The organism is Chitinophaga sp. W3I9 (assembly GCF_050434025.1).
Taxonomy (GTDB): Bacteria; Bacteroidota; Bacteroidia; order Chitinophagales; family Chitinophagaceae; genus Chitinophaga.
In genome coordinates this window covers 6,135,148-6,250,490 of record NZ_JBNPWC010000001.1, presented here as the reverse complement: position 1 = coordinate 6,250,490, position 115,343 = coordinate 6,135,148, and the positions used below count along the sequence as shown (strand labels likewise).

Here is a 115,343-nt window from a genome sequence, read left to right as displayed (position 1 = left end):
CCACCGCGGCTTGTGGCAGCGATGCGCAGGCGATAGAGTGGTTCTGTTTCATTAGCAGCACCTTTTCCTTGTATTTTCCGGGCAACGTCCAGCCAACGCGGTAGCCTGGCGCCAGCGATTTGGAAAAGGAATTGCACAGCAATACATGACCGTATTTATCAAACGTTTTGCAATTTGCAGGACGCTGTTTCGTAAAATACAGGTCGCCGTAAATATCATCTTCTATCAACGCTATATCATACTTCACCATCATGTCTACCAGCGCCTTTTTATTTTTGTCCGGCATACAGGAACCAAGGGGGTTGTTGTAGTTGGTTACAAACAGGCAGGCTTTGATTTTATGACGCGGAATGGCTTTGTCGAGATAATCCAGATCAATGCCGGAAACCGGGTGGGTAGGTACTTCCAGCACTTTTAACCCAAGGCTTTCCGCCAGCTGCATAGACCCATAGTACGCAGGGCTTTCAATGGCAATGGTGTCGCCGGGGCGTGTTACAGCCGACAGGCACAAAGTCAGCGCATCCATACAGCCACTCGTAGTGATAATATCATCTTCCGTATAGGCGCCGCCCCAGGCAAGCGACATCCGGGCTATTTGTCCGCGCAGCAGCTTATTGCCCTGTAACTCCTCGTACCCGATCCCGTTGTTAGGCAGGTTCCGCAGCGCATGCACCACTGCCTTCGCCATTTTGGCGGCCGGCATCAATCCCGGCGGAGGCGTAGCCACCGAAAAGTTCAGGATGTTCGGGTTCCGCATATGACTGAACACTTCCATCACCATATCACTCACAGTGGCTTCGCTGGCTTTTTTTACCGGCGAACAGGTGCCCGGCATAGCAGGCATGCGCCTCGAATTAAAGCGGATATAGTAACCGGATTTTGGCCTGGACTCAATCAGCCCCTTCGCCTCCAGGTGATAGTACGCCTGGAAAGCCGTGGTTAAACTGATTCCCTGCTGCTTGCTGAGCATCCGCACAGACGGGAGTTTTTCCCCGATTTTCATCACATCTTTTTCTATCAGCTGTTCAATATTATCAGCTACCTGCAGGTACAGGTGATCGGCAGTTTTTATCATGGCAATGTTGATCTGATCTGGTCAAAAGTACAAAAATTAAATCTGTGCGGATTTTGTCTTGGCTCAGGATTACGCTGATTTTACTGATTAGCTGGATTTTTACTTTTGGATTTTATAAAGGATTAAGGGAGATAGCAGCGGATATATTCGCTTTTATCTCCCTTAATTAATATTATAAGAAAATCAAAAAATCTAAAAAAATCCAAAAAGTAAAAATCCAGCTAATCAGTAAAATCAGCGTAATCCTGAGCCAAGACAAAATCCGCGGCGATCGTGCCTTCCCATTAGCCGGCCCAATGTTTGAATAGCCCACTCCTGGTCGTCGCTCCAGGGGTTGGAGTTGGTCAGGCGGAGGCAGTTCTGGTAGCGGTCCTGGCTTGAAAAGAGGGCGCCGGGTGTAAATGTGATCCCTTGCTCCACGGCCTCTTCGTGTAGCTTCCATGTGTTGATTTTGGGGGAAAGTACCACCCATAAACTGATGCCGCCGTTGGGGCGCGTCAGTTGTGTATCTTCCGGGAAATATTCCTGTATTGCTTTCGTGATCTGCATGGTTTGCATGTTCAGCGATTGCCGCAGGGATTTCAGGTGAAGGTCCAGTCGCTGCTGGTCCAGGAATTTGCTCAGTACTAATTGCGGCAACATGCTGGTGCCGCCGGAAGTAATGAACTTCAGCTGTGCTATTTTTTCCTGGTAACGGCCGCCAATCACCCAGCCTATGCGGAGGCCTGCAGCAATGGATTTTGAAAAGGATGAACAGTAAAGCACCAGCCCTTCTTCATCATAGGATTTTACGGTTCTTGGCCGCTCCGGTGCAAAATGCAGATCGCCGTACACATCATCTTCTATCAGTGGCACCTGGTATTTTTTCAGGAGTTTCGCCAGTTGTTCCTTGCTGTTGTCGGGGATACAACAGCCCATGGGGTTGTTGTAGTTGCTTACAAAAAGACAGGCCCGTACCTTCTTTTGTTTGAAAGCGTCTTCCAGTTTACTGAGGCTTACACCGGTTACCGGGTCGGTGGGTATTTCCAACGCTTTCATGCCCAGGCTTTCAATGGCCATCAGCAACCCGAAGAATGTAGGCGATTCAATGGCAATAGTGTCGCCGGCTTTGGCTACAGCGCGCAGGCAAAGACTGGCGGCTTCCATAGCGCCGTTGGTAACAATAATATCCTGCGGTGATACGGCCCGGCCCCAGTTGAGGCAATGCCTGGCAATGTGTTTCCGGAAAGGTTCATGACCATAAACATCACCGTACGGAATGTAGGAAGGATCCAATTCCCGCGCTACCAGCTGCAGCGCTTTCTTTAGCTTTACATCCGGCAGCAGCGATACATCCGGCAGGGCGCCTATCAGCGAAATGGTTTTATGCGATTCACTGGTTTTCCGGAACATGGCCAGCTTTTCATTGATCTCCACTTTCAGCGCAGTAGGTACTGGATCTGTTACCGGCGGCAGTTCAGGACGCAGCTTTTTTGAATAGTGTACAAAGTATCCTGATTTTTCTCGGGAGGCCACCCAGCCCTTTTTCTCCAGGTGGTTGTATACCTGCAGGGCAGTACTGATGCTGATGCCATGCTCCTGGTGCAGGGATCTTACAGAAGGGAGTTTGTCGCCCACCGCATATACGCCTTCACTGATCATATGCTGGATCTTTTCAGCCAGCTGAAGATATATAAACCCGTTGTTCTTTTTCATCTTTCCAAAGTTAATCTGTTATGGTTTAATATCGATAATTCTGTATCTGTTTTGGTGGTGTTTTTTGCCGTTAATTTGTAACCTTAAACTGATACGCATGACTGTTGTTAAACAAATTGCACAAACGCTGGTACAACTCTGCAGGGCATGGCAGTTTCCGGAAGCGCAGGCCACCCTGTTTCATGAAAACGCGGTGAACCTGGAGCCGGATGGCCGCACCACTACGGGGTTACCGGCTATCATGGCAAAGGAACAGGCGTTCCTCGACAGCATCACGGAAAGGCACCTGCTGGAAATCTCCGATCCGGTTGTGGCAGATGATTATTTCGCCATACAGTTACTGATGGATGTAACAGTCAATGGCATTGGCCGCCGCATGAGAAATGAACTTTGTATCTATAAAGTACGTGACGGTAAAATTATCAGCGAGCAGTTCTTCTACTAAATCATCTTAAAAAAATATAATTATGGAAGCAAGAATGGACGTGTACAAACTCCTGCCCGGCGCATTTAACGCTATGATGGGATTACAGACATTTGTTAATGAAAGCGGTCTTGATAAAACCCTCACAGAACTGATTAAAATCCGCGCCTCACAGATCAATGGCTGCGCTTTCTGCCTGAATATGCATACCAAGGAAGCCCGGCAGATGGGAGAAACGGAGCAACGCATTTACGCGCTTCCCGCCTGGGAGGAATCGCCTTACTATACGGAGAAGGAGCGTGCAGCCCTCGCACTTACCGAAGCGGTTACGCTGATAAGTACTTCCCGTGTACCGGACGAAGTATACAAAGCTGCGCAGGCGGTTTTTACACAACAGGAAATTGCCACGATCACGATGGCTATTGTGGCCATTAATTCCTGGAACCGCATTGCGATCACTTCCAGGACATTGCCACAGGACTGACTGTACCCGTCATTACCAGGGCGCCTCCGGCTGAAGCATTAGTTGGAGGCGCCTTCGTGAATATATATTATCTTCCTGGCGGGTAATTTTATATTGGATATGTTTAATAAGATAGCGCCTGATAAGTGGAAGCATTTTTTCGTTGGTATCCCCATGGGGGCTGTGCTTGAAGTGGCTTCGGCAATGATGTTCCCGGGCAGCCCGCTACTGGCAGCCCTTGTGGCCCTGGCAGTGGTCATCGTTATCAGCTACGGCTTTGAGTTGTTTTCATTAATTACCGGCAAAGGGCACTACGACGTAATGGACGCGGTGGCCAGCATTATTGGCGGTATGATAGGTATGTTGCCGGGGGCGCTGGTGTATCTGGCTTAGTCCCACCAAATCCGCAAGAATCCGTAAATCAAAGATGCCCGCTTTCCGTATTTTCGCGACATGGCTTTGCAGAAAATAATGATCCCCATCAATGACCCGGCGCATTTCTCCTTTGAAGAATGCCTGCGTTTCCTGGGAAGATCGGATAAAGAATGTTTGCATTATATACACCAGGGAAAGGTGCGGCGTATGCTGTTGTCGGAAGGGGAGCCTGTAGTAGTGGAAATTGCGCCTGGTTCAAAGAAAGACTTCCTGGAAGCCACCATACTGGCGCCTGCCGGCGAAGCAGTGGCAGAAGCGCCCATTATCAGGTATATCACGCATTGGTGGCACCTGGATGCCAATCTGCAACCGTTTTACCAGTATACACAAACAGACCCGCTCTTAAAAGGGCTCGCAGAAAAATACAATGGCCTGCGCCTCATAGGTATGCCCGACCTTTTTGAAGCCATCACCTGGCCGGTAATAGGTCAGCAGATAAACCTCGCCTTCGCCTATACGCTGCGGCAGCGGTTTATCCGGCAGTTTGGCTATCATGTGGTAGTAGACAACACCGATTTTTATTTATACCCGCATCCAAAGGTGATAGCTGCATTAACTCCTGACCAGCTTACACCCATGCAGTTTTCGCGTAGCAAAGCATTATACCTTGTGGAAACCGCCAGGCAAATGGCCAGCGGCGCGCTCAGCGAGGCCAGGCTGGATACCATGAGCTATGAGGCCGCGCGTGAAAGCCTGGTAGCGATGAAGGGAATCGGTAACTGGTCGGCCAACTATGCGTTGATGAAGTACCGCCGTTTTCCGCAATCTGTTTTATTGGAAGATGTTGGATTGCAGAATGCAATAAAAAATAGATTAAATTTGGAAGCCAAGCCTTCTATGCCAGCGTTACAGGAGTATACAAAACCGTGGAAGGAGTATGCAGCGTATGCCACTTTTTATTTGTGGAGATCATTATTACCCCAATAGATTAATTTCATGGAAGACGGATTGTATCATCTACGTATAGACTCCCCCGTTGGACCGCTGCTGATCAGTGGTACCGCACACGTTATAACTGCTGTTTCTTTTACAGATCAACCCGCGGTGGATTTTCCCCAGGCGCCCGCACTACTGCTGGATTGCGCGCAACAGCTGTATGAGTATTTCGCGGGCGACCGTAAAGTTTTTGACCTGCCTATTGCCCAGGAAGGAACCGCGTTTCAACAAACGGTGTGGCAACAACTAATTGCTATTCCATTCGGACAAACCATTTCTTACCAGCAACTCGCCCGCAGGATACATAATCCCAAAAGCATCCGCGCAGTGGGCACTACCAACGGTAAAAACAAACTGGCCATCATTGTGCCCTGTCACCGTGTAATTGGCAGCAATGGCACACTCACGGGTTATGCCGGTGGCCTCTGGCGCAAACGCTGGCTCCTGGAGCATGAGCGCACTGATTTATTTACCGGTTTGTTCTGATAAATCTGATATGGTCGATATTTCTAAAACTGGATCTGTTTTCAGATAATAATTTATCGCAATTTTGTTCCTGCATTACCACCCGAAAATTCTCATCAACAACGAGTAATCATGGAATTGAAATTGCAGGAAGACCTTAAACATACAGATCAGTTATTGCAGTTAACCAAAGATTTCAGCAGCAGGTTTTTATCCGCAATAGATAAACTGGCAGCCGATAAAAAGGTGGACATCAACAGCCGTGTATCCGTTCCCGGTACAGGGTTAGGTGGGGCGGCTGCGTTGGAAGCTTTCCGGCAACAATATGGCAACAGCATTACCGCAGCCGCAGGGCCGCGCTACTGGGGCTTTGTAACCGGCGGCGTTACGCCTGCCGCACTGATGGGCGATTGGCTGGCCGCTGCGATGGATCTTAATTCTTCTGACAAAAGTTCAGTTGCCTATTATATTGAAACGGAAACCATTGCTTTACTGAAAGAATTATTCGGATTGCCAGAAGCATTTTTGGGATGCTTTGTTTCCGGCGCTACCATGTCCAACTTCACCGGCCTGGCTACCGGCCGGCAATGGGTGGGATTGCAGCATGGGATAGACATTGCCGCGGATGGCGTAGCCGCGCTCCCCGGATTAAAAGTAGTATCTGCCGTACCACATTCCAGTATCGGTAAAGCCATCTCCATGATCGGCATAGGACGCAATCACCTGGTGCGTGTTCCCGCATTGCCTGGTCGTGAAAGTGCAGACATTGCGGCGCTGAAAGAATATCTCGAAGCACATAAAGGAACTCCTATTATTTACGTGGCCAACGCAGGCACCGTGAATACCGTTGATTTTGATGATATCGCCGCACTGGTGCAACTGAAAAAGGAATATGGCTTCTGGCTGCATGTGGATGCCGCTTTCGGCGGATTCGCTGCCTGCAGCGATCAGTGGAAACACCTGCTGAATGGATGGGAAGAGGCAGACAGTATCACCATCGACGCGCATAAATGGCTGAATGTACCATATGATGCCGCGATGATATTTTGCAGGCACCCGCAGTTGCAATCGGCTGTGTTTCAGAACGCGGGCGCCGCTTACTTAGGCGATCCGGCAACCCAATTTAATTTCATTAATCATATTCCTGAAAACTCGCGCCGTCAGCGCGCTTTACCGGCCTGGTTTTCTTTGATGGCCTACGGAAAGGAAGGCTACCGCTGGATCGTTGAAAATAATATTTCACTGGCCAAACAATTGGGCAGCCTGCTGGAGACAGACCCCAATTTTGTGTTGTTGTCGCCGGTAAGGCTTTGCGTGGTTTGCTTCACGCTGGAAGTTGCGCCGGAAGTAGAAGCAGAAGCGGTACAGGAATTCCTGGATGCGCTGAACGACAGCGGGGTGGTATGTATGACGGCCACGTCGTATGCCGGCCGGCAGGCCATCCGCGCGGCATTGGTGAACTGGCGTACCAGCGGAAAAGATGTATTGATGGCCTATGACACCATGAAAGTACTGGCGGAGAAAATAGTGAATAAATATACTTATGCGTAAATCAAATACAAATGCTTACATCGCGCTTGCCATTGTAAGTATTTTCTGGGGAACCACTTACCTGGCATCCAGCGTGGGCGTAAGACACATGCACGGAGTGATGCTGGCAGGCATAAGACAGGCGGCAGCCGGATTCCTGATCACCGGATTTTTTTTACTGAAGGGATATAAGTTACCGGGAAAAATAGTGTTGTCGAAATTATTTGTCATTGGTACACTCATGTTATGCGGTGGTAACGGTTTACTTACCTGGGCGCTGAGGTATATTCCCAGCGGACTGGGAGCGATCATTGCGGCCACCATTCCTATCTGGATCACCATTGCCAGTTATTTCCTGGTACAACGTACCCGGCTTAGTTTGCAGCTCATCATTGGTATGATCCTGGGCTTTGGCGGTGTAGCGGGCATCTTCTATAATTATTTATCAAGTCTTATGAACCCGGATTTCCAGTTCGGAATCATCATTGGTTTCATTTCCTGTATATTCTGGGCATTGGGATCTGTACTCACTGCCAAGTGGTCGCTGGGCGTGAATTACCTGTATGGCGCAGGATTCCAGATGTTTTTCAGCGGAATCATCATGTTGCTGGTAGCAACTTTTTTCCTGGGACAGCACGTGGAAGTAGAAAGTTTTACGACTGAATTGTGGGAAAGCCTGTTGTACCTGGTACTGGTAGGTTCGGTGTTTTCGTATTCTGCTTATGTGTTTGCGTTGAATAATCTTCCGCCTGCACAGGTATCTATTTATGCTTACATCAATCCCGTGGTAGCGGTGTTGCTGGGATGGCTCATCCTGCATGAAAGCCTTACCTGGTTAACGGGTGTATGTTCCCTGATCACTATTGGCGGCGTGTACCTGGTAAACAGTGCGGTGAATAAAAGTAAGAAAAGTCTTGCAGCGACTGCAAAATAATAATAGCTATAATTTTTTAAGGTAGAAGTTAATAGACAGATGCTCACCCCGGTGTTTACCGGACAGAGCATCTTTTCTTTTGTTATGGAAATGAATTAAATTGAGATGGATTTTTAAATCTGTTATTTTATGGATGTTATTCAGGCAACGGAGTTACATACGAATGAAGTGGCGGTACTGTTTGACGCCTACCGCAGTTATTATGATCAGGCGCCCGATTTTAAAGGGGCACTTGGTTTTATTACTGAAAGGATTGCGCAAAAAGACAGTGTAATATTTGTGGTGATGCTGGATGCCGAAATAATTGGTTTCACACAGCTGTATCCCATCTTCACTTCCCTGGGCATGAAAAGAGGCTGGCTGCTCAACGACCTATACGTATTGGAAGAACACCGGGGCATGGGCGCCGGCAAAGCCTTGCTGGATAAAGCAGCGGAATACGGTAAGTCCACCAACGCGGCGTGGCTGATGCTGCAAACTTACATTGCCAACACCGGGGCGCAGAAACTCTACGAAAAAGAAGGGTTCAGGAAAGACACGAACTCCTACTACTATTATAAAGCACTTTAAAAAACGCGCGGAGATCGCCTTCGGCGATGCGGATTTTGTCTTGAGCGCTGATTACGCTGATTATACTGATTTTTTTGATTTTGTTTTTTTTGATTTTTCTTCTGATTTTCTTGTTGACATATTTCTTAGTAAAAAAGTAAAATGTACGTTAACATACTTGCTTCCCTAATTAAGTATAAAAATCAAAAGAGAAATCAGAAGAAAAATCAAAAAAAACAAAATCAAAAAAATCAGTATAATCAGCGTAATCAGCGCTCAAGACAAAATCCGCATCGCCGAAGGCGATCTCCCCGCAGCACCACAAAGCGATGGATACAACCAAGAACCCCTGGACCATTCACTCCAGGGAAATGAGATATGACAATAACTGGATCAGCATTTGGCATCACGAGGGGTTGAACCCCGCCGGCGGCGCCGGCATTTATGGCGTGGTTCATTTTAAGAACCTCGCTGTAGGGGTGGTGGCGCTGGATGATGAGATGAATATTTACCTCGTCGGACAATACCGTTTCCCGTTAAAGCGGTTTTGCTGGGAAATCCCCGAAGGAGGTGCTCCGCTGGGAAAGGAAACGGCGCTGGACACCGCCAAAAGGGAATTGCTGGAAGAAACCGGCCTGGTGGCATCTCATTGGGAAGTGATTACGCGTATGGCGCTCTCCAATTCTGTTTCTGATGAAGAAGGGGTGGTGTTCCTGGCCCGGGGGCTGGAGCAGCGGGTGGCTGAGCCGGAAGAAACGGAGCAGCTGATCGTTAAAAAAGTGCCTTTTGAAGAAGCCTACCAGATGGTAAATAACTTTGAAATCACGGATTCCTTATCGGTAGCGGCTATACAAAAAGTAAAGCTAATGGGCTATGAAGGCTTATTAAACAAATAAACCCGTTACCTTTGCAGCAAATGGAAAGGAAATTTAACGCTTTCAAAGGTGAAAGAAAAGACGGGCAACGTGGCCCGAAAAAATATGCAACGCAGCGGCCAAAGCAATCTACTATGATTATTGGCCGTCAGCCGTTATTGGAAGCCCTGAGCACGGGGAAGTCGATTGAGCGCATCTTTATGCTGCGCACCGCTACCGGCGATATAATACCTCAAATAAGGGAGCTGGCCCAAACCAACAATATTCCCATTAATTATGTTCCGGTGGAGAAGCTCAACGGGCTTACCCAGGCCAATCACCAGGGAGTGGTAGCCATTGCCGGCAACGTTACCTACCTGGATCTGCAGGATGTGATTTCGCATGTTACGGAAAAGGGAGAAACCCCGTTGTTCCTCATACTGGATGGTATTACAGATGTGCGTAATATAGGCGCTATTGCCCGCAGTGCGGTGTGTTGTGGCGCACAGGCCATCATTATTCCTGATAAAGGCATTGCCGCATTGAACGAAGAAGCTGTGAAATCATCTGCCGGTGCATTGGAAAGTATCGCGGTTTGCCGGGTCAACAGCCTGAACAAAGCCATTGATACCCTGCATCTCAATGGTATCAAGGTGATGGCCAGTGAAATGGAAACAGAAATAAAATTGTACGATTGCGATCTCAGGGAGCCGGTGGCAGTGATCATGGGTTCGGAAGATAAAGGCGTGTATCCTGCGCTGATAAAGGCTTCCGATGTATTGTTCCGTATTCCGATGGCTGGCAACTTCGAATCTTTTAATGTATCTGTGGCGGCCGGCATCATTTTGTATGAAGCACTGAAACAAAGAACGGTAAATATTTAAGCGGACCCGCGGGAACCCGCAAAGAAAATGGTTTACTATGCTAAAACTAGTTGAATGCCCTCGTGATGCCATGCAGGGCTGGCACAGAATGATCAGTACGGATGAAAAAGTGCAGTACCTGAATTCCCTGTTAAAAGTAGGTTTTGATACCATCGATTTTGGCAGCTTTGTATCTCCCAAAACCATCCCACAGATGGCTGACACGAAAGATGTGATTCCCCGGCTGCAGCTGTCTGGTTCCAAAAGTAAGCTGCTGGCCATTGTGGCTAACCTGCGGGGAGCAGAAGAAGCGGTGGTATTTGATGAAATCAATTACCTGGGCTTTCCCTTCTCTATATCAGAAACTTTCCAGCTAAGAAATACCAATAAAACCATTGCGGAATCCCTGGAGCAGGTACATTCCATGCAGGAACTGTGCATTAAGAACAGGAAAGAGCTGGTGATCTATATTTCTATGGGCTTTGGTAATCCTTATGGAGACCCTTACAGCCCGGAAATTGTATTACAGTGGGTAGAAGAAATGGTGAAGATGGAAATCGGCATTATATCCCTCGCAGATACGGTAGGTGTTGCAGATCCTGCTACTATTACCGGTCTGTTCAAACACCTCATACCGGCCTACTCCGACGTGGAATTCGGCGCACATTTTCACGCGGCGCCGCACAACTGGGAAGATAAGGTGCTGGCCGCCTATGAGCAGGGTTGCAAACGGTTCGACAGCTCCATTAAAGGAATCGGCGGTTGCCCTATGGCCAAAGATGAGCTGGTAGGCAACCTGGCAACGGAGAACCTCATCGCTTTCTGTCATCAGCGGAAAGAGCCGCTCACACTGGATATGACGGCATTGAGGGGCACACAGCGACTGGCAGATGCTGTTTTTAAAGATTAACTGTATTACATGCAATTTCATTTAAGCTTTCCGGTAGCGCCATTGTCTTCAGCCATTCAGTACGATCATGAGCTATTGCTGATGGGGTCCTGTTTTGCGGAAGAAATAGGCGAAAAGCTGCAGGAACACCGCTTTAATACCGTGGTGAACCCTCACGGCATTTTATATAATCCACTTAGCATTACAAAAGCCCTGACTTCCTATCTCGACGGGAAAGTATATACTGCCGGAGATCTTTTCCAGCACAATGATCTGTGGAACAGCTGGGATCATCACAGCCGTTTCTCCGGCCTTACGGCGGAAGCCACGCTGGAAAACATTCACCGGACGCAGGCGGCCGCCACGCATGCTATTGACAACGCCGATTGGCTCATCATTACGCTGGGGTCTGCGCATGCTTACATCTTGAAAGAAAATAACCGCCTGGTGGGTAACTGTCATAAGGTGCCGGCCGGAAACTTCTACAAACGCCTGCTCACGGTAGATGAAATAGTAACCGCGCTGGATAATGTAATGCATCGCCTGTTTTTCCGCAATAAGAAAATTAATATACTCTTCACCGTTAGCCCGGTGCGTTACATCCGTGATGGGGTGGTGGAAAATAATCTCAGCAAAGCCATACTACTACAGGCGGTTCATCACTTGGTGAACAAGTTTAACCGGCTGTTTTATTTCCCGGCATATGAGCTGGTAATAGATGATTTGCGCGATTATCGTTTTTATAAAGAAGATATGGTGCATCCCAATGAACTGGCGGTTAACTATGTTTGGGAGCAGGTGGTGAAGGCGGGTATCAGTCCTGGCAGCCAGGAATTGCTGCATAGCATTGCCGAAATAAACCGGGCGGCCAATCACCGGCCTTTTAACCCTGAAAGTGCCCAGCACCGCCAATTTCTGGCACATTACGCCGCAAAGGTACAGCAACTGATGGCGGCTCATCCGCAACTGAAGCTGGATGATCTGCTGCAGCGTTTTCAATAGTAAAGCGGAGGGAATGTCCCTCCGCTTTACCCCGTTTACAACGGAATGCCTCTTTTATCTTTCAGATAAATAATACCTACTACAAAACAGATGACGGCAATACCGATCGGGTAAATCAATCCTGCCAGGTGGTTGCCGGTATTGGTTACCAGGATGGTGGAAATGGTGGGTAACAGTCCGCCGAAAACACCGTTACCGATATGGTAGGGCAGCGACATAGAGGTGTACCGGATGCGCGTTGGGAACAGTTCCACCAGGAAAGCCGCAATAGGCGCATATACCATGGTTACAAACAGTACCTGGATGAATATGAGGATCACCAGCCACATGATATTCATACGGCTTACGGTCAGTTCCTTTTTGTCAGCTGTTTCCTTCAGGATGCTGCCATCGGTATAGCTATGCACGCGGGTGGTTTTAAGTACCAGTTCCCCGGATTCACTTTTGGAAGAATTACTTTCTATCCTGAACAGCTCTGTTTGTTCCTGTTTCAGCTGCACATTGCCGATATTATCCATCGCTTTATAGATGGGATAGTAGGCAAGAGCGGCCAGCAGCATGCCTGTGAGCATGATCTTTTTACGGCCGATGCGGTCGGACAGGGAGCCGAAGTAAATAAAGAACGGTGTAGCCAGGAGCAGTGCAATGGCAATGATGATATTGGATTGCACAAATTCTATGTTCATGGTTTTCTGGAGAAAGGAAAGCGCATAGAACTGTCCGGTGTACCAAACCACGCCCTGACCCATTGCGGCGCCAAAGAGCGCTATCATGACCAGTTTCAGGTTTTCCTTATTGGCAAAGCTTTCCTTGATGGGGTTGGAAGAGGTTTTCCCTTCTTTCTTCATCTGGGCGAACAGGGGGGATTCGTGCAGGCGTATCCGTATGTAATAGGACATAATGACCAGCAGCACCGACAGGAGGAAAGGTATCCGCCAGCCGTAGTTGTTGAAATCATCGGGTGTCATGAGCATACGGGTAACCAGGATCACGCCCAGCGATACAAACAGGCCCAGTGTGGCAGTGGTTTGTATGAAGCTGGTGTAGTAGCCGCGGCGGTTGTCGGGCGAATGCTCTGCCACGTAAGTAGCGGCGCCGCCATATTCGCCACCCAGGGCCAGGCCCTGCGCGAGGCGGAGTATCAGTACCAGTATGGGCGCCAGTATACCAATGGTATGGTAGCTGGGAATGAGGCCGATAGCGAAGGTAGAGCCGCCCATGATGAGCAGCGTGAGCAGGAACGTGTATTTACGTCCTACCATATCGCCGAGACGGCCAAATACAATGGCACCAAAGGGACGCACAATAAAGCCCACCGCGAAGGTAGCCAGCGTGGCGATGTAGGCCAGCTGCGGATTACTGGGCGGGAAAAACTTTTCAGCAATGATGGCGGATAAGCTGCCAAAGATGTAAAAGTCGTACCATTCAATGAGCGTACCAGCCGACGAGGCCATGATAACCTGCCAGATGTTTTGCGAGGGGAGCGAGTTCTTCATACGTGTTAATTGTAAACGCCAGCTTTTTGTACTGAGCTTTTTGCGGGGAATAAGATAATGAATATTTACAATGAGAGCAAATGTCCAACTAAAAATCTCTTGTGCTTAACATCCGGGAATGTTTATAAAGCCTTATCTTTAATAAGGGCCAATTATTTACAATGAAGCAGGGATCAAAAGCTCACATCACCCGGGTTCTCAGTTTATTGTTGTTAGCTTTTATTACGTGTCACTATACCGTGAAGGCTCAGCAAACGATCAGTAACAGACCTAAAATAGGATTAACGCTCAGCGGCGGCGGCGCCCGTGGCCTGGCGCATATTGGTATCCTGGAGGCAATAGACAGCGCAGGGCTGAAGGTTGATATTGTAACGGGTACCAGTATGGGAAGTATCGTAGGATCGTTGTATGCGATGGGTTATTCCGGGAACAAAATAGAAGAGGCCGCCCGTAAGCTGAACTGGAACAGCCTGTTCTCCAATCAACCCGTTCTTACTGATATTTCCTATGAAGAAAAACGGGAGTACAACAAATACATCATTGAAATTCCTTTCGAATATGGTAAGCCTAAGCTGGCTTCCGGCGTAATTTCCGGTGAAGCGCTGTGGCTGGAACTGGCAAAGCTCTGCTGGCCGGTGAAGGACATCAAGAACTTTGAAGACTTTAATATCCCTTTTAAATGTATTGCTACTGATGTATCTACTGGTGATATTGTAACACTCGACAGCGGGGAAATAGTGACCTGTTTGCGTGCCAGTATGGCCATTCCTTCTATTTTCACGGCTGTAAAAATCGGCGACCGTAAGCTGGTGGATGGAGGGGTAGTCCGTAACTTCCCCGTTATCACCGCCAAGGAAATGGGCGCAGATATTGTGATTGGCGCCAATGTAAGCGGTGGTTTGCGTAGAGCGGACCAACTGGTGACTCCTTTTGATATCCTTTACCAGCTGGGATTTTATAAAGATGCAGACGATTTCACCAAAGCCATTAAACAATGTGATATTTATGTGCCGATGAACAAGGAGCTGGAGAACTATTCCGCCGCGAGCTTCGGCAGCGTGGACTCTATTATTGAAGCGGGCCGCAGGAAAGGAAGGGAGATGTATCCTGTTTTCAAACACCTCGCAGATTCACTGAATGCTTTATACCCCCAGCCTCCTTTTGTAGCCGACCGGCTCCCGTTTGCCACGGATATAGAACTGAGCGGCGTTCAGGTGAACGGCCTCGTTCACTCTGATCAGAAATTTTTTTTACAACGGCTGCATCTCAAGCCCGGTGGCTGTTATACGCCGGCACAGCTGCGAAATGCCATCCTGAATGTTTACGGCACCCGCTTTTATAAACTGATTACGTATAATCTCGTGCCGGAAGGATATGGCAAAAGCCGGATGGATATACAGGTAGAGGAAAATCCGCTTACCTACGTGAAATTTGCGCTGAACTATAACACTTTTACCGGCGCCAATGCTATTATTAATTTAACCCAGCGGAATTTCATTGTGCCTAACTCCCGGTCGTTTGTGACAGCGGTGATCAGTGAAAATCCCCGGCTGGAGGCGGAATATTTCAAATACCTGGGCCGCAGCCGGAATTTCGGTTTTGGGCTCAGCACCTATTACGAGAACAACGGTCTTACCTTTTACGATATTGATTTTAATAAACTACAACCTTATCGCAGCAAGTATGCGAACGTGAACGTGGATATGCAGTATACCTTCAACCGGAATATGTCGGTGGGTGCAGGAACACGCTGGGAGTACATTAAATACAAGCCGCAGCTGTCCAATTTTATGGAGGTGCGGGGCAGTACCAACCAGCTGAATACCTATATTAATTTCGGTATCAATTCCCTCAACCAGAAAATATATCCTACCAGGGGATTGTTGCTGGACCTGGAAGCGGGACATATCTATAACCAGCATCCGGGCATTAAAGTGAGCTCGCAAGGGGTGGAACAGGACTATGATACGCTTGGTGTAAGCTTCCAAGATTATCAGCGCCTGGCGCTGAACCTGAAATACTATATCCCGTTGGGCCGTAAATCGGCCATAGAGCTGGATGGTAATATCGGGTATAATCTTAATTATAAAGAATCGGTGGTTAATGCATTTGTCGTTGGCGGTATGACCAATATCACCCGGAACCAGGTGCCTTTCGTGGGGATATACGAGGGAGAGGTAATTACGTCAAAAGTCAGTGCGGTGCAGGTAGCCTGGCAATACGAAGTGCTGCGCAATATCTTTGCTATTCCAAGGGTTGGCGCAGCCGTATATGACGGGGAAATTTCCGGTGGTGGAAAATACCAATATCTCGCCGGTTATGGCCTGGGCGGAGGCTACAGCAGCCGTTTGGGACCTGTAGAGGCTACGGTGATGTACAATGACCAGTCGGGCCGGCTGAAGTTTTATGTGAACCTCGGGTTTAATTTTTAATGCGGATTTTGTCTTTCTCGCTGATTACGCTGATTATACTGATTTCTTTGATTTTTACTTTTGGATTTTATAAGGATTAAGGGAGATAAAAGTGAATATATTCGCTTTTATCTCCCTTAATTATATCAATTTTTAAGAAAGTCAGAAAAAAATCCAAAAGTAAAAATCAAAGAAATCAGTATAATCAGCGTAATCAGCGAGAAAGACAAAATCCGCGCTAGTGCATCCGGTCGCCGCGGACATCGATGTTTTGCAGTATTTCCGCTTCCATTTTCAGCCACTCCTGCCAGCGGTTGCGCACTTTTTCTTCCGGGAAATATTCGTTGGCCAGGTCAATAAAGAGGCGGTAGTGTCCTGCTTCGGAGATCATGAATTTGCGGTAGAATTCGCGCATATATTCGTCTTCCAGACCCTCGCTCAGCAGGCGGAAACGCTCACAGCTGCGGGCTTCGATCAGTGCAAAGATCAATAGGGCATCGAGGAAGCTGTCGTCTGCATGACCACCTTTCACCCGGTTATCCATCAGGGCATTTACATAATCATCTTTCCGTTGCCGTCCTAAAGAGAGGCCGCGTTTTTTCATTTCAGCAAGCACCTGCCGGAAGTGTCCCCATTCTTCTGTAACAATGGGCGCCAGTTCCTCTACCATCCTTGTTCTTTCGGGGTTGCGCTGGATCAGCGAAATAGCGGAAGATGCCGCTTTTTGTTCGCAATAGGCGTGATCCGTAAGAATGTCCTGTAATGAAATGGCGGCCAGATTCACCCATCGTGGATCGGTAGGCAGTTTTAGTCCGAGTATTGATACTTTGCTCATATGAAAATAGCGGTTAGCCTGCGGCTTTTTTGCGAAGATAACGGCAAAGTTTAAATTGTGCATCGATAAACACAGATCATGAGTAAAGACAGTACTTCTTTTTTAGCGCAGTTGCTGGATGAGCGCAGGGAACAGCAGTCGTTCCGCGAATTGAGGCTGCCGGGGGATAACGTGGATTTTTGTTCCAATGATTACCTCGGGCTGGCCAGGAATGCAACAGTAAGGGAGTATATACATACGTTGATGGAGGAAAGGCACCCGGCGCATGGCAGCACCGGATCAAGGCTGCTGGCGGGTAATTATGAGTGGATTGTTTCTGTGGAACGCGACCTGGCAGATTTTCATGGGGCAGCAGCAGGTCTGATCTATAACTCGGGATATGATGCCAACCTGGGCGTGTTTTCCTGTCTGGGCCGCAAGGGAGATACCATCATTTACGATCAGCTGATACATGCGTCTATCCGTGATGGTGTGCGTTTATCGGCGGCACAGTCGTTTTCATTTGTACACAACGATGTTGCTGACCTGGAAAAGAAACTGAAACATGCCACGGGAAATATTTTTGTTGCGATAGAATCGGTGTATTCCATGGATGGTGATTTGGCTCCCCTGGCTGCTATTGCAGCCATTTGCGGGCAATACAACGCCCACCTGATAGTAGATGAAGCGCATGCTACCGGCATCATCGGCAACAGGGGAGAAGGGCTGGTGCAGCATCTCGGATTAACGGCCGCCTGCTTTGCGCGTATTCATACCTTTGGAAAAGCAGTTGGCTGTCATGGCGCCGTGGTGCTGGGTTCGGAGATATTACGCGATTACCTGATCAACTTCTCCCGGTCCTTTATCTATACTACTTCCTTACCACCCGCTGCACTGGCTGCCATAGAGGCGGGTTATGCCGCATTTCCGTACATGCAGGCAGAAAGAGAAAAGCTGTCGCAGTTGATTGCGCAATTCCGCGCCGGTATTGTCAATGCGGAATTGCTGCCGGGCACCACACCCATACAGGCGGTGCTGACACGCGGTAATGAGCATACCCGCGGCATTGCGCAGCGGTTACAGTCGGCCGGACTGGATGTGCGGCCCATCCTGCATCCTACGGTTCCCAGGGGAGCGGAGCGCCTTCGCATTGTATTGCATAGTTTTAATACGCCGGAAGAGGTGGACCATCTTATAAAAGTATTACAGGCATAAGCGGTTATGAATCAAATTTGGTGTATTTTACATATTACATCCGATATGTAATATGAGAATCATCCCCGCAGTTATCACCGCAGCCATTACCTTATCGCTTACATACGCTTTCAGTCATAAACTGGGACAGATACCCCCACTGGGAAAGCTGTTAAGTCCGCAAACGGGCTTCTGGCAGAATGCTGAACCTATTGGTGAATTTCCACGTGAACAACTGGTATTACCGGGATTGTCCGGCAAAACGGAGGTTTGGTATGACGACCGTATGGTGCCGCATATTTTTGCGGAAAATGAAGAGGATGCTTATTATGTGCAGGGATATGTAACAGCACGGGACCGTCTCTGGCAGATGGAATTGCAGACCTACGCCGCTGCCGGCCGCTTATCGGAAATACTGGGTCCTAAACTGGTGCAGTACGACCGGAAGCAACGCCGCCTTGGGATGGTATACGCTGCGGAAGGAACGGTAAAGGAAATGCTGGCAGATCCGGCTACCAAAGTGGCCGTAACCTCTTATGCTGCCGGTGTGAATGCTTTTATTGCCACCCTTACGCCTGCCACTTACCCCTTAGAATATAAAATACTGGATTATAAGCCTGAGAGATGGGATATCATCAAATCGGCCCTGTTACTGAAGTATATGGCGCATGACCTCGCGGGATTCGCCAATGACCTTGAATTCACCAATGCACGCCGTTTATTTTCTTTGCAGGACTTTGACCTGATGTATCCTGATTTCCACGAAGCTACGGACCCCATCATCCCGAAAGGTACCGCCTATCCGGCCGCCACCATAAAACCCGCCGCCCCGCCAGACAGTGTGCTGGCCGCCGCAGCAGCGTACATGAAGTTTAAAACGGACAAACCAGATCCGGACAATGGCAGCAACAACTGGGCAGTAGGCGGCAGCAAAACCCGCTCCGGCGCGCCAATCCTTTGCAGTGACCCGCATCTTGGCCTGTCGCTGCCTTCACTCTGGTACGAAGTACAGATCCATACACCTGGCATGAATGTGTATGGCGCTTCCCTTCCCGGCGCACCCGGCGTGATCATCGGTTTCAACGACCACATCGCCTGGGGCGTTACCAACGGAGAAGAAGATGTGAAAGATTATTACAGCATGCAGTTCCGTAACGGCCGCAGCGAATACCTGTACAATGGCAGCTATCGTAAAGCAGACCTGCGCATAGAAGAAATTAAGGTGAGAGGCGGCGCCACCGTTCGCGATACCGTTGCCTACACGGTATTTGGCCCGGTTATCTTTGATAATACTTTCCCGGATAAAACAGCCGGGCAAACCTTCCTGGCCATGCGCTGGAAAGCGCTGGACCCGTCTAATGAACTGGCTACTTTCAACAAGCTCAATAAAGCCCGTAATTACGACGAATACCTGGATGCACTGAACAAGTATACCTGTCCCGCGCAAAACTTTGTATTTGCCGATAAAGCCGGCGATATCGCCATCTGGCATAATGGTCAGTATCCACTCCGGTGGAAGGATCAGGGCAAATGGATCATGCCCGGCAGCGACAGCACCTATGCCTGGCAGGGATTTATTCCTCATGAGGAATTGCCGCATATAAAAAATCCGGAAAGAGGATTTGTGAGTTCTGCCAATCAACGTCCAACCGACAGCACCTATCCATATGCCCTGTATGGAGAATATGACCTTTTCCGTGGCAAGCGTATCAATGAAAGGTTATCAGCCATGAGCGCCATTACCACACAGGATATGATGCAGTTGCAAAATGATGATAAGAACCTGTTCGCCGCTGCAGCCATGCCTATGATCCGGAAACATATCGATACCAGTTCACTTACTGCGCAACAGCAGCCCTACTGGCAGCTCTTAACTTCCTGGGATTTTATGGCCACGCCCGACAGCAAAGCGGCCAACATCTTCAATACGCTATGGGCACATCTTGAAGATACCATCTGGCAGGATGAACTGCATCCTAAAGATACTACCATCCTGACCTATCCGCAGTCTATCACCACATTGCAATTGCTGCTGCGTGACACTGCTTTCCATTTTATCGACAACATCAATACACCACAAAAAGAAACGTTATCCCAGCTGTTGCAAGGTGCATTTGCACAAACCGTCACTGAACTTTCTGAGTTGAATAAGGCGGGCAGGCTCGAGCTGGGAAAAGCGCGTGGTACAGATATCAATCACCTTTCCCGCGGCATTCCTGCTTTCAGCGCCTTACACCTGAATACAGGCGGTGGGCAGCATATTGTGAATGCCACGAAGCAAACACATGGTCCTTCCTGGCGCATGGTAGTGCAGCTATCAGACAAAACAGAAGCATATGGTATTTACCCCGGCGGACAAAGCGGAAATCCGGGTAGTCCGTTTTATGATAATAGTGTAAATGACTGGGTATCGGGCAAATATTATATGTTGCATATTTTCAGTGCCGAGGAAAAAGATGATCCTGTAATCCGCTACAAGCTTGTGTTTACAGGGAAGTGATAAAAATAATTTCAGGAAAATTTGGCTGGAAATAAATAATTCCTATCTTTGCACTCCGTTAAACAAAAAGACGGGGTAAAAGATTCCCTAGCTCAGTTGGTAGAGCAATACACTTTTAATGTATGGGTCTTGGGTTCGAGTCCCAAGGGGATCACCATAAGAACATCAAAGGAAATTAAAGCCGCTTGAATCGTAGGATTTAAGCGGCTTTTCTGCTTTTGGTATGAAAAGATAAATCATATCAAACGATTTTGAGAGTCTACAAAATCGTCTACAGTAAATTTTTTTAATTTACTGTAGACGATTTTTTCTGAGATGCTTACCGGCAAAGGATTTGGCGACTTGCAAACCAATCCAAAAAACACCAAACAACACCAAAAATCGGTAACCAAAACTTAGTAGACTATGAAAGTAAGTCAAGATTTATCAATCCTCTTTTATCTCCGGTACGACACCATGAACCCCAGCGGCAAAGCAACCATCTGCGTCCGTATGACCGTTACCGGATTACCTAAAGATGGCTTTTCTATCGGCTATCAGGTTGACCCTTCCAAATTTGATAAGAGAGCCAGCGCTGTAATTGGTAGATCAGCGGAGGTCATTGAAATCAACAACCAGATCCAGTATGTTAAAGGTGAGCTGCTCCGGCATTACAACCTGTTGAAGAAGCAGGGATCAACTGTTACCCCCACTATGATCAAAAACGCTTACCTGGGTGTTCATCAGGAAAAACAAACACTGTTGCAGGTCGTAGACTTTCACAATGGGAAGTTCAAAGAAAAAGTAGATAAGGGGAAACGCGAATACAGTACCTACAAAAAATGGCTCACCACAAAGGATAAAATCACTGCCTTTCTTTCCGGCGTTCTCAAAATGAAAGATATCTCCCTCGAAAGAATTGAGTTTTCCTTCGCGGAGGATTTCTTCGACTATCTCACCCTTACAGAAGGCATCCAGGATAACACCGCTATGAAATACCTGAAGAACACTAAGCAGCTGTTAAAACTGGCGGTCCAGCGGAAATGGTTACAGTGCAACCCCTTGCAAGATTATGTATGTTCCTATATCAACCCGGAGCGGGATATACTCACCGTGGCGGAACTCAGCGCACTGTATCATAAAGAATTTTCCATTCCCCGCCTGCAGGAAGCCAAAGACGCTTACGTATTCATGACGCTCACCGGCTACGCCTATAAAGATGCGCTGCTGCTCACCCCCGACAGCATCTCCAAATATTTCGACGGAGAAGACTGGATCGTGAAGAACAGAGAAAAGACCTGGTGCCGTGAAAACGTTCCCCTGTTACCGTTAGCCAAAGAGATTCTGCGGAAGTACCGCGAACACCCGCACTGCGTTGCCAACAACGTTTTACTCCCCATCAAAAGCAATCAACGCTTTAACGGATACCTCAAAGAAATAGCAGACCTCTGCGGCATTGATAAGAACCTCACCACGCATACCGCGCGGCACACATTTGCCACCACCGTTACGCTGGCCAACGGTGTACCACTGGAAACCGTGAGCGCCATGCTGGGGCACAAATCCATCCGCACCACGCAGATCTATGCTAAGATAGTCGCCAGTAAAGTGAGTGAAGATATGCAGGTATTGAAGCAACGGTTTAACCTTAAATTGCCGGAATCCATGCTGAGCAAGGCTGTAGCGTGAAATTTACCTTTCTCATATTAAGAGAAAAAACTAATTATTAGTAGATGAACGTAATTCATTGATAATCAATTAATAGCTTTTTTATACAAATGTGCTTTGTCATGATAAGTTAAATAAATGTGAAAATATGGCAGTGTTTTGAGCTTTAAAATGCCAAAATAGTATAGTGGTTGGCGAAAAAAGCATCAGAGGGGTTAGGTGCGACATTCTCGCTGAAATTGTGTCATTTTTTCCCCACTTGGCAGAAGGTTTGAAATACGAGAAGAAGTTCTTTTAATGAAAGGAGCCCAGGCTTCAGCCCGGGCTCGCAAAAACTTCAAGGAAAGGCGTTGGAACCCTGCATCAAATTGATGCAGCCCTTGTTGTTTTGTTTTTTGTTGCGCAAAAGTATGCGTAAAAATGATACAACCAAATCTACCTTAACAGAGGGGTACATTTTACCTGCTTTCTACAGCTTCTTTTAAAATCAGAACTACCACGTGAATACGGTGGTTTAGCTCCCGGATGGTAATATACCGGAAGGGGGGCGTATTAATTTTATTATTAAACAAAATTTTAAAAGAGAATGGGAAGCAAAATTAAATACTACCCAGTTGACAACGGCGATCAGTCGTTGATTTCCATCGATGAGAATGGATACATTACAAATTTGATGGTGGATTGTCGTATGCGCGATGCCGCGGAAGGGAATTCCGAACCTGAGTTATTTGATGTAAAAGCAGACCTCTTAAAAAGCCTGAACACCAGAGTTGTTAATGCTATTAGAGGGGTCTCCTATGTGGATGCTTTTATACTTACACATGGGGATGATGATCACCTACACGGCTTTGAAAAGCATTTCTATCAAGGTGATCCGAAAAAATATGAACAAAAGCACAAAGATGCTGGTGAAATTTTTATCGATGTACTTTGGTTTTCACCCATGGTAATGGGAGTGGCCACCAATGAAGATGAGAAAGTCTTTAATAAGGAGGCAAAGCGCAGGATAAAATTGCATCGTGAAAAGAGTGCAGATGCGAATCTACCGGGAAATAGAATTGTTATTATTGGCTATGATGGAAATGAAGATTTAAATGGTCTCGACCTGGTGCGTTATGTGCCCGGTAATATTGTTACGCGTTTTAATGACCGTGATTTAAATACGTTTTCGATTTTTGTCCACTCTCCTTATCAAAAACATCTTTCAGATGAAGAGGTGGAAAAAAATCGTGTAAGTGTAGTGTTTCAGGCTAGATTCAAAGCATACTCTTATTCAACGGATTTTTGCACACTGGCAATGTTTGGCGGTGATGCAGACCACATCGCCTGGGCGGAAATTCTTGACAAGACAAAGCGTTATGGGAATGATGTTCGACATAAAGCGCTGAATTGGGATTTGCTGATGGCCTCCCATCACTGTTCCTGGACCTTTTTTAACGACTGTCCTCAAAAGGAAAATCCAACGCCAAAAAATACGTCGCTTGATGTGCTCCGAAATAGGAGACAGAATGCCCGCGTGATTGCATCCAGTAAGGAGATAATAAATAACGATGATAATCCACCACACTACAAGGCAAAGGAGCAATACGTTAATAGCGTCGGTAGTACGAACTTTCTGAATACTGCTACCTACAAGAAGATTGGTAAAACTCCGCAGCCGATTGTCTTTGAAGTAACGCAGTATGGCCCAATGAAGCCTAAGATTGATGAGGGAGCGGCAATAGCAGTAGGTGGAGCTGGTTTATCATCGGTATCAACAACATCTTCGTATGGCTCTGGAAAAGTACAGTAATAGTTTAAAACAATATGCGGGTACAATTCAGAACCGTGAACTAGCTCAAACAATAGAAGTACTAAAGGGAATCACTCCTAATACGACAGTCCGCAAATATTCTTGGGACGGTAATCGTATTGCAGTAAGCGTAAATATTGAAGTTGATCTTCCACCCCTCGGCACCGCCGGGGGAGTGGATATCCAGAGAATGGAACCAATCCTTTTAATATTTGACCCTAAGCTTTATCCACATAAAGCTCCATTGGTTTTCCCTGATAGGATTGATTTTCCAAGTAGCCAGTTGCCACATTTGTATGTTGCGCGTCCTGGTAAACCGCCCGCTTTTTGTCTGACGAGAGGCGGTGTGGAGGGGCTTGATGAGTGGTATGCTAATCGACGGATCGAGGACGCTACTAATACGTACACAAAATTGGCTACGCGATGCAGGTACCGGTGATTTGGTGACTGACGCAGCCCAGTTTGATCCTATTCGATTAGAAGGATACATAGGCTCTTTTACTTACAACTACCCGACGTTATTCGGCATCGTTAACAAACGAGAATCTTTTGACGTGGGAGGCAATTTTGCTCGAGTAAGCTGGATAAATCGTGTGGAAGATGCCGGTGTTGACGTTGATTTGTGGTTCGGTGGAGTGCAGATAGCTAAAAATTCTACAGGCAGCCCAACTGAAGAGAATGGAAATACTGACGGAGATATAAAGGATAACCGTCTACTTGGATTTCTGGTATGGTCGGATGATCCGACGCCTGTTGATATCTACCAGACCATTTTGCCAACAAACTGGTTAGAGTTTCAACATTTCTGTAAAGAACATAGGATTGAGCTATCTGGTCTTATCAAGGAGGTGGCTTCAAGTCGGCACTTTGCCTTTGAAAAAATTCCGATAACGGTTGCTATTCTCCGCCCTAAGCCAATTATTGGTTTTCCTGGAGCCCTAGAGTTTATCAACTTCGTTGTGATCGTCGGAAAAGATGAATTGGTAAGTGACGAAACTCCAGTCTACTTTAGCAGGCATGTCCAAATACTTGTGCCATCGAAGGCCAAAGAAATTTCAGGATATAATGCTGATATTACTTCTATGACGTTAGTCGTTGGATTAGGCGCGCTGGGAAGCCGAGTAGCACTTCATTTATTGAAGTCAGGAACGATCAATATGGTAGTATGTGACCATGATAAATTTTTATCGCACAATTTTGTTCGACATCCGCTCAGCGCCCGACACGTGCATGTAAATAAAGCAAAGGCATTCGAGAAGGAAGCCACCGCTTTATATCCTGGACAATCAGTGTTAGGTCTTTCACGTAAAGTCAACGAGGGGTTACTGCAGTTCGGAAAAAACAAAAAAGGTGGTTGGGAATGGATAATGGATTTTACTGCTTCATTGACATTCTTTAATGAATTAACGACTACTAACCTTAAGCATAGTGTGCGGGTCTGTAGAGGGTTAATATCTGACAAGGGCAACCTTGGCCTACTATACATTGAAGGCCCATCACGTAATCCTCGAATCGATGATCTGCAAGCGTTGCTTTATGATGCGGCAATGACCAATTCGGTAATTTCTTCGTGGTTGCAACGCGAGTCGCAAGCAAACGAGAAAACGGAAACGGTAGTTACTGGTATTGGATGCAATTCAGAAACGGTAATTATGCCTGATGATGTAGTAGCATTACATGGTGCTGTGATTTCTGGTCTATTTAAAGGCCAAACGAAGGAGAAATCCACTAAGGGAGGAAAGGTTTATTTCAATAAACTCGATTTTGATCCCTATTTCCATAATGAAGTATCGTTACTCACTTTCGGCCCAGTGGAAGTATTTTCCACAAGGAATAAATCTGATTGGCAGGTACGTTTTGCGGCAGGGATATTAGCAGAGTTACGGAAGAAAATGATTGATGCCTCACCGCTTGAAACTGGAGGAGTGCTGGTAGGATGTGCCAACTATAAGACAAAGACAATTTATGTAACAAGAAGCATTCCTCCTCCTCCCGATAGTCGGGCTGATGCCAACTGCTTCTTCCGAGGTACAAAAGGGTTACCAGATGCCATTGCTGAGATTAATTCGTACACAGGAGGGCAGCTTGGGTATATAGGTGAATGGCACTCGCATCCGCGTGGACCGAATAATATGAGTACGACGGATGCTGCTACGATGAAGGCATTTCTACAGCAGTACCGAGTGTTGAACCCTCCATTACCAGTTTTCTTGCTGATCATGACACCGACAGCGGTATTACCATTCGTTTACACTTAAATCAATAATATGTTTGACACGTACACATTACGAGCACGGGTGTATCCAACTATAATTCTTCTTTTCCCAATATTATTACTTGGAGTGCAGTACTCTATTGAGTTTGCCACATTAATCCCGTTTTTCACTTCCTCGATAATCGTGGGAGCACTATGGTATTTTCTTGCCCATTTAGGTCGAACTTTTGGTAAGAAAAAAGAGAAAGAGTTATGGGCAGAGTGGGGTGGTGCTCCATCGATACAACTATTGCGCTGGAGAAATAACGAGATCGATGATCATACCAAAGAACGCTACCATAATCATTTACAACGTTTAGCACCGGTGCCGGTACTGCCTGACCATGCCTCTGAAATGGCGAATCCAGCTGTTGCAGACGGTGTGTATCAGTCCTGGAACCGTTTCCTATTAAGGAATACCCGTGATACGAAGAAATTTCCACTGATTTACAAAGAAAATGCTGGATATGGATATCGCCGTAATCTCTGGGGCCTTAGGCCAATAGGCATTTTTGTTCTGGTTGCAATTATTCTTGGGAATTATATACATGCCGCATATTTACATCAGAACTGGCAGCTTTTGGGTATGTCCGCTAATTTTTATTTCATTCAAGGAGCCCAAATAGCGCTTTTACTATTATGGATTGTAGTTATACGAAAAGATTGGGTGAAAGCTGCAGCTTTTGCCTATGCAGATAGGTTGATTGAAGCTATACCTACCTTATAATTCCAGAAAAACACTTTACGTTGAGCTGAGCAAGGCTGTGGCCTGAATCTAACTTATCAAGGCAGACAGGCTGAAAGGCCCGTCTGCTTTGATAAGTATCTGATTAACAACTCATTAACATCTTCTTTTTGCCCGATATATTTTATTGCAACCCCTGTTGATACTTAGCGTATCACAACCCCAGACCCCGATCATGTGACTATGAATGACCATTACGCAACCAAAACTATACTGCGCACATTTTAAAACCACCAATATGCAACAGTATTACCCATTATCCTTTTTTGAAAAATTTATTCACGTTGACCTGCAACAAGCATCAACCGAACAAAAACACCCCGACGAACAATTCTACACGCAAGCCGTTAAAGACATCATCAACGAAAAAAACAAGATACAGGAATGCACCGGCAAATACCTGTCCGACCTCCTAAAGGAAAAGCAGATTGGAAGGTTCATACAACAAAGCCAGCGACAGCTGGTCGCGTTGATGAGTTGCGTAGCCAAAAGCCTGCCGGCAGAGAGCCTTGTAGTTGATGCCAATAATCACCTTTAAAATTAAATGTTATGGAGAATCTATTAACCATCTTAGATCGAATCACGGTCTGCGGCACTTCAGGTGGCTTTATTGAGGTCTGCGAGTACGAGTTATCAAATGTCATTAGCAGTAATACTGCTGATAACTGGACAGGGGACCAACGGGCTGATTTCATGATGTTCTATGCGTTGTTTAGAACTAACACTATTGCGGCTTTTAGTATTCGTAATGCCTTACGAAGGGATGGTGTTGAGGATTTAACGCCTTCGCTCATAAAGGAGCTTGAAAGTGACCTTTGTGAGTTATCAAGTTTTCAGTCAGGTATTGAATTGCCGGAGCTGGAAACCGCATTGGATCAATATATTTCCATTCTGATTGATGGCGACAACGGGATAGATGGAACAATAGCGGCTATCACAGGCAATTATTTTAAGACTTTTTTCGTAAAGCTCCACGGATTAAGCATTGAGAAACGGATCCAGAATGTAAAAGCGAATAGTACTAACCTTTCAAACTTCACTTATGAGTATTAAATCCCACCCAGTAAACATTTTGCTTGACCTGCATACTAAGTTTTCTAAGTTGCCTGTTCTTTTTAGGGAGCGCGTTTGTGAGGAATGTAATTATAGTACCCCCACGTTCTACAGAAAGATGCGGGGGATGGATAAACGGGTTGAAGGGAGGCTGATACAGGCTTTAAGTAAGGCCGAAAAGGAAAAGATAAGGGAAATTGCAGAGGAGGTTACCAATGATCTTGTTGCCTCCATTTTCAGCAGCGGAGAAGAGTAGTGGGTTTGTTTTTTTGTGTAATATAGAATTGGATGACAATGGTGCTTGATTCTTCTTGCACCATTTCTGTTATAGAGTATTGAATGCGAAGCATGAAAATTTTAAGGGTTTTGGTATTACCAAAACATAGCTGGCTGTACGTAGTTTCTAGGACGAATTATGAATTATTACTATTTTTTGCATAAATTGGCAACACAAAAAAATACCACAAAAACAGTTCATTTGCAGCTATGAGCGTTTGGAGAAAAAAGGCAATGGAATGTCTCCCTGAGTTTAAAAAGGAGTTTCAAAAGCCAGATATTTCGATTTACGATGTTTTTATTGAATTGTTGCCCGCGACAGTAGCAGCACATAGAAATAATGACATAGAGCAGCTCAAAAGGAGTTATGATTTTGCTGAATGGTGTTTTAAGCAAAAGACAAAGGATTTATGGAATGCCGCCAGTGTAGCTTTTTATGAACATTTAGGAGACAAAGAGGAAACCAGTGAAAAAATACAGAAATGGGTGAAAAGGGATATTTATAACCAAATAAGGCCACTTCTGGAATTAAGGCTTGATGAGTACAAGTTAAGAATCATCGATACGCGCTACGGTTGACAATAGGAAATTATAGCGGATTCTTTTGAGAGTAACAGAATTCTTTTATATTTTTGTATCACATACCTGACGATAACGGTCAGACGTTATTAGGTTAGCATAACGGTTAGCAATAAACGCTCACCACTATCAAACACCCATTCTACAAGGCATTACGAAGATACGTGCTACTCCCAAGGGGATCACTGGAAAGTTTCAAAGCTCGCGCTGGTCGCGGGCTTTGTTGTTTTGGTCTATTTGTTAGTCTATCAAAGTGCGGATTCGTGTTTCGTAGTTACTCAGTTTTATTGGATCAAGTTGAAAACTTGGGGGATGGTCATAAATTTTAAGCATAGAGTTTAGTTAATCTATAAAGAAAGAACTCTACATCCCGTACCCCTCTTAGCGCATTTCTAAAGGACTTTATTTTTGCATTGAATGATTCTGCAGCCGCATTGGTAGCTCTTTTGTTGAAGAAGTTGAGAATACCCAGATAATGAGTTCTTATCGTTCTGGCAACGGTCCTGAAGGATAATAGGAACTGAATTAGCGTTTCCTCCTTTGGGACATGTATTAACAATTGATTTTGATGGGCAATTACCCTACCATCAAGAGATAACATCTTTCAAGGATTACAAATTTGATGAAACTACTTCATTTGATTTCAGAGTATATCGTCTACCAACATGTCTTCCATTTTTATTGGACTATCGCGACAAGGAAACAATTAAGAAGTCAATTGATAAATCATTATAATTCGCAGTTACTGAATTAGGTGGATCAAGTCTTTATCATTTAAATGACTTGGCGACTCCTACTGATTTGCTGCTAGAGGGCTTAATCACCAGGCTAATATATAGCCAGAAATAATAACGTCATTAAAGGAAACCGTAAATACTCCTAAAATATGAAAGGCATAGACTGCAAGGGCGTTAGCACTTATTGTTCTTTTTAGTTTTCCTTGTAAGCCTTTTTATTCATAAATTACTTTGCCTCTCAGCTTACGCGGCAAACGCGCAGAGCTTTCCACGTATCAGTATGTAACCCCGCACTAAGGAATGCGGCTACCCAATCCGTAAAAGGAAAATCTGAAGAAACGCAGGCAATTAGCATCAGGTTTTACTTTGTAAAATTGCGCCTGATCGCAGACTGAGAAGAAATGAGTATTTTTGAAAACCAGGTATTATTGTCTGTTTTGAGAAAAGACGCAGGTATTTATACCTGTTTTTGTGGCCCCCGGGCGTCGGCGACATTTTTTGTAATTACATTACAGCATCTTTGTCTTGCACTATCAACCAAATCCTATAAAATAAACTTAAAATGAAGCAACACCTCTTTCCTCTTATCCTGGTGCTGGGCCTCTCCACCGCCGGATGTAAAAATCAGCCGTCCGCCGGCACAGCTAAGCCGGAAACCTCCACCCGAAATGATTGCAACCAGATCACAGATAGTGTAGGCCGTGTATTGGTGAACCTCGTAACAGCCCGTCAGAGCATTCAATCATACGACAGCCTTTGCCGCATCCACTGGAAAGGTACTGCGCCGGTAGAATCTTATACCATCCGTGCGGTAGATCTCCTGGCTGCCATGGGGCTGCCCCCGGAACTCGCCGATTCGTCTATATGCCGGTTCAAACACATCCGGGTGTATCTTGGGTTTCAGGAAAAGGTAGGGTTCAAGTTGTACCTCGTACCGGTAGATAATGCCTGCCTGAAAGGCAGGGACCCCAGCAAGTGGAACGCCGGGGTGGATGTTATACTCGACAAAGGTGCAAATCCCATTCTCGCAAATATTGATTCAACAGGAACAGCTGCTTACGACCAGTACGTACTGGATCTCAACGCCCCTTGTCCGAATACCTGCCCACAGCCAGGCCCCCTTAAAGTATACCGCTGATATATGAGCTTCTCAGAAACGATAATACTGTTATCACATGTACCCGTTTTACTCACTGTAGTATATGCTGCCGTGCACTACAGTAAATTGCCCCGTGAGCTGAAAGTGTTCTCCTGGTTTATTTTCCTGTCGGGCGTTATACAATTCACTTCCCTGGCTTTCTGGTTCGTCAGCAAAAACAACATGCCGCTGCTGCACATATACGTAGCGGCAGGATTCCTTTGCCTGGCATGGTTCTATAACACCTTGCTCAATGGATTCATAGATGCAAGAATAATATGGTCCATCGCCATATTATTCTTGCTCTTTACAACCATCAACTCCTTGTTCATTCAGCCTGTTCATACTTTCAACTCTATCGCATTAACGGTAGAGGGCATTCTCATTGTGATCCTGGCATTGTTCACTTACCGGTTCTTTCTGAGTGATATTGTAAAAGAAACAAGCGGCCGGAATATCAGCAGTCTTAACTGGATCAATTCAGGATTGTTTATCTATTATTCTTCCAGCATACTGATATTTTATTTTGGCGCTGTTATCACTGCTTTCAGCAGGAACCTGAATTTGTACACCTGGATATTTCACTCATTCTTTTCCATTGTCATGTACACCTGTTTTTTTATCGGCCTATGGAAACGATCAAAGACCTGAGTTTTTTAAATGCATTGCTGCCACTGGCGGTTATTGTGTTCATCATCGGTATTGGGGTAGTGTTCCTGAACCTGCATTTTCAAAAGAATTTGTCTGTGCAGAAACTCAGGCAGGAGGCATTGAAGAGTAGCTACCAACAGGACCTGCTTCGCTCAAATATTCATGCGCAGGAAGAAGAGCGTAAACGTATTGCACAAGACCTGCACGATGAATTGGGAGCGGTGATGTCTATTATGCGTATGCATCTCATGGTACTCGAACAGCAAAGTACTGATGGTACAAAGCAATTACAGGCCCCCTTGCAGTATGTTCGTCAATTGTCGGAGACGGCGCTGGCTAGTGTGAGAAGCATCAGCCATCGCCTGATGCCGCCACAGCTGGAATCTTTCGGCCTGAAGGCCGCGCTTGAGTCGGTAACGGAACAGATCAACAGTGCCGGTGAAATAAAGATAGAACTGGGTTGTGAAGCCCGTATGGACGACCTGCCCTGGCTGGTAAACCTCGGCCTATTCCGCATCATCATGGAAATGATCAATAATACGCTCAAACACGCTGGCGCCAGATCGATAAGAATAGATCTTTTCCGGCACGGCCAGGAACTGGTATGTTATTATACAGATGATGGGAGAGGACTGTCAGGTGGTAATGCCAACAAGGGCCTGGGTCTCAAGAGTATTGAAGGCCGGGTGAATTCGCTCGGAGGAAAACTGGAAATGGGCAACCAGGAATCAGGCGGATACTACGCCATTGTCCGATTAACATTACCTGCATAATACTTTACCATATGAAAAAAGAGATCAACATCGGATTAGTGGAAGACCAGGTGCTTTTCAGAGAGGGGATGAAAGCGATTATCAATACCTGGCAGGATATGAAGGTGATATTTGAATCTGCTGACGGTTACTCTGTGCCGGATAAATTACGCCAGGCGGCTGTTCTCCCGGACGTGATGCTGGTGGACCTGTCCCTGCCTCCGGATGGGGACAAAGAATACAGCGGTCAGCACGTTACCCAGGAGCTCGCGGTTACCTATCCTGAAATGAAGATCCTTATCCTGTCGGTCCACGATGATGAGAATTTCATTAACCAGTTAATTCAATGCGGTGCACATGGGTACCTGGTGAAAGACAGTGCGCCACAGGAAGTACAGGAAGCCATTATTGCTGTGTACACAAAAGGATCTTACATCAATGAGCGCGCGTTAAAGGCCTTGCAACTCAGAACGGTGAGAACTGTCAGGAGCAGACCGCAGAACCTCTCCATCACCAAAAGAGAGGAAGAGATTTTGCAGCTGGTATGCAGACAATATACCGCAGAAGAGATTGCGCAGGAACTTTTTATCAGCGTAAAAACGGTCAATGGTCACCGGAATAACCTGCTGCAGAAAACAGGTTCACGTAATGTTACCGGTTTGGTGTTGTATGCCATCCGGAATAATATCGTATCGTTGAAATAGTATTGTTATTTACGCTCGTGAGTCACCGCATCATCATATTCACCACAATCAGATTCTCAACTGCAAAAATAACAGCATATCTTGTCAAAATCCTGCTTGTTACACCATTATTAATTTTTAATCTTTACTGATTGTTCCGGAGAGAATAAAGTAACGATGATGAATAAAAAGATATTTTTTGTTTTGCTGGTAACGTTATATAGCTGTAGCCTGTACGCGCAGTGGGATTTTCGAACCAACTATTTTAAGATTCATATTGATAAGCGGGGCTTTATCACCAGTATGAAGAATATTACGGTGAGGCCGTACCGGGAATTCAGCCCGGCAGATAAACCATCGCCGCTGATGCAGCTGTACGATGGCAAGCAATATTATGAACCGGTAAAGGCATACTACCAGCCATCGGATAAATTGATTTCACTAACTTATTCCAATGGGTCAATAGCGCAGGTGCGCCTCACGCAGCATGCGAAGTACCTGAAACTCACCTTGCTATCCTTATCTTCCAAAAACAGTATTGAAGGCATTCAATGGGGGGCATATCATACAAATATCAACAACCTTTTAGGAGAGATCATTGGTGTTGCAAGAGATACCACGGCAGCCGTAAACTACGCGATAGGCATGCTGGCGCTGAATGACAACACCCTGGGAGGTACCATAGCAACTGTGGGAGACGCCGCGCCGTTTCAATATATCATTCATACACCGGATGCAAAGCGATTCCCATTGCCGGATACCCTGCATGAAGGTCAGGTATTTAGTTTGGGCGGAAATGGCATCAGCGATGTGGCGTTTTATGCGCACAAGGAGCCGTGGTACCGGATTATGTACGGTGATGCAGCACAAGTCGATGAACAGGGACGCATTTCTGTTTCTTATCAATCCAGGGATCGCTCCCGCAAACGGGAAATTTTGTTTTCACTGATCCCGCATATGGCCGCAAATAAGCCCAATCACATTGAGGTGCAGCCATTAGCCGGTGTTGATTATATTGGTTCTTCCGTAGCCTTATGGGGCAGCCCGGATAGTACGGCACTCCTGGACGTGCTCCAGGGAATTGTTATATCGGAGAAATTACCTCATCCTGTCATTAATGGTAAGTGGATAAAAGACCCAGCCTCTTTTGTGCCGGACGCTCTTACCGACGGTGGCTTATACGACAGCATCATATCTTATACCGCCCGCCTGGGATTTAAGGCGATTAGTTTATACGACCAGGGATTTTTGAGACCAGACAGGGGAACTAACGGATATATGGATGGTAGCAGATTTGAAAGGAAGCCGATAAAAATGACGGCCAGTAACAAATCGCACAAGGAATTTGCAACATTGGCTGCCCGGCAGGGTATCCTGATCGGCAGAACACCTATCACCAATTCACTGGCGCCTGGCACCATGGATGCCAGTCCTTTTCCGAGCGACAGCCTGTGCTATCAGCAAAAGCGTTTGCTTATCCGAAAGCTTAGTCCTACGGATACGGTTATCATCGTAAATGATCCAAAATACATGGATGAAATTGCCAGTTGGGAGGGACATTGCGAAGACTTGAATATGATAAAGATCGGCAAAGAGCTCATACATTACCTGGGTGTGTCGGATCAGCCGCCATATCGGTTGCTGAAGGTAAAGCGTGGTTACTGGAATACAGCTCCGGCAAGCCATGAGGAAGGGGATACAGTTTACAAACTGCAGGTGACCGTTAATTACGGATATGATGGCGTGATCCCAAACATGCAACTGCAGGATGAGATAGCAAAGTATTATGGAGAGGTGTGTAAGATCAATGGTTTGGCTTACTATGATTTCGACGGACAGGAATTCCTGTTCAATAACGGGCATGGTTATTACTCCGCCAAACGATTCTTCCGCAAAATGTTTGAACATGCCCGGGCAGTTGGCGTGCCGTATATCCGTTTCACCGGTGCTACATTGTCGGAAGGCTCCTGGCATTACCAGAGCATCTGGAATGTTGGCGGAGGAAAAAACCTGTATGATGTTGATACCAGGGAATGGGGGAGCACTACCAGCCAGGGAAAAGATCTGCGTGATGTAACCTACGCCAATTTCTTCCCGGTGGGCATGGGCGGAAACTTTCCTATTACGGCCAAATCAACGGTGGAGCAGTACGAGCATATACAGGCCATTTCTGTGGGGCTGGGTACTACATATAGTATGCGGCTGAACCAGAAAGATGTGGAAAGTTGTCCGCAGAAAGATGCCATATTTAAAGTTATCCGGACCTGGGAGGATGCACGCGCTGCCAATGCATTTCCCCGCCAGGTAAAGATACTGCTGGCCGATCCGGCTAAAAGCTGGAAGCTGGAAGTTGGGAACGACAAAAATACCTGGAGATTGTATGAAGTTACCGGGGGAACCAAATCACAACCAATACAATTGAGAGCCAGGTTATAAAAAAATCAGGCATCCAGCACAAGGTGACTGGAAGGCACACAACTGCAGGGCAAACAGTTATCTTTGCCCGGTTGAACCATCGTGGGATGGATATATTTAATTTCGCCTCGCTGCAATTTTGTAAGGCAGGTTCCGCAATCTCCAAAGAGACAACCCGAGGAGATATCAATATCATTGGCCTCCGCAAATTCCAGTATAGACCGGTAGCGCTGATCCCAAAGTAGTTTTTTCCCTGATTTAATAAATTCTATCATCAATTCACTGGATTCCTGGTTGTTTTGTTCCGGGACCAGGGTATCATTCTCCGATACCGGGTAATTGTACCAAAGGATTCGGTATGAATATTTAACGCAGATACACCTGCCGTCTCCAATGCTCCTGTGATGGATGGGTGGTTTTTAGATGAGTGTAGGGAGTACATTCTTCCGACCAGCCGCAAATTGTTCATTCTGCTTCTTGTATACTAATGTATTCTTATCATTTTTTGCCATTTTATTTACTGGCGTTGAATTTTTTAAGGAAGATGTTTATAGACCTGGAATATTTATCCGGGATCTTACGGAAAACCGTAAGTATTCCGATTGATAGTCTGTTATATTAGCAAAGTATAAACAAACTTCCAAAATTTAAAAACGTTCACTATGGGAAAAATTGAAGCTATTAAACCAGGGCCAAAACCAAAGAAAGACAATGATGAATTAGATAAAAGGAGAAGAGTTACACCTGAGAAAAAGCCTGACTATCCTCCTTTAAAACCTCACAAGCACAAGCCCAGGGATTGAGAATGATTTAAAAAGAAATTTGGCTAAGGATTTAAATCTTAATCAGCTATCAATAGCATAGCAGTTTTAAATCCGCCAGTGAGTGGGTCGAATTTTGCATCATAGGATTTATAAGCGTGATACAATTGTATCGCGCTTATAAATTAATGCCAGGTTACCGCCGGAACCAATTGATATCTATATGGCCGCCTGCCGCAAGTGTTGATGGATTGGTATTGAAATTAAATAATGCAAACCGGTTGGCCGTCCAATCGAGTCCCAGGCCCATTTTTAATTCGCTTCCAATAGGAAGAAAATCCTTACCATTAGTACTGTAGAAAAAAGTAGCAACAAAGCCTTTTTCTCTTGTAACGGATTTAAACCAAATTTTAGGCTGCTTTAAATTAATAACTGATACGGTACTATCATTCATTGCCATAATAATTTCTTTTCTGCCTGCAGCTTGCCGGACGGCCACATAAGCATAGGGAACCTGGAATATACCCAAACCGGCGACGTCATTATCTTTCATTCCACTGATATCCATTTCTATTGTCCCTTCGGAATACGGACCTTCTACCCGCTGAGTCAAAGTGTTGATGGCATGAAACAGGGTCGAGGCTTTGCCCGCTTTTAAGCGGAGATACCCCGGTCGCTCAGTCAATGACCATTTAGTATTATCTGGATTATGGTTCCATTGCCATTGCAATGCCAATGAAGTAGTGTCGAATTCATCAGAGCTGGCAGGAACAGTAATCGGGGAGGAGTTTCCTGTAATTGGTTTTTGGAATGTATCTATCCCTATCCCTTTTTTACCAAATACCGGCCAGCCATCTTCCCAGGTAACCGGTTCCAGATTTGGCACACGCCCGATAGGACCGCGATCCTGCATAATAATAGCCCACCAGGAGCCGTCTTTCAACTGTACCATGCCACCCTGATGTAAGCCATTGCCGGGATAAGTATGATCATCCTGCATGATTACTTTCGATTCATAGGGGCCATATATGCTGTCTGAACGCAAACAAACCTCCCGTCCCCGCGTGCCACCAGTAGAACCAAGTATATAATATTTGTTATTGACTTTGTATAGATGCGATCCTTCAAGATATGGAAAAGCAGGATTGTCGTAGATCTTCCGCTGCGGAACTTTCACAGACTTCACATCGCTATTTAGCGCTGTAATATAAAGTGCCTGCTGTCCATGCACAACATATACTTTGCCGTTATCATCAAAAAAAAGTCCCGGATCATACAGGTACTCATTGAATATTGTTCTTGTCCACGGGCCGTTTATACTTTTGGCGGTACAGATGGAAAAACGCCCTTCCTTTGTTTCCATCTTAGGTGTGCAGAATCCCACATAAAAGGTGCTGTCGTGATAGCGGATGGTGGCAGCCCAGGAGCCGCTCAGATACATATCTCCACCCTTCATGTCATAACGTGGATCTTCCTCATACCATGAAACGGCATAGCCCCCCATTTCCCAGTTTACCAGGTCCTTGGAAACCGCAATAGGGCAACCGGGTACATAATGCATACTGGTGGAAATGAAGTAGAATTTATCGTCCACCCGGATAATGTCAGGGTCGGGCCAGTCGCCCCACATGAGCGGATTAGTGAAATATCCATTGCCCAGATCCGGTGTCCAGCTTTTTGTAATTTGTGAGGAGGCGGTAGTGAAATACCATAGCAATGTAAATAATACTAAAGTTTTTTTCATCGATCACTGTATATTGTTTTCCCGGTAATGTTATTTTCCCGGTATTGCGTTCATTTTCACGGCGAAATTATATCAAAACAATCGATGTTCACGTAGAATTTATGACAGAGGCAGCCCCTGCAAAAATAGCATTGGTAATGGTCAAATTAAGCGTTGTGTAAGAGAGCGGGTAATGCCGGGATTTCTTAACAGGTATTAAGAATCAGCCATAATGCGCGGACACTTTACCTATGTTTACTCATATTAATGACCCTTTCAATTCGTGGCCGGTTATATCGTTGAAGCAAAATAGGGTATAGATTGAATAATATATTCAGTACTAACAACCACAGCGACTTGAGGATTCCGAATTTAAATGCAACGAAAATATTAATCACCAAAACTATCATCAAAATAATGATATGCCCTAATTCAGATTGTTTTGTCCGGTAGTGCAGATGCATTAAAGCTTTGGTATTCTTTTCCACCGGACTGGATTTTTTGTTTAGTTTTTCCCAGCCAACCCAAACCAATAATTTTCTGAAAGCATTTATTCCAAGAGACTGATATATTTTCCCTCCCTGTTCCCATGGCTTTTCATTATAGTAAGGAGAATTAAGCGGGGCTTTCAATGTTTCCGTAAAGAAAAGCACGCAGCCCATCAACAGGAAATTAAGCGCCCAGGCAAATGCAAAACCTTGCATTCCAACGTAATGAATGAGGGCATAGGTTGAGGCAATGGTGATGATTACAATGAAAATTAAAATCAGGACTTTCCGCATTGATTACTATCGTTAAGATGATCAGATGTTGCACAGCTCACAAATATAAAGAACTCTTTCATTTTGGTTATGGATATCCTTGATTCAGTTATCATGGAAAGATGATGGTTTCTGAGTTTTGCTTTGGTTATTAATTATCAATATTATGGAAAATCAAATCAGATCGTCAGCAAACAATCAACTTGTAGCGCTTGTAACAGGCGCCAACCAGGGAGTTGGATTTCAGATCGCTAAAGCGCTTGCTGCTAACGGCTATACCGTATATGTAGGCTCACGTAATCAAAGCAACGGAGAAAAAGCAGCGGCCGAAATTGGTGGTAATGCACATGCTGTTCAACTTGATGTTACCCTTCAGGCAACAATCGGCGCAGCGGCAGAACGTATTGAAAAGGAACAGGGACGCCTGGACCTGCTGGTTAACAATGCGGGTATATCTCATGCGGGAAAGCCGGGCCGGACGCTGGAGGAGATAATGGAAGATGGCCGTGCTACCACCGCTTCACTGGATGAAATCCGCACTGTATGGGAAACCAATGTATTTGGCGTCATTGCTGTTAGTCAGGCCATGCTGCCTTTGCTTCGGAAGTCAATGGCCGCACGCATCGTCAATGTATCCAGCGTATTGGGCTCTCTTACCTGGATCGCGGATCCCACTTGCTGGGCAAGGGATCATTTTAACGTTGTTTACGCTGCCTCCAAAACGGCTCTCAATGCGGTTACGCTGGCCTTTGCCATCGAACTGGAAAAGGAAAACATTAAAGTCAATGCAACAAGCCCCGGCTATACAGCCACTGCACTGAATAATTTCCAGGGCACTGACTCCGTTGAAGTAGGCTCACGTGAACCGATACGCGTGGCGCTTGACACCGATGGTCCAACCGCCAGCTTTACCGGTCCGGATGGCCCTTCGCCGTGGTAATTGCAGCACAGTAAAATTAATTAATGACCGGTGGCCGAAATAGTCACCGGTTAAAGTTATTATCTTTAATTATGAAAAATGAACAGCCCAAACTCCCTAAGCTGGACTCCATAGCGGAACTTCACCGCCAGCTGGGGCTTCCCGGTCCACGGCATCCTATCATCAGCTTATTGGATGCCACAAACGGTGAAATCGATATGAGCCGGCTTCCAGGCGGTTATATCTCAGGTTTCTATAAGATCTCCTTTATCACCGAACTGAAAGGAAAGTTCCGGTACGGTCAGGGCTATTATGATTTCGACGAAGGTAGTCTCTTGTTCACTGCACCAAACCAGGTTGTAGGTGCTACAAACAATTACCAGGGTAATAAAAGTTATTCGCTGATCATCCATCCGGATTTCCTGCAAGGCTATCCATTGGCCACGAAGATCAAAAACTACGGCTTTTTCTCTTATGCTATCAACGAAGCGTTGCACCTTTCTGAGCAGGAGAAGTCGACTGTGCATGCTATTTATAACATTATAGGGGAAGAGCTTAACAGCAGGATCGATGAATTCAGCCATGAGGTAGTTATCGCCCAGATTGAGCTGCTGTTGAGCTACGCTAAACGATTTTATAATCGCCAGTTCCTTACGCGGAAGGTTGTTACAAATGATTTGCTCCAGCAACTGGAAGAACTGCTCAATACTTATTTTGAGCAGGACAAGCCGGCCAGTGATGGCATACCCACTGTTAAATACCTCTCCGAGCAACTCAACTTTACACCGAATTATCTCAGCGATATGCTCCGGTCACTTACCGGCCTGAATGCGCAACAACATATTCATCAAAAACTCATCGAAAGGTCCAAAGAGCTGTTGTCTACAACAAATCTCACCATCAGTGAAGTGGCTTATGAGTTAGGCTTTGAGCATCCTCAATCATTCAGCCGCTTATTTAAAATGAAAACGAAGCTGTCGCCCCTGGAATTCCGGCAAACGTTTAATTAATAAGTGGCCATATTTCAAGAAAAAAACGCAAGGCGCAACGTGCGTTTCTATGCAAACATGGGAAGGTATCCGCCCGGTTACCGGTATTGTATTTTAATATTATTATCATTATCTTGGATGAATTGTTTCAAAACACTTTTGTCAAGCCATGGGGGAGCCTGTAGAGGAAGGGCAAAAAGCCACCACGTTAGTACAGCCGGAAGTTACCGATCTGGAGCTGGTATTTAAAGAGTGCTATGCAGTTCTCCTGGCGTATGCCTGTAAATTCGTGTTGCGCGAAACCGCTGAAGACATCGTACAGGATGTTTTTGTACAAATACACCGGAAAAGTGCCTCCCTCCAATTAACCTCCAATATCAAAAGTTACCTGTTTCGCAGTATTCATAACAGTTGCCTGGATTATATTAAACACCAGGCAGTGCATCAGCGGTATGTGAATGCCGCATTACCGGGTCTTACGGCCGCCGAACTGGACTATTTTAACCCGGACAGTCCCCGGCAAAGCCTCCTGGAGCAGGACAACCTGGAGGCCAGCGTGTGGCGGGCCATACAGGAATTGCCGCCTAAATGCCGGGAAGTGGTAACGCTCCGTTACCTGCAAGGGCTTAAAACCGGCGAAATCTCTGCTGTCATGGGCATCTCTTCCCGCACGGTAGAAACACAATTATATAAGGCGATTAAGCAACTCAGAGGAATCGTCAGGAAAGTGAACTACCTGTTTTCTTTTATTTTATTGTAGCCTGTAATCCCGGTCATCCCCTCTTTTCTTCTTTCTAAAAAAAATTTTAAAAAAGAGTACGTAGAAATTATCTCCTTGTCGTCTAATTAAATGACATGTCACTACACCATAATACAAACGAATTGGATTATACGATCTTAATAAGGTTTATTGAAGGGAAGGCAAGCCCTGAGGAAACTGAGGTAATAGTCGCTTGGCTGAAGGCTTCCCCGGGCAACCAGGCGTTGTATTTCCAGGTAAAAGACATCCTCGACCAGGAATTGGCGGCTAAAATTACGGCAGCCGATGCTGATCAAAGCTGGCAGCGGGTATTGGCTCAGTTGTCGGCAGCAGATCAGCCGGTAACAACTGTAAAGAAACTTAGCTGGCTGAAGTATGCCGCGGCAATCCTGCTGCTGATCCTGGCTGGAGGTGCAGGAGTTTACCTGTTTATGCATACCGGCTCCCGGCCCGCAGCCCTGGTAACACTGGTGCATAAAAAAGCATCGGTACAAATGGTGCTGCTGCCAGACAGTACCCGGATATGGGTAAAGCCCGGCGGACAGGTGAAGATGCGGGATATAAAAGAGGGAGACGGACGCGAAGTATGGCTGGAAGGCAGCGCTTATTTTGAAGTGGTGAAGAAAGCGCAAACACCATTCAGGGTGCATGTGCCAGGCATGACAGTAACGGTATTGGGAACTTCTTTCACCGTAAACGAAGATAAACGCCACACGGCGGTAGTGGTAAACACAGGGCTGATCAAAGCAACCGCCTTTAACAGGGAATTACTGCTGCATCCCGGGGAAAGAGGGATGGTGGTCGACAGCCAGATACAGATGGATCATATCAACCCGCAGTTATATGCCGCCTGGAAAGATGGTGATTATAAATTTGAAAACACAACTATAGATGAAATAAAAGAACTATTGTACGCGAACTATGGATACCAGGTAGAAATATTACAACCAAAAAAATTCCGGGGCACCCGGATCAGCGGACGTGTGCTGATAACAGATGACATAAGTTTATGTAAGGCGCTGGGAGCTATGCTGGAAGCAGACGTGCGGAAAGATGGCCACCGGATTATTATTCAACCAAAATAAGCATGGTGAAAGAGACTGTATCACCTCCGTTATTTGAACAGATACGTTTTTTATAACCATATTGAACAGGAACAAATTGAACAGCAGCCACGTGTAGCACGGTAATCTCATTCCCATTTTAATGAAGTAGTTTTTTAAACCAATATGTAGTCTTTAACCAAAATTTTTCCGTTATGAAATTTGGATCTCTACGGCATTGCCTGAAGGGAGCGACTGGCCTGTGCCTTGTACTGAGTGCGATAACTTCGTCTCTGCGTGCACAGGATGCCATGGCCGGCATCCAGGAACAAACCCGGCAGGAACGCAGCAGATACAGCCCTTCCGATCCGGCCAGGTCGCAAATGATATTGCTGAAGGATGTGCTGGAAAAAATTTATACAAAATATCAGCTCAGGATTGCACTAAACGACAAGTATGCAAAAGATATTTATCTGTCTGACAAAGTATTAAAAATGGATGCCGAAAAGGTAGTGCCGTTTTTGCAGAAAATGTTGCAGGGGCATAGTCTTAAGCTGGATGCAATAGGCCCCTCACAGTATGTGATTACATCGGCGGAGAATCATGTTACGGTGCGTAAACCGGTGGTGAAGCTGAAAGTATCCGGTACCGTAAAAGATAAACTGGGCGCCGCATTGGTAGGAGTAACCGTGAAAATCCTCGGCACACCAACGGGGACTACCACCAATGATAAAGGCTACTATGAACTGGATGTGGAACCCACCGATGTCCTTGAATTTTCTTACATCGGTTACCAGTCGCAGCAAATCCCCGTCAGGAATAAAGTAGATATCAACGTGGAAATGCTGGCCAAGGAAGGCGGATTGAATGAAGTAGTGGTGGTAGGGTTTGGTGCACAAAAGAAAATAAGCCTGGTAGGTGCGCAGTCTACCATCAAACCGGAAGAACTGAAGCTGCCGGTGAGAAGCCTGACGAATGCGTTGGGTGGCCGCCTGGCAGGGATTGTTGCGGTGCAAAGGAGCGGTGAGCCGGGCTATGATGGCTCTGATATCTGGATTCGTGGTATCTCCACTTTTGGTTCCAGTCCGCGCGGTCCGCTCGTGATCGTAGATGGTGTGCCCGATCGTAGTATCAATGATCTTGACCCCGAAGATATCGCCAGTTTTACGGTGCTGAAAGATGCTTCCGCTACTGCCGTATATGGCACCCGTGGCGCCAACGGCGTTATCCTGGTAAATACCAAAACCGGTAAACCGGGAAAACCGCAAATCAACGTGGAACTCAACCAGGCCATCACAAAATTTACACAGCTGCCTGAGTTTGTGGACGCCCCCACCTTTATGAGATTGTATAACGAAGGTTTGGAGATGAGAGGAAGGACACCGCTTTACTCAGAAGAGCGGATACAACAACATGTTTCCGGTGAGGACCCGGATCTCTATCCCAATGTTGACTGGTTCAAAGTACTGTTTAATAAATGGGGACAAAGCAGAAGAGCGAACCTGAATGTACGCGGAGGATCCGAATTTGCTACCTATTATATTTCTGCCGGTTATTATTCAGAAGTGGGTTTGCTGAAACGCGATCGTGTGCAGTCCTATAATTCAGATATAAAACTGGATCGATACAATTTTACCACCAACGTAGATGCCAATATCACCAAAACAACCAAGCTTGAATTAGGCGTAAACGGTTTTATCATTAACAGTAACTATCCGGGTATTGGTACCGGCGCACTTTTTGACCTGGCTACACAGGTACCGCCTCACCTGATACCACCGCAGTATTCCAACGGGGAGTGGCCTAAAATTCCGGGTGGCAGCTATCCCAGTCCATACCGTAACCTTACGCAATCCGGTTATGCTACGGAATACCGCAACACCATCCGTTCCAATATCAGGCTCCGGCAAAACTTCGATTTCATTCTTAAAGGGTTATCATTTACCAGCATGTTTGCTTTTGATGCTTATGGCTGGAATAATCTTAACCGGAAAAGAGAAGTACAAACCTACTATGCCACCGGGCGCGATTCGTTAGGAAATCTTCTTACAAAAATTGTAGACCCCGGGTCCAATGTACTGGGATTCGATGTATCAAGAGGTGGCAACCGCCGGTTTTATACGGAAACCGCGTTAAACTACGCCAACAAGTTCGGTGACCACGATGTTTCCGGATTGCTGTTATATAATCAATCCGATTATATTGACGCCGATGCCGGTACCCTTATTTCCTCTATTCCCTACCGCATCAGGGGGCTGAGTGGAAGAGGTACTTATGGGTATAAGAACCGCTATTTCGCAGAAGTTAATTTCGGGTATAATGGTTCCGAGAACTTTACGCCTAATAAACGGTACGGTTTATTCCCTTCTTATGGCGTGGGCTGGGTAGTATCCAATGAAAGCTTTTTTGCCCCGGTAACTAATGTGATCAGCTATTTAAAACTCCGCTATACCTATGGTTTATCCGGGAACAGTAATACCGGATCACGGTTCCTGTTTCTCACCAGGATAAAGAGTGATGGCAATCTTGGCTATACTTTCGGCGTACCGGGCAACACCACCGGCTATGGCGGGTTGGAAGAAGACCAGATCGGTTCCGAGGTGAGCTGGGAAACAGGTAAACGGCAAAACCTGGGTATTGAAATAAAGGCGTTGCATGACGACCTGTCGCTGATTGTGGAATTATTTAAAGAGCGCAGAACAGGCATCCTGCTGCGGCAATATGATATCCCTTACGCTTCCGGTTATACTACCGATAATATCCCTTACAGGAATATAGGTATTACAGAGAATAAAGGAATTGATGTAACCCTCGATTATAATAAATCATTTTCCGGTAACTATTGGGTTGGCTTCCGGGGAAATTTCAACTTCAATATCAATAAAGATGTGTATGACGGTTTACCACCATGGCAGTATCCCTGGCTGAACCGCACGGGCCATCCTATTGACCAGCGTTTTGGTTATGTAGCCCTTGGCTTGTTCACCGATTCCTCTGAGATTACGAGATCTCCCAAACAGGCCGGAGATGTGCGTCCCGGAGATATCAAATACAAAGACCTGAATGAAGACGGTATCATTAACAGCTATGACCAGCAGGCAATAGGTTATGGCTCAGTACCGCGTATTGTGTATGGCGTTAACTTCAGTGTGGGCGCAAAAGGATTTGACCTCAGCCTGTTCTTCCAGGGTGTGGCAATGGTAGATTTTATGTACAGCGGCGGTCATGCCACCAATCCTTTTTACGAAGGACCTACGATCGGTAACCTGTATACCGCAGTAAAAGACCGCTGGACACCCGAGAAAACTGATGGCCGGCCTTTCTATCCAAGAATGTCAACCCGCCAGGATATTACCACCAATTACTACGAAAGCACCTGGTGGCAGAAACGGGCGGACTATATCCGTTTAAAAAGTGCGGAACTGGGTTATACATTCAGCAGCAGTAATCTTCAGCGCTATGGATTGAAAAGTGTACGCACGTATGTGAACGGAACCAACCTGTTTACCATTTCGCCCTGGAAAATATGGGACCCGGAACTGGGCGATGGCAGGGGCACCGCTTATCCCAACATGACTTCCTTCAATTTTGGTATCCGCGCTAACTTCAAATAAAACAGCATCACTATGACGCATCATATCTTCCAAAAAAATATCCTTTTACTGGCGCTGCTGTTACTGTTTACAGCCGGTTGTAAGAAAGGATTCCTCAATACAGTACCGGATAATATCACCACGCTGAAAGATGTATTTACAAACAGGTCGATGACAGAACAATGGCTGGCGCGCATCTACAACCCGATGCCGGATATGTGGAACCAGCCTTACAGTATTCCGTGGACAGGCCAGTGCGACGAAGTAGACTACGCATGGGTACAACCCGGTATGAACTCAGGCGCCATTACTGCGGATAACGCCAATCCATCCTATTGGAACAGTTATTACCAGACCATCCGGCAGGCGGCCATCTTCCTGCAAAATGCAGATCAGAACAAGGAGATCCTCGCACAACCCGGTGGTGAGCAGCTGCTGAAGCAATATAAAGCAGAAGCCCGCTTTTTAAGGGCCTACTACTATTGGTTGCTCATGCGGCAATACGGACCGGTAGTATTAATGGGAGAAGAACCCAAAGCCCCGGAAGACGATTTCCAGATTCCAAGAAGTCCATGGGATGACTGCGTAAACTATGTATTGTCAGAAATGGATAAAGCAATGCCGGATGTGCCGGTACTGCATATGAACCCTGTAGACCCCACTCAGCCGGATGTTACACAAACAGGCCGCATCACAAAGCCCATTATCCTGGCGGTGAAGTCGCAGATATTGTTATATAGTGCCAGCCCCTTGTTCAATGGTAATACCGAGATGAGCAACTTTAAGAACCCGGATGGCGCCGCCTTGTTTAACCCATCTTTCGACAAAGAAAAGTGGAAGAAGGCAGCCGATGCCGCTAAAGCAGTAATAGATCTTAACAGGTGGGAATTATATACCGTAGCAGATGCAGATCCGTTCCGGGCGGCTTTCCTTTCCTGCCGGAATTTATTCTTTGATGGCTGGCAAAAAGAAGCGATCTGGATCCGTACCTACTCTGATCATGTGGGTAACTGGGAGCGGCATTGTTCTCCGAGGTGCGCTAACGGCTCCGGCTGGAATGGTATAGCCGTCACCCAGGAAATGGTGGATATTTTCCGTACGGCAGACGGCAAAGCTATTACGGATAACAGCAGCGGCTATACGGAAACCGGATTTACCGACGCCGCTACCCCGTATTATGTAAGTGGTACCTCCAATATGTATAATGGAAGGGAGCCCCGGTTTTATGTAGATGTTACTTTTAACGGATCAGTGATCCCGGTGGTTCCGGAAAACGGGCAATCAAGAGTGGAGTTTTTCTTTACCGGCAATTCCGGTAAGAACGGCGCCCCCAGGGACTGGCCTACTACAGGCTACACGGCCCGTAAAAATATTCATCCCAATACAGATTTCAGAAGCGGCCGTAGTTTTTCCCGCCCGGCAATGATGATCCGTCTTGGTGAAATTTACCTGAACTATGCAGAAGCATTGAATGAATACGATCCGGGAAACCCTGATATCTTAAAATATCTTAACAAGATCCGTAACCGGGGCGGGCTGCCTGACCTGGTGGCCGGCGCCAGCCAGGCGGAAATGCGTAAGCAAATTCACCTGGAACGCCAGATAGAGCTGATGTTTGAAGGCCACCGTTATTGGGATGTGCGCCGCTGGAAAGTGGCGAACACGCCGGATCAGCACCAGGGCGGGCAATTCCACGGTATGAACATTGAAAAAGGATCTTTCCTGTCTGATCCCGAATTTCATAAAAGGATAGTCGCTTTCACAAGAGCTCAATGGGATAATAAATTTTATTTTTATCCCGTACCGCAAAGTGAAATTGACCGGAATAAAAAACTGGTACAGTTCCCCGGATATTAATGCAAATACGTACTTAAAAGAGCTGGTTCCTGAACGGGAGCCGGCTCTTTTTTTGCTGTCATTTTTAGCGCGGCTGCCGGCTGTCGCTTTTGGCTCCATGATTGTCGCATATGCCCTGCGGGTGAAAAAGTTTGTATGCCGAGATTTGTATCGTAAACAAAAACACACGATATGAATAAGCATATTATCAGCTCTTTCCTGGTTGCTATGGTAGTGGCGGCAGCAACATCCTGTCAGCCTGGCCCGGAGAATCAGCAAAAGGTTCCGGCTAAGCCGGAAGACACGCTTGTTACCAAGCCGGTGAAGCCGGTTGAAAGCGGCTATGCAGATGTGAACGGGCTAAAAATGTACTATGAAGTATATGGTGAAGGTAAACCTGTTGTACTATTGCACGGATCTTATATGACCATACCTTTGAATTGGTCGCACATCATTCCGCTGTTGGCCGGCAACAGGAAAGTGATAGTGGCGGAAATGCAGGGTCATGGCCGCACAAGGGATATCTCGCGCGAACTTAGTTACGAAGCCATGGCTGACGATGTATCCGGGCTGCTCCGGCATCTCAAAACAGACAGCGCCGACATACTGGGATACAGTATGGGAGGTGGCATCGCGTTCCAGTTCGCCATACGCCATCCTGAGCAACTACGCAGGCTCGTGGTGTTATCGGGTTCCTATACCCACGACGGATGGTGGCCGGATGTAGAAGCCATGTATGCTACTATCGACGCAAATATGTTCAAAGGCTCACCGATGCAAAAACAATATGACAGTCTTGGTAACGATCCGGCCCATTTCCCGGAATTTGTAAAGAAGGTCATCAGTATAGATCTGAAACCTTACGACTGGTCGAAAGAAGTAAAGAACATAAAGGCGCCGCTATTCATGGCCATCGGCGATGCCGACGGGATACGTTATGAACATGCACTGGCACTGTTTCGCGCCAAAGGCGGCGGAAAAATGGGTGACATACACGGGCTGCCTCAATCCCGCCTTGCCATCTTGCCGGGTACCACGCACATAGGGATGATGCAGCGCACCGATTGGCTGATACCCATGATCACTGATTTCCTGGATTCCGATCTGAATACGGCGCCACCTACTTTTTAGAAATACGTGACTAACGTCGATATACATACGTAATTACCGGTGAGCAATTCAGTTGATTGTCTCCATCCGGCGACCTGAAGGGTGGTGTGCAACTAAATATTTTATATCTTTACCTGATATCCAAACAAAGCGCATTTTACCGGTGATGTTGTATTGTGATATTGTATTGTCGTGTAGTCAGTGTTTTTATTGCCAAGATGAACCTTATCTTTTGTCTCAACCTGTTTTTATCCAACTTCATGCCGACCGGGCCCGTTGTTTCAATGGACACCACCGTGCATTACTTTGTCAGGCGCTTTACTGATGAAGATGGTTTGTCGCAAAACAGCGTGAAATTTATTGTGCCGGACAGGAATGGTTTTTTATGGCTGGCCACGGAAAACGGGTTAACCAGGTTTGATGGCAATTACTTTCTCAATTTCAGCAGCGACAACGTGCCTGCTTTGAAAAGTAGCAGGATGGCAAGGATTTATCCCAACGATACTGCTATTACAGTAGAAACGGATATCGGGGAGATATTAACCGTTACAGAGAGTACGGTAAAGCACATCGGGAAGGACATGTCGGGATACAGCTATATGCGATATGCTATAAATGAGAATGATTACTATCCTATCGGGGGATGGCCCGATGATCAGGCTGCCCATTTTGGAAAAGTTCGCCCTGTTGTGATGCCCCTGGGTACAGATAGTTATTTTGCAGTCTATCATGATACGATCTCTTTTATACAGCAGGGAAAATTGGATTACCGGATAACACAGTCCCGGCTTGATGTGTCGCGCTTGTTTGTTTGCGACGGCCGGCTTTTCTACCTTAGCAGGGATGGACACATAACAGGATGGGAGAAAGGGCAGCCGGTACAAGTGCCGCTGATTGGGGATGTATCGTCTGATCCCGCATTTAGTAAATGTAAGATGGAATTGTTCTGGAACCTGGCTGCGCACCAGGTTTTTCTTTATACCGATAAAAATTGTTACCAGTTACAGATAGAACCGGGCGTAGGCATACGCAGCTCCGTTGTGCTGCGGGATTTTGATTTTCACCGGAACTATATTTCTTCCATCTATTATGATCAGTCTGAAAGGCGGGTTTTTCCTCGGCAGTTCTACGAAGGGCCTTTATGTTTGTACCAGGCAGCAGTTCAATGTACGTAAATCGGATGTTTCAAGGGATGAAGTATTTTATGCACAGGCCACTTTCCCCGGAAATGCGGTAGTAACGCCGTCAGGGCTTACCTTTCAGCAGGCAGGAGGATACGGCCGGCAGCCCTTGGCTTTCAACAGGGAAAACGTGCTGGAAAAATATACGTTGGCCCGCGACCAGCAGGGAAGGTATTGGGGAAGAAATGGGATGACATTGGTGGGCGTATCACCGGATTTCAGCCAGGTACTGCATAAAATTGAATTGCCCAACCTCATTGGCCAGATGTTGGCGGACCCGGAGGGAAATTTATGGGTAGGGGGGAAATATCCTGGGTTATACTATATTAAAACAGCTGATCCGGACCCCGTATTGCGGCTTCTTCCGGCGAAAGTAAACGAGGTTACCTTTGTAAAAAACGGAAAACCGGGGATCTTATGGGTAGGTACCGATAACGGACTATACAGGGTGCATCTGCCATCAGGGCGCACCGATACCATCAAGGGCCTGGAAGAGGGACGCATAAGAAGTATCTATGTCCCTAAAGAAGGAGAAGTATGGATCTCCACCTATAACCGGGGCGTTTTCCTTTACAGGAATGAGCGCCTGGTAGCTCTGCCGCAGGACCGCCAGCGGTATATGGGCACCACCCATTGTATTACCGAAGATGATCAGGGATATTTCTGGCTTACTACAAACAAAGGGTTATTCAGGATCAGGCGGCAGGATGCGCTTGATTTCGCAGACGGAAGGCAGCGCGACCTGTACTATTATTATTTCGGGAAGGAACAGGGTTTTAATACAAACGAGTTTAACGGCGGCTGTGAACCCTGCGCCTTAAAATATGAGGACGGCGATATTTCTTTGCCATCGCTGGATGGCCTCGTGCAGTTTACACCGTCTTCCATCAGGATGGAGATGCCGGATAAAGGAATATATGTCGACTGGGTGGAGCATAACCTGAAACCAACAAAAGCTTCGGAACAATTTAACCTGCCCAATAATTTTCAAAGCTTCCGGTTACACATCAGCTCTCCCTATTTTGGTGATTCCAGGAACCTGCAGTTTTATTATTCCTTGGAGAAAGATGATTGGCCGGAAGAACAGATATGGTTGCCGGTGAACAGCGACAGAACGATCACTTTTTCCTCTTTGCCATCCGGGGAGTATCGTATCCGTATCCGCAAGCTGAAGGGGTTTGGGAGAGATCAGTATATTGAAAAGGTGCTTATCATCAATGTACAAAAAGCTTTTTATGAAAGCTTGTGGTTCGGGCTGGCGGTATTAACCATGCTGATCTGCCTGATAATTTTGTTGTATAAGATACGCATCAGGAGTATTGGCCGGAAAAACCGTTTGTTGGAACTAAAGGTAATGAGCCGCACCCGGGAGTTGGAAGAAATGATGACCATACTCCAGGAGTCCGATGAACAGCTGCGTAAACAGGGTTTTATGCATAAGCGTTTACTTGCTGCTATCACCCATGACATTAAAACGCCGCTGAAGTTTTTGTTGAGGGTTAATAAAGAGGAGCCATCATCCGGTGTGTTGCAGGAGAAGGAAATAAAAACGGTTACTTACGACAGTCTTTACCGCATGCACCACCTGGTGGATAATCTCATCCATTACATGCGAATCTCCTTCCTGACAGGCGCGTTTTCTGAAGATACCGTGGATGTCCACCAACTGGTGGAAGAAAAGATGGAGATTTTCGGGCCGGTATCCGGATCGAAAGAGATACAGCTTATCAATCATATTCCACCGGGAGTTACGGTAGTAGTAAACAAGCTGTTGCTGGCAGTTGTTTTACATAACCTGTTGGATAATGCCGTTAAATATACCACCAAAGGCGTTGTAGAATTAACTGCTGAAAGAGGGGAGAGGGTTTTAACCATACATTTATCTGATACCGGCTATGGTATGCCGGCAGAAGTAAGGGACTGGATCAATCACATGGAAAATACCGGTCCGGGTCAGATGGGGGGCAGCGGAATAGGACTGATCCTCGTAAAGGAATTGCTGACGGTGATAAACGGCCGGTTGTTTGCCTATCCGGGTGTTAACGGAGGCACTAAGGTTTCATTACAGCTCCCGCTTAATGACTAGTTACCTGGTACATCTGTGCTTTTTCGATTAAGGCGATCACATTTTTTACCCCTACTTTTTCAAAAATACGCGTTTTGTAGGTGCTGACAGTGGTTAGCTGCAAATGGAGTGTTTCCGCAATTTTTATCAGGGGGAGTCCTTTGGTAAGAAGGTTCATTACTTCAATTTCCCGGGGGGAGAGCATTGAAAAGGGGTTAGAGGAATGTTCCTGCTGCCCTGTAAATTTACCTATCAGTTGTTCCCTGACTGCCCTGCTGATATACTTTTCACCACTAAGAATAGCATTGATGGCCACCCTGAATTCTTCATCCGGGGAATTTTTCTCGATATAGCCATCTGCGCCCGCCTGCAGATAGTTAAGGGCATAGAGTATTTCATCGTAGGCAGAAAAAACCAGTATTTTAATACCGGGTTGCCGGAGCTTCACTGCGTAAATCATTTGCCGGTTGTTTCCGCCGGGCATATTAATGTCCAGGATCAGCAGGTCGACATTTTGGGCTTCAATAAGGAAAATGGCTTCATCAAATGTTTTGGCCTCAGTAACAAGCATGGCGCCCGGTAGCGAGCAAATAATCTGTTTCATGCCAAGTCTTACTATAGAGTGATCATCTGCTATCAGTACATTTTTCATTGCTGGTCTAGGTTAGGGCTCATAGGTGGTATTATTGTTTGCCGGCACTAAATTAACATTTTTTTCTTCGTATATATATTACAGTGCCTTAATTTTTTATACTATATAACGTTAAGGGAACTACTACAACAAAAGGGGGATTCCCGTGCTATATTTGAAAATCAACCTGCGTACGGACTTGATAAGAAAGTGCCCGTAATTTAAGATGTGGATATGACACTAAAATGTTACGGCAGGGGTCTCATCCCTTCTATGGGAGTACCGCCAGGATTCCATCGGAAAGGATGATCTGAAAGAACACCGGGTAAAACCGGAACAGGTTTTACATACGGATACAACAAAGGATTTTCATAGGATAGGGAATCAATAAAAGATGAGTGCAAGACACTCCAACGGACAGTAGATTGCCCGGGCGCGCCATGGTACAGCGTTCCCGGGATTTTTTTTTTCAGTTAGAAGTAAGGAAATGTAGTGTAAATACTACATCGCTATTGAACTATAATGACAACAGTGTATAAATAGTTTATCTACTTTCGCTTTGAAGATTTGTTCCGTTGAGTCATGTGAACAATTCTGGGATTTTTCAGGACTAACTAACGATACCCGTATCCTTTTTTGTGATCTTAACACTACATTTTCCTATGGAGAGCTTTACCCAATTACCGCTATATGCGGACCTTAGATTTATGTACTGGCATGAATCCCGTCAATTATTGAACCTGTGATGCTACATGTATTTGATCGGCGCCGCCTGAAAAAGGCTGTCTGCAGGTCTTAACAAGCAACCATATCTGAATACGAGCATGCAAAGATTCCCGTGGGAATCTTTCCCGGTCCGCTATGTTTAACATGGTGGTCAGGGTCCCTCATTACCCAAAGTTTATTGCATTATGTCCCTCTTCAATGTTCCGAATCCCGATTCAAGATTTTTCAGCAAAAGCTGTAAGCGTTTGTTGCTGGCTGTGTTTGGCATGATGATGACCGTTGCTGCAACGGCCAACACCTTCCCCGTTACCAATACCAATGATGCGGGGCCTGGTTCGTTCAGACAAGCCATCCTGGATGCAAACGCTGCAGGCGCGGGGCCGCACGATATCACGTTCAATGTGCATGGGCAGATTACGCTGACCTCTTCCATGCCGACGATAACGGCAAAGAAGCTGACTATCGACGGGCAGAACAAGATTCTGCTGTATTCCACCGGTACCAATTCCATCATTAATCCTTTTGTGATTAATGCGGACAGTGTAACCATCCGGAATTTTACGGTGCAGAATAACGGGGACATTAATGTGGACATTTTTCCGAACAGGACAGGCATCACCATTGATAATATACGGTCTTTCAGTACAGTAGGTAACTTCCTGAATGCATTTATGAGGGTGCAGGGAGCATCTACGGATCTAACGGTAAAAAATATATATTCCACGGATGTAGAACCTGCCGGTGCGGCGCCATTTATCGGGCGGGCTTTTTATTTTACCAACGGCATGCAGACCAACCTGGTGATGGACAATATCCAACTCAGCACGGCAGGGAACGTGCGCGGGAGTGAAGGTATTGTATTCAGGGATGCAGGAGTGAACGGGCTTACACTGACGAATAGTAATGTCAGCGGTTTCCAGAATGCTATTATATTAGATAATACTGGTGGAGCCGTGGAAACAGCGAATAATGTGCTGTTCAGGAATGTGACCATAGATAGTTTATGGAGTGGTGTGTCATTAGGAATTTATTGTGATTATCCTGCTACCAATTTTGAAATTAACAGGACTACGGTGGATATGAATGTGATAGGTACGGATGATGACGGCGACTATGCTATCCGCTTCGACAATACCACAAACGGTATCACCCTGGACTCTATCAGTATAAATGAAAATGATATCTATAACGTATGGTTCAATGGAGCTGCCAGCAACATTACGATCAGTAATGCCCTGATGGAGAGTCGTGTGCCCGGACTTTACCCTACCAGTACTTTTATAAGATTTGAAAATACGGTAAATGGCGTTAATATCAGTAATTCAGTACTGGATGGCGACAAACTCGGCAATACGGATGATTCGGACTATGGGATCTATTTCCTGAATACGGCAACGGGTGTGACCATCAACAATGTTACCCTTAACGAATTTGATATTGCGGGGGTGGTTGCAAGCGGAGCGGCGACTAATTTCCAGGTGACCAATTCAAAATTTACCAATAATAATGATGGTATTGGATTCGCCGGGAATTTTGCACGCAGTAATGTAGATATTGTTAACTCTTCCTTCCGCAACAGTGTGCGGTCCGGTATTGTGCTCAATGGCGCCAATGCCGTTTCTGATTATGACCTCACAGGCGATACGGTAGTTAATAGCGTTAACCACGGTATTTGGTTTTATGGTGGCGCAGGCATAACGAATGCGGAGGTAACGGGTTGCGTTATACGTGATAACGGTGGGGCAGGCGTTTATAATGAATCGCCCAACAAGGTGGTCATTACCAACAACTCCATTTATAATAATACCAGCCTGGGCATCGCAAACCCGGCTGGTAACTGTACTTATACGGCTGCCGCGGGCAAAGCGCCGGTACTGGTGTCGTCCACCGCGCTGGGAGGGGGGCAGTACCAGTTACAGCTCACGATACCAAACATAACAGCCGGTGCGCAATACACGGTAGATATTTATGCCAATGATCCCGCTACGAGTAAAACGAGCGGGCAATATTATGTTACGACCTTAACGGGCGTAGCCGCCGGCACATCAACGCAAACGATCACTTACAATACAGGACCCGGCGCCACCGGCCTCGGTTTCTGGACAGCCACGCTTCGTATACCCGCCAACGATTGCGGTACATCGGAGTTTGGCAACAGCCTTCCCATGACCTTCAAGGGACCTGCCTGCGTGAACAACGGCATCCTGGCATGGTACCGGGCAGACCAGGCGGTGAACGGTGTGAAGTGGGGAGATATTTCCGGGAATGCCAATCACATGAACGTAATAGGTGATCCGGACAATACCACCGGCATGGTGAATTTTAATCCCGCTATTTATTATGATGGTAATGATGCTCACCTTGTACCCGCTTCGGCAGGCGTAACCGGCGCATATACCATGATGGGTTTGAGCCAGCTGGAAGGCTCACAAAACGGTCGTGTATTCACCAGTTCTACCGGTAATAAATTATTCGGCACACATGCGGGATTCGAAAACCGGCTGTATATAGAGGCCTGGCTGAGCACCGGCAACGCCATTACTGCAAAAGGCAAGCTCTATTCTTTTGAAAGAGGGGCAACCGGTACGTATGAATTTAAAAGCAATGGCGCCCTGGTGAAAAACGGCGCTGCTTCTGATGCCGGCGTATGGACGCTGGATGTGGGCGGAGCCGCTTACGGGGAGTATTCAAAAGTATTTATCCCCGAGGTGTTCATCTACAACCGCGATCTTACACCTATAGAAATTCAACGCATTGAATCATACATGGCGTTGAAATATGGCATTACACTCAATGCCGGCACAACGGATTATGTTACCAGCGACGGCGCGGTGCAAATATGGACCGCTGCTTCCAATACAGGTTATGGCACGCGTATCACCGGTATCGGCCGCGATGATTGCAGCATGTTGAACCAAAAGCAATCGCTTAGCCAGGATACTGGTATGGTGACGATTTCATTGGGCAATGCTATTGCCGTTTCCAATGCCGCCAATACGAATACTTTCACGCAGGACAAATCATTCCTGGTATTCGGCGATAACAACGGCATCGCTAATTATTTCACCGCAGTAACCGGCGCTAATGCTACACAGCGCATGGGCCGTGTTTGGAAGGTGCAGAAATCTGCCGGCTGGAATAACAGTCAGCAGGTAACACTGAAATTGGAGGGCGGTACAGAAAACAATTACCTGCTCATCAGTACAGATGCTGCTTTCGGCACCATTACCCGCGAACTGAAACTCAGCAGCACCGGTACCGTAACCCTTTCCAGCGCCGACCTGGCCAATAGTTCCTTCTTTACTTTTGGCAAGCAGCAGCGATCTCCAGGTGGAGTAGCCACTAATCTGCAGGCATGGGTGAAAGCAGATGCAGGTGCCACCGTGGTGGATGGTAATATTACTAAATGGGAAGATCAGGCGGTGCAGAGAGAGTGGCCTTTAGCCATTGCCAACGCGCCCGTTAGCTGGCAAAAGAATACTATTAACTATAACCCCGGTATCAATTTCCTGGCGAATAATTATTTCAGCGTACCGAAGTTCACGGAAAGCTATACAGCAGGCGAAATATTTTCTGTACAGCTATCTAACCTGGCCGCAACTTCTACAGCTTTCAGCTTTCCGTTTGAATTTGGTGGCGACCCCACCGCAGTGGCCGGCCAGCCGGTTTACGTGTATAACGGAAGTCACTATACGCACTTCGGTACTAATACCCGTCCTGGTTACGCGTTAACTGGCATCAATATACAGCAGCCCCATTTATTAAATAACTGGAGCGCTCCCGGCAGCTGGTCGCTGAATTTTGATGGCAAAACGATCGGTAGCAGCACTACCTTCCCGGTTAATTTTTCCAGGGGTACAGCGATGAACACCGCCATAGGAGCAGGGCATTTCGCCAATTTCAACGGCCGCATGTCTGAGTTGATCTTCTATAACCGGCAGTTAAACACTACCGAGCGCGCGCAGGTGAACAGCTACCTGGCCCTGAAATACGGCCTCACTTTAAAAACCGCCGCCGGCGCTCTCACCGATTATCTCGGCAGCGATGGCAGTACCAAAATGTGGACCGCTTCCAAAAATACCGGCTATGGTGAACGTATCACCGGCCTCGGCAGGGATGATAATGGTACGCTGCTTCAGAAGCAAAGCCGTTCACAACTGGATGGCGCCAATGTAACCATTGGCATAGGCAGTGTTCTGGCAGCATCCAATATTGACAACAGCAGTGATATCGTTAACGATCTTTCGTTCTTTACCTTTAGTGACAATGGTCAGGCTGCAACATATAGCCAGGCCGTTACAGGGTTGGGTAATATTACCGTGCGCATGGCGCGGATCTATAAAACAGACCGTACCAACTGGGCTAAGAGCCCCATCAGCTTGTCGCTGACGAGCGGAAACAATACCAACTACCTGCTGGTAAGTAATGATGAAACTTTTGGAACAGGAGATAAAGCGTATGTGCTGGATGCAAATGGAAACGTTACGCTCGACAGCGATCAGCTGCCTGACGGCGCTTACTTTACCTTTGCCAGTGTGCAGGCCGCACCGGCTGGCGTAGCCGCCGGCCTTACAGTATGGGCAAGAGCGGATAGCGGGGTAGTGGGTGGCAACGTTGCTACACAGTGGACAGAGCTGAGCCCATCACGCAGGGCATGGCCTACCGCAGGTGGAGGAGCACTGCCCTGGAAAGAAGCAGCCTTCAACTTTAATCCGGGTATCGGTTTCAGCAACAATTATTTCGTGGCGCCTGAGTTTGCGAATGCACTTACCGCAGGTGAAATATTCTCTGTACAATTATCAAATGCAGATAACACTGTTGCAACGCCAATTTATCCTTTTGAGTTTGGTGGTACTTATGCCAGCTCCCAGGCGGTGTATACCTGGAGTAATAATAATCACTATACCTATTTTGGATCCGGCACTGCACGCAGGAACTTTCCTTACCCGGCTGGCGTAAATGTGCGCAATGCACATATGCTGAATATCTGGAGCGCCACCAATGACTGGGCGGCTGGTATTGACGGCAAGGTATTACTAACTGCCAACGTTAATGCAGTGAGCTTCCTTTCACCAGCAGGAAGTAAGGATTATATCGGGGCCGGTCACAATGCTCCGTTCAATGGCGATATACCTGAAATAATATTATACTCCCGTAAGTTGAGCGCGGTGGAACGCCAGCAGGTACAATCTTACATGGCGTTGCGATACGGCCTTACGCTGGGAATAGGCACGCCGGTGGATTACCTGGCCAGCGACGGTACCACTAAAATGTGGACAGCTTCCGTTGGCGGCAGCTATGCCAGACATATCACCGGTATAGGTCGTGACGACAGGGGCATGTTGTATCAGAAGCAATCCGTAAGTGCAGATACCGGTGTGGTAACCATTGCTGCCGGCACTGCAGTTGCCACTTCCAACAAAGCCAATGCAACGGTTATTACCAACGATCTTTCCTTCCTTAGCTTCGGTGACGATGGCGGCGCTACTACTTACCTGACGCCTGTTACCGGGTATCAGTACTGTTAACAGCCGCATGGCCCGCATCTTCAAAGCACAGAAAAATAACTGGGCCGACCAGAATATCACTTTCAGATTATCCGGCGGCAACGCGCGGACTTATCTGCTCGTAAGCACTGATCCTACTTTTGGTACAGGTGATGCTACCTACGCATTGAATGCCGACAGCACTGTTACTATTAATAGTAACCTGTTGCCTGATGGCGCTTACTTTACTTTCGCCCGGATGATTACCGGGCCGAATGGTGTAAAAGATGGTATTTCCTTCTGGCTGCGTGCAGATGATGGTATGTCCGGAGGTAAGCAGTGGAACGACTATAGCAACTTTGGCAATAACGCATTGCAGGGTGTGGTGACCGGTCAGCCTATTACTGATGCCAGGGCACTGAACTTTAACTACGGCCTCGTATTCGACGGTACGGACGACTTTTTGGATATTACTACTACACGTATAGATCCGGCTACGTCTACCGTTTTCGCGGTTGGCAATGGTTTAGGGGATATCCTTAGTTCGGGTGCAGTGGGCTCCAGTCATGGAATGGAATTCCGGACTGTTACAGGCAATAAAGTACAGTACCTGGAGAATGCCGCAGCAGTTGTAGCGGTAACCGGTGTAAACACCATCCTGCCTAGTAAACCCTATATTTTCAGCGCCACCCAGGTAAATAACACCCCCAACGGTATACGCATCTTTCAAAACTACACGCTTGACAACCAGGGGGCTATTAATTTAACGCCACTCACTGACAATTTAATTTCTATAGGCTCCCGTTCGATGGCTGCCCGCGCCCTATACTGGAATGGCAATATGGGAGAGGTGATCGGCTATAACCGCGTATTATCTGATGCTGAGCGTCAATCGGTAGAATCTTACCTGGGTCTTAAATATGGTATTACAATAGGTAACGGCGCCACCGATTACCTGGCTACTGACGGGTCGAAATACTGGACAGCCGATGCCATCTATAAATCCCGCATTACCGGTATAGGAAGAGATAACGGTACTTCGCTGAATACCAAACAATCGCTCAGTGTAGATACTGGCTTTGTAACTATCTCCCTGGGTAATAACATTGCGATTACAAACGAACAGAATACCAACACTATTACCAACGATAAATCTTTCTTTGTATTTGGAGATAACGGGCAGCCCGCTGCTTCTTATACAAATATTATAAGCGGTGCAAACGCTACCCGCCGCCTGCCACGCATCTGGAAAGTAGATAAAACCAACTGGGCCGATCAGCCGATCACCTTGAAAGCAGATGCACCCGGCACGAAAGTATACCTGTTGATCAGCACGGATCCTACTTTTGCTACGATCAACCAGGAACTGCCGCTGAATACAGACAAGACGATTACACTCAATTCCAGCCTGATGCCTGACGGTGTGTATTTCACCTTCGGCGCCGCAGTAAAATATCCGGGCGGTGTAAGCAGTGGTAAACTGGTGTGGTTGCGCGCGGATCTGGGTACTTCTGCTAACGCAGACAATACGCCGATCGGCAGCTGGAACGACTATAGCTCTAACGGGAACAATATGTCACAGAATACGCCGGCCAGTCAGCCAGTGTATTTCAATAACGCCACCAACAACATGAACTTTAACCCGGTGGTTAAGTTTAATGGAGGCGCCAATGTGATCAATGCAATGACAGGTGTTACTTCTTTACTGAAAACAGGTACTTACACCGGAGAAGCAGCATTTTTTGCAGGTAGTCAATCGAATACTGTTGCCGCTGTTATCTATACAGAACCTGCCGGTACAGGCACGCAGTTCACCCTGCATGCCACCTGGTCTGATAATGTTGTTTACTGGGATGCACCGTATATCAGTAACCGCCTTAGTTATAACGCGGGAGATATCAATAACCAGATCATTCTCTGGACAGCCACCAATGACAATAATCTTGCTGCCAACCGGCAGTCCATTTACCGGAATGGGTTAAATGTAGCTAATGGTAACAATAACAGTGTGCTTACCGGTAACAATACTCCTTTCCAGCTTGGTTGGAACGGTCCTAACTCTTACAGTGGCCGCATGGGCGATCTGATCGTTTATGCAAACGCGCTTACGCCAAATGAGCAGCAGCGTGTGAATACCTACATGGCTATTAAGTACGGTATTAGTTTGAATAACGGCGCCTCTAACTATCTTGCCACCGATGGCAGTACAGTATGGAATGCCGCCACCAACACCGGTTATGGCAATTATATCACTGGTATCGGCCGCGATGACGCGGAAGATCTTAACCAGAAACAATCCCGGAATACGGCAGCTGGCATACAGCTGGCTATCGGCTTAAACAGTTTGTCTGAAACCAATCTGGAAAATGCCAACTCATTTACAGCGGACAAATCATACATGATATGGGGCGACAATGCCGGCAGCAGTCTCTTTAAAACGCCGCTTACTGGTCACCCGGTAGCAAACTACCGTATGGCGAGGGTGTGGAGAGTACAGGAAACCGGTACAGTCGGCAATGTTCAGGTAGCGGTGCCATACGATGCATTGCCCAATGCTGCGCAGACTTACCTCATTATCAGTAACGACGCTACCATTGACGGATCGGACCAGTTTATCCCTGTAACCGCAACCACCCTCAACGGCGTGAAACAGTATGCCGCCAACGTAGATTTGACCAACGGCCAGTACTTTACCTATGGTGCGTCCATCAAAACGCCAGGCGGTGTGGTTGGAACCAGCTTATGGCTCCGGGCCGATGCCGGTACATCCAGCACTACAGACGGCACTGCTATCAGCGGCTGGACAGATTATGCTTCAGACCTGAACAACGCCACGCAAACAACTACACCGGCCAGCCAGCCGTTGTATATGAACAACATAACAAATAATGCCAACTTTAACCCGGTAGTGAAATTTGACGGTACAGATTATATGGGTCTGAATATTACCAAGCTGCCGGTAGGTACCACTGCCAGAACATTCTTCGGCACTGGTAGCTTAGCTACCACCGGTGCGGGTAATAAATTTTATTCTCGCATATGGTGCCGGAGCCACCAACGTGGGTTCTGGTCTTGCTGTTGTAGGTGGAAACGGAACAGCAGATTTTGTGGGATGGGCTAATGATGTGGTAAGCCCTGCAGGTAACTGGCAGGCAGGCATGTTTAATGAAATGGTGGGTGTATGGGCCGGTAATGGCGGCAATGCTACCCTGTACAGCAAGATGAAAGCATTAGGTGGTCCGGTGGCAAAGGCATGGAATACAGGCAACGTTGACGCTGGTATAGGTTCCTGGCCATGGGATAAAGCCCAAGCATGGAATGGTACTATGGGAGATATTATCGTATATCCGACCGCGTTAACCACCACAGAATTGCAACGTGTATCTACCTATTTGGCTATCAAGTACGGCTATACGATAGATCAAACCGCTGCTACCGATTACCTGGCTACCGATGGCACCACTAAAGTATGGGATGCCACCGGCAACGCTACCTATAAAAATAATATTACCGGTATTGGCCGTGATGATGTGGAAGGGCTTACGCAGAAGCAATCCCGGAGCATCAATGCAGGCTTCCAGCCCATAGTGGGCCTGGGCGGCATTGCTGAAAACAATTTTGCCAATACCAATACCTTCTCCGCAGACAAATCATATATGGTATGGGGCGATGATGGTGCCAGCACTTCCTTTACCACCGCTATCACCGGTAACCCTGCCGTAAGCACACGTATGGCGAGGACCTGGAAAGTACAGGAAACCGGTACCGTTGGTACAGTGGCCATTTCGATTCCGAAAGATCAGCTGCCGTTAAGCGCTACCACACCTTACCTGGTAGTGAGCGGCGACGCCACTTTTGACGGGGCAGATCAGTTTATCCAACTGTCTGAAGGCGACGTAAACGGCGTTCCAAGCTATTCAACCAACATTGATCTTACTAACGGTCAATATTTCACTTTCAGCAGCTTAGTAACTTCACCGGGCGGTGTGCCGGGTGAAATGCTGTGGGTAAAAGCAGATGCAGATGTGCAGGCAAATGGAAGCGACCAGGTAGAGCAATGGTTGAACCAAAGTGGGTCTATGGTTACTGAGCTGCGCGCGGCGCCTGTTGCGCATACAGACGCTATCGCTGCCTCGGCTGATATTATCCGTGTAGCCAATGGCATTAACTTTAATCCAACGCTTGATTTCACCGGTGCAATAGGCAAATCCCTGAAAGGAAATGCCGCAGCTAACTGGAACACATCGGCCAACTTGTCCATATTCTCTGTAAATAAGCCTGAAGGTGTTGTTCCAAACGGCGGCGGAGGTATTTTTAGCAGTAATGGTAACTGGACCGTAAGCGGAGGGTCCGGCAGAAGCCTGATGTATCTTACCGGCGGCAATTTTGCTCTTGACGGCGCCGGATGCCCTACCGCACAATCGACGCCTTCTTATGCCGGACCTATTATAGCCAGGGGTATTTACGTAAATGCCAGCAACCCGCAGAATGGAAGTACCTGGCTGAACGGTAAACAATCTATCCTTGGCGCCAGCTGTCCGACACAATCGGATGGTTCCTTCTTCGAAATAGGCGGCCGCACCACAGACAACGCCACATATGACAACAGAATCTTCAACGGAAAGATCCCTGAAGTGATCGTATACAAATCAGCGCTTACACCTACCCAGGCGCAGCAGGTAGAATCTTACCTCGGCGTTAAATATGGTATTACACTCGACCAGACCACCGCACAGGATTACCTGGCTACCAATGGCTCGGTAATCTGGAACGCTACTGCCAACAACACTTATAAAAACAACATCTTTGGTATAGGCCGTGACGACGCAGAAGGACTTGTACAGAAACAATCCCGCAGCGTGCATACCGGCTCCATCCTCACCGCCGGCATTCGTTCTATTGCTGCTACCAATGCAGAGAACACCAATACTTTCGGTGCAGATAGAAGTTATCTCTTACTTGGCAGCAACAGCGCCGCCCTCACCGTAAGCGGTACAGATCTGCCGGTGGGCAGCTGTATCGCAGAACGCCTCACGCAGGAATGGAAAGCGCAGTACACCAACTATAATATCAGCACACAGCCGCTCAGTTTGCAGTTCGACCTGAACGGTATCACGGTAGGAGGTACTACAGCAGCCGATTTCACCATGATGATCGACCAGGATGGCGATGGTAACTTTGCTACCGGCACCGTTACTGAAATACCTGCTACCGCCTTTAACGGCGGTATTGTGAGCTTCGAAAATGTGAGTGCGGTTACAAATGGCGTGGTGTTCACGCTCATTACCAGTCATCCTGAACGCACCGCTAACCTGGTGCCGGATGCTACCGTGAGAACAGTGGCCGCTACCTGTATTAATAATGACACCCTTTATTTCATTGATCCATCTGATCCTAACAAATACATTGCCTCCATTGCGCTGAACGGCAATACCATGGATGTAACCAAACTGTCGGCTGTTGTTGACGTGAACAGGGATATGAATGCAGCGCTGGGTAAAAACAGCGGTACCGACTATGGTACCCAGTTGATGCGCAGGCTGGTGCATATTGCTTACACCGGCGCCAACCTGACCCAGAACGGTGGTATTACCCTCCGTCTCTTCTGGAATCCTGCAGAAAAAACCAATGCAGAAAATATGCTCTCCGGTACCCGCGGCGTAACCGGAACGCAGCGGTGGACCTGGTTCAAACATACCGGTGATTTTACCGCTACCCTGGCCGACCTGGCTCCTCAGGGACTGGCCAATATTACAGAGATCACCCCGTCCGCTACGGGGCAGCAGGATGGCGTGGAATACGTTGAATTCAGCGGTATTCAGAACTTCTCCACCTTTGGCGGTTTAACGGCTGTCAAAGAAGTGCTGACCATCACCAAAGCGCAGGACGGTACAGAAGGTACACAGAACGGTTCCTTTAATATCAACTTGCCTGCATCCATAACGGCTACCGAAGATATTACCGTGAACTATACCGTAACAGGTACCGCTGTTAACGGCGCCGACTACACGTCGCTGACCGGCACCGTTACCTTCCCTGCTGGAAGTAACAGTGTAGCCTTGCCGGTAACAGTTACCGACGATAACATACTTGAAACAACAGAAGGAGTGACGGTTACCCTGAACAACGCCATCGGCGCTACCAGCGGCAACGCTTATAATATCGCCGGCACACAGGCAGCCGCTTCTCTGACCATTGCCGATAACGACAGTAATGATCCTGCTAAAACTGTTGTAGGTGTAACCTGGGATAGTGATGCAAAGGAACCGGCAACTAACGGCGCCTTTAAAATCAGCCTGCCGGCAAATATTATTTCGTCGGAAGATATTACCGTGAATTATGCTATTGCCGGTACTGCTACACCAGGCGCCGATTATGGTGTGCTGAGCGGATCTGTAGTAATTCCTGCGGGCGACAATGGTGTAATGTTACCGGTGATTGTAGGCGATGACCAGTTCGTGGAACAACCTGAAACCGTATTGCTGACAGTAACCGGAGGCAGCTCCGCCAACTTTACACTTACCTCCAGCACTACCGCCGGTAATGCTACGGTGAACGTGATAGATGATGAGAACATACCGGCTAACCTGGTAATGAGTGTAGCTAAAACTGCCGACGGGTCAGAACCTGCAGTTAATGGCGGCTTTACGATCAGTTTGCCAACAGGTATTCTCTCTACTGACGACATCACCGTCAGCTATAACATCGGTGGTACAGCCATAGGTGGGTCTGATTATACCGCTCTTACAGGTACGGCTACTATACCTGCGGGCCAGCCCAGTGTATCCCTGCCCGTTAGTGTAACCGACGACGATATCATTGAAAATACAGAAACCGTGCTTGTAACGCTCACGGGCGGTACCAGCGCCGGCGCTACCTATACTGCCAGCACTACCAACGGCAGCGCATCACTTAATATAACAGATAACGATAACACCGCGCTTAACCGTGTACTGAGCATCACCAAAAAAACAGATGCTGCTGAACCGGGTACCAATGGTGAGTTCACCATCAGTTTGCCTGCCGGTATCACCGCATCAGAAGATATTACCATAGCCTATACGCCTACCGGTACTGCCGCCAGTGGCACAGATTACACCGCCCTGGGAACAACTGTTCTGCTGCCAGCAGGACAAAATAGTGTCTCCTTACCGCTCACCGTTGCCAATGACCAGATCATTGAGAACACAGAAACCGTTATTGCAACGGTGACCGGCGGTACCAGCACCAACTTTGCATTTACGGCTAGCGGCACTAGCGGCAGCGCAACGGTAAATATCGCAGATGACGATAATACCGCTGCAAACAATGTTTTAGGCGTACGTAATGCAGGCAACGCTTCCGAGCCAACCACCAATGGCGCCTTTAAAATTGGCCTGCCAACAGGTGTTACTTCTTCAGAACCTATTACCGTCACTTATACTATCGGCGGTACCGCTACTAACGGCACCGACTACACTACGCTTGCTGGTACGGTGATAATACCCGCCGGCCAGGACAGCGTTACGGTACCGGTAGTTGTGGCAGATGATAAATTACTGGAAAACACAGAAACGGTTATACTCACCCTGTCCGGCGGTACATCTTCCAGCTTTACGTTTACGGCCAGTCCAACTAATGGTAATGCTACCTTAAATATTTCAGACGATGATAACACCGCTCTTAACCGTGTACTGAGCATCGCCAAAACGAGCGACGGTGCAGAACCTGCTACCAATGCAGGATTCCGCATCAGCCTGCCTGCGGGCATACTCCCGTCAGAGGCGATTACCGTAAACTATACCATTGGAGGTACTACCACTAACGGAACGGACTATACGACTTTAAGCGGCACCGCAACAATTCCTGCGGGACAAAATGATGTAGCACTACCTGTTACCGTTACCAACGATCAGATCATAGAAGGTACTGAAACAGTAGTGTTAACCATCACCGGTGGCAGTAGTACTAACTTCGTTTACACTGCCAGCACCACGAATGCAGCTGCTTCTGCTAACATTACCGACGATGATAACACAGCAGCCAACCGTGTGTTGAGCATCAGCAACGGAGGTAACGCGGCCGAACCAGGTACTGCCGGCAAGTTTATGGTAAGCCTGCCTTTGGGCGTCACGGCTTCGCAACCTATTACGGTGACCTATTCCATAGCAGGAACCGCTACCAGTGGTACGGATTACGCCGCTATTACAGGAACACTCACCATACCGGCTGGGGAAGACAGTATAGCCGTGCCGGTTACAGTTATCAATGATAATATCATTGAACCAACCGAAACAGTGATCATGACTATCAACAGCGGAACCGGTGGCGGATTCAGTTATACTGCATCTGCAACGGCTAAAACTGCTACCGTAAATATTACGGATGATGACAATACCCCGGCTAATCTTGTGGTGAGAGTCCAGGTAGCCCGTGATGGGGCTGAAGGTGGCAGCACTGTGAGGTTCAATTTCCTCCTGGCTCCGGGTGTTAGTAGTTCTGAACCTGTAACGATAAAATATACGATAGGGGGTACCGCAATATTAGGTACGGACTATAACGGTCTATCTGCGGGACACTTCACCGGAACAGCTGTTATTTCCCCAGGAACTAGCACTGCCACAGCGGGTACCATAGTGGATGATCAGATTATAGAGGGCACAGAAACAGTGGTACTTACCATCACCAGCGCCTCTTCCGCCAGCTATACATTTGCACCTGATCCGGTTGAAGGTAGCGCTACGGCAAATATCATTGATAACGATGATACGCCGGGCAACCGGGTGCTCAGCATCACCAAAGCAGGAGATGCAGCCGAACCGGCAACACACAACACCTTCAGGATTAACCTGCCAACAGGCGTAACGATCGCCCAGCCTGTTACCGTGAATTATACGGTAAGCGGCACGGCCACTGCAGGTACAGATTACGCGAACCTTAGCGGTACTGCGATCATTCCTGCCGGTGCAACAGGTGTAACACTGCCTGTAAACGTAATCGATGATGACCTCATTGAGAATAACGAAACAGTAGTGGTAACCATTACGAGTGGAACCGCCGGCAGTCTCACTTTCACTGCCAGCCCAACGAATGGCACAGAAACCATGAACATTGCAGATAACGATAACACCACCACCAACCGGGTGCTCAGTATCGTGAAACAGTCAGATCTCGAAGAACCTGCTGGGGACGGTAGCTTCAAGATTAGCCTGCCTTCCGGTGTACTCTCATCAGAAGCCGTAACGGTTAATTATACCGTTGGCGGAACCGGTACCAACGGTGCAGATTATACTACATTAAGTGGCAGCGTAATCCTGCCCGCCGGTCAGAACAGCGTGATCATTCCTGTAGCGATATCAGACGATAAGATCATGGAAGGTACAGAAACGCTGACCGCCACCATTACCAGCGGCGCCAGCACCAGCTTTGCATTCACTGCCAGCACTACCAACGGCAGTGCTACCGCTGATATCGTGGATGACGATAACACAGCGGCAAACCAGGTACTGGGTGTAGCTAAAGGTAGCGATGCCGCAGAACCAGGCACCAATGGCGCCTTTATCATCGGACTGCCAAAAGATTATACCGCGGCTTTACCAATTGCGATAAATTATACCATAACAGGTACTGCCGGAAGCGGCACCGATTATACGGCATTAACAGGCTCGGTAATCCTGCCGGCCGGACAAGACAGTGTATCCGTACCAGTTAGTGTGATCAACGACCTGGTAGTAGAAAACACCGAGACCGTGATCCTCACGCTCACCGGTGGCACCAGCACTGGCTTCACTTACACCGTTAGCCCAACAAATGCTAACGCTACTGTAAATATTACAGATGACGAAAACTCACTGGCTAACCGTGTACTCAGCGTTACCAACACCGGCAACGCGGCAGAACCAGGTACCAACGGAGCGTTTACGATCAGTTTGCCTGGCGGAATAGTACCGTCAGAAGACATCAACGTCACCTATACGATCGGTGGTACAGCCACAGGTGGGTCTGATTATACCGCGCTTACCGGCACAGCGGTGATCCTCGCCGGCCAGGATAGTGTAGTCGTTCCCGTAACCGTGATCAATGACCAGACCATAGAAGGTTTGGAAACAGTGACTCTGACTGTCAGCGGTGGAACCAGCAGCAACTTTGCATATTCCGCCAGTACCACCAATGGTAATGCCACCGTGAACATTGCGGATGATGACAATACCGCCGCTAACCAGGTACTGACCGTTACCAAAAAAGCGGATGCAGCAGAACCAGCCACCAATGGTAGCTTTACTGTGAGTCTGCCTGCAGGTATCCTTGCAGCCAGGGACATACAGGTAACCTACAGCATAGGCGCCGGTACCGCAACTCCTGGCTCAGATTACAGGGCTATCACCGGTACTATTACCATACCTGCCGGTAAAAATGATGTAACCGTTCCTGTGACGGTGATAGACAATACCGTGATTGAGCCGGATGAAACCGTGATCCTGAATATTTCGGGAGGAAATGATACACAGTTCAATTATACCGTGGCAAGTAGCGGAGGTTCCGCTACGGTAACAATCACCGACAACGATCATGTTACCAACAGCAATATCGTGCTGCTCACCAAAGTATCCGACGCCATAGAGGGCGGTACGAACGGCCAGTACAGGATTTCCCTGCCACCGGGCGTTACCAGCTCTGAAGATGTGGTGGTGACCTTTGCGCTCCCTACGACCCCTGGTACCCCTACGGGAGGAACAGCCAATAATACAATTGACTATAATTTGCTGGGACTGTCGGGAGGTAATATTGTGATACCGGCAGGCGCCAACGAAGTGTTCATAGATGTGGATGCCGGCAACGACGGTGTCATTGAAGGGCCTGAAACTGTGGTACTGACCCTGCTCAACGCAGCCTCCAGCAGTTATCCGTTTACAATAGATCCTGCAGGTAATGGAGCGGTAGTAAATATTATAGATGCCAATGCGGCCAGCAGTACACCAATACAGGTAATTACCGGCACCAATGCCGCAGAACCAACCACCAACGGCAGCTTCACCGTGAAGCTGGCAGGTGTGGCTACTTCTGCATGGCCAGTTACGGTAGGATACCGTGTGTCAGGTACCGCCGTATCCGGTTTGGATTACGAGGCATTGGGAACCATTGAGATTCCGGCTAATACCAATGCTATATCCGTACCGTTCATAGTGAAAAACGATAAGATAATTGAGCCGGTCGAAACAATGACCATTACGCTCTTGTCGGGCAGTGCTACAGATGGTGGTGGCAACGCCTTCATCTTCCCGCCTGATCCGGCTAATGATGATATTACAGTGACCATCGCAGATGATGATGCCGTGGCAGCTAACCAGGTACTGAAAGTGGTGAAAACCACCGACGCGGGAGAACCGTCTGCCGCTGGTGCCTATACGGTAAGTCTGCCGGCTGATTATACGTCCGCTGCCAATATTACGCTGAGCTATACCATGAGTGGTACTGCCACACGTAATACCGATTACTCGATCAGTACTATTACGCTGCCGGCCAATAGCAACAGCATTACCTTACCGCTGACCGTAATAGATGACAAGATCATTGAGAATACAGAAACGGCCATACTGACCCTTACAGGTGGTACAGACGGTAATGCATTCACTTATACAGCAGATGCCACCGCTGACAATGCCACCGCGAATATCACAGATGATGATAATACTACCGATAATAAAGTATTGCTGGTAACCAACAGCGGTGACGGTGCAGAACCGGGTACCAATGGCGAATTCACCATCAAGCTGCCTAAGGGTATTACATCATCCGAGCCTATTACCGTAAGCTATACCGTAGCTGGTACAGCCATCGCAGGTACCGACTACACTGCCCTTACCGGCACTGCGGTAATACCAGCAGGCAAGGATAGTATAACTATACCGGTAGTGGTAGCAAACGACCAGATAATAGAAGGTACAGAAACGGTAGTAGTTACCCTCACCGGTGGTGTCAGCACCAGCTTTAACTTTACGCCTGCAAACGGTAATGGCACGGCTACAGTGAACATCACAGATGATGACAACACAACGGCTAATCAGGTGATCAGCGTCAGCAAAACCACTGATGCTGCAGAACCAGGCACCAACGGCGCATTCTCTGTGAGCCTGCCCGCAGGTGTGAGATCTGCACAGCCGGTAACCGTAAATTATACGATTACAGGTACCGCCGTTAATGGAACAGATTACGCAACACTCTCCGGCTCCGTGGTAATACCTGCCGGTGATAATAGTGTGCCTGTACCGGTAACCGTTACAAACGATAATATCATTGAAGGAACTGAAACAGTGATACTCACTGTTACAGATGGCGCTTCACAGAGCTTTGTCTTCACTGCCAGCACTACCAACGGTAATGCTACCGCAAACATCGCAGACGACGATGCGGTTGCCGCTAACCTGGTACTCAGTGTCGCCAAATCAAAAGATGCCGCTGAACCAGGCACCAACGGCTCGTTCCGTATCAGTTTGCCCGCAACGTATACTGCATCAGCGCCTGTAACTGTAAATTATAGTATCTCAGGTACTGCCGCTGCGGGCTCCGACTATGCCGCACTTAGCGGTACTGCAACCATACTCGCCGGACAAAGCGGTGTAACAATACCCGTGAATGTTATAAATGAGCAGATCATTGAAAACACAGAAACCGTGATCATGACGCTCACCGGCGGAACTTCCGGCAGCTTCACCTATACGGCCAGCACTACCAATGGTAATGCTACCGTGAATATTGCAGATGATGACAACACAGCCGCCAACCTGGTGCTGAGTGTGATCAGAACCACTGATGCCGCTGAACCTTCTACTAATGGCGCATTTGTGGTCCGCCTGCCGAGAGGAGTGACCGTTTCAGAAAATGTCACCGTAAACTATAACATGGGCGGAACGGCTACCAATGGCACTGACTACACCAGTCTGAATGGCACGGTAGTAATCCCCGCAGGTCAGGACAGCGTATTAGTTCCGGTAACCGTAACCAATGATATGATCATTGAAGGTGACGAAACAGCTATCATGACACTTATAAACGGAGCAAGCACCAGCTTCAACTTCACCGCGAGCACCACTAATGGTAACGCTACCGTGAATATCGAAGACGACGACAATACGCCGACTGGTCTTGTACTGAATATCTCTAAAAATACAGATGGCGCAGAACCATCCACTAACGCGGCATTCACGATCAGTTTGCCTGCCGGATACACCGCCTCCCAGGATATTACCGTGAACTATACCGTAGCCGGTACTGCCACCAGCGGTACTGATTATGGAGCACTCGGCAACACCATTGTGCTGCCTGCAGGTAAAGACAGTGTGTCCCTGCCGGTAACAGTAATAAACGATCAGATTATTGAGAATACGGAAACAGTGATCGTTACATTGACAGGAGGAACCAGTACCAGCTTCAACCTGGTAGCCAGCAGTACCAACGGCAGCGCCACAGCAAATATTACAGATGATGAGGCCAGCAACCCGGCCAACCTGGTGCTGGGCATTACACGCACTGATGACGCAGCTGAGCCTTCCACCAATGGGGCCTTCAAGGTAGGTTTCCCTACAGGTATCACGGCTGCAGAAGATGTTACCGTAAATTATACCGTAGCAGGTACTGCTACCACCGGTGCGGATTACACCGCCTTAAGCGGTACAGTGGTGATCCCGGCTGGTCAGGATAGTGTAGCCATCCCCGTTATTGTTGCAAACGACCAGATTATTGAGAATACAGAAACGGTGATAGCAACCCTCACAGGCGGATCATCGGCCAGCTTTACCTTCACCGGTACCACTAACGACACCGTGAATATCGCTGATGATGATAACGTGGCAGCCAACCTGGTGTTGAGCGTAACTAAAACAGGAGACGGTGCAGAACCAGGTACCAACGGCGCCTTTAGTATCAGCCTGCCAGCAGGTTACAGGGCATCGGAAGATGTTACCATCAACTATACCATAGCTGGTACTGCTACCAGCGGCACAGACTATACCGCTCTCGCGGGCACAGTAGTGCTCCCTGCCGGAGATAACAGTGTAGCCGTTCCGGTACTTGTACAAGACGATTCAGTGATTGAGAGTACCGAAACCGTGATCATGACGGTTACCGGCGGCGCCTCCACCAGCTTTACGCTGACCGGTAGCACCACCAATGGCCGCGATACAGTGAATATTACAGACAATGACAATACTGCCATTAACCGCGTGCTGAGCGTAGTGAAAACTACCGACGCCGCTGAACCAGGCACTAATGGCGTATTCACCATCACCCTGCCGCTGGGTGTTACAGCAGATGAAGACATCACTGTAAATTATACCATCGGTGGTACAGCAACCAGCGCGAAAGATTACACCGCGCTGAGTGGTTCAGTGATAATCCCTGCGGGCGAGGACAGCGTAACGGTAACAGTACCTGTTATCAACGACCAGGTAATTGAAACCACCGAAACCGTGATCCTCACGCTTACAGGCGGAGCAAGCACCAACTTCAACTTCACTGCCAGCACTACCGGTGGTAATGCTACCGTGAATATTGCAGATGATGATAACATCCCGGCTAACCTGGTGATTAATGTTACCAATCCTGTTAACGGTGCAGAACCGGCTACCGACGGCACATTCACAGTAGGGTTGCCAACGGGATACACAGCCGCGGAAGACATCACCGTTCACTACACCATAGGAGGCACCGCTACAGGGGGCGCCGATTATGCCGCCCTGAGCGGAACAGTAGTGATCCCTGCGGGTCTGGGTAGTGTGCCCGTAGTTGTAGACGTGACCGATGACGACATCATAGAAAATACGGAAACAGTAATATTAACGGCGACAGGGGCTACCTCCACCAGCTTTACACTCGTGGCAAGCAGCACCAGCGGAAAGGATACTGTGGATATCGCAGACAACGATAACACAGCGGCTAACCGGGTACTGGGCGTAAGTAATGCGGGCAATGCAGCTGAGCCGTCAACAAATGGCAGCTTTAAGATCGGATTGCCGCTGGGGGTAACCTCGGCCGAAGATATTACCGTGAATTATACGGTAAGCGGTACAGCCCTGGCCGGCGGCGATTACACCACCCTCACGGGTACAGTGATAATTCCTGCCGGAAAAGATAGTGTAGTGGTACCCGTTACTGTGATTAACGATCAGATCATTGAAAACAGTGAAACGGTGATCCTCACGCTTACAGGTGGTACAAGCACCAGCTTTACCTTCACTGCCAGCACTACCAACGGTAATGCTACCGTGAATATTAACGATGACGATAATACCACTGCGAACCGTGTACTGCTGGTAACCAAAACAGCGGACGGTGCAGAACCAGGCACCAACGGCAACTTCAAGGTAAGCCTTCCTGCCGGTATCACTGCTGCAGAAGACATCACCGTGAATTACGCTATCACCGGCACCGCCGTGAATGGTACGGATTACGCTAACCTTACCGGTTCAGTAGTAATACCTGCCGGCGACAACGAGGTAGCTGTACCGGTAGTCGTAACAAACGACCAGATCATTGAAGGAACTGAAACCGTGATCATGACGCTGACAGGCGGTTCCTCCACCAGCTTTGCATTCACTGCCAGCACTACCAGCGGTAATGCCACCGTAAATATCGCAGATGACGATAACACGGCTGCTAACCGCGTGCTCCAGGTAACCAATAGAAACGACGGCGCAGAACCAGGTACGAACGGCAGCTTTAAGATCAATTTCCCTACCGGGGTTACTTCATCTGAAGACATCACCGTTAACTATACCATAGCAGGTACTGCTACAGGGGATAAAGACTATACCGCCATCACCGGGGTGATCACCATCCCTGCCGGTAAGGATAGTGTAATAATACCGGTTACTGTAACAAACGACCAGATAATAGAAGGTACTGAAACCGTGCTGATGACCCTGAACGGTGGTACATCTGCCAGCTTTACTTTCACAGGAACAAGTAGTGCTACGGTGAACATCACGGATGATGATAACACAGCGGCTAACCGGGTACTCAGCGTCACCAAAGCAGCAGATGCATCAGAACCTTCTACAGCCGGTGCATTCACGATCAAACTGCCTGCTGGTATTACGGTATCAGAAAACGTAACCGTAAACTATACCATCGGCGGCACCGCCACCGCAGGTACTGATTACACCGCTCTCAGCGCATCGGCAGTAATACTGGCCGGTCAGGACAGCGTTACTGTACAAGTACCAGTGATCGACGACAAGCTCATAGAAAATACAGAAATAGTGGTGATGACGCTGAACGGCGGCACTTCGGCTAACTTTACATTCACAGGCAGCAACAGCGCCACCGTCAACATACTCGATGACGATAGCACCGCTGCTAACCGCATACTGAATGTAACCGCCACCAAAAACGCGGCAGAACCAGGTACGGCCGGAGAGTTTACCATCAGCCTGCCTACGGGTATCACCTCATCTGAAGCAGTTACCGTGCACTACACCATCAATGGTACTGCCACCAGCGGAGCAGATTACACCGCCCTCAGCGGCACCGTGGTAATCCCTGCAGGGCAGCCAAACGTTAAGGTAGCAGTACCGGTGATCAACGACCAGATCCTGGAAAATACCGAAACGGTGAATATGACTATCACCAATGGTACTTCTGCCAGCTTCGCCTTCACGGGTGGCGGCACAGCAACGGTGAACATCACAGACGATGAGAACACAGCTGCCAACCGCACACTGAACGTTGTAAAAACAACAGACGCAGCAGAACCTGGCACTAACGGAGGATTCAAAATCGGCCTGCCTTCAGGTATCATTACTTCCGAAGCCATCACCGTAAATTATACCATCGGCGGCACTGCTGCCAGCGGTAAAGATTATACCGCCATCACAGGAACAATTACCATCCCTGCCGGTAAGGATAGCGTGATCGTACCGGTAACCGTAATCGACGATCAGTTGATCGAAAACACGGAAACCGTGGTCATGACACTGAACGGCGGAACATCCACCAGCTTTGCCTTCACCGGTACTGGTAATGCTACTGTGAATATTACTGATGATGAAAACACCGCAGCTAACCGTGTGCTCACTGTCACTAAGGTAACTGATGCATCAGAACCAGCTACCAACGGTGAGTTTAAAATCAGCCTGCCTGCCGGTATCGCTTCTTCCGAAGATGTGACCGTTAACTACACCATCGCCGGCACGGCCACCAGCAATACGGATTATACTGCCATCACCGGAATCATCACCATCCCTGCGGGGACAAATAGCGTGAGCGTACCGGTAACAGTAATAAACGACCAGTTGATAGAAAATACCGAAACGGTGATCATGACATTGAACGGCGGTAACGCTGCCAGCTTTGTCTTCACCGGCACCGGTAATGCTACTGTAAATATTACGGATGACGAGAATACTGCGGCCAACCGCGCGCTGACCGTCACCAAAGTAACAGATGCATCAGAACCTGGTACCAACGGGGCGTTCAAAATCAGTCTGCCTTCAAACATTGCTTCATCTGAAGACATCACTGTAAACTATACGATCGGTGGTACTGCTACCAGCGGTACAGACTATGCCGCCATCACTGGAACCATCACCATTCCTGCAGGCCAGGACAGCGTGATCATACCGGTAACAGTGATAAATGATCAGCTGATAGAAAATACAGAAACCGTGATCATGACGTTGAACGGCGGAACATCCACCAGCTTCACCTTCACCGGCACGGGCAACGCTACCGTGAACATCATCGACGATGAAAGTGATCCGGCTGGTAAAGTGCTGAGCGTAGTGAAAACTACCGACGCAGCAGAACCGGGTACCGATGGTAAGTTTACCATCAGCCTGCCTGCAGGTGTTGCTTCATCTGAAGATGTTACCGTGAACTACACCATCACCGGTACCGCTACCAGCGGTGCAGACTACACCGCACTCACCGGCACCGTGATCATCCCGGCCGGTCAGAACAGCGTGAGTGTACCAGTAACAGTAGAGGACGATCAGCTGATTGAACACACCGAAACCGTGATCATGACACTGAATGGCGGCGCTTCCACCAGCTTCACCTTCACGGGTACTGGTAATGCTACCGTGAATATTACAGATGATGAAGACACACCTGCAAACCGGGTACTGAACATCGTGAAGAAAGCAGACGCAGCTGAACCTGGCACCAACGGTGCATTTACAATCAGCCTGCCTGCAAATATCAGGTCCTCCGAAGACATCACCGTGAATTATACGATTGGCGGTACTGCTACCAGCGGCAAGGATTATACTGCCATCACCGGAACGATCACCATCCCGGCAGGCCAGAATAGTATAGACGTCCCCGTAACAGTGGCAGACGACCAGATCATTGAAGTAACTGAAACCGTGATCATGACGCTCAATGGCGGAACTTCCACCGGCTTCGTATTCACCGGCAACAGTAATGCTACTGTAAACATCACGGACAATGAAAGCAGCACACCAGCCAGCCTGGCACTGACCATCGCCAAAGATAAAGATGGTGCTGAACCAGGTACCAATGGCGGCTTTAAGGTGAGCCTGCCTACAGATATCACATCATCTGAAGACATTACGGTGAATTATACTGTAACAGGTACAGCCACCGCCGGCTCAGATTATACCACCCTCACCGGCACCGTGATCATCCCGGCAGGCGAGAATAGTGTAGCCGTTCCCGTGGTTGTAAAAGAAGACCAGGTGATAGAAGTAACAGAAACAGTGATAGCCACCCTCAACGGCGGCTCTTCTGCCAACTTCACCTTCACCGGAAATGGTAATGCTACTGTAAATATCACCGATGATGAAAGCAGCACGCCGGCCGAACTGGCGCTGACCGTCACCAAAGGTGCAGACGGCGCAGAACCTTCCACTAACGGCCACTTTACCATCGGTCTCCCAACCGGTATCACTTCATCAGAAGATATCACGGTGAACTATACCATTGCAGGTACCGCTACGCCGAATGGAGACTACACCGCCCTTACAGGTACGGCAGTTATCCCGGCCGGTCAGATTGGTGTTACCATACCGGTAACCGTATCAGACGACCAGATCATAGAAGGTACAGAAACCGTGATCCTGACACTGAACGGTGGCACATCCACCAACTTTACCCTCACAGGTACCGGCAGTGCTACCGTAAATATCACTGATGATGAAAATAACCTGGTGCTGAACGTCACCAAAAATGCCGACGGTGCGGAACCAACTACCAACGGCGGCTTCACCATTGGTTTGCCAACCGGTGTTACTGCTGCCGTGGATATCACCGCCAGCTACACCATAGCAGGTACGGCTAAAGGCGGCGCCGACTACACCACCCTTACAGGTACGGCAGTGATCCTGGCAGGCCAGAGCAGCGTTACCATACCGGTAACCGTAACCGACGATCAGCTGATTGAAGGAAATGAAACGGTGATCATCACAGCAACCGGCGGCACCGCCAATGGACTTGTGTTCACACCGGGTACCAACAATACCGTTACCATAAACATAGCAGATGATGATAACAAGGGCCTGGACCTGGTTGTAAATGCCACTACACCAAATGCGGCAGAACCAGCTACAGCAGGAGCGTTTACGATCAGCCTGGCAAGCGGCAAATTACCTGTGGAAGACATTACCGTTACCTACACAGTAACTGGTAGTGGCACAGCAGGCGCCGACTACACCGCCCTCACCGGCACCGCAGTAATTCCTGCAGGCCAGAGCAGCGTGATAGTACCGGTAAATGTAACAGACGACGATCTGATAGAACCAGCAGAAACAGTGGTACTCACCATCACAGGCGGTAAGTCGGCCAGCATTAACTACACGGTAGGTACCAGCAGTACTGCCACTGTAAACATTGCAGACGACGATCACACTAACCTGAACCTGCTCGTTACCGCCAGCAAACCGGATGCTACTGAACCGAATGTCAACGGGGCGTTCACGATCAGCCTGGCCAGCGGCAAGCGCACAGCCGAACCGATCACTTTACAATACATGATAGGTGGTACCGCTACACCGGATGCTGACTACACCGCCATTACCGGAACGATCACCATCCCGGCCGGCGCCAGCAGTGTAACCATACCGGTGAGTGTACTGGACGACAGTGAAGTAGAAACACCGGAAACAGTGGTGTTCATGCTCACCGGCGGACAATCAGCCAGCTACACCTTCACAAAAGGTGCTCCAGGCGACGCTACGGTTACGATCACCGACACCGATAAACTGGCGGGAGACCTGGTGGTTACCAAAGAAATCGTGACACCGGCAGTTGGTCCTTATCGCATGGGTCAGAACCTGACCTACCGCATCACTGTAAGGAATGCAGGTAATATCCCGGTAACCGCCGTGAAAGCAGAAGATCGCTTACCGGTACAGCTGGATGTGCCTAGTCATACTTCCGCAGAAAGAGGGGAGGTAGTAGTAACGCCAGCCACTAAGCTGATAGAATGGAACATCGGTGACCTGGCAGTGGGAGCTTCCGTACAAATGACGCTGACAGCCCGCGTAATAGAAGGCGGACAGCTGATCAACGAAGCTACTGCTTACAGTACAAACATGCCGGACGCCGACAGTGCCAATAACGTAGGGGTATCTGCAGTAGGAATAGAAGGTTCAGATTTATCCTTCCCGAATGTGATCACGCCAAACGGCGATGGTAAGAACGAAAGGTTCATCATCGGCGGGCTGGAGAAATATCCGGGTTCATCGCTGTACATCTTCAACCGCTGGGGCGGACAGGTGTACCAGTCGAAGGATTACCGTAACGACTGGAACGGTGCTAACCTGAACGAAAGTACCTACTACTATATACTGGAAGTGAAGAAGGAGAGTGGAATCAAAAAGTATAAAGGCTGGATAACAATACTGCGGTAAAAGACAAAAATATTATCTGCTACAAAAAAAGTAAAAGATGCAAACAGTACTCAGAGCAGGAATAATGGTGATGCTGCTGGCGATAGGAATGCGTGGAGCAGCGCAACAGAACATACAGTTCAGCCAATACGTGTTCAACGGGTTAAGCGTTAACCCTGCCTATGCAGGCTATAAAGAAGACCTGTATGTGAATGCCGTATACCGCCATCAATGGGCCGGTTTCCCCGGCGCGCCCCGTACGGGCGGCGTGTCGATAGACGGGGTGACGCCGGCCAGTGATAACAAGGTGGGGCTGGGACTGCAGATGTTGTTTGATAAACTCGGTCCGCAGGATGCCTTGTCGCTTTACGGTTCTTACTCCTACCGGATTCCGCTGGATGATGAGGATACGCGCCGGCTTTGCTTCGGGCTGGGAGGAGGCGTTACCCAGTACTCTATCGACGGTTCGGCCCTGCAATACATCGATAACGATGATGCGGCCCTTCCGTTGGGAAAGAAAAGTGTATGGGTACCGGATGCCCGCTTCGGGGTTTATTATTACACACCGCGCTTTTATGCAGGCGCCTCCATCATGGACCTGTTTTCGCTCTATACCGATGCAACCCGCTACAGCTGGAAAGGAAACAACTATTCTACGATCCGCAAAACACAGCACCTGTATGTTACCACGGGTGCTATGTTTCCGCTGGGCGACAACCTCCAGCTGAAGCCTTCGATCCTGATCAAGGAAGATTTTAAAGGACCTACCAACGTAGACATTAATGCTTTCCTGCTGATTGGTGAAAAGCTGTGGACGGGCGTCTCTTATCGCACCGGTGTAGGCGTGTGGAACAAAACCAACCTGCAGAAGGACCTGAGTGAGCTGGACGCAGCCAGCGTGATGGTGGAATTCTACGCTACAGAAACGCTGCGCATCGGGTACTCCTACGACCTCAGTATTAATAAAATGGCAGGTTACCAGGGAGGATCGCATGAAATATCACTAGGCTTCTTAATTCCTTCGAAAAATTTCACTGTAAAGAATCCCAGGTATTTTTAACCATAGTTTACTACCCGTATGATACGTCGCACTATAATTACCATCCCGCTGTTTCTTATTGCCTTCAACCTGTACAGCCAGGAGCAGAAAAGCATGTCGCAAATGGCTGAAGCAGCCTATGCACGGCAGGAGTATGCAGAGGCAGGAGCGCTTTATAACAGGATTGCCCGCAGCAAGGGAAGTAAGATGCCGGTAGATCAGCTGATGAAGATGGCCCATAGCTACCAGGAGATCGGCTACTTTAAGGAAGCTTCGGATGTATACAAGGAAATCACGGAGCGGGCCGACCGGCCTTCGTCTGCCTATTTTGCATATGGCGAAGCGCTCCGGCAACTGGAGCAATATGATGCCGCAAAGCAGCAGTATGCGTTGTTCACCACCTCCAATGCAGATAGTCTTAAACTAAAAGAGATTGCACTGCAGGGTTGCGACAGCGCCGTTGTATGGCTTAAACAAGCAGCGCCTATACAGTTAAAGCCGGTGAAAGAGCTGAACACACAAGGCTCCGACCTGGTAACCGGCGTGGTACAGAAAGGTTTACTGCTGATGTCAAACGGGTACCGCTCTATGGCACTGAATAACGGGTCGCAGGCAAAACCTCCGATCGATAAACGCACGGAACAACCTTACTATAAAGCATACGTTTACCAGCAATATGCCGGTGGCAACCACGATATGTTCCTGGAGGAACTGGCGCCTGCGCTACTGGCCAAATACGATTATCATATTGGCCCGGTGTGTTTGAACACCACAGAAGACACGCTCTATGCCACCATCAACATACAGGGCAAAGGGGTTCCCGTTACCGGTAAAGGACTGGTAAATGGTGTTCGCCAGTTGCAGATCTATCAATCTGTAAAAAAGAATGGCAAATGGGAAGCACCGGTACTGATGCCCGGCATCAATGTAACAGGATATTCTTCCAGTCACGCGGTACTAAGCAGCGGCGGCGATATATTGTATTTTGTATCTGACCGCCCGGGCGGTCAAGGACAAACAGATATCTGGTACGCCGAAAAACAGGCAGACGGTTCCTGGGGGGCGCCGGTCAACTGTGGCAGCCAGATAAATACCGTGGCAGCAGAAACCTTCCCCACCGTTAACGAAGACGGCATTCTTTATTTCTCCAGCAGGGGATATGCAGGAATGGGTGGTTATGACATTTACCGCGTAAAAGGCGGCAAATCCAGCTGGGAAATACCGGAGAACATGAAAGTACCTTTCAACTCCGGCGCAGACGATTTAGGGCTTATTTTGAAACGTAACGGCTATGAAGGTTACCTGGCTTCGAACAAACCAGGCAGCATGGGTAAAGATGATATCTATTATTTCTCAGATGCCGAATACTTTACCAGGATCAACCGCAGGGAAAACCCGCCGGTGATAACAGATCATACGGCCCCTCCTGTTACTGGCGACCAGCCTGGTGGAGGAAAGAAAGGACATACGCCGGAAGAAGAAGAGGATAGAAAGAAGCTGGAAGAACTGAAGTTCTTCTATGATTATAACAGCGCCTCACTGCTCAGCGAATCCCGCAGGATCCTGGACCAGGTAGCGGCGGTGCTGAAACGTCACCCCGACTGGAAGATCGTAATTGCATCTTTTGCTGATAACCGCGGCTCTGACCAATATAACACTGATTTGTCGGCCTTACGTTGTTATGCGGTAATAGATTACCTCGTTAATAAAGGGATCGATTCCAAACGCCTCTACTACACCAATAACGGGGAGAACAATCCTGTGAACGGCTGTAAGGATGGTGTACCATGTAAGGAAGAAGACTATAAGCAGAACAGGCGCACCGAACTGCGGATCAAATGGTAGCACTTCGCTGAACTTATACCATACAAAAAGCCTTCAAATCATTTCGGTTTGAAGGCTTTTTTCTTGCAGGTAATGGCTTTACACATTAAACTGCCGCAGGTGATGGTCGAAATGTTTAAAGGCAAGAATACCAATTTCGTCAGGAATAAATATAAAAAGCCAAACGGTGGCTTAGTGTAATATTTTGACTACTTTCAGCAACTAATAGTGCAAACGCTGAAAATGAAACTACGATCCATCCTGACAATGCTGCTGTCCTTAACTTTTGGCGCCGCCTTTTCCCAAGCAGAAAGCCCGGGAAGCAGGTATATATCGGCAAAGTTTGAAAAGTATTACAACAACGGTCAGTTTGATAGCATTTTTGCTACATTTTCTGAACAAACAAAAAACGCTTTGCCGTTAGATAAGACAAAAGCATTTCTCACCAATTTGAAAAGCAATTATGGGAATATTATAAAGCGTACATTTTTGGAATACCAGTCTTCATTTGCCGTATACAAAACAGCGTTTGATAAAGGTGTCATTCTTCTTAACATTTCAGCCGACAAGGATAGCACTATCAACGGGTTATATGCAAAGCCATATGTGCCGGATACATTGCCGGTATTGCCGCGGAATATCACCGCCATGCACCTGCCTTTTAAAGGGGAATGGACGGTGTTCTGGGGCGGGGATACAAAAGAATTAAACTATCACGTAGCAGTTAAATTCCAGAAAAATGCATTTGATATTGTAATTAATAACCCGGAAGGGAAGAGTTTTAAAACCAATGGGAAAACAAATGAGGACTACTATGCATTTGGACAACCCATCATTGCGCCATGTGATGGAGAAGTAGTTTTAGCGGTAGATGGGGTTAAAGATAATGTGCCGGGAGAGCTAAATCCCATGTTTGTTTCAGGCAATACTGTTTTGCTGAAAACCAAAAACAAAGAGTATGTTTTCTTTGCACACTTTAAGCAGCATTCAATTAAGGTAAAACAAGGCGATGTAATAAAACAAGGGCAATTGATAGGACTATGCGGAAACTCAGGAAATTCCTCTGAACCTCATTTGCATTTTCACCTTCAGAATGTGGAGAACACCAACCAGGCAACCGGTATAAAATGCTATTTTGAAAAGTTCAACGTAAACGGCGTTGTAAAAACAGATTATTCACCCATTAAGGGTGATAAGATAAGCGAAACCAGGTAATCTATAAAAGTAGCTCTTATGGATTCTTCATTAAAAATAACATTGTGGCATCAGTTCGGAGCATCTATTGACATGCTCGAAAATGCGTTAACTTTTTGCCCGGATGAACTATGGGATACCCCTGCTAAGTTCTGGTATATCGGGTATCATACCTTGTTTTTCCTGGATTTTTATTTGTCTGATGAAACACCAATGGAAAAGGACTTTTTACCACCGGCGCCATTTACGTTATCTGAATTTGGCACCGGGATGCCGGAACGGGTGTATGATAAAACGGAGTTGCTGACATACCTCCGATTTGGGCGTGAGAAGCTACGGGATCTGCTGACAAGGTTAACTGCTGAAGATATTTTGACGAAGCGGTTTGTTAGTGAGTACAAGGATTATAGTATATTGGAAATACTAATTTACAATATGCGCCATGTGCAGCACCATACCGCGCAACTGAACCTGTTATTGCGCCAGGAGGTGAAAGATGCACCGGATTGGGTATCCGCAACAAAAGCAGATTTAGCACTTTAAAGCAGCAGCGATTATAAATTAATATACCTGGCAATCAGGATGGTAAAATACTTGTTTCCAGGTATTGCCGGGGGTATTCAACCAGCATAACTTTGCGGTATTAATTAACCCAATACACGCAAAGAGATGAAAAGGACAACACGGATTTTTTTTAGTTTGTGCCTGGTAATGGTGGCAGGTTTGGTATTTACAGGCTGCGGCGGCAAAGACGATCCTGCACCCGATAGTAAAAAAGCAACCTTTAAATTTACGGTTACAGTAGCAGGCGCTGATAATAAGGATCAGGTGGATGTTCGCGTATCCGCAGGGAATCATGATGCCAGCCAGTACGGATCACCTGTTTGGAAAATAAACGGGGTTACCCAGGGAAATGAAAATGTGATGATACTCGATATTGATAATTTTGTAGGAGGCGTAAAAACATATGTAGTTGAAACCGTTAAGCCGTTTAATTTTAGCGGATTAAGTGTAGGTGTCGTGAATAACGCCCAGGTTCCAGGCGCGGTAACTATCAGTTATAAGGCCGAAGTAGATGGCAAGGTGGAAACGAATGTGCAAAATGTGGCGACTGCTGCCAGTCAATCTTATAATAAAGAATATACTTACGTAGCAAAATAATTTTTCATTGCGGTTAACGTCAATAAATCCAGGGAACGCTTTACAGGGCGTTCCTTTTTTTTGTGACAAACCAGGGGGTTACTTCTCCGATACTTTTCAGATACTTAGGAGTCGTGTATATGTTATACTCCCCATATACTCCCCATATACTCCCCCTGTACTCCCCCTATAGTCCCCATACTGTTCCGATACTGTTCCCATACTCTCACCATACTCTCATGATACACTCCCCATACATTCCCCATACACTATGACCGTTTCCGGGTCGCCCGATTCCGGCATAATCCGGCAAAAAGCGGCAAAAGCGGCATATTTGTTTTTTTCTGTTCCCTTCTGTGAATATTTTTGTGTTGTACTTCCTGGCGTAACTGATCCTTTGCAATTTTTCAGGTGTTGGATAACTTTTTTATATTTATAACAAGCAACAGGTTAATCAAAACTAAAAGAAATTAAACATGAAGCGGCATATTTTTATTATAATTTTTTTGATGGTAAGCCTGGTTTCCTGTAAATCGAAGAAGGCAACGGAATTCAGAGAAGCAATTGCTCAAAAGGAGAGGACTGCATTCCAGATTTTGGTAGGCAAAGGAGGGCCCGAGGAAGAGAAGTTGATATGCCTGGTAAATAACGACTTCAGTGGAGCCCTGCGTGCGGTAGATAAACAGGAACAGGCATTTGACAGTATCATCCGGGAGATAATCGCATTGCCGGCAGAAGGGATCAGCGAAGGAGCTGCATTAAAAACAGCTGCCATAAACTATTACATGTCCGTAAAAGATTTGCAGGTATTTGACCGCAGGATAATTGCAGCACAACAAGTCATGCACCAAACCAATGCAGACTCGATAGAGAATGCGCAGGACAAACTATTATTGCTGCAAAAAGAAAAACTGACGATGTCCGGGGTAGGGAATGAAAAAAGGACAGCGCTCCAGGAAGCCATCGGGAAATTCAATAAAGCGAACGATTTATAAGCGCCTGTAATCCAGGTGAAAAGGCCATTGTACCCAGGTGAACAGATTCATGAAAACCCGCGCTGTGTCCGGAATATGGTCATTGTTAACATTATTTTAATATTACTTTCATTTCAACATAACCCCTCCGTACTATGTTTGCATACATCTTCTAAACACAGAAAAATGTGAGAACGTTTTCGGAAAAGACCCTAATCTCGCTGCTCAAAAACCAAAATATCCCTGCATTTAATGAGCTCTATTCTCGTTATTGTAAAGAGCTTTATGATGCCGCCTATAAAAGACTCCTTTCTAAAGATGATGTGCAAGACATTATCCAGGATATTTTTATTTCTATCTGGAACAATGCAGAAAACCTCGACGAAAACCTATCACTCCGGCCATATCTGTTCAAGTCGCTCAAGTACAAGGTGATAGACGCCATTTATAAGAACAAAAGTAATGCACACTTATCCTTAACTGATATCGGCGAAATTGATTTCATAAAGGAGAGCCATGATCCCCTGCTCGCCAAAGAACTTGAAACGTTCTTAAATAATGAGATTGATAATTTACCGGTGAAAATGAAACAGGTTTTCCTGCTGAGCAGGAAACATTACCTCCCCAATGATGAAATTGCCAAACAACTCTCTATATCTTCCCAAACTGTTAAAAACCAGATCTCTATGGCACTCAAAAGATTGAGGGAGTCGCTGGAAAATGCTAATATTCTCTGATCCGCACATTAAGGAATTGTTATCTCGCACCTGCCTTATGGTACTTCACCCCGTTTAAAGAGAAGTATATAGCATAAAGGCAAACTTGTGGATCTAAACGAAAAAAAAATCAGGGAGCTGCTAGGTCAGTATTTGAATGGTACACTATCGCCAGAGGAGAGCGAACAGGTAGAGGCCTGGTATTCATCTTATGATATCAGCCATCCTGCTTCACCAGCATTTTCTACTGAAAAGGAAGAGGAAGAAGCGCATCGGGCTATTTTAAAAGGTATTCATGGTAAAATAAAATCCCAGCCGCAAAGAACACCGGTAAGAAGGATGGGCAACATGATAAAAATAGCGGCGGCAGTAGGACTTGTTTTGATTTCAGCAGGAATCACTTTTTTCCTTAGCAAACCAGGTGGTAAACAACAACTGGCTGCTGTTATAGATTCGGCTGCCATGAATACGATTGAAGTGGCCGAAGGTAAAATGAAGCTGGTGGAGCTGTCGGACGGTACTAAAATATGGTTGAATGCAGCCACGAAATTCAGTTACCCGAAACAGTTTTCAGAGAAAACAAGAGAAGTTACCCTGCTGGAAGGTGAAGCTTTCTTTGATGTGGCGCATGAAACTAACCGGCCGTTTATTGTGCACAGCAAGGGCCTGAGCACACAGGTTCTGGGCACCTCTTTTAATATTGACGCCTATAATTTCTCTAAATGTGTGAGAATATCAGTGGCCACCGGTAAGGTTGGCGTGAACCGTGGCAAGGAAGTGATTGGATTTTTAACCCCTAACGAAGAGATTCAATATAAACTGCTGTTGAATAAATCTATCAAATCCACCAGCGATGGAAAAGCGGTAAGCTCCTGGCGGACAGGAATTATTGTGCTTGATTATGTTGACTTTGAGAGCCTTCAGGCCATTCTCTTTAATAACTATAACTACGTATTGAAAACAGGCAAACGGGATTTAAATCATCTTCATTTTTCGGCAACCATCAAAAAAACAGACCGTATTGAAGATGTGATGAAACTCCTGAGCTCCATCAATAAAACCAAGTTTTCTATTACCGACAAGACAATCGTAATGTATTAATAACCCGGTGTAATCCTGTTTAAACGAATGAAAATAACTGTAGCATCTTTAGAGCGATTTTTACGTATTTCCGTATTGTGTTTCCTTTACATTCTCAATGCCGGCATTCTGCTTGGCGCAGCGGATGTGAGGGCACAGAAACTTTCCGATACCAAACTGACGGTTAATTTTGAGCACCAGAAATTAACGACTGGTATTGAGAAACTGAAAGAATTAACCGGTTTATATTTTGCATATAATAAAGATCTTTTTAAAGAAACCCGCATTGCCGCCATGTCGTTCAGGGATACGCCGCTGGATGTAATATTGGACAGGATGCTGGAGAAAACAGATTTTTCTTACCAGGTTGTTAATAATAATATTCTTATCAGCTTAGATAATAATAAACGGAACCAACGGGCGGAACCAGGACGTGTATCGGGCAAGGTAACAGATGGGAAAACAGGTGAAGCCATTCCGGGTGTAACGATCATCGCTTCAGGAGGCTCCTCATACGGCAGTACAGATATCCAGGGAAACTATGTGCTGAAACTGCAGCCCGGACAATATAAGCTGGAGTTCAGGTACATCGGTTACCAGGCGAAGGTGATCACAGAGGTGATGGTAAAAGAAAATGGAACCACTTCTTTAGATATTGTTTTGCAACAAACCTCCCAGCGGCTGAAAGATGTGGTAATCACCAGCTCGTATCGCCGGGAATCGCAATCAGCATTGTATGCCCTTCAGAAAAGAAGTACGGCCATCACCGATGGGATTTCTGCAGAGCTGATACGCAGAACACCCGACAGGAATGCAGGAGATGCGATTAAGCGGGTAACAGGAGTAAGTGTGCTCGATGGGAAATATGCGGTGGTAAGGGGACTTGCGGACCGCTACAATTATACGCTGTTAAACGGAGGGCTGCTTCCCAGCACGGAGCCCGACAGGCGCACTTTCAGCCTGGACCTGATTCCTGCGCTGGCTGTGGAAAGCATTGTAGTAACAAAAACAGCGACCGCAGATTTGCCCGGTGAATTTGCCGGTGGCGTGGTACAGGTGAACACGAAAGATTTTCCGGATAAGGATTTTATTACACTGTCGCTCGGAACCGGCTTTTATGACGGGCAAACAGGGAAAGCATTTTTCAAAGACCGCAGCGGTAAGAATGACTGGATAGGCTTTGATGATGGTAAACGCGCGGTCCCGGATGAATTTAAAATGAAAGCCAGTGAGTTGGCCCAGCTCTATCCGGAAGAAAGGTTCCGGATCAGCAATGCGCTGAGCAAAGGCTGGGAGCCGGTAAGCAGCGGGAAAGCAGAGCCCATACAACAGGTACAGATTGGCTATGGCAAAACCTTTAACTTCAAAAATGATACGAAGTTTGGCATCGTAGCGTTGGCAAATTACCGCAAAGACCAAACCATTGACCAGGTGGAACGGTATGATCTTGCACGGTATAGTAAATACGAGGGCACTGCCGGCCCGGGAGACACGGTGAAGTTTATGCGGTCCTATTTTAATGAGGAAGCCTACCGGTACCTGGTAAATACAGGAGCTTTGTTGAACATCACCTACCAGTTTGGAAAGAACAAGATAGGCATTAAAAGCATGTTTAACCAGGACTTTGAAACAGTAACCACCATCAAAAATGGGGAGAAAACATTGGGAGAAGGGATTGGCGATATCGTAAACAGCAGGGTAGTGGATATGCACCCTACGCAAAAAACCTTGCTGGGTGCGCAACTCCAGGGTGAGCATCGGTTAGGGATAGAAGCACCGGTTACATTTACCTGGAATGTTTCTTATAACAAAATCAGGAAGTATGAGCCCAACCAGGTGCGGTTAGGTTATGTAAACCTGTACCGCGCAGATACGGTGAGATATAAAGACCAGGATTACTTTGTACCAGAGTTCGGTTCTGTTGAAAATTCAAGTAAACTATATTCCGATTTAAAGGAAGATGCTTATAATATCAATTTTGCGGTATCCACTCCTTTTAAAGTGGCAGGCCAGCCACAGATTGTCAAAGCAGGCGCTTTTACACAATTTCGGAAGAGAGAGTATATCACTTATAATCTTGGGTATTTTGATGCCGCCCGCGGGTTAACTACCGGCAATGATACAGGAGGTTTCCCAAGTGATTCGGCCATTAACTTCGGCCAGCCAATAGATAAGATACTCAGTCCTGAAAACTTCAGGCCCGGTGGGTTAGTGGCAGTAAATTATGAGCTGCCTGCGAATCAATACACCGGCGGGGCTAACCTGGCATCGGCTTTTGTAAACGTGGAGAGTCAGCTGCTCGACAATCTTAAACTGATCTATGGTGCAAGAGTGGAGTTTTATGCCATGAGCCTGAGCACCAACAAGGAGCTAAACCGCAAATTGCCCGGAAGCGGTGGAACAGGAGATGACCAGGCGCCTATAGATTATATCCGTTATAATACAGATGTACTACCCTCGGCAACGATCATTTACAGCCCGGTTACATCAATGAACGTGCGGGCGGCCTATTCAAAAACACTGACAAGGCCCGAGTTCAGGGAAATAAGCCCCTATAATTACTTTGATTTTGTAAGCGGGTATATGACCATTGGTAATCCGGAGCTTAACCGGGGAACGATACAGAATCTCGATTTCCGGGTAGAATGGTTTCCTTCCGCCGCTGAAATTATTTCGGCATCTATCTTCAAAAAGAATTTGCATGATCCGGTGGAACTTACCACGCAGGCAACAACATCCACAACGAGGTTTGTACGCACGTACAGGAATGTGGATGAGGCATTGGTATGGGGACTTGAATTTGAGCTGCGTAAAAGCCTCTATTTTGGAACCGGCCCTGAATGGCTCCGTAACATTATCATCTTTGGTAATTATTCCCGGATACATTCCAAAATAATGGGAGAAACCGCAGGCTCCGGATTGGAGGTTACACAGAAATTGCGGGAAAGGCCATTAATGGGGCAGTCGCCTTATCTGCTCAATGCAGGGTTGCTTGTTAACGCATTTAAAAATACTTTCAGCTTTTCAGCAGCAATTAATCGTACCGGCCGGCGCATTGTTGTTGTTGGAACTACCGCTGAAGACAGGTCTGAAATCGGGGCCTATCCTGATATATATGAAAACCCTCGTAACCAGCTGGATGTACAACTTTCGCAAAAGCTATTGAAACAACGACTGGAACTCAGGTTGAATGCAGCCAATTTGCTGAACGACAGGTACATACAATACCAGGATTTTGATTTGAACGGCAAGTATTCAGGGAACACTTTTGACGGAACAACTTTTTCAAGGAAATCATTCAGTAATTACACATTCACAATTTCTTACAATTTTAAAAAGTAGCACGGAGAAAGAAAACGGTTTTTTGATGTGTGCGCGCACAAGCTGGTAAAACCGTAATTGATTTTTGTACTGCAAACAACGGCAATTGCTAAACACAGTTGCTGGTGGGCATGCCTTGTCTTAACCCTTGTAAAGGCGCTGATGTCCATTTTATGAAACCCACTTTATCATTAAAAATTTCAACAAAATGAAAACGATCAGTAAACTGTTAACTATCGCAGCCCTGACGGCATCTTTTGCAGCGTGCAAAAAAGACGGAAACATTGAACGTGACGTAGTATCCGGCCCAGATCCCAACGTTGACACCATTAAAGGAAATGTTGTAGGTACTGTAAATTTACTCGCAACCAAAACTTACATTTTAAAAGGCCTGGTAACCGTAAAAAGCGGAGCGATCCTGAATATTCCAGCCGGAACAACCATCAAAGGTTATGATGTAGCTGGAGAAAAAGGCGTACTGTTAGTAGCTAAAGGCGGTAAATTAAACGCAAACGGTACATTGAACAACCCGGTTATTTTTACCTCTATTAAAGCTACTCCTACCAACGGCGATTGGGGTGGTATCATTATTCTCGGCCAGGCGCCAACCAATAAACCAGCTACAACTTTCATCGAAGGTATTCCTAACACATCAGATGCCCAGTACGGTGGTACAACGCCTGCAGATAACAGCGGTACTATCACTTACACACGTATTGAGTATGCTGGTGGTGTTTTCCAGGGTGCACTCGGAAATAACAATGAAGTAAATGGTCTGACTTTAGGCGGCGTTGGTTCCGGTACTGTGATTAATCACGTACAGGTAAGCTATAGCGGCGATGATTCCTTTGAGTTCTTTGGTGGTACAGTAAACCCTACCCACCTGATCTCTTATCGTGCAATTGATGATGACTTTGATTTTGATTTCGGTTACAGTGGCAGATTACAGTTCCTGGTTGCTTTGCGCGATCCTGAAGTTAATGACCAGTCTAAGTCTAATGGTATCGAATGTGATAACGACAATACCGGCGTAGCTACTAACGTACCACGCACACATCCGATCATTTCTAACTTAACCGTACTGGGTAACAACGGTGTGGCTGATTCTAACCCGGATTTCCCTGTAACTTCAGCCACTGGTGTTGACGGATCATTCCAGGCTGGTGCGCATTTCCGCAGAAATACCGGCTTGTCTGTACGTAACTCCATTTTCCTGGGCTTCCCGGCTGCTGGTTTACTGGTTGACGGAAACGTTACTGCAGATTCCCTGACTAACGGTGCGTCAGAATTCAGGAAGAACTTCGTTCATTCCAATACTTCAGGAAAAGCCTTTGCAGTTGCTTCAGGAACTACTTCCTACACAGATGCAACTTTAAAGACCTTCCTGACAAACGCTACCAATGCAAATGTTGAACTGGCTGCTGCGAGCGGCGCCGGCCTGGTTAATCCGTTTAACCTGAGCAGCGTTAACTCCACTCAGTTCTTCCTCACTTCCGGTGCTGCTCCTGCTACAGGTGCTGATTTCACCGGTGCATTCTCAACTGGATTCAGTTCAGTTGCTTACCGTGGTGCATTCCCTGTTTCAGGTGGTGCAAACTGGGCGACTGTAAGATCAGGTTCTCTCGGATGGACAAGATTCTAAGCAATTTTCAGAACATTTAATGATGGTGAGATTGGCATATCATGCCAGTCTCACCTTTGTAATATACCACCGTCAAAATAATATAAGCCAAATGAACAGAAACTATTGCCTGCCGATGATGCTCAGTGCCTTTCTATCCATTTGTTTGTTGTCATGTAAGAAGGATGATAATAAGTTAGAAACCCAAAAGCCAGTCGTGGCCCTGCCGGAAAAAATCGACGCAAACCGCACCCTGAAAAGCGATACCATTTACACCTTTGCGGTATCCGTGAATGTAACAAACAATGCCGTGCTCACTATTGAGCCGGGCACCGTTATTAAAAGCAGGAGCGTGGCAGCTGGCGCCGGAAGATCCGGTTATATTGCTATTGAAAGAGGTGCGAAAATTATGGCCGAAGGCACTGCGGAGAAGCCGATCGTATTTACTTCCGGCACACCTTCCGGGTTCCAGCAACACGGTGATTGGGGTGGACTGTATATTTTTGGCAAAGCGCCTGTCAGCGCTTATGATGAGAATACCGGTGGGGCCGGTACAGAAATGACCCTGACCGGGTTAGGCGCGCTTTTACCTTCCGGCGGGGGAAATGATCCCAGGGATAATTCCGGTGTGCTCAGGTATGTGCGCATCGAATTTGCAGGAGTGGGATCTACCGAATCATACGGACTGGCCTGTGTTGGCGTAGGGTCAGGCACCACCATTGAAAATGTGCAAACCAGCTATACACAAACTTCAGGGTTTGGCTTCTTCGGTGGAACCGTGAATGCAAAGCACCTGGTGGCATTTAATAACCGGCTGGCAGGATTTGTTTATTCAAACGGCTATACCGGCATGCAGCAGTTTATAGTGAGCTATAAACATCCTTATTTTGCTGCCCCCGGACCTTTTATCAGCACCTGCGATGCATTATTGGTACTGAACGATACCAAGGGGTACCCGGTAGCGCCGGATACACGCCCGGTATTGTCAAACGTTACCGCTGTTGGCCCGTATAACAATCCTGGTTACAATAGCGCTTTACCCTGGAACGCCGCCTTAAATGTAAGTTATAGCGGGGCGTTTGTTTTGAGAAATTCTATTTTGATGGGAATGCCAAAAGGCGGGATTAAATTCAGCGACGATATCGCCGCACAGCGGTTAATGGACGGCACCTCCGAATTTTCCACCAACCTGGTGCATAGTAATATTTCAGCAGATGCTTTTACCGTAGATCCCGGGGCTGTTTACTCAATAGATGCAGCCGGCGTTACTGATTACGCGGTAAATCATCATAACAAAATGTACGTTAAACCGGAAGAAATCGGTCTTACCAACCCGTTCAAATTTGCGCTGCCTGAACTATTGCCCACCACCGGTGCGGCAGCTCTGACAGGCGCTGATTTCAGCGGGGAGCCTTTCCAGGGATTTTTTAAGAAAGTAAATTATATAGGCGCTTTCGGAACTGAAAACTGGATGCAAAACTGGACAGATTTTTATCCTTTTACCATTAAATATTAAGGCAATCAACAGCTGTTTGAACATACCGGGTCGTAAAATGGGCTTTTGTTTTTGCCTTTTCATGATATTATGGTGCCATCGCAGCCCGGCGCAGCAGATGGTATCAATGGGCGTGTTTTTATCCAGGCAAACGGTGAAAGACGCCGGGATGTCTGCCCTTGTTTACCAGGGAACATATCCCGGTATGGCCGCCCGGTTTTCGCATACCGGCCGGGTAACACAGGAAGTGGGCGCCCGTGGGGCATGGGGGAAATTATATGCCAACAAAGGATCTGGCGCCATGCGATCAAAAGTTTTGGGGTTAGACTACAATATTTTATTTACGCTGGGAAAGACAGACAGAACCCGGTTTGAATTTGGCGCTGCCCTGGATAATTATCTCCATCTGAGGGAACAGCTGCATTACGTAAACAATCGTGATTACTATGAGTTTATCAGTTCCATTGGCCCCACTGCCCGGTACAGCTATGTATTTTCATGGCGTGATAAACAGGCCGGCAAAAACTGGGAACTAAGCACCCGCATCTTTTGCCCGGTGGCTGCTGCGCTTTCCACAGCGTATTCGGTATACGAAGGACAAGCCGGTTTGCATACGCCCTCATTGCGGACCATTACCCGGGATATTAAGCTGACAAGCTGGAATAAGCTTAACCGGTTTTACTGTAACACCGGCATAAAGGTGAGCATGCGCAAAGGCAGTGGCCTGTCTTTACACTATCAATGGGAATACTACCGGATTAAAGAGGTGAGCGGGGTACAATCAGCTATGCATAGTTTAACCATCAACTACTTTTTTTTATTATGAGGAATGTTGTCAGCATATGCATGGTGATGATGCTATTCATCGTTTCCTGTGAAAAGGCGATTATAAAAGAAGACAAGCAAAACCCTGTCGCTGTTTTTGAAAGCCTCTGGCATGCGATGGATACCAGGTATGCACTGTTCACCTATAAGAAAGTGGATTGGAAAGAAGCCTACCGGAAATACCGGCCGATGGTATCTGACAAAACCAGCACCGGGGAATTGTTTGATATTTGCACAGCTATGCTTGATCAGCTGATGGATGGCCATGTGGCCCTTATCAACGGGGAGCAGAAGCACACTTACACCGGTTATTACAATTCATATCCCCACAATTTTAATTTCGGCCTGTTAAAGGAAAAGTACCTGCCGGGAATTAACTACCAGGGTACATTGGCGTATACTTTCATAGAACAGTTTGGATATCTGCACATTCCGTCCTTTGGGGAGGAATTGACATTAGCGGATATCGACCGGGTGTTTGAGAAATTGGCAGATGTACAAGGGCTGATCATTGATGTGAGGGATAATGGGGGCGGCGGTTCTTTAAAAGTAGACAGGATCGTGGAGAAGTTGCTGCCGGAAAAGATGTTGCTGAAGTATGATATTTATAAGCGCGGACCGGGCCATGATGACTTCCTTCCGCCGGAGGCCAAATACCTGGCGCCCAGGCATCCTGTTTTGGCAGGCAAGCCAATGTTGATATTGACAAACAGGAGATGTTTCAGTTCGTGCAATGATTTTGTGCTGTATATGTCGGAATTACCAAACGCTGTTATAATCGGAGATCAAACAGGCGGTGGAAGCGGTACCCCGTTTGATTATGAGCTGCCCAATGGCTGGGTGCTGAAATACGCTGCTTCTATGGCTGTTTCTGTTGAAGGAACGAATATAGAAGGAGGGATTGCCCCGGATTATTTTATATCCAATAGTTTGGATGATGAAAGTAACGGGAGGGATGCCATTTTTAAATTTGCATTGGAACACCTGCAATAGTTTATCTTAAATATTAGAAATGCCTTCTTATATTACAAGTTGAAAATTATTGTTTACCCCAAAAAAGGGTGTTTACCGGAATCTATGTTGATCATCTTATTGCGTATAACCAGCTATGGCTGGGCGGCCATAGCGATTGTAGTATTGTCTGTACTGTTAGCGGTTAAAATATTAAAACGAAACAACCCGGGCGGCAAACCTGGCTGCATGGGGATAGGTTATGTTTCGCTGGTGGTATTTTGCCTGCTTAGTCTCTCTGCCACGCTTGCGGGTGTATTGGGCGACTTTGTGGTGAATGCGTTTACCTTGCCGCGGTATAAAGCGAAGGTGGTCAGTTTTTCCTCTTATGTATCGAAGGACAGCAAAAATAAAAACACTATCATGTATCGCTCCACGGTAGCCTTCACAACGAAAGACGGCACACCGGTGGAAATGGAAACCGATGTATCCTCCTCCGGCAAGCCGGATATCGGCGAGGTGATTACCGTGGGCTATGAACCCGGTATGTCTGCCGCCGGCGAGTTCTCCACAAGTAAATACCTGTTAATGAGTGGAGCGGCTGTTATGTTACTGGTAATGGGATATTTTGCAATAGGAGGTATTTTATATGCAATGGGCTGGCGGATGGCCTCTTTCTTTAATTCCGGGATGATCCTGCTGCTGTATTTCATCATACCTTTGGCCATGCTGTTTATGTTAGGCGGCATGGGATACGCGGTAGTGCAGTATTTCATGGGACTCCGGCCCGATATGCCGGTATGGGCGGTGGTAGTATGTACTTTTTTCTGCCTGGTGTTATCTGCCGGGATGCTGGGGTATTTCCGGATGCTTACGGACAGGCGGGCACGCACCCGTTAAATTTTTGTGGGGGCTGTCCCGAATTGCTTCTTGAAAGCAAATGAAAAATGCGAGAGGTCCTCGAAGCCAAGGTCCAGGTAAATATCGGAAGGCGTTTTACCTTTTTCTTTAATAAGATAATAGGCTTCCTGTAATCTCCGCTGCTGCAGCCAGCGGCTGGGGGTTGAATGAAACAGCTTTTCGAAATCGCGCTTGAAAGTAGCCAGGCTCCTGCCGGTCAGGTAAGCAAACCGGTTAAGGTCCACGTTAAAATGAAAATTCTTATTCATAAAAGCTTCGAGATCTATTTTTCCCGGCTCACTGAAATCGAATAATATATCTTTCATGCCGGGATTTACTTTTAACAACAGCAGCACTGCTTCTCTTAATTTCAATGTAACCAGCGCGGCATCATCTTCCCCGTTCAGTTGCATGTAGGGCGGCAGTGAATTAAAATAGTTTTTATACAAAGGATGGGGTTCCAGGGCAATGACAGCGTTGCCATTCACCTGCTTTTCGGCTTTATATCCGGCTTCCATACTAAACTCCCGCAGGAAGGGCTGATCGAAGTGAACGGAAAACGATTTAAACTCGCCGCCTTCGGGCGGTAGCTTGTTGAACTTCATCAGCCGGTTCCGCCTGCCGAGTCTGACATCACCGGGTTTAAAAATATATGCTTTGTTGCCATCATTCATGATCATTGTTCCCGACACCTGGTAGCTGAATACATAGTCCTGTATAAACTGTTCTCCCTCCCGGGTACTGATGGTGTAGCAGGAATACGCGATAGGGGATGGTTGTTTATTGAGTGAAGGCATTATTCAATTGTATTAATCCGTTTGTGTAAAACTCACTGCATCTGTAGAGACGCTTACCGGCAGCCACTTTTCCATTTCCTCATTTCTTTCCGCATTGGCTTCCCTTATCCGGTATATGGCATCGCTTCCAAGTACCAGGTGTACCGGGGGCGCAGGATGCTTAACCAGGTTAATGATTGCTTCCGCGGCTTTGTCAGGCGTGCCTGCGGGGCTAAAGTTACTATTTTTAAACAGTGTTATCCGGGTGCCCACTGTCTTTTCATAGCCCGCTATCTCCTGCGCGCAGGGCAAAGAGGCCGTCATGCCGGTGCGGAAACCGCCCGGTTCAATACTTGTCACCAGTATGCCCAATGGTCTTACCTCTTTAGCCAGGGCTTCGCTGAAACCGCTCAATCCAAACTTCGCGGCCTGGTAAATGGTGAGGCCGGGGCTGCCCACCCTGCCGCCTACGGAGCTGATTTGAAGTATCCTGCCCGAACCTTGCCGGCGCATATATGGCAACACTGCACGGGTGATGGCGATAGGTGCATACAGGTTCGTTTCCAGCTGGCTGAGTACCTGCTCATCGCTGTAGGCCTCAGCGGCGCCTAAGATGCCGGCGCCTGCGTTATTGACCAGCACATCTATCCGGCCAAAATGTTGAATGGTATTTTCAATGGCGGCGATGATCTGTGCGTTGTTGGTAACGTCCAGCTGCAGCGGATATATATTGCCGGGATACTTTGTTGCAAGATCTTTTAACAGGCCGGGACGCCGGGCGGTGGCCGCTACCAGGTCGCCACCCGCCAGTACAGCTGTTGTAAGGCTCCTTCCCAATCCGCGGGAGCTGCCTGTAATAAACCAAACGCTGGACATAATTTTAGTTTTATCAAAGGTCGGATTAACCGGGTAAGACCGGTTTGCTGAAACGTGCAAACTGCTTTGTTAAAAAGTTCAGATTAATAAATACAGACGCTCCTGTTGATGGCCGGGATTACATCCCCGAAAAAAATTTTCCTCCTGCTTCACCCTTTTTCACTTTTCTGTTGCCTATGATGATAGTGGTGATTTAAATGAGGCAGCCGGCCGTTGGTTATCTGCAAAAAACAGCAACAGCATAATGCGGGACAACAGATGATGGAAATAAATCCGGATTTTATTATACTTTGTGCGGATAACAATGAAGTTACAAAGTGGTTTATGTACCAACCAAAATCAGGTGAAGTAGTTTCTTTCGAAGAACAGTTCAAACTTCACTACACCTTCCTGTGCACTGCCGCTTACTATGTAGTGGAAGATGAGGACGCGGCCAGGGATATTGTGCAGGATTTTTTCCTTTATTGCTGGAGTAAGCGGCATGTCATCCGTATTACCCACGATTTTAAGAGTTATGCCGTTCGCGCCATCCGCAACGCTTCACTGAACTATTTAAAGAAATCAGGCAAAACGTCGCTGGAGGAAATAGCCGTCATTGAAAACATGACGCAGCATTTTCCGCTGGAAGACAATGAAGCGGAAGCCGACCGCAATGCAGCGCTGTGGGCGGCTGTAGCCCGGCTGCCGGAGCAGCGCCGCCGGATATTCCTGCTAAGCAACCGGGATGGACTGAAATATAAAGATATCGCCGAAACGCTCGGTATCTCCATTAATACGGTGAAAACGCAGATAAAACTGGCACTGCAGTTTTTACGGAAAGAATGCCGGTGGATGAATATTTTCATCGCTTTCCTTTTTTTCTTAAAAAATAACTGACAGGCCTTCACCCTTTTTTCATAATTGTTTGCCCTTATTACCGAAGTTATGAATGAAAAAGATAAAGAAATAGACTGGGATAAGCTGCTGGACCTGATGGATGGGAACAGAACGGGGGAATCCCTGACGGAGGAAGAGCTGGCAATGCTGGCTGCAGCTAAAGAGATGCAGTCGAGACTGGGCGCGGAAAAATTCCCGGAAGAAGAGGGATGGCAGAGTTTTGTACAGGCCAGGGACCGCAGGCAGGACCGCCGTTTCACACTGGTGAAGCTGGCCGCCGCAGCAATATTGGTATTGGCCATCGGGGCAGCATTATGGACATTCCTGCCCAGGCAGCACACGCCGCAGTTGGCCAACGAAATGCCCGTGGGCAAGGTGCGCCTCAAGTTATCCAACGGTCATGAAATAACGCTTGGCGGCGACACACAGGTTATTCAAAACAACGGCATCGCCGCTATCAAAGCAGGTCAGTCGTCATTGGTATACGATGCCGGCGCCGATCGTGCAGTAGTAACGGCGATGGATACACTGGAAGTGCCCCGCGGCTTACAATTCACCCTCCGGCTGGCCGACAGCACCAGGGTATGGCTCAACGCCGGTTCCCGGCTGATCTATCCTGCTGCCTTTAACGGCCCGTCACGGGAAGTGTATGTGCAGGGAGAAGCCTACTTCGATGTGGCCGCCGATATAGAACGCCCATTCCTGGTACATACGGGCAAAGTGACCATGAAAGTACTGGGTACTGCCTTTAACGTAAACACCTACGGACCGGGTATACAAACCACTTTAAGCAGCGGAAAGCTGCTGGTCACCGCCGGCCAGGAGCATACCATACTGGCGCCCGATGAGCAGGCCGTTTATAATGATAAAAATGGTTCGCTGCAAAAAAGGACCGTAGAAGCCAGGGTGTTCACCGCCTGGATGGAAGGCGATCTCTTTTTTGAAGATGCCACACTGCTGGATATTACCGGCTACCTGGCCCGGAATTATGATTACGTTTTTGTTTTTGAAGATCCAACGCTCGAGAAAATAAGTTTTACTTTAGATATGCGCCGCCCGGCGGTTTTACAGGATGTACTGAACCAGATCAGCCATAGCATGGGTAATTTAAGGTTCCGGGTGGAAGGCAAAACAGTGCACATCATGAAACGTCAATAGTTAAGAATATCAACCGGAGTCAATCAGATTGCCAGTAGCCACCGGTTACTGCTTAAACCATAATACCAAACCAGAATGAGAAATTTATTGGGCTTGTCCTTCGCCTGGAAGGAAGCGCGGCGCTATGTCATGCGGTTACCTTACCAGTTGTTGCTTTTGCTGCTTCTTACCGGCAATGGGGCGTTGGCGCAGGATAGTATACGACAGGAAATATTATCGAGAAAGATTTCTTACGAGGCCAATAAATCATCTTTAAGCAAAGTGCTGAAGGATCTGCGTACGAAGATGCATATACGCTTTACCTATAACAGTGAGCTAATCCGGCGTCAGCCACCGGTTACGGTGAAAGTAAATGCGGTTTCCCTGGAATCGTTACTCAAAAAACTGTTGCTTAATACCGGCCTGCAATTTATGGTGGAGATGGGCGGGATCATTATCTACGAACAGGAGGTGTCTGCAGAAAAGGCAACCAGCCAGTCGGTGATCCTCAGGGGAAGGGTAACCGACCCCCAGGGCTCGCCTTTGGCAGGGGTGAGCATTAAAGGACTTACCTCAAAGGAAATGACCGTAACACAGCCCGACGGGATGTTTATGCTGGTTGCCCGGGAGCAGGAACAGGTAAGCCTCTCCCTGGTAGGAATGAAAACGCTGCTGTACAAAGTGAAGGTGTCAGACGATCCGTTGATCCCTTTTAAAATGGATACCATTGCCCGGGAAATCCAGGAAGTTGTGGTGAACGGGTATCAGAAAATAGATCCCCGTTTAGCCACGGGCTCCGTATTAAAACTCAATGCAGCCGATATCTTACAGCCCGGTCAGCCGTCTGTAGACCGGATGTTGCAGGGCAAAGTGCCGGGGCTGATGGTGATCAACACCTCCGGTGGTGTGAATGCAAAGCCTACTATGCGAATCCGCGGTACCTCCACCTTAATTGGCAACGCCGCCCCGCTCTGGGTGATCGATGGTATGATACGCCCCGACCCCGTTAATATCTCCTCCGCATTGTTGAATAATGTACTCAGCGGTCCTTCCCAATCCAACTATGAACTGATGGGAAACGCCATCAGTGGTTTGAACCCCTATGATATTGAAAGCATCACATTTTTAAGAGATGCCGCCGCTACTTCTATTTATGGTACCCGCGCGGCCAACGGCGTAATTGTGGTAACCACTAAAAGAGGAAAGGCGGGTCCAGTGGAAGTAACCTACAATTCAAATATATCTTTCCAGGCGCGTCCATCCTACAACCAGCTGAACCTCATGAATTCGAAGGAACGCGTGGCTTTCTCAAAATCACTGATAGAAGATGGCGTGGTCTTTAACGGAAGTGAAAGTGGTTTCGAAGAACGTTTTTCGTATGAAGGATTATTAAGACAGTTGTATGCCAGGCAAATTACGGAAGCAGAATTCCGGGCGGGGGTAGGCACTATTGAAACCCGGAATACGGATTGGTTTAAGGTGTTGTTCAGGAACCAGATGAGCATGCAGCATGCGCTCAGCATGAGTGGCGGCGCGGGCAAAACCACCTATTACGCTTCCCTGAGCTATGGCGGCTTTAACGGCGCAGCGAAAGAGGATGGCAAGAAAACATATTCAGCGAATGTAAGTGTGCGCACGCAGATTGGTAAACGGTTGAACCTGGACTTGTCCATGCAAAGCAATTATATAAAATCCACCGGGTATTACCAGTCGGTAAACCCGTTGACCTATGCGTTGCAAACAAGCCGTATTTACAGCCCGGACGATTTTTACCCGGTGCGCACGCCGGGCAACCTGAGGGTTAATGAGCCCGTACAGTTAGTATGGCCACCGTATGTTTATAACATACAAAATGAAATCAGTCACTCGGAAAACAACAGCAGCACACATTCTTCCAGCCTGAATTTATCGTTGGATTATAAGATCAGGAAGGGATTGTTTTTTCGCCATTCTTCCAACGTTATTGTGAGTGGAGCCGATGGGTTAACCGCAGCTGATGAGCAAACATATGCTATTGCGGTTGAACGCGGATGGAGCGCGGAGGTGGTGCCTACACAGGAGATGATGCTGACGGCGCTGCCCACAGGAGGCATGGCCTATATGATGAACCAGAAGAGTATGTCGCTCGGAATGCGGAACAGCATAGATTACAATACAGGCGTACGGAAGGACCGCGACCAGTTTAATTTTACGTTGGGTAACGAGGTGAGAAGTGAAACCGCCAATGGCCTTACATCCAGGGAACCGGGGTACTTTCCGGACAGGGGAAAGTCATTCTTTCCGACTGTAATGGGCAGGAAATTATATAGTTCAGAAACAATCAACGAAGCTATCGACAACTCCGTTTCCTATTACAGTACGGCCGCTTACAGCATGATGAACCGCTATGTATTGAGCGGTACCATCCGGACGGATGGCTCCAACAGGTTTGGGCAGTATTCCAACTCCAGGTTCTTACCTAATTACAGTATTGCTGCCCGCTGGAATGCTTCTTCAGAAAACTGGTTTCCCGTAAGCTCCCTGATCAGCGACTGGCAGGTGAGAGGTTCGTATGGCACACAGGGAAATGTGGTGAGTGCAGTAGGACCTAACCTGGTAGCCACTTATTCCCCCGTTGTGGGAGAAACAAGTCCCATTACCGGCAAACCCTACCTGCACATAAAAACCATGCCTTACCCGGAGTTGCGCTGGGAAAAAACCCACCAGTGGAACCTGGGCACCCAGGTAGCCATGTTCAATAGCCGCCTGCGGGTGAATGTTGATTATTACTCGAAGAAAACAACGGATGTACTGGACATGATAAAGATTCCTTTTGAATATGGTATGGATGTGATGTACAGGAACGGAAGCGAGTTATATAACCAGGGATGGGAAGCGATGATCAATGTAGATGCCATCAGATCGCGGAACACATCGCTCTCCTTTACGTTGACCACCAGCAAGAACAGCAACCGGGTATCTGACGAAATTATTCCCAACGACTACAATTCCTTTTTTAATGGCAGCGGACACTTACGCGGAAAACCAGTGAGTGGTTTCTACTCTTATATTTATAATGGTCTGAATCATAACAGCGGTTTGCCGATGTTCAGGAATTTAGATCTCAAGGAAAAAACCACCAACCCGGATGATTTCCTGGTGTATTCCGGGCAACTTCAACCTTCTTTCACCGGGAGTATTCAACCGGTGTTCCGGTACAAATCCTTTTCAGCAGTGATGTTGTTTTACGTGAGTATTGGCAGCAGCAAACGGCTCAATGATCCTTTCCCGCGCACAAATGCATTGAATGGGGTGCCGGCGCCATTTACCAATCTCAGCAAAGATTATTTAAACCGCTGGCGTAAACCGGGTGACGAATTACATACAGATATTCCTGTAGTGATGGATCTTTTAGCCACCCGGGACTGGCTTGTTATACCGTACAAAGTGCTCAGTAACCGTACCAATGTAAACGCCGGAGAAATATCCGTGGATCCGTTCCAGGCTTATAACATGTCTGATCTGAGAACCGTCAGTAACAACTATATGCGATGCAGCAATCTAAATCTTACCTACACCATTCCTGCTGTTAAGCTAAAGGGAAGCGGGATTAAGAATTTAAGCGTTGGCGCCGCCGTAAATAATGTTTTTACAGTTGCCAACAGGAAACTAAAAGGACAGGACCCTGAAATTGATGGCATCGGCACCACTGCATTGCCGCTTACCCGGCAATATGCTTTCAGCCTGAATGCTACTTTTTAATGTAACTAATTTCAATAACACAGCATGAAGAAATCGTTGCTTGTAATCATAGGCGCCTTGTGTCTGGTATCCTGCAAGAAGTTCCTGCAGGAATATTCTCCAACAGATGTAATACCTAAATCCACCCATGATTTCGGGGAAATATTATATTATGATGGATACCCTACCGCTTCCACATTGCTGCAACCCTGGATGGTATTCCTGGATGACGACACCCAGGGCTATACAGGACCACTCATGGCCCACTCAAATGCGCCACTCCTGCCGGCTCCCATCTTTCAGTGGCAACCAGACATGGAGCCCGCCACGGCCGCTGCCGGCAATGCTATCAATTTCAATACCTGGAGCACTTATTATAAGTTGCTGCTGGGCGTAAATGTAGCGCTTCAGTATATGGATAATTCAACCGGCTTGCAGGCCGACAAAGACCAGTTTAAAGGAGAAGCCTATACACTACGGGCGTTCTATCACTTTATGCTGGTGAATATTTATGCAAAACCCTATAATGATTCCCTCACTACACCCGATAAAAGTCCCGGCGTGCCTATCAGGAAAACCGCCGACCTCTCGGATGCTTTTCTCAGCAGGAACACCGTGAAAGAAGTGTACAACCAGATTGTGAGTGACCTCGACAGCGGTATTTACCTGTTGGATAAATACAAGGCTAACCGCGAATATTACCGGGTTTCCCATGTGGCTGCGCATCTGCTGGCCAGCAGGGTTTTCCTTTACATGGAAGACTGGGATAAAGCGATCAGTCATGCCGACGAAGTGCTGCGTTATCACCCGCAGTTAATGGACCTGAACACCTGGGGAGGGATGCCGGATACAGAAAATAAAATGCTGATAGGACCGTCTAATATTGAAAGTATCTGGAACTATGGACAGGGAGAGGAGCAGTTACCAAACACTTATTCAGAGGCATATGATATTTCGTACGACCTGGTGAACTGTTTTGAAGAGAATGACCTGCGCAGGCAAACAGGATTTTACATCAATCCGGAATTTATGAAAGAATTCCTGACGCCCGATTTTTCACAGATGAAGAATGTGCCATCCGTTTCGGGGCATTCTGCCGAATTAACCAATTCGTGGAGAAGTTCCGAAGCTTACCTGAACCGTGCAGAAGCCTACATCCAGAAATACAGGAAAACAGGCGATGGTAACGCCGCCGCACAGGCACTGGTAAGCCTGAATACCTTGCGCGCCAATAGAATTGACCGGGCTTCTTTCACCCCCTGGATCGTAAAACCGGGAGATGTATTGCTGCAAATGTGCAGAACAGAACGCCGCCGGGAACTATACCGCGAAGAAGCACATCGCTGGTTTGACCTGAGACGCTACGGCATGCCATCGATCAAACACATCTTTACACCCAACCAGGTAACGGTGCAGGTGTTCCGGTTGCCGGCACGCGACCCGCAGTATATAATGCCGATACCCACCGATGTACTATCAAGGAACCCGGCACTGACACAAAATCCCTTATTCGCAGGTAAGCGTTTACCGGAATAATTTCTTTCAACTGTAAATAATCATATATGAGATTATATTTCCTGATAGTGCTGTTAGTGGGAATAGCCTGTAATAAAGAGGCGGCATTAACACCGGATCCTGTCCAGCCCTTATATACGCTCCCACAGGGTAATCATGAGTATGATGATACGATAGTGGCCTGGTATAAAAAATACAACACTTTTGTCCTGTATAAATTTACACAGCTGGATTATGCTTATAACTACTCCGATAAGAAAACAGATAGTGCATTTAATGCTAATCCCGCTTATATAGCATCCACGTTACAGTATATAAGAGAGGAATTACTGGACGTATACCCGGAGGCTTTTTTAAAGACCACACTCCCTTACAAAATTTTACTTGCCTCCTATATCGGCGCAGGGAATACCCGTTCAGCAACCGGATTTTCTGCCACCAGCAGTATGCTGGCTATTGGCTGGGCCGATAGTACGCTGTCGAAAAAAACACCGGCAGAACGCAAGCAGATGCGTGGCTGGCTGCACCGAAGCTATATGGAACGCGTCGTTCGGACAGACGGCACTATTGTTCCTGATGCATTCAAAGCCCTGGCGCCGCCCTCCTACGGACAGGTACCGCCTGCCAGGCTCCTGGCAGAAGGCGTCGTGGAGCCATACAACAACCAGCTGAATGTGGCCACTGATTTCCTGGCATTTATTCAATTGATTACCAGTCATACCAAAGATGAACTGGAAGCGGGCGTACTGCGTAGCCAGGTGGATGAAAAGGGATTGATAAGAAAGAAATACGATGTTGTTGTCAGCACATTTCTCAACAGATACCAGGTAGATCTTCAGGCGATCGGTAACAGGCCATAACCTGTACGGAGCCGTTGATATTCTTCGCATTAATATTTTTTGTATGAAAACATTGAAAGGAGCGCAACTCCTGCTATCAGGCGTGTTGGCCATTGCCGGCTTTACGGTTAAAGCCCAAACGCCCGCTGCTAACGCTACGCAGCCGTCGTACCACAGCGCCGTTATCACTGCTGCTATCAATAAGGTCACGAAAAAACATTACCATCCAAGGCCGATTGACGACGCCTACTCCGCGGCAGTATGGAACCGGTTCCTGCACACCCTGGACCCTAACAGTAACCTGTTCCTCCAGGAAGATGTGGCTGCCCTTGCGGTATATAAAACGCAGGTCGACGATCAGCTGAACACAGGCGCTACTACTTTTTTTGATGCCGCCTACGCGATATATGAGAAACGCGCTAATGAAGCCAGCCAGCTTTGCCAGCAGATCCTGGCTACCCCCTTCGATCTGAAAAAGAAAGAAACGGTAATGGCCTTCAGGAAAGATCTTCCCTTTTGCACCAGTAAACAAACGCGCGAAGAACTGTGGCGCAAGCTCCTGAAATATTACACCCTGCGGCATTATATGGAGATGAGCGCCGCCAGTGGCGACACCGCCAAACACCTCGCAGCTGCCGACCCGGCACTGGAAGCCAAAGCCCGGGAAAAAGTACGCAAATGGTACAGCGATTATTTCCGTCAGACGACCGGGCAACGCGGAGCGGAAGACAAATTTGCGCAGTATGTAAGTGCCGCTATGTTTGAAATTGATCCGCATACTACCTATGCGGCGCCACAGGACCGGTTCATGAATGAACAGCTGAATAAACGTTATTTCGGACTGGGCATAGAGCTGGGCGTAAAAGAATCCGATTACTATATCAAAAGATTATTGCCGGGTGGTACCGCTTACCGCAGCGGGCAGGTAAAAGAGAACGACAATATCATCGCCGTTGCCGACAGCAAAGGAGAGATGCTGCCGGTAAACGGGCTTCCCGCCAACGAAGTAGCCGGCTTGATCCGCGGTGAAAAAGGAACCTCCGTTACCATGCGGCTGCAACAGCCAGGTGAGAAAGAAAGAACGGTGACCGTAAAAAGAGATGAAGTAATTGACCTGGAAAACAGGGCGAAAAGCGCCGTGATTGAAAAGAACGGAAAACGTTTTGGATATATCTTCCTTCCCCTCTTTTACATGGATCCTTCCGGTACCAAAATAAATGGCTCTGCCAACGATGTAGCCCGGGAAGTAGAGAAGCTCAAGGAACAGGAAGTAGATGGCATTGTAGTGGATCTGCGCGGCAATGGCGGTGGCTCCCTCGATGAGGTAGTCACCATGGGCTATTGCTTTGTGCCCTCCGGACCTATTACCTGGCTCCGCGGAAAAGACAGTATCCGGATGTATTCCTCTCCGGCAGTGGAACCATTGTATGATGGGCCGCTCACCGTGTTGGTAGATGAAGGCAGCGCCTCTGCGTCTGAAATATTTGCCGCCGCTATGCAGGATCGTGGCCGCGGGCTTATTGTAGGCACCTCCTCTTCTTTTGGAAAAGGCACTGCCCAGGTGAATATCACCATCGGTAAAATGGGTGATGCTGCGAAAGGCATTGCCGATGTAAACTATGGCACCATGCGGGTTACCACGGAGAAGTTTTACCGCATTAACGGATCATCCACACAGCTGCAGGGCGTAATCCCTGATGTTGTACTGCAGGATAGAATGAGTTCGCAATCCGTAATGGAAAAAGATTTTTCGTCTGCCCTCGCATGCGATACCGTCGGATTGCCTCCTTATCAGCGGCTTACCTTTGGGTTTGATTATCAGAAAGTAGTGCAGCAGGCACGCTTGCGGGTTCAGCAGCATCCTTCCTTTGCCACTATCGCAGCCAACACCCGCCAGTTAAAAGCATTGCAGGAGCAACCTGCACCACTGGAACTGTTGTCGTTCGGCGCTGTTTATAAGCAAACATCCGGGTATGAGAAAAACATACAACAGGCCAAAGAACTGAAAGGTAAGGACGTGCTGACCGTACTGCCATCGATGCTGAGGAACATTAATCCCGCTATGCAAAAGAATGATGCCGTTAATACTGCCTCTTACAAAGAATGGCTGGACAAACTGGGGAAAGATGTTTACCTCGCTGAAACAGTATCGGTGCTGGAAGATATGCTGACTAACCCGGTCACGCCGAAAAAATGATAATTAATTAACAACAGGCTTCACCCGTTTTGCGGTAATGATTGCCTAATACTTAAACGCACTTAATCATGATGAGAAAACTGTTTGCATTCACTTTTTGCATGGGAAGCTTTGCTGCGTATGCGCAGGAGAATGTGGCCATCATTACGGCCAAACTGGATAAGTCCCCGAATGATACCGCGGTGACGCTGTACGAACCTTATTCCGGAGATACTGCCAACACCGTCATTAAGAACCACCAGTTCAGGCTAACGATGCCGATAGCCAAAGGAGGAAGCGTATATATTATGCAGATAGGCAGTAAACCGGAACTGGGAGGCGCATTGGTATACCTGGAAAAAGGCAAGATGAACATCACGGGGAAAGGCGGATATTTTAATGACGCCACTTTTTCCGGCGATTCCTGGGTAAAGGAATGGCAGGAAGTAATGGAAATGACTTCCCCGGACAAAGGTGATGGGAAGTTGTTTGCAGAGCTGGAGCAGAAATACCATAAAGCAATGGAAATAGGAGATGAGGATGCAGCGGAAGCCTACAATAAACAGGGTTCCGAAGTGGAGCAGCGGATGAAGGATACACTCCGGAAGTGGATATTGGCCCATCCGAATTCCGGTGTTACCGGTTATCTCATCACGGTATATTTTAATAAGAATACAAAGGAAATGGAAGCGCTTTATGATGGCCTTGGTGAACATGCAAAAGCTTCCAGGATACTGCAACGCTGGAAGAATCCGGGTAAAGTGGATCCATCCATCCTCTCTCTGAAGATGAATGAAGAAGGAGAAGCACCCGGCAGGCCCGGCCAGATAAAGATCGGCGACGCTGCGCCGGCTTTCAGTATCCCCGATGTAAACGGCAAAATGGTGTCGCTGGGAGATTTTAAAGGGAAGTATGTACTGGTGGATTTCTGGGCCAGCTGGTGCGGTCCCTGCAAACCACAGATCCCTTTCCTGAAAGCGGCGAATGACAAATTCAAAGATAAGAACTTCGTAATGGTGGGCATCTCACTGGATTCCAAAAAAGAAGCCTGGGTAAAAGCCATGGAAAAACATGAACTGAACTGGCTCAATCTCTCCAGTCTCAAAGGTTGGGGCGACACCGCCGCAGCGGCTTATGGCGCCGGCTACATTCCTTCCAATGTATTGATCGGACCAGATGGAAAAATAATAGCCAGGGATCTCTATGGGGAGGCATTGGATAAAAAATTAATGGAAACAATCAAATAGGTTGTTTGCGGGAATACCTTCAGCATAACTTCCGCCAGGGGCAACGGCACACTACCGCTGTGCTGTTGCCCTTTTTTGTTTACATAAAAAAGATATCAACTTTATGCGTCCTGTCATTAAAATAATCATCTTCCTGCTGCTGCCTTTATACAGCCTGGCAGGAGAAGGATTTGTAATCAAAGGAAAAGTAACGGGCATCATCAGCGGATACGTGGCCATTCTTGAACATGTGGATGAAGCCGGGAAGCCGGCAGTACTGCCACCAAGGGTTCGTATCATCAACGGAGAGTTTACTTTTTCCGGTAAGCTGGATCACCCCGAATTGATACAGCTTAAAGTGAGCACAAAAACAGTGCAGCTGTTCCTGGAAAACACTACCTATACAGTTGAATCCAGCCTCGACTCACTGACCGGCAGTTCTTTTAAAGGCGGCCGGATGAACGACCAGTTTTATGCATATCAACAGCATAGTAAGCCGCAAATGGAATATGTGAAAGATAACCCCGAACTGGAACTCTCGGCCTGGCTTGCCCTGAGAAACGCATCCACAGCCGATAAAGCAGCGCAAGGGTATGCGCTCCTGGCTCCCGCCAGCAGGAATACCTGGCATGGAAAAGCATTGCTGACAAAGATCGAATCATTTAAACGCACCGGCGCCGGCGCAGCATTGCCGGAATTAAAATTGACGGATCCTGATGGTCATGCCTTTTCTATCAAAGACATGGCAGGAAAAGTGGTGGTACTCGACTTCTGGGCATCCTGGTGTGCTCCCTGTCGTGCTTACATTCCGCAGATGCGCAATCATTATAACAAGTTTAAGGAGAAGGGAGTCGTATTTGTCGCGGTGTCTGTTGACGACGACAAAGCCAAATGGCTGACCGCTGTAAACGAAACTAAAATGGAGTGGCTGCAGGGGCTTACAGAAGGCGGCTTTAAAGCAGGCATAGGTGTGCAACAGAATTTTAATATCACCTCCATACCACATGTGGTGATAGTGGGAAAAGACGGAAAGATTGCCCAATCACTGGACTTTTATAAAAAAGACCAGCTGGAAAAAGAATTGGATAAACTGGTGCAATAACAAGAATATGATCATCAAAAAATTACCACTGCTGCTGGCAATTGCTGCCGCGATATTTTTCTCCGGGTGTACAGCATTTAAAACACCCGAACCACGGCTTCCGAAAAAACTGGCTGTCAGGGTTTTCAATATCACGCCGCAACAGGCGGCATTGAAAATAGAAGGAATCTACTATAATCCTAACAGTTTCGGATTCACGTTTAAAGGCGGCGACCTGGACCTGATGCTGGATACTTTCCTGTTGGGACATGTGCACATCGATACCCTGATAAATGTGCCGGCAAATGCGTTGTTCACCATCCCCGTAACAGTGAAACCGGATTTTAATAAACTGGGTCAAACGGGCATTAACCTGGAGGACTCTGTGCATATTTCCTTCAAGGGTACCATGAAAGGCGGTGTGGGCTGGTTCTCCAAAACAATCAACATCGCGTATGATGGCCGGCATTACCTGGACCTGATCATGAACTGATGCTATCTAAGGCGTTTCAGCTTCGCAGCAATTACTGATAAAAGCCGGCTTTTTTTGCAACCTCCGTAAAACGGACACGCATGTTCAATGCGTAGCCATGGAATAACTTCATTTCATCGATTTTTATCCATTAAAATGTTAATTATGAAGTTTAATTCCATGGTTGATTTGCGGGCAGATGTAACTGCACTTAATCCAAATGATCTGATCCATCTACTTGGCTATTATTCACCCGGAGATGGTGGTGGTGGCGATTTTTACTGGGATGCCACCAGCACAGATACTGATAACGGCGGATCGGTTATTAAGAGGACAGCCATAGCGGTTGGCCGGTTTAAAGCCATCCTGAATGATGTTATTAATGTAAAGCGTTTTGGCGCAAAAGGCGTTGGCGGGAGTGACGATGACACCCAGGCAATAGCCAATGCGTTGGCAGCATGTGTTGCTACGGGTATACAGGTATTGTATTTGCCCCAGGGAGAGTATGCCACCACGCAGGATATTGTACTTACGCAGGACCATCAGATCATTAAGGGGGAGTCGCGTGACGATGCTATTATTGTACTGAATAGTGGGGCTAAAGTAATAGTCAATAATGCGCAATACGCACAACTATCAAGCTTTAAGATTATCGCGCCGAAAGAGCAGGGTTGTGTGAACGGTTTGTTACTGAATAGTTCACCGGGTACACTGGTGGAAGATGTTTACGTAACCGGCTATTTTACAGAGTGCGGCATTCGCGTTGGGGAAGCATGTTATAGCACAAGGTTTGTGCGCTGTTTTACGAATGAAATACAAACAGGTGATGGCTAGTGGTTCCGTAATGAAGGGAATAACAGCATTCAGCTGCAAAGTTGTTATATCCTGAATACAAAAGCCGGATGTGGTATTTCCATCTCCCAGGCTAATAACATGGTGATCGACGCGCCGCAATTAGAGGCGAATAAAGAAGGTCATATCCAGTTCTACGCGGCTGAAGGAGTTCCCGGTGCAATAAGAAGCCTGATTATAAATGATCTTTATTCAGAACAGTCTGATGCGGCCAATAAACCCACCTTTACTATTAAACATGTAAGTGGTGTGATGAACATCCGTGGGTTGTACGTCAATGGCGGCTATGTCAACGGATTCACAATGCCCTATTTTGCGGACTTTACCGGCATCATTAGCGGGTCCGGAACGGTAGGCGTTTCCTGTCACAATGTGAATATCCAGAACATAACAGCAGCGGGATATAATATAGATACCTCCGTAAGGGGGTATATCACCGGTCCTGCACCACTCAACGATCTCACAGAATGCTGCCCATTGGTGGTTACGCTGCCAGGTAATGCCGCAAGTGTATCTGTAGTCAGGAACAGGAGCATCGGCATCGCGGAACCTATGCAGCCGTTATTATTGGGACCATACAATCCTACCCTGGCACAGGCTGGAGGATTATGGTATGATGCCATGCAGGATAACCTGCGTTTTAAAGATACCAAAGGTGAATATATTCTTGGAGCACGTAGCCTGTATATACCACCCGTTATCGGCACAATTCCTGATCTCTCAAAGATAAAACAGGACTATTTTATTCCATTGAACGCTGTCAATGCGGCCATTACTATTCCTTTACCAGCGGCTTCCACTGTTCCTGCGGGCCTGACAATCACCATCAAGAAAATTGATGCCAGTGCGAATCCTGTTACCATCACCTCCACCAGTTTGATGGACGGCGCGGGCTCCAGAACACTCACCGCGCAGTATGAAGCAATCACGGTAATGTCTGATGGCAGTTCAATATACCGGGTGGTTTCCGGCGTGAATGCCAATACGAATGTATTCAATAATACCTCTGTGGCTAAAACAGCCATTACCAATACCTTTCTCAATACTAATTACCCGGCCGCTGCATATCCCGCCGGATCTTTGGTAATATTTACCAACCTGTCTGACGCGGTCACCAACACCGCCGAATGTAGAAGACTTACTCCTACTACATGGTCAATAAATGCAACAGCCGGTAAGCTGTAGCAAGTCTGCATAAAGGAGAATGCCTGTTCAAGGCATCCTCCTTTATGCAGAACCTTGTTCATGCCGTTGCCCGTTTATATTTTCGCGGCAGATTTGCAGTTCCAGAATGGAATGTATATTTTAACGCTATGCTAAAAACTTCGGACACAATGACTGACCTTTCCTTTAATCGCAGAACAGCCTTAAAAGCGCTCAGCTTATCAGCCGGCGCTGCATTGCTGAAATTACCGGTATCAGCAAAGGCGCCTGTTGAAAAGCCTTCGCCTGCTTTTAAGTATTCACTGAACATGAGTACCATCCGGGGGCAGAAATTGGGTTTTATCAAAGAGCTGGAAACGGCGTCCAAAGCAGGGTTTAGCTCGGTGGAGATATGGATAGATACTTTTCAGGGGTATTTGCAGCAAGGGGGCTCGGTAACGGAAGCCAGAAGGATCATTCATGATTTAGGCATTGAAGTGGAGAATGCGATTGGATTTGCCAAATGGATTGTGGATGATGAAGCCACCCGCAAAGCGGGGCTGGAACAGCTGCAGCGCGAAATGGAGCAGCTGGCGCAAATTGGCTGTAAGCGGATAGCGGCGCCGCCAATGGGCGCTAACAGCAGCAATGACCCGTTAATTGACCTGAACGTGGTAACGGAAAGATATCTTACTATCCTTGAAATGGGCAAGAACACCGGTGTAATGCCCATCCTTGAAATGTGGGGCGGATCTCCCAACCTGAAAAAAATAAGCCAGGTGCTGTATGTGATCACAGAAAGCGGCCATAAAGATGCCCGCGTGCTGATGGATACCTTTCATATTTTCAAAGGTGGTTCAAACCCCGACAGCATGGCGTTTGTAGGTAAGGATGCCGTGGATATTTTCCATATAAACGACTACCCGGCGGGGATCACGCCAGGTAAAATTTCTGAGCCGGATCGTATTTACCCGGGAGATGGCATTGCACCGCTGAAGCAGATGCTGCAACATATTAAGCACCCCGGGAAACCGGTGATTATTTCACTGGAGGTTTTTAACAACAATTATTATCAGCAGGATGCTTTGCTGGTAGCGAAAACCGGCCTGGTGAAAATGAAAGCGGCGACGGCGGGGATATAGGGAAATCTTAACTGGATTCCCGCACAATCAGTTCCGTTTTCAACACCCTGATAATACTCTTCCATTCCGATACATCGCGGCTGATCTGGTCTATGAGCAGCTGTGCGGCCGTGCCGCCAATTTCCTTTACCGGCTGTGATACCGTGGTTAAAGAAGGATGAATAAGCCCTGATGCAAAGTCGTTACTGAATCCCACCACCGCAATATCTTCCGGTACCCGCAAACCTCTTTTCTTCACCACCTGTATAATCTCAATGGCGGTAGGATCGCTGATCGCAAAAATCGCATCGGGGGGATGGGGAAGGTTTAAAAGATGATTAACATAAATATGCACCTTATCGAGGTTCAGGTCATACGGAATTACCAGGTCTTCATCCAGCTCAATATTGTTTTTTCTTAAAGCAGCCTTATAGCCGTTCAGTCTTTTTTCACTTATTTTGAGAGAAGGTGGGCCGGATAAATGTGCGATCCTTCTCCTGCCTCTTTCAATCAAATGATTCACCGCACGGAATGCGCCGTCATAGTCGTCAACAATTACTTTGGGCACATCCATTTCATCGCATACCCGGTTGAAAAATACGATGGGAATCCCCTTGCGCTGGAATATCTTTAAATGATCAAAGTTCTTTGTTTCTTTAGTGATCGATACCAATACACCATCTACCTGGTTGGCCAGCATCACTTTGGTATTGGCTACTTCCGTTTCATAAGTTTCGTTGGATTGACAAATGACGGTATTATAGCCGGCTTTGCTGGCCACTTCCTGCGCGCC

Annotated in this window: 79 protein-coding genes and 1 tRNA gene (2 of these 80 only partly in view); 68 read left to right on the top strand and 12 right to left on the bottom strand. The window is 47.3% G+C overall.

The features are described 5' to 3' along the window. Together QFZ51_RS25320 and QFZ51_RS25315 are read right to left on the bottom strand one after the other, a co-directional pair. Positions 1 to 1,075 carry the 5' portion of a PLP-dependent aminotransferase family protein gene (locus QFZ51_RS25320; protein ID WP_429050215.1) on the bottom strand. It extends 353 nt beyond the left edge of the window, so the window shows 1,075 of its 1,428 coding nt (coding positions 1–1,075); it begins with the start codon at positions 1,073 to 1,075; its stop codon lies off the left edge, out of view. Between the two features lie 234 nt (positions 1,076 to 1,309). After that, on the bottom strand, positions 1,310 to 2,770 hold the full coding sequence (locus tag QFZ51_RS25315; RefSeq protein ID WP_429050213.1) for a PLP-dependent aminotransferase family protein: 1,461 nt from the start codon (positions 2,768 to 2,770) through the stop codon (positions 1,310 to 1,312). Positions 2,771 to 2,867: 97 nt separating this feature from the next. Here QFZ51_RS25315 and QFZ51_RS25310 point away from each other — a divergent pair, with 97 nt between their 5' ends. The 12 genes from QFZ51_RS25310 (at position 2,868) to QFZ51_RS25255 (ending at position 12,114) form a co-directional block, all read left to right on the top strand. Further along, positions 2,868 to 3,215: a SnoaL-like domain-containing protein gene (locus QFZ51_RS25310; RefSeq protein ID WP_429050212.1), complete on the top strand. Its 348-nt coding sequence runs from the start codon at positions 2,868 to 2,870 to the stop codon at positions 3,213 to 3,215. A 22-nt stretch (positions 3,216 to 3,237) separates the two neighbouring features. Then, positions 3,238 to 3,678 (top strand): carboxymuconolactone decarboxylase family protein, encoded by a 441-nt coding sequence (locus QFZ51_RS25305; RefSeq protein WP_429050210.1) that lies wholly within the window; start codon positions 3,238 to 3,240, stop codon positions 3,676 to 3,678. A gap of 99 nt (positions 3,679 to 3,777) precedes the next feature. Continuing rightward, positions 3,778 to 4,050, top strand: a complete 273-nt coding sequence (locus QFZ51_RS25300; protein ID WP_429050209.1) for a hypothetical protein — start codon at positions 3,778 to 3,780, stop codon at positions 4,048 to 4,050. A gap of 60 nt (positions 4,051 to 4,110) precedes the next feature. Beyond that, complete coding sequence (locus QFZ51_RS25295) at positions 4,111 to 5,019, top strand: DNA-3-methyladenine glycosylase family protein (protein ID WP_429050208.1); 909 nt, start codon at positions 4,111 to 4,113, stop codon at positions 5,017 to 5,019. A gap of 9 nt (positions 5,020 to 5,028) precedes the next feature. Further along, positions 5,029 to 5,514 (top strand): methylated-DNA--[protein]-cysteine S-methyltransferase, encoded by a 486-nt coding sequence (locus QFZ51_RS25290; protein ID WP_429050206.1) that lies wholly within the window; start codon positions 5,029 to 5,031, stop codon positions 5,512 to 5,514. Between the two features lie 111 nt (positions 5,515 to 5,625). Further along, positions 5,626 to 7,044, top strand: coding sequence for a pyridoxal phosphate-dependent decarboxylase family protein (locus tag QFZ51_RS25285; RefSeq protein ID WP_429050204.1), 1,419 nt, complete (start codon positions 5,626 to 5,628; stop codon positions 7,042 to 7,044). Further along, a complete protein-coding gene (locus QFZ51_RS25280) occupies positions 7,037 to 7,957 on the top strand; it encodes an EamA family transporter (protein ID WP_429050202.1) in 921 nt (306 codons plus the stop codon). Before QFZ51_RS25285 ends, QFZ51_RS25280 begins: the two co-directional genes overlap by 8 nt. A gap of 129 nt (positions 7,958 to 8,086) precedes the next feature. After that, a complete protein-coding gene (locus tag QFZ51_RS25275; protein ID WP_370907779.1) occupies positions 8,087 to 8,527 on the top strand; it encodes a GNAT family N-acetyltransferase in 441 nt (146 codons plus the stop codon). Positions 8,528 to 8,835: 308 nt separating this feature from the next. Beyond that, on the top strand, positions 8,836 to 9,402 hold the full coding sequence (locus QFZ51_RS25270) for an NUDIX domain-containing protein (protein ID WP_429050200.1): 567 nt from the start codon (positions 8,836 to 8,838) through the stop codon (positions 9,400 to 9,402). 20 nt (positions 9,403 to 9,422) lie between these two features. Next, entirely contained in the window at positions 9,423 to 10,244 is an 822-nt protein-coding gene (gene rlmB / locus QFZ51_RS25265; protein ID WP_429050198.1) for a 23S rRNA (guanosine(2251)-2'-O)-methyltransferase RlmB, read from the top strand. A 37-nt stretch (positions 10,245 to 10,281) separates the two neighbouring features. Then, positions 10,282 to 11,133 carry a hydroxymethylglutaryl-CoA lyase gene (locus tag QFZ51_RS25260; protein ID WP_429050196.1) on the top strand — a complete coding sequence of 284 codons (852 nt, stop codon included), beginning with the start codon at positions 10,282 to 10,284 and terminating at the stop codon, positions 11,131 to 11,133. Between the two features lie 9 nt (positions 11,134 to 11,142). Continuing rightward, a complete protein-coding gene (locus tag QFZ51_RS25255) occupies positions 11,143 to 12,114 on the top strand; it encodes a GSCFA domain-containing protein (RefSeq protein WP_429050194.1) in 972 nt (323 codons plus the stop codon). 35 nt (positions 12,115 to 12,149) lie between these two features. Here the strand turns inward: QFZ51_RS25255 and QFZ51_RS25250 are convergent, their stop codons facing one another. Continuing rightward, positions 12,150 to 13,610: an MFS transporter gene (locus QFZ51_RS25250; protein ID WP_429050192.1), complete on the bottom strand. Its 1,461-nt coding sequence runs from the start codon at positions 13,608 to 13,610 to the stop codon at positions 12,150 to 12,152. Between the two features lie 161 nt (positions 13,611 to 13,771). Here QFZ51_RS25250 and QFZ51_RS25245 point away from each other — a divergent pair, with 161 nt between their 5' ends. After that, positions 13,772 to 16,042 (top strand): patatin-like phospholipase family protein, encoded by a 2,271-nt coding sequence (locus tag QFZ51_RS25245; protein ID WP_429050191.1) that lies wholly within the window; start codon positions 13,772 to 13,774, stop codon positions 16,040 to 16,042. Positions 16,043 to 16,259: 217 nt separating this feature from the next. Here QFZ51_RS25245 and QFZ51_RS25240 read toward each other — a convergent pair whose 3' ends face one another. Continuing rightward, positions 16,260 to 16,856, bottom strand: a complete 597-nt coding sequence (locus QFZ51_RS25240; RefSeq protein ID WP_370907772.1) for a tRNA-(ms[2]io[6]A)-hydroxylase — start codon at positions 16,854 to 16,856, stop codon at positions 16,260 to 16,262. A 78-nt stretch (positions 16,857 to 16,934) separates the two neighbouring features. Between QFZ51_RS25240 and QFZ51_RS25235 the strand changes: the two genes are divergently transcribed. The 11 genes from QFZ51_RS25235 to QFZ51_RS25185 all read left to right on the top strand — a co-directional run bounded on the left by QFZ51_RS25235 (position 16,935) and on the right by QFZ51_RS25185 (position 28,875). After that, entirely contained in the window at positions 16,935 to 18,050 is a 1,116-nt protein-coding gene (locus QFZ51_RS25235) for an aminotransferase class I/II-fold pyridoxal phosphate-dependent enzyme (RefSeq protein WP_429050189.1), read from the top strand. Between the two features lie 52 nt (positions 18,051 to 18,102). Then, complete coding sequence (locus tag QFZ51_RS25230; RefSeq protein ID WP_429050188.1) at positions 18,103 to 20,529, top strand: penicillin acylase family protein; 2,427 nt, start codon at positions 18,103 to 18,105, stop codon at positions 20,527 to 20,529. Between the two features lie 81 nt (positions 20,530 to 20,610). Continuing rightward, a tRNA-Lys gene (locus tag QFZ51_RS25225) sits at positions 20,611 to 20,686 on the top strand. A 248-nt stretch (positions 20,687 to 20,934) separates the two neighbouring features. Next, positions 20,935 to 22,197 carry a site-specific integrase gene (locus QFZ51_RS25220; protein WP_429050187.1) on the top strand — a complete coding sequence of 421 codons (1,263 nt, stop codon included), beginning with the start codon at positions 20,935 to 20,937 and terminating at the stop codon, positions 22,195 to 22,197. 565 nt (positions 22,198 to 22,762) lie between these two features. Continuing rightward, the gene (locus QFZ51_RS25215) at positions 22,763 to 23,968 is read left to right on the top strand and encodes a hypothetical protein (protein ID WP_429050185.1); all 1,206 of its coding nucleotides are present in this window, start codon (positions 22,763 to 22,765) and stop codon (positions 23,966 to 23,968) included. Between the two features lie 443 nt (positions 23,969 to 24,411). Next, the gene (locus QFZ51_RS25210; protein WP_429050184.1) at positions 24,412 to 26,226 is read left to right on the top strand and encodes a Mov34/MPN/PAD-1 family protein; all 1,815 of its coding nucleotides are present in this window, start codon (positions 24,412 to 24,414) and stop codon (positions 26,224 to 26,226) included. A 9-nt stretch (positions 26,227 to 26,235) separates the two neighbouring features. After that, positions 26,236 to 26,949 carry a hypothetical protein gene (locus QFZ51_RS25205; protein ID WP_429050182.1) on the top strand — a complete coding sequence of 238 codons (714 nt, stop codon included), beginning with the start codon at positions 26,236 to 26,238 and terminating at the stop codon, positions 26,947 to 26,949. 256 nt (positions 26,950 to 27,205) lie between these two features. Further along, a complete protein-coding gene (locus QFZ51_RS25200; protein ID WP_429050181.1) occupies positions 27,206 to 27,505 on the top strand; it encodes a hypothetical protein in 300 nt (99 codons plus the stop codon). Positions 27,506 to 27,516: 11 nt separating this feature from the next. Then, complete coding sequence (locus QFZ51_RS25195; RefSeq protein WP_429050179.1) at positions 27,517 to 28,020, top strand: hypothetical protein; 504 nt, start codon at positions 27,517 to 27,519, stop codon at positions 28,018 to 28,020. 127 nt (positions 28,021 to 28,147) lie between these two features. Beyond that, positions 28,148 to 28,276: a hypothetical protein gene (locus tag QFZ51_RS25190; protein WP_429050178.1), complete on the top strand. Its 129-nt coding sequence runs from the start codon at positions 28,148 to 28,150 to the stop codon at positions 28,274 to 28,276. A 230-nt stretch (positions 28,277 to 28,506) separates the two neighbouring features. After that, positions 28,507 to 28,875 (top strand): DUF7674 family protein, encoded by a 369-nt coding sequence (locus QFZ51_RS25185; RefSeq protein WP_429050177.1) that lies wholly within the window; start codon positions 28,507 to 28,509, stop codon positions 28,873 to 28,875. A gap of 325 nt (positions 28,876 to 29,200) precedes the next feature. Here QFZ51_RS25185 and QFZ51_RS25180 read toward each other — a convergent pair whose 3' ends face one another. Continuing rightward, complete coding sequence (locus tag QFZ51_RS25180) at positions 29,201 to 29,476, bottom strand: transposase (protein WP_429050175.1); 276 nt, start codon at positions 29,474 to 29,476, stop codon at positions 29,201 to 29,203. Positions 29,477 to 30,174: 698 nt separating this feature from the next. Between QFZ51_RS25180 and QFZ51_RS25175 the strand changes: the two genes are divergently transcribed. From QFZ51_RS25175 to QFZ51_RS25155, 5 genes are all read left to right on the top strand, one after another. Then, complete coding sequence (locus QFZ51_RS25175) at positions 30,175 to 30,750, top strand: hypothetical protein (RefSeq protein WP_429050174.1); 576 nt, start codon at positions 30,175 to 30,177, stop codon at positions 30,748 to 30,750. A 3-nt stretch (positions 30,751 to 30,753) separates the two neighbouring features. Next, a complete protein-coding gene (locus QFZ51_RS25170; RefSeq protein ID WP_429050172.1) occupies positions 30,754 to 31,401 on the top strand; it encodes a hypothetical protein in 648 nt (215 codons plus the stop codon). Next, positions 31,380 to 32,174, top strand: coding sequence for a sensor histidine kinase (locus tag QFZ51_RS25165; RefSeq protein WP_429050171.1), 795 nt, complete (start codon positions 31,380 to 31,382; stop codon positions 32,172 to 32,174). Before QFZ51_RS25170 ends, QFZ51_RS25165 begins: the two co-directional genes overlap by 22 nt. Before the next feature lie 11 nt (positions 32,175 to 32,185). Continuing rightward, on the top strand, positions 32,186 to 32,857 hold the full coding sequence (locus tag QFZ51_RS25160; RefSeq protein ID WP_429050170.1) for a response regulator: 672 nt from the start codon (positions 32,186 to 32,188) through the stop codon (positions 32,855 to 32,857). Between the two features lie 282 nt (positions 32,858 to 33,139). Next, a complete protein-coding gene (locus tag QFZ51_RS25155) occupies positions 33,140 to 35,272 on the top strand; it encodes a hypothetical protein (RefSeq protein WP_429050169.1) in 2,133 nt (710 codons plus the stop codon). A gap of 5 nt (positions 35,273 to 35,277) precedes the next feature. On the opposite strand, the gene QFZ51_RS25150 is transcribed toward QFZ51_RS25155, so the two are convergent. Continuing rightward, positions 35,278 to 35,526: a 2Fe-2S iron-sulfur cluster-binding protein gene (locus QFZ51_RS25150; RefSeq protein WP_429050167.1), complete on the bottom strand. Its 249-nt coding sequence runs from the start codon at positions 35,524 to 35,526 to the stop codon at positions 35,278 to 35,280. Positions 35,527 to 35,913: 387 nt separating this feature from the next. On the opposite strand from QFZ51_RS25150, the gene QFZ51_RS25145 reads away from it, so the two are divergent. Beyond that, positions 35,914 to 36,054: a hypothetical protein gene (locus QFZ51_RS25145; protein WP_429050165.1), complete on the top strand. Its 141-nt coding sequence runs from the start codon at positions 35,914 to 35,916 to the stop codon at positions 36,052 to 36,054. Positions 36,055 to 36,208: 154 nt separating this feature from the next. Here the strand turns inward: QFZ51_RS25145 and QFZ51_RS25140 are convergent, their stop codons facing one another. Together QFZ51_RS25140 and QFZ51_RS25135 are read right to left on the bottom strand one after the other, a co-directional pair. After that, positions 36,209 to 37,756, bottom strand: a complete 1,548-nt coding sequence (locus QFZ51_RS25140) for a glycoside hydrolase family 43 protein (protein WP_429050164.1) — start codon at positions 37,754 to 37,756, stop codon at positions 36,209 to 36,211. A 224-nt stretch (positions 37,757 to 37,980) separates the two neighbouring features. Then, positions 37,981 to 38,517, bottom strand: a complete 537-nt coding sequence (locus QFZ51_RS25135) for a hypothetical protein (RefSeq protein ID WP_429050163.1) — start codon at positions 38,515 to 38,517, stop codon at positions 37,981 to 37,983. A gap of 145 nt (positions 38,518 to 38,662) precedes the next feature. On the opposite strand from QFZ51_RS25135, the gene QFZ51_RS25130 reads away from it, so the two are divergent. The 9 genes from QFZ51_RS25130 to QFZ51_RS25090 all read left to right on the top strand — a co-directional run bounded on the left by QFZ51_RS25130 (position 38,663) and on the right by QFZ51_RS25090 (position 52,013). After that, positions 38,663 to 39,436 carry an SDR family NAD(P)-dependent oxidoreductase gene (locus tag QFZ51_RS25130; RefSeq protein ID WP_429050162.1) on the top strand — a complete coding sequence of 258 codons (774 nt, stop codon included), beginning with the start codon at positions 38,663 to 38,665 and terminating at the stop codon, positions 39,434 to 39,436. 71 nt (positions 39,437 to 39,507) lie between these two features. Then, positions 39,508 to 40,425 (top strand): AraC family transcriptional regulator, encoded by a 918-nt coding sequence (locus tag QFZ51_RS25125; protein ID WP_370907746.1) that lies wholly within the window; start codon positions 39,508 to 39,510, stop codon positions 40,423 to 40,425. A 148-nt stretch (positions 40,426 to 40,573) separates the two neighbouring features. After that, positions 40,574 to 41,164 (top strand): RNA polymerase sigma-70 factor, encoded by a 591-nt coding sequence (locus QFZ51_RS25120; protein ID WP_370907745.1) that lies wholly within the window; start codon positions 40,574 to 40,576, stop codon positions 41,162 to 41,164. Between the two features lie 95 nt (positions 41,165 to 41,259). Next, positions 41,260 to 42,249, top strand: a complete 990-nt coding sequence (locus QFZ51_RS25115; protein ID WP_429050159.1) for a FecR family protein — start codon at positions 41,260 to 41,262, stop codon at positions 42,247 to 42,249. A gap of 173 nt (positions 42,250 to 42,422) precedes the next feature. After that, positions 42,423 to 45,821: a SusC/RagA family TonB-linked outer membrane protein gene (locus QFZ51_RS25110; protein WP_429050157.1), complete on the top strand. Its 3,399-nt coding sequence runs from the start codon at positions 42,423 to 42,425 to the stop codon at positions 45,819 to 45,821. Between the two features lie 12 nt (positions 45,822 to 45,833). After that, positions 45,834 to 47,657, top strand: coding sequence for a RagB/SusD family nutrient uptake outer membrane protein (locus QFZ51_RS25105; RefSeq protein ID WP_429050155.1), 1,824 nt, complete (start codon positions 45,834 to 45,836; stop codon positions 47,655 to 47,657). A gap of 171 nt (positions 47,658 to 47,828) precedes the next feature. Continuing rightward, entirely contained in the window at positions 47,829 to 48,767 is a 939-nt protein-coding gene (locus tag QFZ51_RS25100) for an alpha/beta fold hydrolase (RefSeq protein WP_429050153.1), read from the top strand. Positions 48,768 to 48,964: 197 nt separating this feature from the next. Next, positions 48,965 to 49,921, top strand: a complete 957-nt coding sequence (locus QFZ51_RS25095; RefSeq protein ID WP_429050151.1) for a two-component regulator propeller domain-containing protein — start codon at positions 48,965 to 48,967, stop codon at positions 49,919 to 49,921. Then, the gene (locus tag QFZ51_RS25090) at positions 49,836 to 52,013 is read left to right on the top strand and encodes an ATP-binding protein (protein ID WP_429050149.1); all 2,178 of its coding nucleotides are present in this window, start codon (positions 49,836 to 49,838) and stop codon (positions 52,011 to 52,013) included. The genes QFZ51_RS25095 and QFZ51_RS25090 overlap by 86 nt, the downstream gene beginning before the upstream one ends. Here QFZ51_RS25090 and QFZ51_RS25085 read toward each other — a convergent pair. After that, positions 52,003 to 52,644, bottom strand: a complete 642-nt coding sequence (locus tag QFZ51_RS25085; RefSeq protein WP_429050147.1) for a response regulator — start codon at positions 52,642 to 52,644, stop codon at positions 52,003 to 52,005. The two genes, QFZ51_RS25090 and QFZ51_RS25085, sit on opposite strands and share 11 nt — an antisense overlap. A gap of 890 nt (positions 52,645 to 53,534) precedes the next feature. Here QFZ51_RS25085 and QFZ51_RS25080 point away from each other — a divergent pair. From QFZ51_RS25080 to QFZ51_RS25000, 17 genes are all read left to right on the top strand, one after another. Continuing rightward, entirely contained in the window at positions 53,535 to 58,877 is a 5,343-nt protein-coding gene (locus QFZ51_RS25080) for a beta strand repeat-containing protein (RefSeq protein WP_429050145.1), read from the top strand. Positions 58,878 to 58,884: 7 nt separating this feature from the next. Further along, the gene (locus QFZ51_RS25075) at positions 58,885 to 61,956 is read left to right on the top strand and encodes a hypothetical protein (protein ID WP_429050143.1); all 3,072 of its coding nucleotides are present in this window, start codon (positions 58,885 to 58,887) and stop codon (positions 61,954 to 61,956) included. Continuing rightward, complete coding sequence (locus QFZ51_RS25070; protein WP_429050141.1) at positions 61,847 to 79,681, top strand: Calx-beta domain-containing protein; 17,835 nt, start codon at positions 61,847 to 61,849, stop codon at positions 79,679 to 79,681. The genes QFZ51_RS25075 and QFZ51_RS25070 overlap by 110 nt, the downstream gene beginning before the upstream one ends. Before the next feature lie 37 nt (positions 79,682 to 79,718). Continuing rightward, positions 79,719 to 80,720: a PorP/SprF family type IX secretion system membrane protein gene (locus tag QFZ51_RS25065; RefSeq protein WP_370907737.1), complete on the top strand. Its 1,002-nt coding sequence runs from the start codon at positions 79,719 to 79,721 to the stop codon at positions 80,718 to 80,720. An 18-nt stretch (positions 80,721 to 80,738) separates the two neighbouring features. Further along, positions 80,739 to 82,544: an OmpA family protein gene (locus tag QFZ51_RS25060; RefSeq protein WP_429050139.1), complete on the top strand. Its 1,806-nt coding sequence runs from the start codon at positions 80,739 to 80,741 to the stop codon at positions 82,542 to 82,544. A 222-nt stretch (positions 82,545 to 82,766) separates the two neighbouring features. Then, positions 82,767 to 83,738 carry a peptidoglycan DD-metalloendopeptidase family protein gene (locus QFZ51_RS25055; RefSeq protein WP_429050137.1) on the top strand — a complete coding sequence of 324 codons (972 nt, stop codon included), beginning with the start codon at positions 82,767 to 82,769 and terminating at the stop codon, positions 83,736 to 83,738. Between the two features lie 18 nt (positions 83,739 to 83,756). Further along, the gene (locus QFZ51_RS25050) at positions 83,757 to 84,260 is read left to right on the top strand and encodes a DinB family protein (protein WP_429050135.1); all 504 of its coding nucleotides are present in this window, start codon (positions 83,757 to 83,759) and stop codon (positions 84,258 to 84,260) included. Between the two features lie 126 nt (positions 84,261 to 84,386). Beyond that, on the top strand, positions 84,387 to 84,878 hold the full coding sequence (locus QFZ51_RS25045) for a hypothetical protein (RefSeq protein ID WP_429050133.1): 492 nt from the start codon (positions 84,387 to 84,389) through the stop codon (positions 84,876 to 84,878). A gap of 455 nt (positions 84,879 to 85,333) precedes the next feature. Then, positions 85,334 to 85,852, top strand: a complete 519-nt coding sequence (locus QFZ51_RS25040; RefSeq protein WP_429050131.1) for a hypothetical protein — start codon at positions 85,334 to 85,336, stop codon at positions 85,850 to 85,852. Positions 85,853 to 86,019: 167 nt separating this feature from the next. Then, positions 86,020 to 86,568: an RNA polymerase sigma factor gene (locus QFZ51_RS25035; protein WP_370907727.1), complete on the top strand. Its 549-nt coding sequence runs from the start codon at positions 86,020 to 86,022 to the stop codon at positions 86,566 to 86,568. A gap of 87 nt (positions 86,569 to 86,655) precedes the next feature. Further along, the gene (locus tag QFZ51_RS25030; protein ID WP_429050128.1) at positions 86,656 to 87,648 is read left to right on the top strand and encodes a FecR family protein; all 993 of its coding nucleotides are present in this window, start codon (positions 86,656 to 86,658) and stop codon (positions 87,646 to 87,648) included. A 27-nt stretch (positions 87,649 to 87,675) separates the two neighbouring features. Continuing rightward, positions 87,676 to 90,969 (top strand): outer membrane beta-barrel protein, encoded by a 3,294-nt coding sequence (locus tag QFZ51_RS25025; RefSeq protein ID WP_429050126.1) that lies wholly within the window; start codon positions 87,676 to 87,678, stop codon positions 90,967 to 90,969. Between the two features lie 187 nt (positions 90,970 to 91,156). Continuing rightward, entirely contained in the window at positions 91,157 to 92,590 is a 1,434-nt protein-coding gene (locus tag QFZ51_RS25020) for a hypothetical protein (protein ID WP_429050124.1), read from the top strand. Positions 92,591 to 92,681: 91 nt separating this feature from the next. Further along, positions 92,682 to 94,085, top strand: a complete 1,404-nt coding sequence (locus QFZ51_RS25015) for a hypothetical protein (RefSeq protein WP_429050123.1) — start codon at positions 92,682 to 92,684, stop codon at positions 94,083 to 94,085. Between the two features lie 61 nt (positions 94,086 to 94,146). Next, positions 94,147 to 94,890: a hypothetical protein gene (locus QFZ51_RS25010; protein WP_429050121.1), complete on the top strand. Its 744-nt coding sequence runs from the start codon at positions 94,147 to 94,149 to the stop codon at positions 94,888 to 94,890. Further along, a complete protein-coding gene (locus QFZ51_RS25005; RefSeq protein WP_429050119.1) occupies positions 94,887 to 95,882 on the top strand; it encodes a S41 family peptidase in 996 nt (331 codons plus the stop codon). Before QFZ51_RS25010 ends, QFZ51_RS25005 begins: the two co-directional genes overlap by 4 nt. 84 nt (positions 95,883 to 95,966) lie before the next feature. Next, positions 95,967 to 96,740: a hypothetical protein gene (locus QFZ51_RS25000; protein ID WP_429050117.1), complete on the top strand. Its 774-nt coding sequence runs from the start codon at positions 95,967 to 95,969 to the stop codon at positions 96,738 to 96,740. Here QFZ51_RS25000 and QFZ51_RS24995 read toward each other — a convergent pair. After that, positions 96,737 to 97,537 carry a helix-turn-helix domain-containing protein gene (locus tag QFZ51_RS24995; protein WP_429050116.1) on the bottom strand — a complete coding sequence of 267 codons (801 nt, stop codon included), beginning with the start codon at positions 97,535 to 97,537 and terminating at the stop codon, positions 96,737 to 96,739. The two genes, QFZ51_RS25000 and QFZ51_RS24995, sit on opposite strands and share 4 nt — an antisense overlap. A 12-nt stretch (positions 97,538 to 97,549) precedes the next feature. After that, positions 97,550 to 98,392, bottom strand: coding sequence for an SDR family NAD(P)-dependent oxidoreductase (locus QFZ51_RS24990; RefSeq protein WP_429050114.1), 843 nt, complete (start codon positions 98,390 to 98,392; stop codon positions 97,550 to 97,552). A gap of 324 nt (positions 98,393 to 98,716) precedes the next feature. Here QFZ51_RS24990 and QFZ51_RS24985 point away from each other — a divergent pair, with 324 nt between their 5' ends. From QFZ51_RS24985 to QFZ51_RS24930, 12 genes are all read left to right on the top strand, one after another. Then, positions 98,717 to 99,268, top strand: a complete 552-nt coding sequence (locus QFZ51_RS24985) for an RNA polymerase sigma-70 factor (protein WP_370907717.1) — start codon at positions 98,717 to 98,719, stop codon at positions 99,266 to 99,268. Positions 99,269 to 99,316: 48 nt separating this feature from the next. Then, positions 99,317 to 100,426, top strand: coding sequence for a FecR family protein (locus tag QFZ51_RS24980; RefSeq protein WP_429050111.1), 1,110 nt, complete (start codon positions 99,317 to 99,319; stop codon positions 100,424 to 100,426). Positions 100,427 to 100,501: 75 nt separating this feature from the next. Beyond that, on the top strand, positions 100,502 to 104,146 hold the full coding sequence (locus QFZ51_RS24975) for a SusC/RagA family TonB-linked outer membrane protein (RefSeq protein ID WP_429050110.1): 3,645 nt from the start codon (positions 100,502 to 100,504) through the stop codon (positions 104,144 to 104,146). Between the two features lie 24 nt (positions 104,147 to 104,170). Then, positions 104,171 to 105,661 (top strand): RagB/SusD family nutrient uptake outer membrane protein, encoded by a 1,491-nt coding sequence (locus tag QFZ51_RS24970; RefSeq protein WP_429050109.1) that lies wholly within the window; start codon positions 104,171 to 104,173, stop codon positions 105,659 to 105,661. Positions 105,662 to 105,687: 26 nt separating this feature from the next. Further along, a complete protein-coding gene (locus tag QFZ51_RS24965) occupies positions 105,688 to 106,500 on the top strand; it encodes a hypothetical protein (protein ID WP_429050107.1) in 813 nt (270 codons plus the stop codon). 43 nt (positions 106,501 to 106,543) lie between these two features. Continuing rightward, entirely contained in the window at positions 106,544 to 108,676 is a 2,133-nt protein-coding gene (locus QFZ51_RS24960; RefSeq protein ID WP_429050105.1) for a carboxy terminal-processing peptidase, read from the top strand. A gap of 68 nt (positions 108,677 to 108,744) precedes the next feature. Continuing rightward, positions 108,745 to 109,902, top strand: coding sequence for a redoxin domain-containing protein (locus tag QFZ51_RS24955; RefSeq protein ID WP_429050103.1), 1,158 nt, complete (start codon positions 108,745 to 108,747; stop codon positions 109,900 to 109,902). A 103-nt stretch (positions 109,903 to 110,005) separates the two neighbouring features. Then, on the top strand, positions 110,006 to 110,983 hold the full coding sequence (locus QFZ51_RS24950) for a thioredoxin-like domain-containing protein (protein WP_429050101.1): 978 nt from the start codon (positions 110,006 to 110,008) through the stop codon (positions 110,981 to 110,983). Between the two features lie 7 nt (positions 110,984 to 110,990). Continuing rightward, positions 110,991 to 111,455: an LEA type 2 family protein gene (locus QFZ51_RS24945; protein ID WP_370907709.1), complete on the top strand. Its 465-nt coding sequence runs from the start codon at positions 110,991 to 110,993 to the stop codon at positions 111,453 to 111,455. Between the two features lie 144 nt (positions 111,456 to 111,599). Next, positions 111,600 to 112,268: a glycosyl hydrolase family 28-related protein gene (locus QFZ51_RS24940; protein ID WP_429050099.1), complete on the top strand. Its 669-nt coding sequence runs from the start codon at positions 111,600 to 111,602 to the stop codon at positions 112,266 to 112,268. A 99-nt stretch (positions 112,269 to 112,367) separates the two neighbouring features. Continuing rightward, positions 112,368 to 113,471: a hypothetical protein gene (locus QFZ51_RS24935; protein WP_429050097.1), complete on the top strand. Its 1,104-nt coding sequence runs from the start codon at positions 112,368 to 112,370 to the stop codon at positions 113,469 to 113,471. Between the two features lie 149 nt (positions 113,472 to 113,620). Continuing rightward, the gene (locus QFZ51_RS24930) at positions 113,621 to 114,571 is read left to right on the top strand and encodes a sugar phosphate isomerase/epimerase family protein (protein ID WP_429050095.1); all 951 of its coding nucleotides are present in this window, start codon (positions 113,621 to 113,623) and stop codon (positions 114,569 to 114,571) included. Between the two features lie 7 nt (positions 114,572 to 114,578). Here the strand turns inward: QFZ51_RS24930 and QFZ51_RS24925 are convergent, their stop codons facing one another. Next, positions 114,579 to 115,343 carry the 3' portion of a LacI family DNA-binding transcriptional regulator gene (locus QFZ51_RS24925; RefSeq protein WP_429050093.1) on the bottom strand. The gene runs 249 nt beyond the window's last position, so 765 of the gene's 1,014 nt are visible here — the last part of the coding sequence; its start codon lies off the right edge, out of view; its stop codon occupies positions 114,579 to 114,581.

Bases quoted from the DNA above. Each gene is read 5' to 3' on its own strand.
- QFZ51_RS25175 (WP_429050174.1), top strand. From the start codon at position 30,175: ATGAAGCAACACCTCTTTCCTCTTATCCTGGTGCTGGGCCTCTCCACC.
- QFZ51_RS25315 (WP_429050213.1), bottom strand. From the start codon at position 2,770: ATGAAAAAGAACAACGGGTTTATATATCTTCAGCTGGCTGAAAAGATC.
- QFZ51_RS25140 (WP_429050164.1), bottom strand. From the start codon at position 37,756: ATGAAAAAAACTTTAGTATTATTTACATTGCTATGGTATTTCACTACC.
- QFZ51_RS25125 (WP_370907746.1), top strand. From the start codon at position 39,508: ATGAAAAATGAACAGCCCAAACTCCCTAAGCTGGACTCCATAGCGGAA.
- QFZ51_RS25050 (WP_429050135.1), top strand. From the start codon at position 83,757: ATGGATTCTTCATTAAAAATAACATTGTGGCATCAGTTCGGAGCATCT.
- QFZ51_RS25285 (WP_429050204.1), top strand. From the start codon at position 5,626: ATGGAATTGAAATTGCAGGAAGACCTTAAACATACAGATCAGTTATTG.
- QFZ51_RS25230 (WP_429050188.1), top strand. From the start codon at position 18,103: ATGAGAATCATCCCCGCAGTTATCACCGCAGCCATTACCTTATCGCTT.
- QFZ51_RS24960 (WP_429050105.1), top strand. From the start codon at position 106,544: ATGAAAACATTGAAAGGAGCGCAACTCCTGCTATCAGGCGTGTTGGCC.
- QFZ51_RS25270 (WP_429050200.1), top strand. From the start codon at position 8,836: ATGGATACAACCAAGAACCCCTGGACCATTCACTCCAGGGAAATGAGA.
- QFZ51_RS25095 (WP_429050151.1), top strand. From the start codon at position 48,965: ATGAACCTTATCTTTTGTCTCAACCTGTTTTTATCCAACTTCATGCCG.
- QFZ51_RS24995 (WP_429050116.1), bottom strand. From the start codon at position 97,537: ATGCCTTCACTCAATAAACAACCATCCCCTATCGCGTATTCCTGCTAC.
- QFZ51_RS25020 (WP_429050124.1), top strand. From the start codon at position 91,157: ATGAAAACGATCAGTAAACTGTTAACTATCGCAGCCCTGACGGCATCT.
- QFZ51_RS25305 (WP_429050210.1), top strand. From the start codon at position 3,238: ATGGAAGCAAGAATGGACGTGTACAAACTCCTGCCCGGCGCATTTAAC.
- QFZ51_RS25115 (WP_429050159.1), top strand. From the start codon at position 41,260: ATGTCACTACACCATAATACAAACGAATTGGATTATACGATCTTAATA.
- QFZ51_RS25235 (WP_429050189.1), top strand. From the start codon at position 16,935: ATGAGTAAAGACAGTACTTCTTTTTTAGCGCAGTTGCTGGATGAGCGC.
- QFZ51_RS25100 (WP_429050153.1), top strand. From the start codon at position 47,829: ATGAATAAGCATATTATCAGCTCTTTCCTGGTTGCTATGGTAGTGGCG.
- QFZ51_RS24980 (WP_429050111.1), top strand. From the start codon at position 99,317: ATGAATGAAAAAGATAAAGAAATAGACTGGGATAAGCTGCTGGACCTG.
- QFZ51_RS25275 (WP_370907779.1), top strand. From the start codon at position 8,087: ATGGATGTTATTCAGGCAACGGAGTTACATACGAATGAAGTGGCGGTA.
- QFZ51_RS24930 (WP_429050095.1), top strand. From the start codon at position 113,621: ATGACTGACCTTTCCTTTAATCGCAGAACAGCCTTAAAAGCGCTCAGC.
- QFZ51_RS24985 (WP_370907717.1), top strand. From the start codon at position 98,717: ATGTACCAACCAAAATCAGGTGAAGTAGTTTCTTTCGAAGAACAGTTC.
- QFZ51_RS24955 (WP_429050103.1), top strand. From the start codon at position 108,745: ATGATGAGAAAACTGTTTGCATTCACTTTTTGCATGGGAAGCTTTGCT.
- QFZ51_RS25080 (WP_429050145.1), top strand. From the start codon at position 53,535: ATGTCCCTCTTCAATGTTCCGAATCCCGATTCAAGATTTTTCAGCAAA.
- QFZ51_RS25205 (WP_429050182.1), top strand. From the start codon at position 26,236: ATGTTTGACACGTACACATTACGAGCACGGGTGTATCCAACTATAATT.
- QFZ51_RS25000 (WP_429050117.1), top strand. From the start codon at position 95,967: ATGTTGATCATCTTATTGCGTATAACCAGCTATGGCTGGGCGGCCATA.
- QFZ51_RS25255 (WP_429050194.1), top strand. From the start codon at position 11,143: ATGCAATTTCATTTAAGCTTTCCGGTAGCGCCATTGTCTTCAGCCATT.
- QFZ51_RS25195 (WP_429050179.1), top strand. From the start codon at position 27,517: ATGGAGAATCTATTAACCATCTTAGATCGAATCACGGTCTGCGGCACT.
- QFZ51_RS25200 (WP_429050181.1), top strand. From the start codon at position 27,206: ATGCAACAGTATTACCCATTATCCTTTTTTGAAAAATTTATTCACGTT.
- QFZ51_RS24935 (WP_429050097.1), top strand. From the start codon at position 112,368: ATGGTGATCGACGCGCCGCAATTAGAGGCGAATAAAGAAGGTCATATC.
- QFZ51_RS25145 (WP_429050165.1), top strand. From the start codon at position 35,914: ATGGGAAAAATTGAAGCTATTAAACCAGGGCCAAAACCAAAGAAAGAC.
- QFZ51_RS24965 (WP_429050107.1), top strand. From the start codon at position 105,688: ATGAGATTATATTTCCTGATAGTGCTGTTAGTGGGAATAGCCTGTAAT.
- QFZ51_RS25065 (WP_370907737.1), top strand. From the start codon at position 79,719: ATGCAAACAGTACTCAGAGCAGGAATAATGGTGATGCTGCTGGCGATA.
- QFZ51_RS25005 (WP_429050119.1), top strand. From the start codon at position 94,887: ATGAGGAATGTTGTCAGCATATGCATGGTGATGATGCTATTCATCGTT.
- QFZ51_RS25130 (WP_429050162.1), top strand. From the start codon at position 38,663: ATGGAAAATCAAATCAGATCGTCAGCAAACAATCAACTTGTAGCGCTT.
- QFZ51_RS25160 (WP_429050170.1), top strand. From the start codon at position 32,186: ATGAAAAAAGAGATCAACATCGGATTAGTGGAAGACCAGGTGCTTTTC.
- QFZ51_RS25040 (WP_429050131.1), top strand. From the start codon at position 85,334: ATGAAGCGGCATATTTTTATTATAATTTTTTTGATGGTAAGCCTGGTT.
- QFZ51_RS25190 (WP_429050178.1), top strand. From the start codon at position 28,148: ATGGATAAACGGGTTGAAGGGAGGCTGATACAGGCTTTAAGTAAGGCC.
- QFZ51_RS25025 (WP_429050126.1), top strand. From the start codon at position 87,676: ATGAAAATAACTGTAGCATCTTTAGAGCGATTTTTACGTATTTCCGTA.
- QFZ51_RS25055 (WP_429050137.1), top strand. From the start codon at position 82,767: ATGAAACTACGATCCATCCTGACAATGCTGCTGTCCTTAACTTTTGGC.
- QFZ51_RS25155 (WP_429050169.1), top strand. From the start codon at position 33,140: ATGAAGAATATTACGGTGAGGCCGTACCGGGAATTCAGCCCGGCAGAT.
- QFZ51_RS25150 (WP_429050167.1), bottom strand. From the start codon at position 35,526: ATGATAGAATTTATTAAATCAGGGAAAAAACTACTTTGGGATCAGCGC.
- QFZ51_RS25280 (WP_429050202.1), top strand. From the start codon at position 7,037: ATGCGTAAATCAAATACAAATGCTTACATCGCGCTTGCCATTGTAAGT.
- QFZ51_RS25245 (WP_429050191.1), top strand. From the start codon at position 13,772: ATGAAGCAGGGATCAAAAGCTCACATCACCCGGGTTCTCAGTTTATTG.
- QFZ51_RS25300 (WP_429050209.1), top strand. From the start codon at position 3,778: ATGTTTAATAAGATAGCGCCTGATAAGTGGAAGCATTTTTTCGTTGGT.
- QFZ51_RS25220 (WP_429050187.1), top strand. From the start codon at position 20,935: ATGAAAGTAAGTCAAGATTTATCAATCCTCTTTTATCTCCGGTACGAC.
- QFZ51_RS25120 (WP_370907745.1), top strand. From the start codon at position 40,574: ATGGGGGAGCCTGTAGAGGAAGGGCAAAAAGCCACCACGTTAGTACAG.
- QFZ51_RS24990 (WP_429050114.1), bottom strand. From the start codon at position 98,392: ATGTCCAGCGTTTGGTTTATTACAGGCAGCTCCCGCGGATTGGGAAGG.
- QFZ51_RS24945 (WP_370907709.1), top strand. From the start codon at position 110,991: ATGATCATCAAAAAATTACCACTGCTGCTGGCAATTGCTGCCGCGATA.
- QFZ51_RS25180 (WP_429050175.1), bottom strand. From the start codon at position 29,476: ATGTTATCTCTTGATGGTAGGGTAATTGCCCATCAAAATCAATTGTTA.
- QFZ51_RS24950 (WP_429050101.1), top strand. From the start codon at position 110,006: ATGCGTCCTGTCATTAAAATAATCATCTTCCTGCTGCTGCCTTTATAC.
- QFZ51_RS25165 (WP_429050171.1), top strand. From the start codon at position 31,380: ATGGAAACGATCAAAGACCTGAGTTTTTTAAATGCATTGCTGCCACTG.
- QFZ51_RS25075 (WP_429050143.1), top strand. From the start codon at position 58,885: ATGGCCCGCATCTTCAAAGCACAGAAAAATAACTGGGCCGACCAGAAT.
- QFZ51_RS24970 (WP_429050109.1), top strand. From the start codon at position 104,171: ATGAAGAAATCGTTGCTTGTAATCATAGGCGCCTTGTGTCTGGTATCC.
- QFZ51_RS25185 (WP_429050177.1), top strand. From the start codon at position 28,507: ATGAGCGTTTGGAGAAAAAAGGCAATGGAATGTCTCCCTGAGTTTAAA.
- QFZ51_RS24940 (WP_429050099.1), top strand. From the start codon at position 111,600: ATGAAGTTTAATTCCATGGTTGATTTGCGGGCAGATGTAACTGCACTT.
- rlmB (WP_429050198.1), top strand. From the start codon at position 9,423: ATGGAAAGGAAATTTAACGCTTTCAAAGGTGAAAGAAAAGACGGGCAA.
- QFZ51_RS25260 (WP_429050196.1), top strand. From the start codon at position 10,282: ATGCTAAAACTAGTTGAATGCCCTCGTGATGCCATGCAGGGCTGGCAC.
- QFZ51_RS25090 (WP_429050149.1), top strand. From the start codon at position 49,836: ATGATCAGTCTGAAAGGCGGGTTTTTCCTCGGCAGTTCTACGAAGGGC.
- QFZ51_RS25085 (WP_429050147.1), bottom strand. From the start codon at position 52,644: ATGAAAAATGTACTGATAGCAGATGATCACTCTATAGTAAGACTTGGC.
- QFZ51_RS25250 (WP_429050192.1), bottom strand. From the start codon at position 13,610: ATGAAGAACTCGCTCCCCTCGCAAAACATCTGGCAGGTTATCATGGCC.
- QFZ51_RS25240 (WP_370907772.1), bottom strand. From the start codon at position 16,856: ATGAGCAAAGTATCAATACTCGGACTAAAACTGCCTACCGATCCACGA.
- QFZ51_RS25060 (WP_429050139.1), top strand. From the start codon at position 80,739: ATGATACGTCGCACTATAATTACCATCCCGCTGTTTCTTATTGCCTTC.
- QFZ51_RS25110 (WP_429050157.1), top strand. From the start codon at position 42,423: ATGAAATTTGGATCTCTACGGCATTGCCTGAAGGGAGCGACTGGCCTG.
- QFZ51_RS25015 (WP_429050123.1), top strand. From the start codon at position 92,682: ATGAACAGAAACTATTGCCTGCCGATGATGCTCAGTGCCTTTCTATCC.
- QFZ51_RS25010 (WP_429050121.1), top strand. From the start codon at position 94,147: ATGATATTATGGTGCCATCGCAGCCCGGCGCAGCAGATGGTATCAATG.
- QFZ51_RS24975 (WP_429050110.1), top strand. From the start codon at position 100,502: ATGAGAAATTTATTGGGCTTGTCCTTCGCCTGGAAGGAAGCGCGGCGC.
- QFZ51_RS25310 (WP_429050212.1), top strand. From the start codon at position 2,868: ATGACTGTTGTTAAACAAATTGCACAAACGCTGGTACAACTCTGCAGG.
- QFZ51_RS25170 (WP_429050172.1), top strand. From the start codon at position 30,754: ATGAGCTTCTCAGAAACGATAATACTGTTATCACATGTACCCGTTTTA.
- QFZ51_RS25290 (WP_429050206.1), top strand. From the start codon at position 5,029: ATGGAAGACGGATTGTATCATCTACGTATAGACTCCCCCGTTGGACCG.
- QFZ51_RS25045 (WP_429050133.1), top strand. From the start codon at position 84,387: ATGAAAAGGACAACACGGATTTTTTTTAGTTTGTGCCTGGTAATGGTG.
- QFZ51_RS25105 (WP_429050155.1), top strand. From the start codon at position 45,834: ATGACGCATCATATCTTCCAAAAAAATATCCTTTTACTGGCGCTGCTG.
- QFZ51_RS25295 (WP_429050208.1), top strand. From the start codon at position 4,111: ATGGCTTTGCAGAAAATAATGATCCCCATCAATGACCCGGCGCATTTC.
- QFZ51_RS25215 (WP_429050185.1), top strand. From the start codon at position 22,763: ATGGGAAGCAAAATTAAATACTACCCAGTTGACAACGGCGATCAGTCG.
- QFZ51_RS25135 (WP_429050163.1), bottom strand. From the start codon at position 38,517: ATGCGGAAAGTCCTGATTTTAATTTTCATTGTAATCATCACCATTGCC.